106 protein-coding genes (1 of these 106 cut by a window edge) are annotated in these 112,857 nt (G+C 73.1%); 52 read left to right on the top strand and 54 right to left on the bottom strand.

The window, feature by feature from the left end:
- The 4 genes in view from GA0070560_RS14240 to GA0070560_RS14225 are tightly spaced (at most 19 nt apart) and all read left to right on the top strand, a layout consistent with a single transcriptional unit that may run on beyond the window.
- On the top strand, window positions 1–404 hold the final stretch of the coding sequence (locus GA0070560_RS14240) for an acyl-CoA dehydrogenase family protein (protein WP_245675514.1). 781 nt of this gene lie to the left of the window's left edge; the window shows 404 of its 1,185 coding nt (coding positions 782–1,185); its start codon lies beyond the left edge, outside the window; the stop codon is at window positions 402–404.
- A 3-nt stretch (window positions 405–407) separates the two neighbouring features.
- Window positions 408–1,148, top strand: a complete 741-nt coding sequence (locus GA0070560_RS14235; protein WP_091296364.1) for a thioesterase II family protein — start codon at window positions 408–410, stop codon at window positions 1,146–1,148.
- A complete protein-coding gene (locus GA0070560_RS14230; RefSeq protein ID WP_091296361.1) occupies window positions 1,148–1,747 on the top strand; it encodes a class I SAM-dependent methyltransferase in 600 nt (199 codons plus the stop codon). Before GA0070560_RS14235 ends, GA0070560_RS14230 begins: the two co-directional genes overlap by 1 nt.
- 19 nt (window positions 1,748–1,766) lie before the next feature.
- Entirely contained in the window at window positions 1,767–2,969 is a 1,203-nt protein-coding gene (locus tag GA0070560_RS14225; protein ID WP_091296357.1) for an FAD-dependent oxidoreductase, read from the top strand.
- A gap of 187 nt (window positions 2,970–3,156) precedes the next feature.
- Here the strand turns inward: GA0070560_RS14225 and GA0070560_RS14220 are convergent, their stop codons facing one another.
- Window positions 3,157–4,731: an MFS transporter gene (locus GA0070560_RS14220; RefSeq protein ID WP_091296354.1), complete on the bottom strand. Its 1,575-nt coding sequence runs from the start codon at window positions 4,729–4,731 to the stop codon at window positions 3,157–3,159.
- A gap of 207 nt (window positions 4,732–4,938) precedes the next feature.
- Here GA0070560_RS14220 and GA0070560_RS14215 point away from each other — a divergent pair, with 207 nt between their 5' ends.
- Window positions 4,939–5,949, top strand: a complete 1,011-nt coding sequence (locus GA0070560_RS14215) for a histidinol-phosphate transaminase (protein ID WP_091296351.1) — start codon at window positions 4,939–4,941, stop codon at window positions 5,947–5,949.
- 50 nt (window positions 5,950–5,999) lie between these two features.
- Here the strand turns inward: GA0070560_RS14215 and GA0070560_RS14210 are convergent, their stop codons facing one another.
- Window positions 6,000–7,256, bottom strand: coding sequence for an aminotransferase class I/II-fold pyridoxal phosphate-dependent enzyme (locus GA0070560_RS14210; protein ID WP_091296348.1), 1,257 nt, complete (start codon window positions 7,254–7,256; stop codon window positions 6,000–6,002).
- A 304-nt stretch (window positions 7,257–7,560) separates the two neighbouring features.
- On the opposite strand from GA0070560_RS14210, the gene GA0070560_RS14205 reads away from it, so the two are divergent.
- Window positions 7,561–8,469 (top strand): aminoglycoside phosphotransferase family protein, encoded by a 909-nt coding sequence (locus GA0070560_RS14205; protein WP_091296345.1) that lies wholly within the window; start codon window positions 7,561–7,563, stop codon window positions 8,467–8,469.
- Between the two features lie 36 nt (window positions 8,470–8,505).
- Here the strand turns inward: GA0070560_RS14205 and GA0070560_RS14200 are convergent, their stop codons facing one another.
- Window positions 8,506–10,545, bottom strand: a complete 2,040-nt coding sequence (locus tag GA0070560_RS14200; RefSeq protein WP_091296342.1) for an amylo-alpha-1,6-glucosidase — start codon at window positions 10,543–10,545, stop codon at window positions 8,506–8,508.
- Window positions 10,542–10,922, bottom strand: a complete 381-nt coding sequence (locus GA0070560_RS14195; RefSeq protein WP_091296339.1) for an SCP2 sterol-binding domain-containing protein — start codon at window positions 10,920–10,922, stop codon at window positions 10,542–10,544. The genes GA0070560_RS14200 and GA0070560_RS14195 overlap by 4 nt, the downstream gene beginning before the upstream one ends.
- Window positions 10,923–11,119: 197 nt before the next feature.
- On the opposite strand from GA0070560_RS14195, the gene GA0070560_RS14190 reads away from it, so the two are divergent.
- Together GA0070560_RS14190 and GA0070560_RS14185 are read left to right on the top strand one after the other, a co-directional pair.
- Window positions 11,120–11,674 carry a DJ-1/PfpI family protein gene (locus tag GA0070560_RS14190; RefSeq protein WP_091296336.1) on the top strand — a complete coding sequence of 185 codons (555 nt, stop codon included), beginning with the start codon at window positions 11,120–11,122 and terminating at the stop codon, window positions 11,672–11,674.
- Between the two features lie 173 nt (window positions 11,675–11,847).
- Window positions 11,848–14,709 carry an AfsR/SARP family transcriptional regulator gene (locus GA0070560_RS14185; protein ID WP_091296333.1) on the top strand — a complete coding sequence of 954 codons (2,862 nt, stop codon included), beginning with the start codon at window positions 11,848–11,850 and terminating at the stop codon, window positions 14,707–14,709.
- Window positions 14,710–14,762: 53 nt separating this feature from the next.
- On the opposite strand, the gene GA0070560_RS14180 is transcribed toward GA0070560_RS14185, so the two are convergent.
- Window positions 14,763–15,275, bottom strand: a complete 513-nt coding sequence (locus tag GA0070560_RS14180) for a MarR family winged helix-turn-helix transcriptional regulator (protein ID WP_091296330.1) — start codon at window positions 15,273–15,275, stop codon at window positions 14,763–14,765.
- A 38-nt stretch (window positions 15,276–15,313) separates the two neighbouring features.
- Between GA0070560_RS14180 and GA0070560_RS14175 the strand changes: the two genes are divergently transcribed.
- The 4 genes from GA0070560_RS14175 (at window position 15,314) to GA0070560_RS14160 (ending at window position 19,270) form a co-directional block, all read left to right on the top strand.
- A complete protein-coding gene (locus tag GA0070560_RS14175; RefSeq protein WP_245675513.1) occupies window positions 15,314–16,114 on the top strand; it encodes a potassium channel family protein in 801 nt (266 codons plus the stop codon).
- An 82-nt stretch (window positions 16,115–16,196) separates the two neighbouring features.
- The gene (locus tag GA0070560_RS14170; protein ID WP_091296328.1) at window positions 16,197–17,216 is read left to right on the top strand and encodes a PP2C family protein-serine/threonine phosphatase; all 1,020 of its coding nucleotides are present in this window, start codon (window positions 16,197–16,199) and stop codon (window positions 17,214–17,216) included.
- A 110-nt stretch (window positions 17,217–17,326) separates the two neighbouring features.
- The gene (locus GA0070560_RS28705; RefSeq protein WP_170839398.1) at window positions 17,327–17,665 is read left to right on the top strand and encodes an STAS domain-containing protein; all 339 of its coding nucleotides are present in this window, start codon (window positions 17,327–17,329) and stop codon (window positions 17,663–17,665) included.
- Window positions 17,666–17,707: 42 nt separating this feature from the next.
- Window positions 17,708–19,270 (top strand): metallophosphoesterase family protein, encoded by a 1,563-nt coding sequence (locus GA0070560_RS14160; RefSeq protein WP_425412649.1) that lies wholly within the window; start codon window positions 17,708–17,710, stop codon window positions 19,268–19,270.
- 55 nt (window positions 19,271–19,325) lie between these two features.
- Here the strand turns inward: GA0070560_RS14160 and GA0070560_RS14155 are convergent, their stop codons facing one another.
- Window positions 19,326–20,498 carry a DUF2254 domain-containing protein gene (locus GA0070560_RS14155; protein WP_170839397.1) on the bottom strand — a complete coding sequence of 391 codons (1,173 nt, stop codon included), beginning with the start codon at window positions 20,496–20,498 and terminating at the stop codon, window positions 19,326–19,328.
- A gap of 201 nt (window positions 20,499–20,699) precedes the next feature.
- Window positions 20,700–22,529: a serine/threonine-protein kinase gene (locus GA0070560_RS14150; RefSeq protein WP_091296319.1), complete on the bottom strand. Its 1,830-nt coding sequence runs from the start codon at window positions 22,527–22,529 to the stop codon at window positions 20,700–20,702.
- A gap of 286 nt (window positions 22,530–22,815) precedes the next feature.
- Here GA0070560_RS14150 and GA0070560_RS14145 point away from each other — a divergent pair, with 286 nt between their 5' ends.
- Complete coding sequence (locus GA0070560_RS14145; protein ID WP_091296316.1) at window positions 22,816–23,259, top strand: DUF305 domain-containing protein; 444 nt, start codon at window positions 22,816–22,818, stop codon at window positions 23,257–23,259.
- 126 nt (window positions 23,260–23,385) lie between these two features.
- On the opposite strand, the gene GA0070560_RS14140 is transcribed toward GA0070560_RS14145, so the two are convergent.
- From GA0070560_RS14140 to GA0070560_RS28700, 3 genes are all read right to left on the bottom strand, one after another.
- Window positions 23,386–23,682, bottom strand: coding sequence for a BON domain-containing protein (locus tag GA0070560_RS14140; RefSeq protein WP_425412648.1), 297 nt, complete (start codon window positions 23,680–23,682; stop codon window positions 23,386–23,388).
- A gap of 451 nt (window positions 23,683–24,133) precedes the next feature.
- On the bottom strand, window positions 24,134–25,096 hold the full coding sequence (locus GA0070560_RS14135; RefSeq protein WP_091296313.1) for a golvesin C-terminal-like domain-containing protein: 963 nt from the start codon (window positions 25,094–25,096) through the stop codon (window positions 24,134–24,136).
- A complete protein-coding gene (locus GA0070560_RS28700) occupies window positions 25,096–25,251 on the bottom strand; it encodes a hypothetical protein (RefSeq protein ID WP_170839396.1) in 156 nt (51 codons plus the stop codon). The genes GA0070560_RS14135 and GA0070560_RS28700 overlap by 1 nt, the downstream gene beginning before the upstream one ends.
- Before the next feature lie 306 nt (window positions 25,252–25,557).
- On the opposite strand from GA0070560_RS28700, the gene GA0070560_RS14130 reads away from it, so the two are divergent.
- Both GA0070560_RS14130 and GA0070560_RS14125 read left to right on the top strand, forming a co-directional pair.
- Window positions 25,558–27,384 (top strand): AMP-dependent synthetase/ligase, encoded by a 1,827-nt coding sequence (locus GA0070560_RS14130; protein ID WP_091296309.1) that lies wholly within the window; start codon window positions 25,558–25,560, stop codon window positions 27,382–27,384.
- Window positions 27,385–27,568: 184 nt separating this feature from the next.
- On the top strand, window positions 27,569–27,901 hold the full coding sequence (locus GA0070560_RS14125; protein WP_139131493.1) for a hypothetical protein: 333 nt from the start codon (window positions 27,569–27,571) through the stop codon (window positions 27,899–27,901).
- 15 nt (window positions 27,902–27,916) lie between these two features.
- Here GA0070560_RS14125 and GA0070560_RS14120 read toward each other — a convergent pair whose 3' ends face one another.
- Both GA0070560_RS14120 and GA0070560_RS14115 read right to left on the bottom strand, forming a co-directional pair.
- Window positions 27,917–28,870, bottom strand: coding sequence for a TerC family protein (locus GA0070560_RS14120; protein WP_091296303.1), 954 nt, complete (start codon window positions 28,868–28,870; stop codon window positions 27,917–27,919).
- Window positions 28,871–29,096: 226 nt separating this feature from the next.
- A complete protein-coding gene (locus GA0070560_RS14115) occupies window positions 29,097–29,648 on the bottom strand; it encodes a DUF5872 domain-containing protein (RefSeq protein ID WP_091296530.1) in 552 nt (183 codons plus the stop codon).
- 138 nt (window positions 29,649–29,786) lie between these two features.
- On the opposite strand from GA0070560_RS14115, the gene GA0070560_RS14110 reads away from it, so the two are divergent.
- Both GA0070560_RS14110 and GA0070560_RS14105 read left to right on the top strand, forming a co-directional pair.
- The gene (locus GA0070560_RS14110; protein ID WP_091296300.1) at window positions 29,787–30,710 is read left to right on the top strand and encodes an ABC transporter ATP-binding protein; all 924 of its coding nucleotides are present in this window, start codon (window positions 29,787–29,789) and stop codon (window positions 30,708–30,710) included.
- On the top strand, window positions 30,700–32,346 hold the full coding sequence (locus GA0070560_RS14105; RefSeq protein WP_091296296.1) for an ABC transporter permease: 1,647 nt from the start codon (window positions 30,700–30,702) through the stop codon (window positions 32,344–32,346). Before GA0070560_RS14110 ends, GA0070560_RS14105 begins: the two co-directional genes overlap by 11 nt.
- A 143-nt stretch (window positions 32,347–32,489) precedes the next feature.
- Here GA0070560_RS14105 and GA0070560_RS14100 read toward each other — a convergent pair whose 3' ends face one another.
- Window positions 32,490–34,109, bottom strand: a complete 1,620-nt coding sequence (locus GA0070560_RS14100; RefSeq protein WP_091296526.1) for an ADP-ribosyltransferase domain-containing protein — start codon at window positions 34,107–34,109, stop codon at window positions 32,490–32,492.
- A 242-nt stretch (window positions 34,110–34,351) separates the two neighbouring features.
- On the opposite strand from GA0070560_RS14100, the gene GA0070560_RS14095 reads away from it, so the two are divergent.
- A complete protein-coding gene (locus GA0070560_RS14095; RefSeq protein WP_091296295.1) occupies window positions 34,352–35,029 on the top strand; it encodes a macro domain-containing protein in 678 nt (225 codons plus the stop codon).
- A 64-nt stretch (window positions 35,030–35,093) separates the two neighbouring features.
- Here GA0070560_RS14095 and GA0070560_RS14090 read toward each other — a convergent pair whose 3' ends face one another.
- Genes GA0070560_RS14090 through GA0070560_RS14080 form a run of 3 tightly spaced genes read right to left on the bottom strand, consistent with a single transcriptional unit; the run spans window position 35,094 to window position 38,478 of the window.
- On the bottom strand, window positions 35,094–36,593 hold the full coding sequence (locus GA0070560_RS14090) for an acyl-CoA carboxylase subunit beta (protein WP_091296292.1): 1,500 nt from the start codon (window positions 36,591–36,593) through the stop codon (window positions 35,094–35,096).
- Complete coding sequence (locus tag GA0070560_RS14085) at window positions 36,590–37,267, bottom strand: TetR/AcrR family transcriptional regulator (RefSeq protein WP_091296289.1); 678 nt, start codon at window positions 37,265–37,267, stop codon at window positions 36,590–36,592. The genes GA0070560_RS14090 and GA0070560_RS14085 overlap by 4 nt, the downstream gene beginning before the upstream one ends.
- A complete protein-coding gene (locus tag GA0070560_RS14080; protein WP_091296287.1) occupies window positions 37,264–38,478 on the bottom strand; it encodes an acyl-CoA dehydrogenase family protein in 1,215 nt (404 codons plus the stop codon). The genes GA0070560_RS14085 and GA0070560_RS14080 overlap by 4 nt, the downstream gene beginning before the upstream one ends.
- 122 nt (window positions 38,479–38,600) lie before the next feature.
- Between GA0070560_RS14080 and GA0070560_RS14075 the strand changes: the two genes are divergently transcribed.
- Window positions 38,601–39,353 (top strand): SDR family NAD(P)-dependent oxidoreductase, encoded by a 753-nt coding sequence (locus GA0070560_RS14075; protein ID WP_245675515.1) that lies wholly within the window; start codon window positions 38,601–38,603, stop codon window positions 39,351–39,353.
- A 59-nt stretch (window positions 39,354–39,412) separates the two neighbouring features.
- Here GA0070560_RS14075 and GA0070560_RS14070 read toward each other — a convergent pair whose 3' ends face one another.
- The 8 genes from GA0070560_RS14070 to GA0070560_RS14035 form a co-directional block, all read right to left on the bottom strand.
- Window positions 39,413–41,965 (bottom strand): glycosyl hydrolase family 18 protein, encoded by a 2,553-nt coding sequence (locus GA0070560_RS14070; RefSeq protein ID WP_091296282.1) that lies wholly within the window; start codon window positions 41,963–41,965, stop codon window positions 39,413–39,415.
- Window positions 41,966–42,423: 458 nt separating this feature from the next.
- Window positions 42,424–42,660 carry an NUDIX hydrolase gene (locus tag GA0070560_RS14065; RefSeq protein WP_091296280.1) on the bottom strand — a complete coding sequence of 79 codons (237 nt, stop codon included), beginning with the start codon at window positions 42,658–42,660 and terminating at the stop codon, window positions 42,424–42,426.
- Window positions 42,657–43,715, bottom strand: a complete 1,059-nt coding sequence (locus GA0070560_RS14060; protein ID WP_139131492.1) for a hypothetical protein — start codon at window positions 43,713–43,715, stop codon at window positions 42,657–42,659. The genes GA0070560_RS14065 and GA0070560_RS14060 overlap by 4 nt, the downstream gene beginning before the upstream one ends.
- Window positions 43,712–44,248, bottom strand: a complete 537-nt coding sequence (dcd, locus tag GA0070560_RS14055; RefSeq protein ID WP_091296273.1) for a dCTP deaminase — start codon at window positions 44,246–44,248, stop codon at window positions 43,712–43,714. The genes GA0070560_RS14060 and dcd overlap by 4 nt, the downstream gene beginning before the upstream one ends.
- Window positions 44,245–44,787 carry a dCTP deaminase gene (locus GA0070560_RS14050; RefSeq protein WP_091296270.1) on the bottom strand — a complete coding sequence of 181 codons (543 nt, stop codon included), beginning with the start codon at window positions 44,785–44,787 and terminating at the stop codon, window positions 44,245–44,247. Before GA0070560_RS14050 ends, dcd begins: the two co-directional genes overlap by 4 nt.
- Window positions 44,784–45,722 (bottom strand): hypothetical protein, encoded by a 939-nt coding sequence (locus GA0070560_RS14045; protein WP_091296267.1) that lies wholly within the window; start codon window positions 45,720–45,722, stop codon window positions 44,784–44,786. Before GA0070560_RS14045 ends, GA0070560_RS14050 begins: the two co-directional genes overlap by 4 nt.
- On the bottom strand, window positions 45,723–46,781 hold the full coding sequence (locus GA0070560_RS28695; RefSeq protein ID WP_170839395.1) for a cytidine deaminase: 1,059 nt from the start codon (window positions 46,779–46,781) through the stop codon (window positions 45,723–45,725). It abuts the gene before it with no gap.
- Between the two features lie 16 nt (window positions 46,782–46,797).
- On the bottom strand, window positions 46,798–47,688 hold the full coding sequence (locus tag GA0070560_RS14035) for a class I SAM-dependent methyltransferase (protein ID WP_170839394.1): 891 nt from the start codon (window positions 47,686–47,688) through the stop codon (window positions 46,798–46,800).
- Between the two features lie 627 nt (window positions 47,689–48,315).
- Between GA0070560_RS14035 and GA0070560_RS14030 the strand changes: the two genes are divergently transcribed.
- From GA0070560_RS14030 to GA0070560_RS13980, 11 genes are all read left to right on the top strand, one after another.
- On the top strand, window positions 48,316–49,233 hold the full coding sequence (locus GA0070560_RS14030; RefSeq protein ID WP_170839393.1) for an ABC transporter ATP-binding protein: 918 nt from the start codon (window positions 48,316–48,318) through the stop codon (window positions 49,231–49,233).
- On the top strand, window positions 49,223–50,014 hold the full coding sequence (locus GA0070560_RS14025; RefSeq protein ID WP_170839392.1) for an ABC transporter permease: 792 nt from the start codon (window positions 49,223–49,225) through the stop codon (window positions 50,012–50,014). The genes GA0070560_RS14030 and GA0070560_RS14025 overlap by 11 nt, the downstream gene beginning before the upstream one ends.
- Entirely contained in the window at window positions 50,011–50,976 is a 966-nt protein-coding gene (locus GA0070560_RS14020; protein ID WP_139131491.1) for a hypothetical protein, read from the top strand. Before GA0070560_RS14025 ends, GA0070560_RS14020 begins: the two co-directional genes overlap by 4 nt.
- Complete coding sequence (locus GA0070560_RS14015) at window positions 50,969–51,472, top strand: hypothetical protein (RefSeq protein WP_091296249.1); 504 nt, start codon at window positions 50,969–50,971, stop codon at window positions 51,470–51,472. The genes GA0070560_RS14020 and GA0070560_RS14015 overlap by 8 nt, the downstream gene beginning before the upstream one ends.
- A 20-nt stretch (window positions 51,473–51,492) precedes the next feature.
- Entirely contained in the window at window positions 51,493–51,951 is a 459-nt protein-coding gene (locus GA0070560_RS14010; RefSeq protein WP_139131490.1) for a type II toxin-antitoxin system RatA family toxin, read from the top strand.
- Entirely contained in the window at window positions 51,948–53,231 is a 1,284-nt protein-coding gene (locus tag GA0070560_RS14005) for a class-III pyridoxal-phosphate-dependent aminotransferase (RefSeq protein WP_211565836.1), read from the top strand. Before GA0070560_RS14010 ends, GA0070560_RS14005 begins: the two co-directional genes overlap by 4 nt.
- Window positions 53,228–54,481, top strand: coding sequence for an acyl-CoA dehydrogenase family protein (locus GA0070560_RS14000; protein WP_211565833.1), 1,254 nt, complete (start codon window positions 53,228–53,230; stop codon window positions 54,479–54,481). Before GA0070560_RS14005 ends, GA0070560_RS14000 begins: the two co-directional genes overlap by 4 nt.
- Window positions 54,468–54,719, top strand: coding sequence for an acyl carrier protein (locus GA0070560_RS13995; protein WP_091296161.1), 252 nt, complete (start codon window positions 54,468–54,470; stop codon window positions 54,717–54,719). Before GA0070560_RS14000 ends, GA0070560_RS13995 begins: the two co-directional genes overlap by 14 nt.
- Window positions 54,716–55,966, top strand: a complete 1,251-nt coding sequence (locus GA0070560_RS13990) for a beta-ketoacyl-[acyl-carrier-protein] synthase family protein (protein ID WP_170839391.1) — start codon at window positions 54,716–54,718, stop codon at window positions 55,964–55,966. Before GA0070560_RS13995 ends, GA0070560_RS13990 begins: the two co-directional genes overlap by 4 nt.
- 1 nt (window position 55,967) lies before the next feature.
- A complete protein-coding gene (locus GA0070560_RS13985; protein ID WP_091296158.1) occupies window positions 55,968–56,984 on the top strand; it encodes an SDR family oxidoreductase in 1,017 nt (338 codons plus the stop codon).
- A 101-nt stretch (window positions 56,985–57,085) separates the two neighbouring features.
- On the top strand, window positions 57,086–57,691 hold the full coding sequence (locus tag GA0070560_RS13980) for a YdeI/OmpD-associated family protein (protein ID WP_091296155.1): 606 nt from the start codon (window positions 57,086–57,088) through the stop codon (window positions 57,689–57,691).
- A 31-nt stretch (window positions 57,692–57,722) separates the two neighbouring features.
- Here the strand turns inward: GA0070560_RS13980 and GA0070560_RS13975 are convergent, their stop codons facing one another.
- Window positions 57,723–59,192 carry a hypothetical protein gene (locus GA0070560_RS13975; protein WP_139131489.1) on the bottom strand — a complete coding sequence of 490 codons (1,470 nt, stop codon included), beginning with the start codon at window positions 59,190–59,192 and terminating at the stop codon, window positions 57,723–57,725.
- 262 nt (window positions 59,193–59,454) lie between these two features.
- On the opposite strand from GA0070560_RS13975, the gene GA0070560_RS13970 reads away from it, so the two are divergent.
- Entirely contained in the window at window positions 59,455–60,015 is a 561-nt protein-coding gene (locus GA0070560_RS13970) for a dihydrofolate reductase family protein (RefSeq protein WP_091296149.1), read from the top strand.
- Window positions 60,016–60,392: 377 nt separating this feature from the next.
- Here the strand turns inward: GA0070560_RS13970 and GA0070560_RS13965 are convergent, their stop codons facing one another.
- Window positions 60,393–60,989 (bottom strand): TetR/AcrR family transcriptional regulator, encoded by a 597-nt coding sequence (locus GA0070560_RS13965; protein WP_091296146.1) that lies wholly within the window; start codon window positions 60,987–60,989, stop codon window positions 60,393–60,395.
- Window positions 60,990–61,113: 124 nt separating this feature from the next.
- On the opposite strand from GA0070560_RS13965, the gene GA0070560_RS13960 reads away from it, so the two are divergent.
- Window positions 61,114–61,935 (top strand): SDR family NAD(P)-dependent oxidoreductase, encoded by an 822-nt coding sequence (locus tag GA0070560_RS13960; RefSeq protein WP_091296142.1) that lies wholly within the window; start codon window positions 61,114–61,116, stop codon window positions 61,933–61,935.
- A gap of 88 nt (window positions 61,936–62,023) precedes the next feature.
- Here GA0070560_RS13960 and GA0070560_RS13955 read toward each other — a convergent pair whose 3' ends face one another.
- The 5 genes from GA0070560_RS13955 to GA0070560_RS13935 form a co-directional block, all read right to left on the bottom strand.
- Window positions 62,024–63,271 carry an MFS transporter gene (locus tag GA0070560_RS13955; protein WP_091296139.1) on the bottom strand — a complete coding sequence of 416 codons (1,248 nt, stop codon included), beginning with the start codon at window positions 63,269–63,271 and terminating at the stop codon, window positions 62,024–62,026.
- Window positions 63,272–63,516: 245 nt separating this feature from the next.
- Window positions 63,517–64,278: a respiratory nitrate reductase subunit gamma gene (gene narI / locus GA0070560_RS13950; protein ID WP_091296136.1), complete on the bottom strand. Its 762-nt coding sequence runs from the start codon at window positions 64,276–64,278 to the stop codon at window positions 63,517–63,519.
- Window positions 64,275–64,895 carry a nitrate reductase molybdenum cofactor assembly chaperone gene (narJ, locus tag GA0070560_RS13945; RefSeq protein ID WP_091296134.1) on the bottom strand — a complete coding sequence of 207 codons (621 nt, stop codon included), beginning with the start codon at window positions 64,893–64,895 and terminating at the stop codon, window positions 64,275–64,277. The genes narI and narJ overlap by 4 nt, the downstream gene beginning before the upstream one ends.
- Window positions 64,892–66,589, bottom strand: a complete 1,698-nt coding sequence (gene narH / locus GA0070560_RS13940; RefSeq protein WP_091296130.1) for a nitrate reductase subunit beta — start codon at window positions 66,587–66,589, stop codon at window positions 64,892–64,894. The genes narJ and narH overlap by 4 nt, the downstream gene beginning before the upstream one ends.
- Window positions 66,589–70,254 carry a nitrate reductase subunit alpha gene (locus GA0070560_RS13935; RefSeq protein ID WP_091296127.1) on the bottom strand — a complete coding sequence of 1,222 codons (3,666 nt, stop codon included), beginning with the start codon at window positions 70,252–70,254 and terminating at the stop codon, window positions 66,589–66,591. Before GA0070560_RS13935 ends, narH begins: the two co-directional genes overlap by 1 nt.
- Window positions 70,255–70,560: 306 nt before the next feature.
- On the opposite strand from GA0070560_RS13935, the gene GA0070560_RS13930 reads away from it, so the two are divergent.
- The gene (locus GA0070560_RS13930; protein ID WP_091296123.1) at window positions 70,561–71,793 is read left to right on the top strand and encodes a TIGR04053 family radical SAM/SPASM domain-containing protein; all 1,233 of its coding nucleotides are present in this window, start codon (window positions 70,561–70,563) and stop codon (window positions 71,791–71,793) included.
- Between the two features lie 70 nt (window positions 71,794–71,863).
- A complete protein-coding gene (locus GA0070560_RS13925; protein ID WP_139131488.1) occupies window positions 71,864–72,328 on the top strand; it encodes a hypothetical protein in 465 nt (154 codons plus the stop codon).
- Between the two features lie 42 nt (window positions 72,329–72,370).
- Here the strand turns inward: GA0070560_RS13925 and cysK are convergent, their stop codons facing one another.
- The 4 genes from cysK to GA0070560_RS13905 form a co-directional block, all read right to left on the bottom strand.
- Window positions 72,371–73,300, bottom strand: coding sequence for a cysteine synthase A (cysK, locus tag GA0070560_RS13920; protein ID WP_091296114.1), 930 nt, complete (start codon window positions 73,298–73,300; stop codon window positions 72,371–72,373).
- A complete protein-coding gene (gene epsC / locus GA0070560_RS13915) occupies window positions 73,301–73,852 on the bottom strand; it encodes a serine O-acetyltransferase EpsC (RefSeq protein WP_091296111.1) in 552 nt (183 codons plus the stop codon).
- A 248-nt stretch (window positions 73,853–74,100) separates the two neighbouring features.
- Complete coding sequence (locus GA0070560_RS13910) at window positions 74,101–74,541, bottom strand: hemerythrin domain-containing protein (RefSeq protein ID WP_091296107.1); 441 nt, start codon at window positions 74,539–74,541, stop codon at window positions 74,101–74,103.
- A gap of 123 nt (window positions 74,542–74,664) precedes the next feature.
- Entirely contained in the window at window positions 74,665–75,477 is an 813-nt protein-coding gene (locus GA0070560_RS13905; RefSeq protein WP_091296104.1) for a DUF2249 domain-containing protein, read from the bottom strand.
- Between GA0070560_RS13905 and GA0070560_RS13900 the strand changes: the two genes are divergently transcribed.
- From GA0070560_RS13900 to GA0070560_RS13880, 5 genes are read left to right on the top strand one after another with little or no spacing between them, the layout of a single operon-like run.
- Window positions 75,476–76,234 (top strand): helix-turn-helix transcriptional regulator, encoded by a 759-nt coding sequence (locus tag GA0070560_RS13900; protein ID WP_091296513.1) that lies wholly within the window; start codon window positions 75,476–75,478, stop codon window positions 76,232–76,234. The two genes, GA0070560_RS13905 and GA0070560_RS13900, sit on opposite strands and share 2 nt — an antisense overlap.
- Complete coding sequence (locus GA0070560_RS13895; RefSeq protein WP_091296100.1) at window positions 76,231–77,358, top strand: hypothetical protein; 1,128 nt, start codon at window positions 76,231–76,233, stop codon at window positions 77,356–77,358. Before GA0070560_RS13900 ends, GA0070560_RS13895 begins: the two co-directional genes overlap by 4 nt.
- Complete coding sequence (locus GA0070560_RS13890; RefSeq protein ID WP_091296510.1) at window positions 77,358–78,656, top strand: hypothetical protein; 1,299 nt, start codon at window positions 77,358–77,360, stop codon at window positions 78,654–78,656. The genes GA0070560_RS13895 and GA0070560_RS13890 overlap by 1 nt, the downstream gene beginning before the upstream one ends.
- Before the next feature lie 3 nt (window positions 78,657–78,659).
- Entirely contained in the window at window positions 78,660–80,021 is a 1,362-nt protein-coding gene (locus tag GA0070560_RS13885; RefSeq protein ID WP_091296096.1) for a multicopper oxidase domain-containing protein, read from the top strand.
- A gap of 4 nt (window positions 80,022–80,025) precedes the next feature.
- Window positions 80,026–80,781: a YwiC-like family protein gene (locus GA0070560_RS13880; protein WP_091296091.1), complete on the top strand. Its 756-nt coding sequence runs from the start codon at window positions 80,026–80,028 to the stop codon at window positions 80,779–80,781.
- A 132-nt stretch (window positions 80,782–80,913) separates the two neighbouring features.
- Here GA0070560_RS13880 and GA0070560_RS13875 read toward each other — a convergent pair whose 3' ends face one another.
- The 3 genes from GA0070560_RS13875 to GA0070560_RS13865 all read right to left on the bottom strand — a co-directional run bounded on the left by GA0070560_RS13875 (window position 80,914) and on the right by GA0070560_RS13865 (window position 82,961).
- Window positions 80,914–81,306, bottom strand: coding sequence for a DUF302 domain-containing protein (locus tag GA0070560_RS13875; protein WP_091296087.1), 393 nt, complete (start codon window positions 81,304–81,306; stop codon window positions 80,914–80,916).
- A gap of 77 nt (window positions 81,307–81,383) precedes the next feature.
- Window positions 81,384–82,586 carry an NAD(P)/FAD-dependent oxidoreductase gene (locus GA0070560_RS13870; protein ID WP_091296083.1) on the bottom strand — a complete coding sequence of 401 codons (1,203 nt, stop codon included), beginning with the start codon at window positions 82,584–82,586 and terminating at the stop codon, window positions 81,384–81,386.
- A gap of 171 nt (window positions 82,587–82,757) precedes the next feature.
- Window positions 82,758–82,961, bottom strand: coding sequence for a DUF6767 domain-containing protein (locus tag GA0070560_RS13865; protein WP_091296079.1), 204 nt, complete (start codon window positions 82,959–82,961; stop codon window positions 82,758–82,760).
- Between the two features lie 420 nt (window positions 82,962–83,381).
- Between GA0070560_RS13865 and GA0070560_RS13860 the strand changes: the two genes are divergently transcribed.
- Window positions 83,382–83,774 (top strand): hypothetical protein, encoded by a 393-nt coding sequence (locus GA0070560_RS13860; protein WP_091296075.1) that lies wholly within the window; start codon window positions 83,382–83,384, stop codon window positions 83,772–83,774.
- Window positions 83,775–83,892: 118 nt separating this feature from the next.
- The gene (locus tag GA0070560_RS13855; protein ID WP_245675511.1) at window positions 83,893–85,965 is read left to right on the top strand and encodes a glycerophosphodiester phosphodiesterase family protein; all 2,073 of its coding nucleotides are present in this window, start codon (window positions 83,893–83,895) and stop codon (window positions 85,963–85,965) included.
- Here the strand turns inward: GA0070560_RS13855 and GA0070560_RS13850 are convergent.
- Complete coding sequence (locus GA0070560_RS13850) at window positions 85,874–86,281, bottom strand: hypothetical protein (protein ID WP_091296071.1); 408 nt, start codon at window positions 86,279–86,281, stop codon at window positions 85,874–85,876. The genes GA0070560_RS13855 and GA0070560_RS13850 overlap by 92 nt on opposite strands.
- Before the next feature lie 338 nt (window positions 86,282–86,619).
- Here GA0070560_RS13850 and GA0070560_RS13845 point away from each other — a divergent pair, with 338 nt between their 5' ends.
- On the top strand, window positions 86,620–87,756 hold the full coding sequence (locus GA0070560_RS13845; protein ID WP_091296069.1) for a CaiB/BaiF CoA transferase family protein: 1,137 nt from the start codon (window positions 86,620–86,622) through the stop codon (window positions 87,754–87,756).
- Window positions 87,757–87,926: 170 nt separating this feature from the next.
- Window positions 87,927–88,334 carry a hypothetical protein gene (locus GA0070560_RS13840; protein WP_091296066.1) on the top strand — a complete coding sequence of 136 codons (408 nt, stop codon included), beginning with the start codon at window positions 87,927–87,929 and terminating at the stop codon, window positions 88,332–88,334.
- Window positions 88,335–88,382: 48 nt separating this feature from the next.
- On the opposite strand, the gene GA0070560_RS13835 is transcribed toward GA0070560_RS13840, so the two are convergent.
- The 8 genes from GA0070560_RS13835 to GA0070560_RS13800 all read right to left on the bottom strand — a co-directional run bounded on the left by GA0070560_RS13835 (window position 88,383) and on the right by GA0070560_RS13800 (window position 95,439).
- The gene (locus tag GA0070560_RS13835) at window positions 88,383–89,261 is read right to left on the bottom strand and encodes an STM4011 family radical SAM protein (RefSeq protein ID WP_091296064.1); all 879 of its coding nucleotides are present in this window, start codon (window positions 89,259–89,261) and stop codon (window positions 88,383–88,385) included.
- Window positions 89,258–90,583: an STM4012 family radical SAM protein gene (locus GA0070560_RS13830; RefSeq protein ID WP_245675510.1), complete on the bottom strand. Its 1,326-nt coding sequence runs from the start codon at window positions 90,581–90,583 to the stop codon at window positions 89,258–89,260. Before GA0070560_RS13830 ends, GA0070560_RS13835 begins: the two co-directional genes overlap by 4 nt.
- A complete protein-coding gene (locus GA0070560_RS13825; protein WP_091296056.1) occupies window positions 90,580–91,383 on the bottom strand; it encodes an STM4013/SEN3800 family hydrolase in 804 nt (267 codons plus the stop codon). The genes GA0070560_RS13830 and GA0070560_RS13825 overlap by 4 nt, the downstream gene beginning before the upstream one ends.
- Window positions 91,371–92,471 (bottom strand): STM4014 family protein, encoded by a 1,101-nt coding sequence (locus GA0070560_RS13820; RefSeq protein ID WP_091296052.1) that lies wholly within the window; start codon window positions 92,469–92,471, stop codon window positions 91,371–91,373. The genes GA0070560_RS13825 and GA0070560_RS13820 overlap by 13 nt, the downstream gene beginning before the upstream one ends.
- 1 nt (window position 92,472) lies before the next feature.
- Window positions 92,473–93,423 carry an STM4015 family protein gene (locus GA0070560_RS13815; RefSeq protein WP_091296047.1) on the bottom strand — a complete coding sequence of 317 codons (951 nt, stop codon included), beginning with the start codon at window positions 93,421–93,423 and terminating at the stop codon, window positions 92,473–92,475.
- 6 nt (window positions 93,424–93,429) lie between these two features.
- On the bottom strand, window positions 93,430–94,362 hold the full coding sequence (locus GA0070560_RS13810; protein WP_091296044.1) for an STM4015 family protein: 933 nt from the start codon (window positions 94,360–94,362) through the stop codon (window positions 93,430–93,432).
- A gap of 88 nt (window positions 94,363–94,450) precedes the next feature.
- The gene (locus GA0070560_RS13805; protein ID WP_091296042.1) at window positions 94,451–94,849 is read right to left on the bottom strand and encodes a ribosomal maturation YjgA family protein; all 399 of its coding nucleotides are present in this window, start codon (window positions 94,847–94,849) and stop codon (window positions 94,451–94,453) included.
- Between the two features lie 116 nt (window positions 94,850–94,965).
- Entirely contained in the window at window positions 94,966–95,439 is a 474-nt protein-coding gene (locus GA0070560_RS13800) for a VOC family protein (RefSeq protein ID WP_091296038.1), read from the bottom strand.
- A 172-nt stretch (window positions 95,440–95,611) separates the two neighbouring features.
- On the opposite strand from GA0070560_RS13800, the gene GA0070560_RS13795 reads away from it, so the two are divergent.
- Window positions 95,612–95,929, top strand: a complete 318-nt coding sequence (locus tag GA0070560_RS13795; protein WP_091296034.1) for a DUF1330 domain-containing protein — start codon at window positions 95,612–95,614, stop codon at window positions 95,927–95,929.
- Between the two features lie 177 nt (window positions 95,930–96,106).
- On the opposite strand, the gene dinB is transcribed toward GA0070560_RS13795, so the two are convergent.
- Window positions 96,107–97,294 carry a DNA polymerase IV gene (gene dinB / locus GA0070560_RS13790; RefSeq protein WP_091296507.1) on the bottom strand — a complete coding sequence of 396 codons (1,188 nt, stop codon included), beginning with the start codon at window positions 97,292–97,294 and terminating at the stop codon, window positions 96,107–96,109.
- Between the two features lie 223 nt (window positions 97,295–97,517).
- On the opposite strand from dinB, the gene GA0070560_RS13785 reads away from it, so the two are divergent.
- Window positions 97,518–98,270 carry a dienelactone hydrolase family protein gene (locus GA0070560_RS13785; RefSeq protein WP_091296503.1) on the top strand — a complete coding sequence of 251 codons (753 nt, stop codon included), beginning with the start codon at window positions 97,518–97,520 and terminating at the stop codon, window positions 98,268–98,270.
- 103 nt (window positions 98,271–98,373) lie between these two features.
- On the opposite strand, the gene GA0070560_RS13780 is transcribed toward GA0070560_RS13785, so the two are convergent.
- The 3 genes from GA0070560_RS13780 to GA0070560_RS13770 all read right to left on the bottom strand — a co-directional run bounded on the left by GA0070560_RS13780 (window position 98,374) and on the right by GA0070560_RS13770 (window position 101,110).
- A complete protein-coding gene (locus GA0070560_RS13780; protein ID WP_091296030.1) occupies window positions 98,374–99,948 on the bottom strand; it encodes an FMN-binding glutamate synthase family protein in 1,575 nt (524 codons plus the stop codon).
- Between the two features lie 42 nt (window positions 99,949–99,990).
- Complete coding sequence (locus tag GA0070560_RS13775) at window positions 99,991–100,404, bottom strand: VOC family protein (protein ID WP_091296027.1); 414 nt, start codon at window positions 100,402–100,404, stop codon at window positions 99,991–99,993.
- A gap of 70 nt (window positions 100,405–100,474) precedes the next feature.
- Entirely contained in the window at window positions 100,475–101,110 is a 636-nt protein-coding gene (locus GA0070560_RS13770; protein WP_091296024.1) for a TetR/AcrR family transcriptional regulator, read from the bottom strand.
- 121 nt (window positions 101,111–101,231) lie between these two features.
- On the opposite strand from GA0070560_RS13770, the gene GA0070560_RS13765 reads away from it, so the two are divergent.
- Entirely contained in the window at window positions 101,232–102,854 is a 1,623-nt protein-coding gene (locus GA0070560_RS13765; protein ID WP_091296021.1) for an ABC-F family ATP-binding cassette domain-containing protein, read from the top strand.
- An 11-nt stretch (window positions 102,855–102,865) separates the two neighbouring features.
- The gene (locus tag GA0070560_RS13760; protein WP_091296018.1) at window positions 102,866–103,744 is read left to right on the top strand and encodes a Vgb family protein; all 879 of its coding nucleotides are present in this window, start codon (window positions 102,866–102,868) and stop codon (window positions 103,742–103,744) included.
- Window positions 103,745–103,812: 68 nt separating this feature from the next.
- Here GA0070560_RS13760 and GA0070560_RS13755 read toward each other — a convergent pair whose 3' ends face one another.
- Together GA0070560_RS13755 and pip are read right to left on the bottom strand one after the other, a co-directional pair.
- Window positions 103,813–104,946, bottom strand: a complete 1,134-nt coding sequence (locus GA0070560_RS13755) for a peptidoglycan recognition protein family protein (protein ID WP_091296015.1) — start codon at window positions 104,944–104,946, stop codon at window positions 103,813–103,815.
- Window positions 104,947–105,109: 163 nt separating this feature from the next.
- Window positions 105,110–106,099, bottom strand: a complete 990-nt coding sequence (gene pip, locus GA0070560_RS13750) for a prolyl aminopeptidase (RefSeq protein ID WP_091296010.1) — start codon at window positions 106,097–106,099, stop codon at window positions 105,110–105,112.
- Between the two features lie 49 nt (window positions 106,100–106,148).
- Here pip and GA0070560_RS13745 point away from each other — a divergent pair, with 49 nt between their 5' ends.
- The 5 genes from GA0070560_RS13745 (at window position 106,149) to GA0070560_RS13725 (ending at window position 112,157) form a co-directional block, all read left to right on the top strand.
- Entirely contained in the window at window positions 106,149–106,823 is a 675-nt protein-coding gene (locus GA0070560_RS13745; protein WP_211565831.1) for a MarR family winged helix-turn-helix transcriptional regulator, read from the top strand.
- 30 nt (window positions 106,824–106,853) lie between these two features.
- Entirely contained in the window at window positions 106,854–108,506 is a 1,653-nt protein-coding gene (locus GA0070560_RS13740; RefSeq protein WP_091296007.1) for a serine/threonine-protein kinase, read from the top strand.
- 41 nt (window positions 108,507–108,547) lie between these two features.
- Window positions 108,548–109,630 carry a DUF3060 domain-containing protein gene (locus GA0070560_RS13735; RefSeq protein WP_091296004.1) on the top strand — a complete coding sequence of 361 codons (1,083 nt, stop codon included), beginning with the start codon at window positions 108,548–108,550 and terminating at the stop codon, window positions 109,628–109,630.
- Between the two features lie 69 nt (window positions 109,631–109,699).
- Complete coding sequence (locus tag GA0070560_RS13730; protein WP_091296001.1) at window positions 109,700–110,692, top strand: mechanosensitive ion channel family protein; 993 nt, start codon at window positions 109,700–109,702, stop codon at window positions 110,690–110,692.
- Between the two features lie 208 nt (window positions 110,693–110,900).
- Window positions 110,901–112,157, top strand: a complete 1,257-nt coding sequence (locus tag GA0070560_RS13725) for an MFS transporter (protein WP_091295997.1) — start codon at window positions 110,901–110,903, stop codon at window positions 112,155–112,157.
- A gap of 119 nt (window positions 112,158–112,276) precedes the next feature.
- Here the strand turns inward: GA0070560_RS13725 and GA0070560_RS13720 are convergent, their stop codons facing one another.
- Window positions 112,277–112,690: a YchJ family protein gene (locus GA0070560_RS13720; RefSeq protein WP_091295994.1), complete on the bottom strand. Its 414-nt coding sequence runs from the start codon at window positions 112,688–112,690 to the stop codon at window positions 112,277–112,279.
- Between the last annotated feature and the right edge of the window lie 167 nt (window positions 112,691–112,857).

The following is a 112,857-nucleotide window of genomic DNA, read 5'->3' as shown; positions in this document are numbered from 1 at the left end:
GGGTGCTCGACGCCGCGACCGGTTACGCGAACCACCGTCGGCAGTTCGGCCAGCCGATCGCCACGTACCAGGGGGTGGCGTTCCCACTGGCCCGCGTCGCCGCCGAACTCCAGGCCGCCCGCGCGCTGCTCTACGACACCACCCGACTGCTCCAGCACGGCGGTTCACCCGCCCAGCGCCTGCGCGCCACCGCCATGGCCAAGTACGTCGCCTCGGAGGTCGCCGAGCGGGCCGCCGCGCTGGCCGTGGAGACGCTCGGCGCCAACGGCTTCGTCCCCGAGCACGGGGTGGAGAAGTTCTACCGGGACGCCAAGGTCGGCAAGATCTACGAGGGGACCTCCAACATGCAGTTCCGTACCATCGCCGCCACCCATGACCGGGCGCCCGCCCCGGCGGAGGGCTGACCGGTGGCCAGGACCCTGCTGTTCTGCCTGCCGTACGCCGGCGGTTCCGCGATGCGTGTCTACGGGCGGTGGCAGCGGGACCTGCCCGACACCGTCGAGGTGGTGCCGGTGGAGCTGGCCGGCCGGGGCGCCCGGATCGTCGAGACGCCGCTGACCGACGTGCCGGCGATCGCCGCCGACGTCATCGGCACACTGCTGGACCGCATCGACCGCCCGTACGCCGTCTTCGGCCACAGCCTCGGCGCGCTGGTCGCGTACGAGCTGACCCGGCGGCTGGAGCACCTGCACGGCCGGCCGGCGACGCACCTGTTCGTCTCCGGTCACCGGGCTCCGCAGCTGCCCCAGCCTCCCGGCCAGTACGACTACCGGCTGCCGGACGCGGCGTTCAAGCAACGGCTGCGCGAGCTGGCCGGCACCCCGGAGGAGGTGCTCGCCCACGACGAACTGCTGGACCTGGTGATCCCGGTCCTGCGCGCCGACTTCGAGGCCGCCGACACCTACCGGTGGCGTCCCGGCCCCCGGATCAGCTGCCCGCTGACCGTCTACGGCGGCGCGGGCGACCCGGAGGCACCGCCGGACTCGCTGCCGGACTGGTCGGCGCTGACCTCCGGCTGGTGCGAGGTGCGGGTCCTGCCCGGGCAGCACTTCTTCCTCAACGACGACCCGGCGGCCCTGCTGAAGGGGATCGCCGCGGACCTGGAGCCGGCCTGGACGGGCGCGGCGGAGAACGGAAGGACCTCCTGATGCGGCTGCGCCCCTGGTTCTACAACACGCTCTACCGGTTCAACCTGGCCCCCTGGGACAAGGAGGTGCGGCCACAGCTCACCGAGCTCGTGGAGTCCGGCCGGCTGACCCCCGCCGAGCTGCCCCGCGCCCTGGACCTGGGCTGCGGCACCGGGGCGGAGGCCGTCTACCTGGCCGGCAAGGGCTTCGGCCCGGTGGTGGGGGTGGACTTCTCCCCGGTGGCGGTGCGCGCGGCCCGCGCCCGCGCGCGGGCCGCCCGGGTCGACGACCGCTGCACCTTCGTCCGGGCCGACCTCACCGCCGGCCCCGTGCCCGGCCTCGCCGACGCGTACGACCTGATCTGCGACTTCGGCGCGCTGAACGACCTCGAGGGGGAGCAGCGGCAGGCGGTGGCTCGGACCATCCACCGGCTCAGCCGCCCCGGGGGCAAGGTGCTGCTCTGGTGCTTCCAGGGCGACAAGAGCCAGCTCTCCGGCGGCGCGAAGATGGCGCCGATGATCGCCCCGGGGGAGGAGAAGGAACTCTTCGGTGACGCGTTCGACCTGGAGTACCTGCCCACCCGTCCGCGCACCGTGATGCTGCTGATGACCCGCCGCTGAGAGCCGGAGGAACGACCCCATGGACCTGAGCCGTCCCATCCTGATCACCGGTGCCGGCGTCGGCGGCCTCACCGCCGCGCTCGCGCTGGCCCGGCACGGCTTCCCCGTGCAGGTGTACGAGCGCCGCGAGCTGGACGAGATCATCGGCAACGCCGGTTTCGGGCACACCATCTGGAGCAACGCCACCACCTCCCTGCGTACCCTCGGGCTGGGGGAGCGGCTGCTGGCCAGGGCCGAGACGATGACCGGCTCCGAGAGCCGCAACTCGTCGGGGCGGGTGATGTTCCGCATGAACACCGCGGAGAGCATCTGGCCCGGCTGCATGCCGACGGTCGGCATCGGCCGGGGGGACCTGATCGGCCTGCTCCGCGACGCCTGCCTGGAGCGGGGCGTGACGATCGGGTACGGGCAGCGGGCCACCGGCTACGAGATCGTCGGCGACGGGGTCGTGCTGACACTCGCCGACGGCGGCACCGTCACCGGCGCCGCCCTGATCGGGGCGGACGGCATCCGCTCCACGATCCTGCAGCAACTGCACGGCCGCCTGCCGGTGGTCTACACCGGACGGTCCACGTACCGCGGCATCGCCCCCGGCACGTGTGGGCTGAACCGGGGCACCGTGCACCTCTTCTCCGACCCGGACAGTCGTTACGGGGGCGGGGCCTGGCTGATCGGCGGCGAGCGGGTGGTCTGGACGCTCTCCTGCGAACGCACCCCCGGCACGGAGGACCCGCAGGGCATCCCGGCACGGGCCCGGGAGATCGCCGACGTGCTCGGCGGGCCCGCCCCCCAGTTCGTCGGCGCCACCGCACCGGAGACGGTGAGCCGGATCGACGTCTACTACCACGAGTGGCTCGACCGGTGGGGCGAGGGACCGGTGACTCTGCTGGGCGACGCCGCCCACGCCCTTCCCACCGACCTCGGCCAGGGCGCCTGCATGGCCATCGAGGACGGGGTGGTGCTGGCCGACTGTCTGGCCACCGCCGCCGACGTGCCCGGCGGGCTGCGCGAGTACGAGCGCCGCCGCCGGGAGCGGGTGCACTGGATCCGCGAGCGGGTGCTGCGGGTCAACCGGTTCAAGCCGGTCCGCAACCCGGTGCTGCGCTGGGTGGTCGGCCGGATCGCCAAGGTGGTGGTCGCGTCCAGCGCGCCGAAGATGTGGCGTGAGGTGCAGCGGCCCCCGGAGTTGACCGCGTCCGCCCCCGACCGGGCCCTCTCCTGACCGCAGCAGACCGTCCTCATCAGTGGGTCGTCGCGACCCCCCTTCCTCACCGGGGAAGGGGGGTCGTCCGCACGGGGGCCCGGACGGCGGACGCCCCGGCCGCGACGAGACCGTGATCCTCGCGCCGGACGGCCGGCACCGCCCGACCGCGCCCGACGCCGCGGCCCCGGAGTGTCGCCGGCAGCGGCTACCGGACGGCCGCAGCCGCCCGCCCGCCCGCGTCGGCACCGGCCCCGGTCGGGCTGCGGGGCTCGCGGATCAGCACCGCGACCAGGGCCGCGACCAGGGCCGCGATCCCGGCCGCCGTCAGCCCCCACTGGATCCCCGTCGTCAGCGCCCGGTCCACCAGCGCCGCCACCACCGGATCACCTGTGGTGCTCACGTCGCCGTCCTCGGCGAAGAGCCGCCGGGCCAGTTCGGCGGAGTCGTCCCGGGACAGGCCGGCCGCCCCGGCCCCGTCCGCCACCACCCGGCGGAAGCCGTCGGTGACCAGCGCACCCAGGACCGCGATGCCGATCAACGCGCCGATCTGCTGCCCGGCCTCCCCGGTGGCCGACGCCAGGCCCGCCCGCTCGGGCCGGACGCTGCCCATCAGCGCGCTGTTGACCGGCGGGATGACCAGGCCGATGCCGGCGCCGAAGAGCACCAGCAGCGGCCACCACCCCTGGTACGGATCCGCGGTGTCCACCCGGGCCAGTAGCAGCAGCGCGACGCCGGTGAGCAGTGCGCCGCCGCACACCGGCACCCGGGCGCCCACCCGGCCGGCCAGCAGCCCGGCCAGCGGGGAGGTCAGCATCACCGCCGTCATCGCCGGGAGGAAGCGCACCCCGGCCTGCGCCGCGGTGTACCCCTGGGCCTGCTGGAGGAAGAGGCTGACCAGGAAGAACGAGGCGTACATGCCGAACGCGAGGAGGCCGATCACCAGGGTGCTGGCGGAGAACGTGGCCGACCGGAACAGCTCCAGGTGCAGCATCGGATGCGTCGAGCGACGCTCCACGGCCAGCAGCGCGACCAGCGCCATCACGGAGACGGCGAGCAGGCCGATGATCGTCGGCGAGCTCCAGCCGTACCGGCTCCCCTCCACCAGGGCGTAGGTGAGCGTGCCGAGCCACAACACGGCCAGGGCCTGACCGGGCAGGTCGACCACCCGGCGCAGCGGGCCGTCGGGGCGGGCGGTGCCGTCCCGGCCGAGCAGCACACGGGCACCCAGCACCAGCGCCAGCGCGCCCACCGGCAGGTTGACCAGGAACACCGAACGCCACCCGAAGTGGGCTGCGAGCAGGCCGCCGAGCACCGGACCGAGCAGCAGCGCCAAGGCCGACACCCCCGACCAGATTCCGAAGGCGCGCGCCCGCTCCCGGGGCGTCGGGAAGGTGTGCGTCAGGATCGCCAGCGTCTGCGGGGTGACCAGGGCCGCCCCGATTCCCTGTACGACCCGGCCGGCCACCAGCGCCTCCACCGTCGGCGCGGCGGCGCAGACCGCCGAGCCGGCCGTGAAGGTCGCCAGCCCGGCGAGGAACATCGGCGCGCGCCCGATCCGGTCGCCGAGGCTGCCCGAGGTGAGCAGCAGCGCGGCGAAGACCAGGACGTAACCGTCGGCGATCCACACCAGCCCGGTCAGGTCGGCGTCGAGGTCGGCGCGCATGGCGGGCAGGGTGAGGCTGATCGCGGTGCTGTCCAGCAGCGCCATGAACAGGGCCAGGCAGACCACCACCAGGACGGCGGTGCGGGACGGCGCGGTTCGCGCCGGCGAGGTGACCACGGGTGCTCCTGTCGTCGTCGGAGGACGGTGGGGCCGAGACCCGCCCCGAGCCAGCGACGCTGCCACGGCCGGCCGGCCCCCACCAGCCGAAGGGCGACGCACCGACCGGACTGCCCGACCGGGCAGCCCTGTCCCGCCCTCGTGGCCGCGCCGTACGGCCGCTTCCCGTGTCCACGGGCCGGCATAGCGTCGGGCCGAGGAGGCGAGATGTCCGATGAGCAGATCCACCGGGCGGCGGCCAATGAGAGCCCGTACCCGCCGCCGCGCGCGGTCCTCGACGCCGTCGCTGCGGCGTCCACCCGGATCAACCGGTACCCGGAGGCATACCCGACCGCGCTGGCCGAGGCGATCGCCGCGCACCACGGCGTACCGGTCGACCACGTCGCGGTCGGCGCGGGCGGCGCCGGCCTGATCCAGCAGATGCTGCACCTGGTGGCCCGAGGTCGGCGGCGCGGGGAGGCCCTCTTCGCGTGGCGCTCCTTCGAGGGGTACCCGCTCATCGCCGAGGGAATGGGCGTGCCGGTGCGGCGGGTCCCGCTGCGCGGCCATCATCACGACCTGGACGCGATGGCGAAGGCGGTGCGCCGGAGAACCAAGCTGATCTTCCTGTGCAGTCCGAACAACCCGACCGGCACCGCCATCGGCCAGGCCGACCTGGACCGTTTCCTCGACCGGGTGCCTCGGCGGGTCTTCGTCGTCCTCGACGAGGTCTACCGGGACTTCGCCACCGACCCGGCGACTGCGGACGGCCTGGCCAGCCTGCCCCGGCACCCCAACCTGGTGGTGCTGCGCAGCTTCTCCAAGTCGTACGGACTGGCCGGCCTGCGCGTCGGGTACGCGATCGGGCACCCCGGACCCGTCGCCGGGCTGCGGGCGGTGACGATGCCGTTCCTGGTGCCCGAGGTGGCGCAGGCCGCGGCGATCGCCGCGCTGGCCGCCGAGCCGGAATACGCGGCCCGTCGTCGGGCACTCGCCGCCGAGCGGGAGCGGGTCACCCGCGCGCTGGTCGCCGCCGGGATGCCCGTCCCGCCGAGCGAGGGGAACTTCGTCTGGCTGCCGCTCGGCGAGCGGAGCGCCGGGTTCGCCGCCGCCTGTGCGGCCCAGGGCCTGCTGGTGCACGGCTTTCCCGGTGAGGGCGTGCGGGTCACCATCGGCACGCCGCAGAGCAACGACCTGCTGTTGCAGGTGGCCGGCACGGGCGAGTTCGTCCGCTCCTGACCTGCGCGGGGCGCCGGCCGGCCGGTCCTCGCCGGCCGGCCGGCGCCCCCTCACCCGGCCACCAGGTCCGCCGCCGGCCGGACGGTGAGCTTGCGGGCCAGCACGGTGAATGCGTCGACGACCCGCTCCAGGTGTTCCGCGGTGTGCGTGGCCATCACGCACAGCCGTAGCTGGGCCTGGCCCCGGGGCACCGCCGGGTAGAGCGCGACGTTGACGTAGACACCGTGGTCGTAGAGGAACCGCCACATCCGGGCGGCGGTCACGTCGTCCGGCGCGGGCACCCGCAGGATGGGGGTCTGCACCTCGATCCCGTTCTCCCACACCGGCGCCGGTGCCACGTCGAAGTCCAGCTCGGTCAACGCGACCCGCAGCCGTGCCGTGTTCGTCGCCAGGCGTTCGCGGCGTTCCTCGCCCTCGGCGGATCGCGCGATCTCGATGCCGGCCAGCGCGGCGCCGAGCCCGCTGGCCGGGGCCGCCGCGGTGAACATGAACGCGCGCGCCTGCACCCGTAGGAAGTCGATCACGTCAGCCGGCCCGGTGACGAAGCCGCCACTACCGCCGAGCGCCTTGGAGAAGGTGCCCATGCGCAGGTCCACCCCGTCGGCGAGCCGGGCGAGCGCCGCGACGCCCTGTCCGTCCGGGCCGAGCACCCCCACCGCGTGCGCCTCGTCCACGAGCAGCCGGGCACCGTACCGGCGGGACAGGCCCGTCACGGCCACGATGTCGGAGAGGTCGCCCTGCATGGAGTAGACCGTGTCGACCGCGACCAGGATGCCCGCGTCCGTGCTGCTGGCCCGGCGCAGCAGCGTCTCCAACCGGTCCATCCGATTGTGCCGGAACGCCAGCAGCCGTCCGCGGGCCAACCGCGCTCCATCCACGATGGACCCGTGGTCGGCGGCGTCGCAGAGGACGACGTCCCCGTCGCCGACCAGCGCGCTGATCACCCCCAGGTTGGTGGTGTAGCCGGTGCCGAAGACCAGCGCGTCCTCCTCGCCGAACCAGTTCGCCACCGCTTCCTCCACCCGCAGGTGCAGTTCGGTGGTGCCGTTCATCAACCGGGAGCCGTTGACCGACGTGCCGTACCGCAGGGCGGCCTGGTGGGCGGCGGAGGTCAGCCGGGAGTCCCCGGACAGGCCGAGGTAGTTGCTGGAGCCGAGGTTCACCCGCGGGGCGCCGCCCATCATGGTCACCGCCGTCGGTGGCCCTTCCGCCACCCGGAAGTAGGGGAGTAGGTGCTGCGCCTCCAACTCCTGTCGGAAGGCGTACGACTCGTACGCGCGAACCTTGGCGAAGAGGTCTCCACTCATGTCGTCATGCCACACGGGTGACGCCCGTTGGCCGATCCCCGGTCAACCCGACAACCGGCCACCCCAACCGTGCAGGTTGCCGTCGCCCTTCGGCGTGCTCCACGAGCGCTTCCACCGGACGGCCACTGTCCGGGATCGTGACAGCCAGGCGGGCGGGGCGTGCACGCGCATCACGTCCAGGCACGCGGCGACGGCGTCCCGGCCGCGGACCAGGCTCGACACGTGGCGCCATGCGGTCGGGTGCCTGGTCGGCAACGCCAGGAATTGACTGGCCCTGCGGCCCCCCGGTGTCGAGACTTCCGGGGTGACGCTTCACCAGGACGAGGTCCCGATCGACGAGGCAATGGTCAGGTCACTGCTGCGGGCGCAGCGCCCACAGTGGGCCGACCTGCCGCTGTCCCCGGCGGGCGCGGGCACCGACAACAGGATGTACCGGCTGGGCGACGACCTGCTCGTACGGCTTCCACGGACCGCGGGCACGTCGCGGTCCGTACGCAAGGAGCAGCAGTGGCTGCCCCGCCTGGCGCCGCTGCTGTCGTGGCCCGTCCCCGAGCCCGTCCACGCCGGCACACCCACCACGGCCTTCCCGCTCGTCTGGTCGGTGCACCGCTGGATCGACGGTGCCGACGTCACCCCGGAAACCGTCCAGGACTGGGCGGCCCTCGGCGCCGACCTGGCGGAGTTCGTGCGGCAGCTGCACACCGTCGACCTGATGGGAGCGACTCGCGCGGACGACCTCAGCTGGTACCGCGGGGGCAGCCTGCGGGCCTGCGACGAGTGGGTCGGCCGCTGTCTCGACGACTGCCGCGCCATCGTGGGTTCGCAGCTCGACGTGGAGAAGCTGGACCGGTTGTGGCGAGCCGCGCTGGCCCTGCCGGAACCTTCCGGACCGCAGGTGTGGCTGCACGGCGATCTCAAGCCCACCAACCTCCTGGCGCGGGACGGCAGGCTCCACGCGGTCATCGACTTCGGGGGCCTCTCGGTCGGCCTTCCCGACGCCGAGCACGCCACGGTCTGGGACCTGCCGCCGCAGGCACGGCAGGCATACTGGAACAGCCTGAGCCTTGATGACGTGACCTGGGCGCGCGCCCGCGCGTGGGCGATCGCGGTGGGCGTCAGCGGGGTCTCCTACTACTGGCGCACCTATCCGGAGTTCGTCGCCGAGTGCCGGGCACGACTTCAGGCGATCTGCACCGACGCCGCCGCACGTTGAGCGGCGCCGTCGCGACCCAGGGTGCGGTTCGGCAGCTCAGGCCGACACGTCCTTGCGGCCCCAGCGGCCAGGGACGTTGCGCAGCACCAGCCGGTCGAACCCGTCCGGCAGGCTGGGGCGGCTGACCAGTTGGTCGCCGACCGGTTCCAGCCCGAGCATCGCCCGCAGCAGCAGGAGGGTGGCCCCGGCGGACCATGCCTGTGGGCTGCACGCGGTGGGGTACTCCACGGGGTAGCGGGTCAGGTCGCGCTCGTAGCCGCCGAACGCCTCGGGCAGTCGACCGGCGAAGTAGCCGGCCGCCTCGATGACCGCGATGGCGATCCGGGCGGACTCCCGGTCGAAGCCGTAGCGGCGCAGCCCCCAGGCGATCAGGCTGTTGTCGAACGGCCACACCGTGCCGATGTGGTAGCCGATCGGGTTGTACCGGGCCTGATCGGTGGCGAGGGTGCGTACTCCCCAGCCGGAGAAGAGTTCCGGGCTCATCAGGTGCCGCGCGACCTGGTCGGCGCGGGACTCGTCGACGATGCCGCTCCACAGCAGGTGGCCGATGTTCGACGCCAGCGCGTCCACCTGGTCGCCGTTCGTATCGAGGGCGAGGGCGTAGTAGCCGTGCCGCTCTATCCAGAAGTCCCGATTGAAGCGTTGCTTGAGGTCGGCCGCCTCTCGTTCCAGCCGCTCGGCGTACGCCGGGTCGCCCCAGAACTCCCGGGCGAGTCGCGCGCCACGGATCTTGGCGTCGTAGGCGTAACCCTGGAGTTCACAGGTGGCCCGGGGGAAGCCGGGAAGCCGCCCGTCCCGGTAGCAGATTCCGTCGTCCGAATCCTTCCAGCACTGGTTCTGCAACCCCCGCGGGGCGCTGCGTCGCTGGTACCAGATGTAGCCGTTGCCCATCGCGTCGCCGTACGTGTCGATCCAGTCCAGGGCGGCTCGCGCCTCCCGCTCGAACCGGTGCACCATGGCCGCGTCCCCGGTCCACCGCTCGTACTCGTCCATCAGCACCACGTAGAGCGGGGTGGCGTCCGCCGAGCCGTAGTACGGGGTGTGTGGTTGCTCCTCGAACGCGGCGCTCTCGCCGTAGCGGAACTCGTGCAGGACCTTCCCCGGCTCCTCGTCCCGGAAGTCGTCCAGTCGGCTGCCCTGCGGGATGGAGAGGGTGTAGATGGTGGCCGCGGCGAGCTGCGGGGCGAAGGGGAGCGCCTGAAAGCTGGTGATGATGCTGTCCCGGCCGAAGATGGTCATGAACCAGGGCAGACCGGCGGCCGGCACGCTCAGCCCGGCGGAGACCAGCGGGGTGTAGCGCAGCGCGGCCAGGTCGGCGATGCTGCGCCGGTACGTCCCGGCCAGCGACTCGTGGTCCGTCTCCAACCGCGGGGCGTTGTCGAACCACAGCTCCAGGTCCTCGGCGAGGGACGGTCTACGTCGGGGGGTGCCACCCAGGCTGGCCCGTACGGTACGGCGTCCCGGACCGAGCATCGCCGCCCGCAGCTTCAGCACCCACATCTTCTTCGGCTCGAGCCGTCCGGTGGCGGTCAACCCGTCGAGATCGACTTCGCTTCGGCAGTTTCCCGGGTCGATTTCGCTGCCCAGGTCGCAGCTGATCATCACTTCGCGGTGGAAGTCCTCCCGCTGGTACCCGAGGAACAGACTGCCGTTCTCGATCCGGGAGGTGTAGCCGCCCTTCTTCTTCGTCTGGTGCCGGATCTCGAAGATGTCCGCGAAGTCGCTGGCCACGTCCAGCCGTACGACGAGATCGACGGGCTCGTCGCCGTGGCTGATGATGGTCAACTGGTCTTCGAACTCGTCGTTGATCGTCTGCTGTCGAATGATCGACATGGTCGAGTCGAAGTCGTGGGTGGCGCTCGCCGGGGCGAGGAAGAACCGGGCCTGGTAGTACTGGAGGTCATCCAGGGACAGGGAGTAGAGCGACCTGCCGTTGATGGTCAGCCGCCATTTCGACAGGAACCGGGTGTCCCAGGAGAAGAGCCCGGTCGGGAAGGTCGGCGAGGCGCTGAAGTCTCCGCGCCGGTCGGTGACGACGAAGGAGTTGCCGTCCAGGATGCGTACCAGGTCACTCACGACTGCCCTCCCGGCGGCGGCAGCACCAGGTCGCGCGGGTTGCGGGCGGCCGGTGGGCCGGGAAACAGCCGCTCCAGCAGTCGGAACAGTTCCACCCGGCCCTCGAGGACGAGATTGCGGGTCAGCCAGGCCGTGGTGAGATTCCGCTCGCCCCGGGCGGCGGCGTCCAGCAACGCCTTGTCGCCGTGCAGGACGCAGTCCGCCGGGCGGTTCTCCCGGGAGAGGGTGATCTTGCCGGAGGTGATGGTGATGTGCCAGTGGTGGATCTGCCCGTCCTCGGTGAGATCGAGCCGGACCGTGCCGTCGACCCTGGCGAGCCGTTGCAGGTACGGGCAGTCGGCCAGTTCGCCCAGGAACTCCTCGATCGAGGCTGACATCGGCTCCCCGTTCGTCGCTCGCGTCGGCGGTGCCCGAGGCTGACCTCCGCCGGTCCCGCCGATCGCCTGCCATCATCGCACGAAATGCCCATTTTCGGCCTGGATGATCGATATCATCGGTTTCAGGCTCGGGGCCCGGTGGACCGCCGTCGTCGGCGGGCGGGCCGGCGGCAGACCAGTAAGGGGACGGGGCGACCATGGAGAAACTGCTACTGATCACCGGCGACGCGGCGGAGTCGCTGGAGGTCCTCTACCCCTATCAGCGGTTGATCGAGGAGGGGTACGACGTTCACATCGCCGCACCGGCCGCCAAGAAGCTCCAGTTCGTCATCCACGAGTTCGTCGAGGGCTTCGACACGTACGCCGAGAAGCCCGGATACGCCTTCCCGGCGGACCTGGCGTTCGAGGACGTGAACCCCGCGGACTACCTCGCACTGGTCGTGCCCGGTGGCCGTGCCCCCGAGTATCTCCGCAACAACGAGGAGTGCCTGCGGATCGTCCGGCATTTCGTCGAGGCGGACAAGCCGATCGCCCACCTCTGCCACGGGCCGCTCATCCTGGCCGCCGCAGGGGCACTCGAAGGCCGGCGTGCGACGGCCTACCCGGCCCTCGCGCCCGACGTCAGAGCCGCCGGTGCGGAGTACGTCGACACCGAGGTGCTGGTCGACGGTCTCCAGGTGTCCGCGCCGGCCTGGACGGCCAATCCACCATGGATGCGGGAGTTCATCAGGATCCTGAAGTCCCGCAAGTGACCGGTGCGGTGCCGGGACGGCGCCCGTTCGGTGTCGAGCGCGCGAGGACGCACGGCCCGCCGCGGTCTCATCCTCCGGCACCGCTGATCATGGTTGGTCGCCTGTCGCAGGCCCTACCTAAACTGCACTCTCAGTGACACCGAGGTGCGTGTCCGCTGCGGGATGGGGGTGCGGTGCGGGTAGCGGTGCTCGGGCCGTTGGAGCTCGGCGAACGGGACGGCCGCCTTGCCATCGGTTCCCCCAAGCAGCGAACCACCCTGGCGCTGCTGATTGCCCGGGCGGGCACCGTGGTGTCGATCGAGGAGTTGATCGCGGAGCTGTGGGGTGAGCGGCCGCCGCGCTCCGCGCTGGCCAACGCCCGGATGTACGTGGCGAACCTGCGCCGGCTGCTGGCCGGGTACGACGACGCCCCCCAGGTGCGCAAGGCCGGCGGGGGATACCTGCTCACCCTCGACGATCAGGCGTACGACCTGCGGCAGTTCCGGGACCTGGCACGAGGCGGCCGGGCGCTTCTCGACGACGGCGACGCGATCGCGGCCGGGCGGCAGTGCCGGCAGGCGATCGACCTGTGGCGGGGCCGACCGCTGGCGGACGTGCCGACCGGTGAGCTGCTCGACGCCTGGGTGCTCGGGGTGGAGCAGGAACACCAGCGGGCGGCGCACTGCCAGGCCGAGGCGCTGCTCCGGTCGGGTCGGGCCGACCAGGCCGTGGACCTGGCGCGTGCGCTGCTTCTCCGTGACCCGCTGCGGGAGCCCACCTACGAGCTGCTGATGCGGGCGCACCACGCGGGCGGCGACGTGGCCGCCGCGCTCGGCGTCTACGACACCGCCCGCCGCCGCCTCGGGTCCGAACTCGGCATCGAGCCCGGCCCGGCGCTGCGTGAGCTGCGGCATGTCGTACTCGACCGGGGCGACGGGCGGACGGCGGGCCCGGACGGCGGCGCCTCAGCGGCGGGTCCGCCGCCCGTCCCGGAGCCGGCGCCCGACCGCGCCGTGCCCCGACAGCTGCCGGCGGACATCCCCGCGTTCGCCGGGCGGGCCCCGCACCTCGACCGCCTCGGCGCCCTGCTGCACCGTGCCACCGGTGCGGCCAGGGTGCCGGTGACCGTCGTGGTGACCGGTCCCGCCGGGGTGGGCAAGACGGCCCTGGCCGTGCACTGGGCGCACCGCGTCGCCGACCGTTTCCCCGACGGGCAGCTCTACGTCGACCTGCGGGGTTTCGGCCCCGAGCGGGCCCGGACCGGCCCCGCCGAGGCGCTGCGCGGCCTGCTCGACGCGCTCGGCGTGCCACCGCACCGGATGCCCCGGACGGTCCAGGCGCAGGCCGGCCTCTACCGCAGCATCCTGGCCGGTCGCCGGGTCCTGCTCGTCCTGGACAATGCCCGCGACGCCGACCAGGTCCGGCCGCTGCTGCCCGGCTCCGCCGGCGCGCTGACCGTGGTGACCAGCCGGGACCAGATGTACGGGCTGGTCACCAAGGAGGCCGCCGAACCGCTGCCGCTGACGCTGATGTCGCCGACCGAGGCCCGTGAGCTGCTCGCCGGGCGGCTGGGCGCGACCCGCACCCGGGCGGCGGAGGCGGTGGACGAGATCGTCGCGTCCTGCGTCGGGCTGCCGCTGGCGTTGGCCGTCGTCGCCGCCCGCGCCGCGATCGAGCCGGACGTCCCGCTGCCGCGCCTCGCCGCCGACCTGCGCCGCACCCGACGGCTGGACGCTCTGGCGCCGGACAGCACCGTCGACGTCCGCACGACGCTGTCGTGGTCGCATCACCTGCTCCACGAGCCGGCCACCCGGCTGTTCAGCCTGCTGGCGGCCCACCCCGGCCCCGATGTCGGACTCCCGGCCGTGGCCAGCCTCGCCGGCCTGCCGGTGGCCCGGGCCCGGCAACTGCTGGCCGACCTCGTCTCGGTGAACCTGCTCGCCGAGCACCGGCCCGGGCGGTTCCGGTTCCACGACCTGCTTCGCGAGTACGCCGCCGAGCGCCTCGACGAGGGCGACCCGGCCGACCGGGCCGCCGCGCTGCGCCGGCTGCTCGACCACTACCTGCACACCGCCTGCCAGGCCGAGCGGTTGCTGAACCCGGTGCGCAAGCCGCTCGCCCTGCCACCGCCGTCGCCCGACGTGACCGTGGAGCCCGTCAACAGCGCGGAGGCCGCCCTCGCCTGGTTCACCCGGGAACGGGCCGGGCTCGTCGCCATGGTCGCCGAGGCGCACCGGGCCGGTCTGCCCGAGCGCACCTGGCAGCTCGCCTGGACGTTCAGCACGTTCTTCGACACCCGCGCCTACTGGGCGGACTGGCAGCGCACCCAGCAACTCGCCCTGTCCGCCGCGCGTACGACCGGCGACCCGGGCCGGCAGGCGGACGCCCACCGCTGCCTGGCCCGCGCCTGCGTCCGGCTGGACCACCCCGACGAGGCGTACGACCACTACGAGCAGGCCCAGGGGATCTACCAGGAGACGGGCGAGCTGCTCGGCCAGGCCGTCGTCGAGCTGAACCTGTCCCTGCTGGCCGAGCAGCAGGACCACCCACGCCGGGCGCTGGAGCACGCCCGGCGGGCACTCGACCTGTTCCGTCGCGCCGGCGACCGGCCGGGGGAGGGGCGGGCGCTCAACGGGGTGGGCTGGTGCCACGCCCGGCTCGGCGAGCACGAACACACCCTGCGGCACTGCACCGAGGCCCTCGCGGTGCTCGGTGCGGTGGGCGACCGGGCGGGGCAGGCGGCGGCCTGGGACAGCATCGGCTATGCCCGGCGCCATCTCGGCGACCACGACGAGGCGATCACCTGTCACCAGCGGTCGCTGGCCATCTACCGGGAGCTGGGGCACCGGTACTGGGAGGCGTCGGTGCTCACCCACCTCGGTGAGGCGTACCTCGACGGGGGCGACGAGCCGGCCGCCCGGGCGGCGTGGCGAGACGCCCACGACATCCTGGTCGCGATCGGTCACGGTGAGGCGGAACAGGTCCGTGTCCGGCTCGACCAACCTGCGTCGGTGGTGAACTCGCTGCCGGTGACCGACCGGGGTGAGGGACGGTGACCGGCTGGACCGTTGATGCCGGGTCGGGGACCCGGACGAGGTCCGGTCCGGCGTCAGGGGCGGGCCGTGCACCGCTCCCAACGCCGCCACCACTGCTCCTCCGTGGGCTCCCCGGCAGCGATCACCAGCGCCTCGATCAACTCGGCCGGGGTGTGTGGCCGGCTTCCGTCGGCGAGCAGCAGGAGGCGTCGGATCTCGTCGGTCCGACGCCGCAGGACGTCACCCACCAGCGTCTTGCCCGCCTCGGTCAGCGTCAACCAGGCGACCCGCCGGTCCACTGGCCGGTGGTGGCGTGCGACCAGCTCCCGGCGTACCAGGCGGTCGCAGGTCCTGGTCGCGGTCGACGGGTGGACGCCCAACCGGGCCGCCAGGTCCACCGTGCGTATCGGGCTGTGCGAGGCCAGGACGACCAGCGTCCGGTACTGCGAAAGGGTGACCTCCGCGTCCAGCGCGGCGAGGGTCCGGGCGGTGATCCCCACGAGCGTACGGCTCAGCGCGGACAGCCCGTCGACCAGATCTTCGTGGTCGGGAGTCGACGGGGTGCTGCCGTCCACGTACAGTGCCATCCGAAAATGATTGCACGGATACATGTAAAGGCGTTCAGGTGGAACCCTTCATCCAGACCGTGGACGAGACCCGGCCCGTGGACCGGGCGGCGAGGTGGGAACGCCTGTCGGCGCTTCCCCTGACGATCCTGTCGATCCTCTTCCTGGCCGTCTACGCGGCGCCGATCCTCCGGCCCGACCTGCCCGCGCCGTGGCGACTCGCCTGCGAGGTGACGGCGGTCGTCATCTGGCTGCTGTTCTGGGTGGACCTCCTGGCACGCCTGAAGCTGACCACGGACCGGCGCCGCTTCCTCCGGAGCCACCTGTTCGACCTCACCGTGCTGGTGCTGCCCGTACTGCGTCCGCTGCGTGCCCTGCGTCTGGTCACCGTGGTGCTGACCCTCAACCGCAGGACGGAGACCTGGGCCCGGGGCCGGCTCGCTGTCTACGTGGGTGCCACCACCCTGCTCCTGGTGTTGGTGTCGGCGCTGGCCGTGCTCGACGCCGAGCGCTCCTCCGTCGACGCGAACATCTCCTCCTTCGACGATGCGCTCTGGTGGTCGGCGGTCACCATCACCACGGTCGGCTACGGGGACCATTACCCGGTCACCGCCACCGGCCGGTTCGTGGCCCTGGCGCTCATGATCGGCGGTATCGGACTGATCGGTTTCGTCACCGGTTCGCTGGCGACCTGGATCGTGGAGCGGGTCTCCGACGCAGGGCGGCCGGCCACGGCGACGGTCGACGACGTGGCGGTCCTCCGTGCGGAGATCGCCGCGCTGCGTCAGCAGCTCGAGCCTCGGGTGACGGGGATCGGGAACGAGCCGGACCAGCAGAGCCGTGCGGCCTCCTCCCGTTGATCCCCGGCCGGCACCCGGCCACCCACTCGCCGGCGGCGGTCCTTCCGGCAGCTGGCACCGCTGGCTCGGCCTGCCGTTGGCCATGGGTTTCATCGTGCTGGTCCTGGCGGTCGACGTCGTCGCCGGTACGCACGCCGTGCTCATCGGGTTCCTGACCCTGGCGCCACTGTTCGCCGCCGCCGTGGACGCCCCGCGCCGCACCGCGCTGGTGTCGGCCGCCGCGAGCACCGCGGCGGTGGCCGCCGGCCTGCCCAACGGTCTGCTCGGCAGCCTCGACCACCTGCTGCGGGTGGCTGTGGTGATCACGGTCAGCCTGATGGCGGTGTACGTCGCGCGCGCCCGCACCGCCCGCGAGGAACGGCTGCGTCGAATGACGGAGATCGCCCGGGTCACCCAGGCGGCGATCCTGCGCGAGATGCCCCGGCAGGCGGCCGGGGTCGCGCTCGCCGCCCGCTACGTCTCCGCCCAGGAAGGGGCCGGCGTCGGTGGAGACCTGTACGAGGCGGTCGCCGACCGGGGTCGACTACGGCTCATCGTCGGTGACGTCCGCGGCAACGGACTGGCCGCGGTGCGGCTGGCCGCGGCGGTCACCGGGGCGTTCCGGCAGTCGGCGATCATCCGGTCGGACCTCGTCCAGGTGGCGCGTGACCTGGACGGACTGGTCGGCCGGGAGTCGTCCCCCGCGCACGTCGCGACGTTCGTCACCGCTGTCCTGGTCGAGCTGCACGACGCCGGGATCCGTATCGTCAACTGCGGTCACCCGGCTCCGATCCTGCGGCGTCGTACCGGAGACCTGGCCGAACTCGGTCCGTCGCCGCCGGACCGCCCACTCGGGCTCGGCGGGGTCCGCCGGCCGGGGGCGGTGGATCGGTGGGAGGTGGGCGACCGGCTGTTGCTGCACACCGACGGCATGGTCGAGGCGCGCGACGGCGCCGGGCGGTTCTTCCCGATGTCCGCGCTCGGGACCTGTCTGGCCGAGCCGACGGTGCACGAATGCCTCGTCGCCGTCTGGACCGCCGTGCACCGGCATGTGGGCGGTGCGCCCCACGACGACATCGCCCTCCTGCTGGCCGAGCGCCTGCCGGCGGTCCCCGACGCCTGACGAGGGGCGTGCGACCACCCGGCGACCCTGGCCGGTACGCCCTGCACCAGGTAGCCTGGCGCCCGGGAACTCATTGCACGCATGCAGGTATCGGTGGACGGGGGTGGCCGTTGAGCCTGACGACGGAGACCGTCCACGCCGGTCCCGTGGTTCGGATCCGGCTGCGCGGGGAGATGGACGTCGACACCTCCGGCCTGGTGCACGACGCCGTCCTCGCGGCGTTGACCTCCGACTCCGTACGACAGGTGGTCCTCGACCTCGGCGAGCTGGCCTTCATCGACTCCTCCGGGATGGGCACGCTGGTGGCCTGTCAGCGAGCCGTCGGTGTGGGTGGCGGCATGTTCAACCTGGAGAATCTCGCGCCCTTCGTCCGACGGCAGCTCTTCGCCGCCGGTCTGCTCGGTCTGCTCGGCGGCATCGACGACGGCCCGGCCGACGCTGCGTCCTGACCGCCCTCGTCCCCGCACCGCCCACAGATCGGACCCCGGCCCGTGATTCCTGCCTCCGGTGCGCCGTCGCCGTACCGTCGCGCCGTCGTCGACCGTCTCCGACGGTGGGCCGCCTGGCCGGCCCGGCTCGTACGGTCGTCCTGGCCCCGCCGGGTCCTGAGCGGAGCGGCGGTGCTGGTCGTCACCGCCGTCGGCGTCATGATCGGCACGCTCCTCGCCGCGCGGGGAACCGGGGACGTCGGGCCGCTGCAGGTCGCGTTCCAGCTGTCCCCGTCGATGGACGGTGGCACCGAGGTCGCCGTCCCGCCGCTCGGCTCGCTGTACCTCGACAGCCACGAGGGTCCCGCGCGGCTCACCGTCCGCCTCGAATCGCTGGACCAGCGACGGACCGAGGCCCTGATCAACGACCCCTCCGGTCTCACCCGGGCAGGCGACACCGCGCCGCAGGACATCCGCGACGCCCTGGTCCGCCTCGGGCTCCGTACGCTCGGCGTCTCGGTCCTCGCGTCGATGCTGCTCGCGGCCCTGACCTTCCGCTCCGTGCGCCGGGTCGCCTGGTCGGGCGGGCTCGCCCTGCTGGTCACCGGCGGCACCCTCGGCACGGCGGCCCTGACGGTACGGCCGCAGGCGCTGGCCGAGCCCCGCTACGAGGGACTGCTGGTCAATGCCCCGGCGTTGATCGGTGACGCACAGCGCATCGCCGACGACTACACCCGTTACGCGGAGCAACTGCAGCGGCTGGTCGGCAATGTCGGCAAGCTCTACGCCACCGTGTCGAGCCTGCCGATCTACGAGGCCGCGCCGGACACCACCCGCGTGCTGCACGTGTCGGACCTGCATCTCAACCCCGCCGCCTGGCCGGTGATCAAGACTCTGGTCGAGCAGTACGACATCGACTTCGTGATCGACACCGGAGACATCACCGACTGGGGCAGCGAGCCCGAGTCGTCGTACGTCTCGATGATCGGCCAGTTGAAGGTGCCCTACGTCTACGTTCGTGGCAACCACGACTCACCCCGTACGGCGGCGGCGGTGGCGAGCCAACCGAACGCGATCGTGTTGGACGACTCGGTCGCGGTGGTCCGTGGTGTGACGATCGCCGGTGTCGGTGATCCCCGCTTCACCCCCGACAAACAGGAGTCGGAGGCGGGGCCCTGGGAGGAACCGGCGATGACGGTCGAGGGCGCGGGAGAGCGGCTCGCCACGACGATCCGGTCCCTGGACGTGTCGGTGGACGTCGCGCTGGTGCACGACCCGGCGTCCGCGGCGCCGCTCAACGGTGTCGCGCCGCTCGTCCTGGCCGGGCACACACACCGCCGGGAGGTGACCGTGCTGCCGTCCGCCGGGGAGGTGGCCACCCGGCTGGCGGTGCAGGGCTCCACCGGCGGCGCGGGGCTGCGTGGGCTCGAGGGTGAAGAACCGATGCCGCTGGCCCTGTCGGTGTTCTACCTCGGCCCCGACCACAGGCTCCAGGCGTACGACGACATCCGCGTCGGCGGCACCGGTCGGGCGCAGGTCAGCCTCGACCGGACGGTGGTCGACGACACCCCGCCCGTGCAGGCCCCGGTGCCGTCCGCCCCGACCGTCACCCCCGTCGGCCGCTAGCCGGCGGGGCGGCGACGGCACCGGCGGGCCGGGTGGCCGTCGCGCCGGGGGAGCGTCACGGCGTCATCTCCGCCAGCCGTCGGCGCACCGCCGGCAGGTGTTCGGGCAGGGCCACCGTCGTGAGGTCCCGCAGCATTTCGACGAGGGCCCGGGTGATCCTCGGCTGGTCGCGGCCGGCGTACGCGACGTCGTCCACCGCGACGGCGAGGAGGCTGTCGAAGCTCTGCCGGCGGGCGACGGCGCGGACGGTGCCGTCGTCGTCGTGGACGACCCGGGGCAGCCGCGGTCGGACCGCCAGCCGGCGGAGCAGGTCGTGTGCCTCCCGCACGGCCCGTTCGGCGGTGGTGACGTCGTTGATCCCCGGTGACAGGGCTCGCTCGGCGATGTCGGCGAGTTGTCGCAGACCGAATCCGATGTCCTGACCGGGGGTGCGTTCCACGCTGATGCTGACACCCTGCACGGTGTCGCCCGGATCCAGTGGCGCCGGCGGCTGGTCACCGACCGGGTGGACGTGCAGCAGCGGGGCGCCCTCGGCGACGAAATCCCCCGGAACCGGTACCACTGAGATGGCGCAGCGGTGACGTCGGGCGATCTCGGCCAGTAGGTCGACGTCGACGTCGACGATCATTCCGGGCCCGAGCGCGCCGATCACCTGGCAGATCTGGCCGGCGTGCTCCGGCTCGCCGTCGCCCTCGTCGCCCTCGTCGCCCGACCGGTCGGCGTCCAGGCAGCGCCGGGTCTGGACGCCGATCGCCGCGATGATGTGCGACACCCGCATCACGGTGGTGATGTGGTGCAGGTAGTAGATGAAGACGGCGGTGCTGCACAGCACCAGCGCCATCGACGCGGCGAGCGACAGCTCGGGCAGACGTCCCGCGGCCCGGTCGGGCAGGGCGGCGAGCACCACCATGGCGAACAGGAACGTCGCCACGAACGTGCCCAGCGTGATCTGGATGACCCGGTCCTGCAGGAAGGTACGCAGCACCCGCGGCGAGTACTGGCTGCTGGCCAGTTGCAGGGCGACCACCGTGATGGAGAAGACCAGGGCGGTGAACGAGATCATCGCCGTGATGATCGAGGAGAGCAGCGAACGGGCGCCCGCCGGGCCGCTGGGCAGGATGCCACCGATCGGCAGTGCCAGCCGCAACTCCAGCACCGACAGCCCGACGGCCAGGACCACCGCGCTCACCGCGAACACCGCCGGGACCAGCCAGAAGCTGCCTCGCACCGACGCCAGGCGAGAGGATCGGGTCTGGGTCCTGCTCACCCGCCCGTAATCCCCGAGCCGTCCCGGCGTACACCTTCGGCGCCGCCGGCGGGGCGGACCGGCCGGAGGCGACATGGTGCCGGCGCCCGGACCGCCGTTCCCGCACGCCCGAGCGTCGACCCGGTGCCCGGTCCCGTTCCGGCGGGACGGCCGGACCGCCGGTCATCCGCCGTCGCCGGGTGATGGATCCGTGCTCGGCTGGGCGGTGCCGGCCGGGCTCTCGCCGGTGGACGCCGTCGGGGTGGCCGGGGTGTCCGGCTGCGTCGATTCGACCGGACCAGGGGCGTCCGGCGGGGACGGGCTCTGTGCCGGGGACGGGCTCTGTGTCGGGGAGGGAGCCCCGGTGGTCGGCCGGGGTGAGACGCCCGGTACACCCGGGGAGGTGGGAGCGCCGGTCGGCGGCCCGGTGGTGGGTGTCCGATCGGGGCTCGCAGGGGTGCTGCTGCCGCCGGCCGTCGGGTCCGTGGGCCGTGCGCTTGCGGTGGTTTCCTCGTCCTGCCCACCGCCTGCACCGGGGGTCGTCCTGCTGGGCCGGACGGACGGTGTCGCGACCGTCGTGGAGGTGATCGACGTGGATGCCCGGCGGCACGGGACGCCGTTGACCGCGAAACCGGTCGGCTCGCCCCGGGTGGAGTCGTCGTAGGTGCCCCACAGGCCGACCGTCGTCGTACCGTCGGGACCCGCGGGACCGTCGACCCGGACCGTCACGTTACGCACTCGTCGGAGCAGGTGAACGCCCTCGGTGCCGCCGGTGAGCCGTTGGCCGGCGGGCAGTGCGAACGACAGTGTCCGATTCTCGGACCTGGCTGCGCCGGCATGCGTGACGGTCAGGTCGGCGGTGAACGTGCCGTCGGAGGCCCGGTGGGAGGTGTACCGCGCGGTGCACCCGGAGGACGACGCGTCCGACCCGGCCCCCGCACCCTCGGCGGCGTCGTCCGTGGAGGTGAGCCCGGGCAGTTGTGCCGCGAGTACCGCCGCCAGGGCCGTGGACGGCACGGCCGCCAGCAGCAGGCCGCGCCGGGCCGCGCCGCGCCGCCGTGGCAGCCGACCGCTCGACGCCGGTCGCGTGGCGCGAACCGCGCCCGACCTGGGGATTCGACCCGACGGTACGGCAGGCCGGGTGGCGGGGACGGGACCGGACGCGGCATCCAGGCCGGCCGCTGGTCCGACGGGGATCGCTGGCCGGGTCCCCACCACCTCCGACAGCAGCTTCCAGACCTGGGCGCTGGTGGGTCGGTCCGCGGGATCCGGCGCCAGGCATCGTCCGCAGAGCCCGCCGACGGCCTCCGGCAGGCCTGGTACACCGGCCACCGGTGCGGCGTGACCCGGGGCGAGTAGCTCGACCACACTGTCGCCCTGCCGTAGTGGCACGCCCACGAGGCATTCGTGCAGCAGCAGGCCGAGTGCGTACACGTCGCTGGCGGGTACGGCCGCGTCGCCGCGCGCCTGCTCAGGGGCCATGTACCGGGGGGTGCCCAGTACCTCGCCGTGCTCGCCGACGGAGCGTTGGCCGACACCCAGAGCGATCCCGAGGTCCACGAGCTTCACGCCGGCCGGGGCCAACAGCACGTTGCCGGGCTTGACGTCCCGGTGCACCAGATCCGCGGCGTGCGCCGCGGTGAGCGCTGCCGCCACGTCCGCGCAGACCCGAACGGCGTCGCGCCAGTCCATCGCCCCACCGCCGTGCAGCCTGGCGGCGAGCGTCTCGCCGTGGACGAACTCCATCACCAGGTACGGGACCCGCCGGTAGCCGTGCAGTCGCGCCTCACCGTAGTCGTACACGTTGGCGATGTGGGGATGGTTGAGCTGTGCCGCGGCGGACGCCTCGGCGCGGATCAGCTCGCGGGAGCGCCGGTCGCTGGCCAACTGCGGAGCCAGCAGCTTCACCGCGACCGTCCGGTGCAGCAGTTCGTCCTCGGCGCGCCAGACGACCGCCATGCCGCCTCGGCCCACCGGCTCCACCAGCCGGTAGCGTCCTCCCAGCAGCCGCACGTCGCCCCCCTCCTCCGTGGCCGGTCACGGCGTCCGCCGGCGGGGCCGCATGCCGCTCGGTCGCGGACCCCAACGACGTACCCCCCGGTGGATCAGGGAAAACCGGCGGCCCGCAGCCAGGGGCACGGGGACCTGGTCGGCTGGCTGCCGTAGTCCCGGTGGACCGGCGGCAGCCTGAGTGTGTAACCGGTACCGCTGCGGGCACCACGGGGAAGAATCTGGCTCTTGCCCTGCTGGTTTTTCGACCGACCACCGTGTGCGACGCAGTCGCGGACTGGAGGAATCCATGAAGAACTACGTGCGGTTCGGCGTCGTCATGACCGTGAGCCTGGCCGTGATGTTCGTCCTCACCCTGTCGCAGATCCGCCGCATCGGGGACTTCTACCTCAACCTCAGCAACTTCTACATGTCGGTGATCATGGTGGCGACGATGGGGATCATCATGATGCTCGTCATGCGCGGCATGTTCACGAACAAGCGCCTGAACCTCGTGCTGTACATCGGATTCGCCGCCTTGTTCCTCGGCGGATTCGCCGCCGTCCGCACCGAGCCGCTGGTGGGCAACGAGGGATTCCTGAAGTCGATGATTCCGCACCACTCCCGGGCCGTGCTGGTGTGCCAGGAGTCGGACATCACCGATCCGGAGATCGTGGAACTGTGTGGCCAGATCGTGAAGTCCCAGGAGGAGGAGATCACGCAGATGAAGAGGATCCTGGACGACCGGTACTGACGGGCCGGCAGGTGCACGTGCCCGCAGGGCGGCGCCGGCCGACGGACGTCACGGGCATCCGACGGAGCCGAGCCGCCGGCGCCGCGCGGCCCGCCCCCTGCCTCCGTCGGCCGGGCCGACGGCGGGTCACCGTCGGCCGCGCCGCCGGTCGGCGATCCGGAGCATGTTGCAGACGTCGAAGACACCCGGCACGTCCCAGGCCAGTTCCGCGGCGACCCGGCGTGCCTCTTCGCCGTACACCAGGCCGGCGAGGATGGCGACCCGGTTCTGCACCGACACGGTGATCTGCTGTCGCCGGGTCGTCCAGTCAATGCTCAGCCGCTGCGCGACCAGCGCCTCGATGCGCAGGTCGTGGCTGTCCGGTTCGGGCTGGTCGAAACTCGCGGACCAGTATCCGTCGGGGTGTGACCACGGCATGTACACGAGGGCTCCTCAGTGATCGGGACGACCAGGATCGGAGCCGGCGTCGACGGACCGACGGACGGCGTCGACGACGGTCGGGACGGACGCGGTCGAGCGCGCCCGGACCGCCGCAGCGGGGTGGATCCGTCGGCCGCCTTCGCCACCGCCAGGGCGGCGACGAGACGGCGACGGTCCTGCCTGCGGGTGCGGGCACACCGGTCACCGGTGGCCTGCTCCGATTCGGCATCCAGAATCCGGACCTCGGTTGGCGATGGCCACGCGGACCTGTGTCAGTTCCGTGACAAATCCGTGGGGTGGTCGAGGAGAGGTCCGACGGGACGGGACAGCTCAGGCTTCAGGTCGGCCCGCACACTGACCCGACCTCGCCCTGGACGTTCCTGCCATGCGTGCTCTGGCCGCCGAAGGGGCATGGCCCCGGGCCATGCCCCTTCGCGGACGGCGCAGAGGCCGTTCAGACCCGGGTGAGGCGGACGGCGTCGGCGATGATGAGCCCGCTGCCGGAACTCCACCGGCTCACCGCCACCCGGTTGGCGTCCCCCGCCGGCAGGGTGAACGTGCCGAGGCTGCGCCACTGCCCGCCGTTGACCCGCTGGTCGGCGTAGACGGTGCGGTTGCCGGTGGTGGTGGCCACGATGTACGGGGTGGAGCTGTTGTAGCCGGAGTTCGCCGGCCACCAGGCGTCGACCCGGTAGTTGGCGGTGGCCGGGACGTTGAACCGGTACCAGGCGGCGTCGCTGGCGGCGACCGGCTTGGCGTAACGGTAGTCGCCTCCGTACCGCTGGCCGGAGAACGACGAGACCCCCCAGTTGCCGCTGGCGGTGAACCGGCCGGCGGTGGCGTTGTCGACCACCGCGCTCCAGGCCGTGCCGCCGGACATCTTCGCGGCCACGTCGGCGCGCATCACGTTGAGGTCGATGAAGGACGGGTCGATCTTGCCGGTGGTGCTCGTTTCCCGGTGCCCTCTGGCGTGGCTGGCGTCCCGGCCGAGGCGGGTGAGCACGGCGGCGGTGGCGGCGATCGACGCGTTGTACTGGGCGGCGGTCATCTCCTGGTTGACGCCGTTGTAGTCGATCTCCCACCCGATCATCAGGGTGTTGCCGTCGCCGGCCGGGATGGGCCCGCTGCCGCCGCTGGTCCCGGCGTGGTTGCACCGGCCGGCGGAGATGACGTGGAAGACCCCGTGGTAGTCGACGAGGGCCTGGCAGAGCGGACCGGGCAGGTCGGAGCGGCCGTTGATGCAGATGTTCAACGCCGGGTGCGGGTTGGTGGCGCTGGAGGTGGCCGCGGTGTGGTGCCACAGCACACCGATCGGGTCGAACGAGCCGGGGCGCATCCGGTTGAGCCAGTCACCCTCCACGACGACCTGGACACCCGCGCCCCGCAGCACGTCCACCAGCCAGGGGATGGTGGCCATCAGGACGCTCCGAGCAGGTCGGCGAGGCACTCGACCTTCGGCGCGGCGGCGGCCGGGGCGGGCTTGACGGCGACGGCCAGCGCGGCGGCGGTCACCAGCGCGGGGATGCCGAGCACTCCTCGGCGGCGCAGGCGGACGGGACGTGGAGTGGCCATGGTGCTCCTTCAACGAGGTGAGGCGAAGGGATCGACGTACTGCGATGGCGGCAGGTTATATCGAGGTGCCCGTCGATGTCGATACCCTTCACTGCGGCACGTTGGGCTGAAGGAATCTGACGCCAGGGTTGGTCCGGTCGCCGGTGGCGATCGCGGTCGTGCCCGCTGCGGCCCTACCGGTCGCCGGGCCCCGCCGGGGCACTTTCGCCATTTCCGGCAGCCGGACCGCGTCAGGTCGCCACGATGGGGGCAGACCCGTACCCGGCGGTCCCCGCCTGCGCCCGTCGGACGGCGAGGGGGAGGATCATGCAGGACGTGGCAGCGGCACCCGTACCCGTCGGAGCCGTGACACCTGGGCTGGCCGAGCAGGTGTGGATCAACGCCCGGGAGGACCCCGGGGCGGTGCAGTTCGTCCGCCCGACGCCGGTGTCCCGGGCGTGGCCCGCGCGTCGGCCGGCGCGCGGCGCGTTGCCGGTGACCTGCGAGCAGTTCCGCGACGACGTCCAGATCCTGGCCCGCGGGTTCCTCGCCGCAGGGGTGGGGCACGGCGACCGGGTCGCCCTGCTCAGCCGTACCCGCTACGAGTGGACCCTCGTCGACTACGCCCTGTGGGCGATCGGCGCGGTGACCGTGCCGATCTACGACACCGCCAGCGTCGAGCAGATCGGTTGGATCCTGGCCGACTCCGGTGCCGTGGGCTGCGTGGTCGAACAACCGCGCCAGGCCGAGACCGTCGACGCCATGCGGTCCGGCGTGCCGACGCTGCGCGACATCTGGCAGATCGACGCCGGTGACCTGATCGCCCTCGCCGGGCGTGGTCGCGCCGTCGACGCCGCGCAGGTCGACGCCCGCCGCGCGCGGGTCAGCGGCGGCGACGTGGCGACGATCGTCTACACCAGCGGTACGACCGGGCGGCCAAAGGGCTGCGTGCTGACCCATCGCAACATCCACTGCGACGTCACCGCCGCGGTCGGCGTCCTGCCGCAGATCCTGTACCCGGGAGCGTCGACGGTGCTGTTCCTGCCACTGGCGCACGCGTTCGCCCGGCTGATCCAGGTGGGCACGGTGCAGACCCGCGCCACCATGGTGCACAGCGGCGACATGACCAGCGTCCTCCAGCAGCTGCGCACCCACCGGCCGACGTTCATCCTGGCGGTGCCGCGGGTCTTCGAGAGGATGTACAACCGGGCGCGGGACACGGCCGTCGACGCGCACCGCGGTCGGTTGTTCGCCCTGGCCGAGCGGGTGGCGGTGCGCTACAGCCGCGCGCTCGACACCCCCGGCCGCCCCGGTGTGCCGCTCCGGCTCGCCCGCGCCGCGTTCGATCTGCTGGCGTACCGGAAGATCCGGGCGGCGTTGGGCGGACGGTGCCGGACGGCGATCGTCGGCGGTGCGCCGCTCGCCGAACAGCTGGGGCACTTCTACCGGGGCGTCGGGATCACCGTCCTGGAAGGGTACGGGCTGACGGAGACGTCGCCGGCGTTGACGGCGAACCTGCCGACGGCCCAGCGAATCGGCACCGTCGGACGTCCCCTGCCCGGCGTGGAGATCCGCATCGCCGACGACGGGGAGATCCTCGCCCGGGGCGACGTGGTCTTTCCCGGCTACTGGAACAACCCGGACGCCACCCGGGAGGCGTTCACCGTCGACGGCTGGTTCCACACCGGTGACCTGGGCAGCTGGGACGACGGCGGCTGGCTGCGTATCACCGGCCGGAAGAAGGAGATCATCGTGACCGCGACGGGCAAGAACGTCGTCCCCGCCCCGATCGAGGAGGCCGTGCGCGCTCATCCGCTGGTCAGCCAGTGCATGGTCGTCGGCGACGGTCGCCCCTACCCGGCGGCGCTGGTCACCATCGACGCGCAGGCGTGGTCGCGCTGGCGCGTCCGCCACCGGCCGGACGCCTCGGTGGCCGACCTGCGGGACAGCCCACCACTGCGCGCCGAGGTGCAGGTCGCGATCGACCACGCCAACCGGGCGGTGTCCACGGCGGAGCAGATCAAGACGTTCCGCATCCTGCCCGAGGACTTCACCGAGGAGGCCGGGGAACTCACCCCCACCCTGAAGATCAGGCGCACCGTCGTCGCCGCCCGGTACGCTGCCGACATCGACGCCCTCTACCGCGGCCACTGACCCGCGGCGCGCGGCAGCCGTCCCGGGGCCCGGCACGGCACCACCGGCGCTGCGGCCGGGCGTCCGACCGACCTGGGAGGGTGATGGTGGCGTGGGCGGTGCTGTGGTCCGGCGTCTGGATCGCCGCCAGCCTGCTGACACCCGTCCCGGCGCCAAGGCCGCCACACCCCCGGAGTACGACGTGATGAGCAGGTCAGAAGGCGTGCAGCTCGCCGCCGGCGCCGTCGTGGTGTTCGGCCTCCACACGGTGTGGGGCCTGACCGCCGCGAACGCGATGTGGACCGGCCGGGACTCGCCGGGGGAGTGGACCTTTCACCACGCCGCCGCCGGGTGGCTGCTCCTGCCCGTCACCGCCACGCTGACCTGGCTGCTCACCCGCCGCGAGCGGACGAGGTGCTTGGGTCGCGGCGGTGTCATCGGCCTGCTCGTGGCCACCATCGCCGCCGCGCTGGCCCTGTTCACCGGATATGCGCCGCCGTGGGTCTCCGCGGGCTGGACCGGTCAGGGTTGGAGTTGATGGGCCGGTGGTCGGTCACCTGTCGGTCGGCGTGCGGACGGTGGAACGCGTCGGCGTGCCGCGGGTGGCCGCCAGGCTCCACCCGATCGAGACGGCCAGGGTGGCGACGATGACGCCGAGGGTGAGCGGGATGGGCAGCTTGCCCACCGGGGTCTCGGAGAGGATCAGTTTCACGCCGGCGAAGGCGAGCAGGAACGCCAGTCCGTAGTGCAGGTGCACGAAGCGGCGCAGCAGGCCGGCGAGGCAGAAGTAGAGGCTGCGCAGGCCGAGGACGGCGAAGGCGTTGGCGGTCCAGACGATGAAGGTGCTGGTGGTGATCGCGAGGATCGCGGCGACGGAGTCGACGGCGAAGATCAGGTCGGTGGCCTCGACGGCGATGAGCACGACGAACAGCAGGGTCGCGACGCGTCTGCCGTCGATGCGGGTGAAGAACTTGTCACCGTGGTAGCGGGCGTCGGTGGGGACGACGCGGCGGACGAGGCGGACCACGAGGTTGCGGTCGGGGTGCATCTCCGCGTCGTGCTGGAAGGCCATCTTCCAGCCGGTCCAGATGAGGAAGGCACCGAAGACGTACGCGGTCCAGAAGAACGCCTCGAGCAGCCCGGCACCGACGAAGATGAACACCAGCCGGAAGGCCAGGGCGCCGATGACGCCCCAGAAGAGCACCTTGTGCTGGAAGGCGGCGGGCACCGCGAAGTAGGTGAAGACGAGCGCGAAGACGAAGACGTTGTCGACGGAGAGCGCCTTCTCGATGAGGTAGCCGGCGTAGTAGGCGCCCGCGGCCTCGTCGCCCTGCCACAGCCAGAGCACGACGCCGAAGGCAAGGCCGGCGGCGATCCAGATCGCCGACCAGGTGGCGGCCTCGCGGAAGCCGATGACGTGGTTGTCGCGGTGCAGGAACAGGTCGATCGCCAGCATCGCGGCGATCGCGGCGGTCAGGGCCAGCCAGGCCCACCACGGTACGGACATCGAGGACATCGTGTTCCCTTCGACCGGGCCGGCGCGCACGCCGGCGTGCTGGTCGAAGGTCTCCCCGGACCGCCGGTGCGGCGGCCCGCGCGGCCGGGACCCGGGTGGGTCCGTACTGACGGCCGGCGCGTCCGGTGGCGGGTACTCCCCCTCGAACTGCGATCCATTATTCACGAAGCACAGTTCGTTTGTCTAGGGGTGCTCACACCCGGGAATCGAGGGTCGGTCAGCGTCGGTCGAGCTCCGACTCCAGCCGCCGGAGGAGCGTCTTGCGGGCCTTGCCCTCGCGTTCGTGCCGCAGCGCCGCCTTGAGCTGACGCGTGTCGAGGTCGCGGACCAGTTTCGTCGCCTCGGTGACCGGCAGCTCCGACAGCCGTACGGCCGTCGTGGCGTCGCGGCGCGCACGTATGGCCGGCCCGGTGTTGGCCACGTACTGCCGGCCGGACCTCGACGCCCTCCGCTTCTTTGCGTCGGTCGCGCGCCGCTGTTCGGGGGAGAGCTCCTGCCATGCCTGCTTGGGCAGGTAACGACCCGTCTCGCCCCCGTGCCGGGCCCGCGGGTCGCCCTGACTGGTCTGCCAGTCCTCCTCGCCCCAGCGCTGCAGGGACTTCTGCCGCTCGTCCTTCGGCCCCTCGAAGCCCCCACCACGCCGCTTGTACTCCTGGGTGAGCAGCTGCGACTTGCGTGCCGACCACTGTCCCTGCCTGCCGCCCCGGTCGGAAGCCTTGATCTCTTCCTTCAGTTGCTCCCTGAGCTCGGGCTTCGTGTACCGCGCCATGCCCGGCAAGTACCCGAGGCACCCGGACGCATGCCTCCCACCCGGCTCCGTCGAGATCCGCACGTCCCGGCCACCGGCACGTCTCCCACGGGCCTATCGGCACTGTCCGCAAGCCGGGCCCGGTGCCACGGTGGAACCATGAGGGCGATCGAGGTCCGTCACCTGACCCGGGGCTACGGAGCCGTCCGGGCGGTGGACGACGTCAGCTTCACCGTCGACGAGGGCGAAGTCTTCGCCCTGCTCGGGCCGAACGGGGCCGGAAAGACCACCACCGTCGAGATCCTCGAGGGCTACCGCCGTCGCGACGGCGGGGAGGTGCGGGTGCTGGGCTTCGACCCGGCCACCGGCGGCCGGGCCTACCGGGAGCGGATCGGGATCGTGCTGCAGTCCGCTGGGTTCGAGGAGGAGTTCACCGTGCGCGAACTCGTCCGATTGCAGTCCTCGCTCTACCCCCGCCGGCACGACACCGACGAGCTGATCGCGCTGGTCGGGCTCGCCGACAAGCGCGACACCCGGGTCAAGGCGCTCTCCGGCGGGCAACGCCGCCGCCTCGACCTGGCCCTCGGCCTCGCCGGAGCGCCCGACCTGCTCTTCCTCGACGAGCCGACGACCGGCTTCGACCCGGCCGCCCGGCACCGTGCCTGGGAGCTGATCGCCCGGCTGCGCCACCTCGGCACGACGATCCTGCTCACCACCCACTACCTCGAGGAGGCCGAACGGCTCGCCGACCGGGTGGCGATCCTGCGCGCCGGCCGGCTGGTCACCGTCGGCAGCCCCGACCAGCTGCGCGACACCGTGCAGCTGCCCAGCCTGATCACGTTCCGGCTGCCGGCCGTGGTGGCCACCGATCTGCCTGTCCTGACCGGCGAGGTCAGCCACGCCGACGGCGCGTTGCGGGTACGCACCCACGACCCGCTGGCGGACACGTACCGGCTCACGGAATGGGCCCGCACCCGGCGGCTGGACCTGCCCGGGCTGAGCCTGGCCCCGCCCACCCTGGAGGACGTCTATCTGACCCTCACCGGCGAACCCGACCCGGAGGAGGCCGACCATGATCGTTGACCTGCCGCGTACCAGGCCCGCGCCGGCCACCCGGGCGAGCACCGGTCATCCGGTGTGGCGGCTGACCGGGCAGGCCCTGCGTGGGCACCTGCGCCGACCCATGTCGACCTTCTTCATCCTCGTCTTCCCGCTGAGCTTCCTGGCGGTCGTGCTGGCCATCGTCGGCAACCCCGACACCGGCGACGGGGTGCCGGTCGCGCAGTACCTGGTCAGCCCGTTCGCGGTGTTCGGCGCGGCGCAGGCGGCGTTCTGCCTGCTCGCGGTGGACCTGGCGACGCTGCGGGAAGAGGGCGTCCTGCTGCGCCTGCGCGGCACGCCCGTACCGGCGTGGGCGGTGCTCACCGCCCGTACCGCCGCCGCACTGGCGCTCTCCGTGGCGGCGCTGGGGCTGCTCACCGCAGTCGGCGTCGTCGGGTACGGCGTCGCGCCGGTCTGGTCGAAGACCCCGGCGCTGCTGCTCACCTTCGTCCTCGGCACCGCCTGCTTCGCGGCGCTCGGCCTGGCCGTCGCCGCCCTGACCCGCACCGTGCTCGCCGCGCAGACCCTCACCCAGGGGCTGCTGATCCCGCTGGCCTTCGTCTCCGACGTCTTCATCGTCGGCGCGGACCTGCCCCGCTGGCTCGACCTCGCCGGGTCGGTGCTACCGCTGAAGCACTTCGCCCAGGCCATGGCCGAGACGTTCACCCCGGGGGCCGGGACCGGCCTGTCCTTCGGGCACCTCGGCGTGCTCGCGGCGTGGACCGTGGTCGGCGCGCTGGTCGCCCGGCTGCGCTTCGGCTGGCAGCCGCGCGGCGCGCGGCAGGCGGGCCGGGCTGCGCCGGGCGCCGCCGCGATGCCGGACCTGCGCCTCTCCGCGCCGCAGCGCGCCGCGCGCCCGTCACCGGCCACGCTGGTCACCGGGCAACTCGGGTACGCCCTGAGCGGGCTACGCCACGACCTGCTGTCGGTCTTCTTCGCGGTCGTCTTCCCGGTGCTGCTGCTCGTGCTCTTCCCGAGCGTCTTCGGCGACGGCGAGGTGCGCGGCCTCACCCTGGCCCAGTACCTCCTGCCCGGCATGGCCGCCTACGCCGTCGCCGTCACCGGGTGGGTCAACCTGCCCGAACAGGTGGTGGCGGCCCGTGCGAACGGGGTGCTGAAACGGCTGGCCGGCACCCCGTTGCCGCAGCGCTGGTACCTCACCGGCCGGCTCGCCTCCGTGCTGGTCGTCTCGGTGGCGACGGCGGTCCTGCTCGGCGCGGTCGCGGTGGCCCTGCTCGACGTACGACTCGACGCCGGCCGGCTGCCGGCGGCGGCGCTCGCGCTGCTGCTCGGGGTGCTCTGCTTCGCCGCGCTCGGCCTGGCGCTGGTGGCGGCCCTGCGCTCGGCGAGGTCCGTCACCGCGATCACCCTCGGGACGCTGCTGCCGCTCAGCTTCGTCTCCGACGTCTTCCCGGTGGGCGACGCCGCGCTGCCCGGCTGGCTGGCGCTGATCGGTGACCTGTTCCCGCTGCGGCATCTCAGCGCGGCGCTGCTGGCGGCGACCCGCCCCGGGCTGGACGGTGCCGGGTTCGCCTGGGCCCACCTCGCCGTGCTGGCCGCCTGGACCGTCGCCGCGCTGCTGGTCCTCGCCGCCCGCCCCCTCACCTCGCGCGACTGAGCGGCGGTGCTGCCGCAGGACCAGGGCAGCCGGTCCGGGAGCTGCCGGCGGTGGTGGTGCCCCGGGCGATCGCGGTGACCGGGTCGTCCGGGCGCGGATCCCGCACGGGCCGGGCGGCCAGGATCCCCGCCCGCGGCATCCGTTCACGTCACGAGGCGCTGCTCGGGCAGTTCGGTCAGCTTCACGGTGCACAGGCCGCTGCGCTCCGCCTTCACGTCGGTCACCGTGAGCTGCGTGCCGGGGGCGAGGATGAACTCCTCCTCGCCGGTGAACGCGGAGAACCTCCGGATCCCCACCGCCCGCGCGGGTAGCACCTCGAACAGCGTGCGCCTGCCGCGGCGGCCGAGGAACGCCTGCGCGACGCCGAGCTTCGACGTGCACGAGGACACACCCCACCACGTCACGGTCTGGCCCAGCGGGTACTGCGCCCGCAGGTCCAGCGACACCCCGCGCCACAGCGGCTCGGTGCGGGCCGGGAGCCGCGACACGGCTGCGAACAACAGCCGCAGGTACGGCAGGTACGGCACGATCCGGCTGCGGTCCGGGTCGCGCAGGGTGGCGTTGATCCGCCGGTAGAACGCCGACTCGCAGGTGTACAGGTGCAGTGCCGCTACCTCGTCGGCGGAGAGGCCGTGCGCGGCGTCGCCCGCCTGCTCTCCGCCGAACCGGTGCGACTGCTGCACGTGTCGCTCGAGCCCCGGCAGCAGCCTGACCACCGGGTCCACGGCCGCACGGAAGTCCATGAGCGGGGTGTCGAGGACGCCGGTGATCGCGGGCAGGACGAGACCCTCGTCCTTGACGCCGGCGAGCCGTTCCAGGTAGAGCTTGTGCAGCTCCATCGTGGCGGCGATGAACGCCCCCATCCGGTCGGCCTCGCCCGCGCCCGTGCCGTCGGCCTGTGCCGTCGCCGTGCTCCAGCCCTTGCCGGGAAGCCAGTCGATCTCGTCGGCCCCGAGCGTCCGGAGCGCCTCGTTCACCGCGGCGAAGGGTTCTCCATCGCAGAAGATGTCGCCCTGTGCCGCCGGGTTGGGGTGGTCGATGTGCCGGACCTCCACCGCGGGGTACTTCTTCTGGAGCCGCAGCACGACGCTCTTCAGGGCACGGGCGTGCGCGCCCCACCACGCGAACACGACGCCCCGGTCCTGCTCGTCCTCGGCGTGCTGCTTGGCCTTCAGGATCTCCTCGACGATCGTCTCGACGACCGGTCGCCAGAACGCGGTGTGCCGGTCGGTGGCCATCGCGCCGTCGCTGCTCGCGGTCAGGGCCGCGTTCAGCAGCAGCACGCCCTGCGTGAGCATCGCCTGGAACCACTCCGGTGGCGGCACGGTGTCGTGCTCGCGCAGGAGGGCACGGATGTCGCCGATCGGCGTCTTCTTGGGGATGCCGTGCTTCCACATCGCCGCCGCCTTGATGATGCAGCGGATGGTGACCACCCGGCCGAACTGGCTGTCGGCCCAGTCGTGGAACGTGTTGTCGAACATGGCGATGCCCGTGGCGCTCTCGGTGCGCGGGTACGGGTTCTGGCCGAAGACGACAACCTTCCACTTGTGCGGCGGGTTGGGCTTGAGCGCCTGGAAGGTCAGTTCCCGTACGGGCACGACCTTCGGGCTGCGGCCCGGGCCGATGAACGTGGCCGCAGCCGGCTGCGCCTCGATGACCGGGCGCAGCAGCGGCAGCCACGCCTCGCCTCCGCCGGTGAAGAGTTCGGCGAGGGCCAGTGGGTCGTTCGGGTCGGGCGAGGCGGCGGCGTCGGTGTCGCTCAACGTGGACTCCTGCAGGGGGGGCGCCGTGCCGGTGCCGGCACGGATGATCAAGGCGGAGGCATTGTGCCGCGCGGGGGTGACAGGCACGCCGTGGACGGTCCGCAGCGGCGTGCGCGCACGACCGTGGCGCGGCGACGCCGGCTGCCACGACCAGGGCAACCGCCGCCGTGCGCGGAGATGTCGGTGGGGGTCGATAGCGTGATCCACGTCGGAGACACCCCATCCCACCACCGGAGTGAGCCATGATCATCGATCGGGAGAAGCCGCAGCTCAAGGTCGTGCTGACCGACGTCAACGCGCGGGTCGTGCAGGCGTGGCGGGCGGCGTTCGCCGACACCCCGGAGGTCGAGATCCACAAGGGTTCGATCCTCACCCGGCAGGCTGACGCCTGGGTCAGCCCGACCAACTCCCGTGGCCGGATGGACGGCGGCGTCGACGCGGTCGTCAAGCGGCACCTCGGGGCGGGGATCCAGCTGCGCGTCCAGCGGGCGATCCGCGACCAGTTCGGCGGATCGCTGCCGGTGGGCAGCGCCGTCTGCGTGCCGTCCGGGGCGACCAACCCGAGTTTCCTGATCTCTGCGCCGACGATGGAGCAGTCGGCGCAGAACGTCAGCGAGACGTTGAACGTGGCGCTGGCGTGCGCCGCCGCGTTCCAGGCCGTCCACGTGCAGAACGAGAAGGAGCCGGGCAGCATCCGGTCGGTGGCACTGGTGGGCATGGGCGCCGCGACGGGCCGGGTGCCGGCGCGGGTCTGCGCCAACCTGATGTGGACCGGCTACACGCTGTTCAACGACTACTACTTCCGCGACTACGACGACCTGCGGCGGATCATCTGCGAGCAGCTCGACGACATCGACAGCCGCCCTGAGGACGAGCGGGTGCGGGTGAGCGTCCCCACGTCGTCCGGCACCCGTCGTTGAGCAACCGGCGGCGCGGAACACCCGGCAGGCGGGCCGCGCGGCCGCCCACCCCGGTGACGGCGACTCAGCAGAGCGCGGCGAGCAGCCGGTCCCGGGTCTGCGCCGGGTCGATGACGTCGTCGAGCTCGAAGCTCGCCGCGGCCGACAGCGCCCGCCCGCGCTCGTAGGCGAGGGCGACCAGTTCGTCGTACCGGCGTTCGCGCTCGGCGTCGTCGGCGATGGCGGCCAGTTCCCGGCGGTGCGCCAGGCGCACCGCGCCTTCCAGGCCCATCGCGCCGACCTCACCGGTCGGCCAGGCGAGGGTGAGGCGGGTGGTGTGGAAGCTGCCGCCGGCCATCGCCATGGCGCCGAGCCCGTACGCCTTGCGCAGCACGACGGTCACCAGCGGGGTACGCAGCGACGCGCCGGCGGCGAACAGGTCGCCCACCGCGCGGACCAGCCCGGTCCGCTCGGCGTCCGGGCCGACCATGATGCCCGGGGTGTCGCAGAGGCTGACCACGGGCAGGTTCATCCGCTCGCACAGCCGCAGGAACCGGGTGGCCTTGCCGGCGGCGGTGGCGTCGATGGCCCCGGCCCGATGCAGCGGGTTGTTGGCGATCACGCCCACCGGACGACCGGCGAGCCGGGCCAGGGCGGTCACCAGGGACCGACCGTGCCGCTCCCGCAGCTCCAACACGGAGTCGAGGTCGAACAGCAGGCGCAGGACGGTTCGGACGTCGTAGGCGCGGCGTCGGTTCTCCGGCAGGACGTCGCGCAGCTGCCGCTGGTCGGCGTGCCGTCCCTCGGTCGGTTCGCCGGTGGCCAGGCCGAGCACGGTGCGGGCCAGGCGTACCGCGTCGGCGTCGTCGGCCGCGTGCAGGTCGACGGCGCCACTGGCCAGGTGCACGTCGAGCGGGCCGACGTCCTGCGGGGCGACGACGCCGAGCCCGGCCGCCTCCACCATGGCCGGTCCGCCCATGCCGATGCTGGCGCCCGTGACGCCGACGGTGACGTCGCACATGCCCAGCAGTGCCGCGTTCCCGGCGAAGCACCAGCCGGCCGCGATCCCGATCCGCAGCGACGGCAGTCCGGCCAGCGACGCGAAGGTCGTCAGCTCCAGGCCCGCCACGGTCGGGTGGTCGGTGTCGCTGGGCCGGCCCCCACCGCCCTCGGCGAGGACGACGACCGGCAGTCCCTCGCGTGCGGCGACGTCGAGCAGGCGGTCGGTCTTGCGGTGACCGGTGACGCCCTGGGTGCCGGCGAGGACGGTGTAGTCGTACGCCACCGCGCCGATGGGCGTGCCGGCGACCCGGCCGACGCCGACGACGACGCCGTCGGCGGGAGTCGCCTCGGCGAGGTCGGCGAGTGGCCGGCGGGAACGCTGGGCGGCCACCGCCAGGCCGCCGTACTCCAGCCAGGTGCCGTCGTCGACCAGGTCCGCGAGGTTCTCCCGTACGGTGCGCCGGCCCGCCGCGTGCCGCTTCGCCGTCGCCTCGGCGCGGGCTTCGTCGCGTAACCCGGCCTGCCGCCGGAGGACCTCGCCCAGGTCGGCCCGGACGGGGCCGGCGGTCGGCTCCTGGCTCATGCGGTCGACCGGGACCGGTCACCCGCCGTGCCGGCGGGCGTGGGGGAGGAGGACTCTTCGGGCGGTCGCAGGCCGCCGACGAACAGCGCGACGAGCTGGTGGCCGACCTCGGTGAAGGTCAGTGGCCCGTCCGGGTGGAACCAGGTGTGCGTGTTGCCCAGGGCGCTGAGGAAGGTGTGGGTGATCACTGTTGCGGAGACGTCGGTGCGAACCGCGCCGGCGCGCTGCCCTTCGAGCACCAGGTCGCGGAACAGGTCGTGGTAGCGGCGGCGCTCCCGGCGGGTGGCGTCGGCGTGCTCCCCGTCGATCAGGTGCGCCGAGCGGGCCCAGACGGTCAGCTCGTCGACGTGCGCGGCGGTGTGCTCGACGACGTCCGCGGCGGCGGCGCGCAGCCGTTCCCCGACCGGTCCCGGGCCGTCGGCGATCTCGCGCAGCCGCGCGGTCTGCTCCGCGAGCAGCTCCCGGTAGATGCTGGTCAGCAGCTCCGACTTCGAGCCGAACCAGTGGTAGAGGGCGCCCTTGGTGACCGCTGCCGCCGCGACGATCTCCTGGACGCTGGTCGCCTCGTAGCCGCGCCGGGCGAACAGCTCGGTGGCCGCCGCGACGATGTTGCGCCGGGCCGACCCGCGCGGCGCCCGCCGCCGGGTGAGCGGCTCGGTGCCCGCTGCGGTCACCGCGACTCCAGTTGCCGGCGGATCTCGCGGCGGGCCACGTCGCGCACGTGCACCTCGTCCGGTCCGTCGGCGATGCGCAGGGTGCGGGCGCCGGCGTACATCGCCGCGAGCGGGAAGTCGTCGGAGACGCCGGCGCCGCCGTGCACCTGGATCGCCCGGTCGAGCACCTCTAGGGCCACCCGGGGAGCGATGACCTTGATGGCGGCGATCTCGGTGCGGGCGTTCTTCGCGCCGTACCGGTCGATCATCCAGGCGGCCTTGAGGGTGAGCAGCCGGGCCTGCTCGATGGCCATCCGCGACTCGGCGATCTGCTGCTGGACCACGCCCTGTCGGGCGAGTTCCTGACCGAAGGCGACCCGGGTGGTGGCGCGTTGCACGAGCAGGCTCAGCGCGCGTTCGGCCAGGCCGATGGCGCGCATGCAGTGGTGGATGCGGCCGGGGCCGAGCCGGGCCTGGGCGAGGGCGAAGCCGCTGCCCTCCTCGCCGAGCAGGTGCGACGCGGGCACCCGGACGTCGGTGAAGACGACCTCGCCGTGGCCGTGCTGGTCGTGGTAGCCGAAGACGGGCAGCGAGCGCACCACCTGCACGCCGGGGGTGTCGACCGGCACCAGGATCATCGACTGCTGCCGGTGTTTCTCGGCGGACGGGTCGGTCTTGCCCATCACGACCATGATCTGGCAGCGGGGGTCGGCGATGCCGGTGGTCCACCACTTGCGGCCGTTGATCACGTACGAGTCGCCGTCGCGTTCGATGCGGGTCGAGATGTTGGTGGCGTCGCTGGAGGCGACGTCCGGCTCGGTCATCGCGAAGGCGGAGCGGATCTCGCCGTCGAGCAGCGGACGCAGCCAGCGTTCCTGGTGCTCGGCGGTGCCGAACATGTGCAGGATCTCCATGTTGCCGGTGTCCGGCGCCGCGCAGTTGGTGGCCTCGGGGGCGAGCTCGATGGAGCGGCCCATCAGCTCGGCGAGGGGGGCGTACTCCAGGTTCGTCAGGCCGGAGACGTCGGGCAGGAAGAGGTTCCACAGCCCTCGGCGGCGGGCCTCGGCCTTGAGGTTCTCGACCACGGCGGGCAGGTGGTGGCGGTTGCCGGCCGCCGCGAGTTCGGCGCGCTGGGCCGCGTAGACCGCCTCGGCCGGGTAGATGTGCTCGTCCATGAACTCCTGGAGCCGCTTCAGGTGCTCGGTGGCCCGGGCGGTCGGTTCGAAGTCCATGGCTGTCTCCCCATTGACGCGCGTGTCGGCGGCTCGCTACCGTCGCCGGACGCTGAACATACCGGCTGGTCGGTATGACGTCCAGAGGCACAAAGACCGTGAGGAGCACCAGGGTGAGCGTGATGGACCGGTTCCGGCTCGACGGGAAGGTCGCCGTGGTGACCGGCGCCTCCTCCGGCCTGGGCGTGTCGTTCGCCCGCGCGCTCGCCGAGGCCGGCGCAGACGTCGTGCTCGGCGCCCGCCGCGTCGAGCGACTGCCACAGACCGGCGCGCTGGTCGAGGCAGCCGGCCGCCGGTACGCCGCCCGCGCCACCGACGTGAGCCGGCCCGAGGACTGCGAAGCGCTGATCGCCACCGCGATCGAGCATTTCGGGCGGGTGGACGTGCTGGTCAACAACGCCGGGGTCGGCACGGCCGTGCCCGCCACCCGGGAGACCCCGGAGCAGTTCCGCTCCGTCGTCGACGTCAACCTGATGGGCAGCTACTGGATGGCCCAGGCGTTCGCCCGGGCGGCCACCGGCGGCGGCGCCATCGTCAACATCTCCAGCGTCATCGGCCTGCGCCCCGGCGGCATCCCGCAGGCCGCATACGCCTCCAGCAAGGCTGGCGTCATCGGCCTGACCCGCGACCTGGCCGCCCAGTGGACCGGCCGCAAGGGCATCCGGGTCAACTGCATCGCCCCCGGTTTCTTCGCCTCCGAGATGAGCGACCAGCTGGAGCCGGGCACCTTCGAGATGGTCAAGTCGCTGGCCCCGGCCGGCCGCCTCGGCGAGCACGAGGAACTCGCCGCCACGCTGGTCTGGCTGGCCAGCGACGCCTCGTCGTACGTGACCGGAGCGACCATTCCCGTCGACGGCGGCCTCGTCATGCCGTGACACCGCGGCGGCGGCTCGTCGGGGCGGGCGCCGTCGCCGCGGCGCCCACCCCGAGGCGTTCAGCAGGGCCCGTTGTCGGTCCAGACGTTCTGGCTGTTGGCCCCCGGCACGTCGCCCTGGGTCCACCAGCGTGCCGTCCACCGGTGGCCGTCGTGCGAGACCACCGCCCCGCCGGAGTACGCGGTGCCCGCCGACCAGGCCGGCGCGGTGCACGCCCCACCGGTCGGCGAGGGGCTGACCGTGGGGGAGGCGGTCGGCGAGCTGGTCGGGGAGGCGGTCGGCGACGGCGCGGCGCAGACGCCCTCGTCGGCCCAGACGGCGGCGCTGCCGGGCGTCTCACCCTGCGTCCACCACTTCGCGCTCCAGGTGTGCCCGGCGTACGAGACCCGCGCCCCGCCCGAGTAGGCGGTGCCGGCCGCCCAGGCGGGCGCGGTGCAGCTGCCGCCACCCGGCGAGCCGGAGGTGCTCGGGCTCGGGGTCACCGCCACGCCACCGCGGGCGAAGTCGCTGGCCAGCGCGTACGTCTGGCCGCCGAAGGCGAGCGTGAAGTTGGCCGGGCCGGAGATCGGCAACTGGTAGTTCAGCGTCACCTCGGCGTACGACCCGGGGGCGATGGCGGCCGGTACGGTGAGGCGTACCCGGTGGTGCACGCCCTTGAGCCCACCGACGTTGCTGCCGGTGTGCCCGGTGGAGACCGTGGTCAGCGCCCAGCCGGACTGCTGGGTGAGCGTCGGCGTGGTGGTCGGGTAGTCGAACTCCAGCTGCGCACCGGCCGGGATCGGGCTGCCGCTGTTGTTGGTCAGCCGCAGCTCCGGGTTGATCGGGTAGTTGCTGTCGCCGAGGGCGAAGCCGCCCATCGACGCGCTCACGGCGATCGTCCGGGTGGGCAGGGTGGTGGTGGCGCGCCGCGCCCCGTACGCGGGGGCGGTGGTGAACTTGTCGTGCAGCAGGCTGGTCAGGGTGCTGCCGATGCCGTACTGGCCCTTGGCGGAGTCGTAGCCGTAGTCGCCGGCGAGTTCCCAGATCATCACCCCGCCGATGCCCTTGTCCACCACGTAGTCCGCCTTCGCGCCGAGGGACTGTTCGTCCTCGGTGGACAGGAAGACGTTCTTCTGGGCGTTCCACAGCCACGGTGCGACCAGCGCCGAGGAGTAGTGGCGGGTGTAGCTGCCGGCGATCCGGTCGGCCGGGTCCGTGGCCGGGGTCAGCCCGTACGCGGACAGGTAGTCGCCGGTGATGCCCTGCTCCAGGTTCTTGGCGTGCCACATCGGGTTCGCGCCGGCCGGCACCTCCCTGCTGGCGTCGTCCAGGTCGTGCCACAGGTTGTCGATGCCGACCGCGCCGTTGCCGCACGGGGTGGTGGAGCCGATCGAGGCGCCGGTGCCGGGCGGGCACTTGGTCTGATCCGGCAGGGCGGCGCGGCCCCACAGCCCGTTGGTGCCGCCGGTGACCCCCTGCCAGCCGCGCGTGTAGTAGGGCACGCCGATGTTGATCCGCCCGCTGGGCATGGCCCCGCGGAAGTAGTGGTATGCCCAGTCGGTGTTGAGGTAGCCGATGTTGCCGTACGCCCCGTACACCCCGCCGGCGGCGAGTTCGGCGTCGTCGCCGTTGTCGTACAGGGCGGCGTTGGGGCCGACGAAGTGGTTCCAGGAGCCGTGCAGGTCGTACGACATGATGTTGACGTAGTCGAGGTACTGCAACGCCTGGTGCGACTCCATCCCGCGCAGCAGCCAGCCGGAGGCGGGGGCGGCCACGGTGAGCAGGTAGTGCTTGCCGTCCGTGGCGGCGGCCGCGTCGAGCTTCTCCCGCAGTGTCCGCATCAGCACCTGGTAGGAGGCGTTGAGCCCGGCGCGCTTGGCGTCGGCCTGGGCGAAGTCCAGCGGGTTGCCGGCCTTGTTGTTCGAGGTGGGGTACTCGTAGTCGATGTCCACGCCGTCGAGGCCGTAGGTGCGCAGGAAGGTGACCACGGAGTCGGCGAAGGTGGTGATGCCGGCGGTGTTGACCGTGTTGCTGCCGGTCGTGGTCATCCGGTAGAAGCCGCCGGCGTCGACCCGGGTGCCGTCGTCGGCGAAGTAGCCGCCGGTCTCGGCCCATCCACCGACGCTGATCAGCGTACGGACGTTCGGGTGCCGCTTCTTGTACTTGTTGAGCAGGTTGAAGTGTCCGGTGTAGGCGTACTGCGGGTCCATCTCCGCGCCGGCCACGCCCGGCCAGGTCATGTTGGTGGCCGGGTTGTTCGCCGCCTGCGGGTCGCCCACGGAGATCTTGTTGGCGGCGTCGACGTGGGCGAACGCGTAGTTGACGTGGGTGATCTTGTCCCACGGGATCTGGTGCGCCAGGTAGGCCGGTGCGCCGTTGCGGCCGGTGCGCCAGCTGGTGAAGTAGCCGATGACCCGCCGGGAGTGGTCGTTGCCCAGTTTCTCCCGGCCGTCGGTGTCGTAGACGGAGCAGTACGGCACCGCCACGCCCGGGGTGCGGTACAGCCCGTCGGGCCGGCACGCCTCGTCGTCGACGACGGCGGAGTGTGCGGCGGGGGCCGCGACCAGCGCCGTCGCCGCGGCCAGCAGGCCCACGACGGCGCTGCCGAGCCACTGGTAGGTCCGTGTGCGCAACGCGCCCACCTCCAACTTTTAACAAACTTAACTATTAAGTTGATGAATGTATACCGGTCCGCCGGTCCGGACGCAAGGGCGGACCCGGACGCGATCCACGTCCCACCCCACCGTCGTCGAACACTGCTGCCCTACCGCCGGTGCACGTGACGCAGCGCGAAGCGGTGACGTACCTGCTGCGCCGGGCGACGTTCGGGCCCACGCCGAGGAGGTGGACGTGGCGGTCGGAAACGTACGGCTTTGCCGGTGGCCGTGCATGTCGGACGCATCGAGGCCCTGCACCGACGGTCCGCCGAGGGAGCGGCGTGCCGGCTGCCCGGTGAGCTCGGTGGGCCACCGGGCACAGCTTCCTGACCCGACGTTCCGCCCGTCTCCGCAGGCCGATGAGCTACCGGTCTTCGTTCTCTGCCTTCGTGCGCTGGAGGCCGCCGGCTGTTGCTGTGGTCGTCTGCTGGAGATCAGCAGTGGGCCGTCAGCCCTGCTCCGACCACGTCGTGCAGGAGCGGGCCGCCGAGCCGGGGCGTGAGGCCCACGGCGTCGCCGACCGCCCGGGTCGCGGCCTGGCGCGGTGTCTCCCCGGCCGTGGGCACGGCGGTGGGCAGCGACCAGCCGTTCGCGCCGTCGGGCGCCGGGAGGACCCAACCGTCGGGGTGGGTGACCAGGGCGGCAGCCAGTGGGCCGGTGGGGCTGGTCATTCCGGTACGGCCCTCGCGTCGATCTCCTGAAGGAGGACCGCGGTCGCCTCGGGCAACCGCCGCATGTCCTGCCTGAGTCGGTAGCAGGGCACGGTGTCCAGGAGCCGGTCGATCAGCCGGGCACGCCGGGCCACGTCGGTGTGGGGGAACCAGTCGGCGAGGAACGGGTCGTACCTGGTGCCCTGCCGTTCGACGTGCTCGGCGAGGATGCCGGCTGCGGCTTCCCGGCCCAGCCGGCTCAGCTCCGGCCCGCCGTGATCGGTGAAGGTGGGAAAGACCAGGACATCGACGGGGGCGGTGGCCCGTAGGTCGACGCCGATGGTCGTCGCCAGCTCCGCGACGCGTACCCAGAGGGAGCCGGGCAGGCGGTCGGAGCCGGCATTGATCGACTCGACGGTGCGGTGCCGTCCCTCGAAGGCGTTGGTCGGGTGGCGGGCGTCGGCGACGAGATTGGCCAGCACCGGGTACGAGTGGGCAAGCGCCAGGAGCGAGTCGGTACGGATGTTGACGGTGCGGGGTGAGCCGTAGCCCAACAGGCCGGATTCGGGCCCCTCGACGACGGTCAGGTCGTCGTTGGAGATGAAGGCTGCCCCGCCGGCCAGCAACGCGCTGAGGATGCTCGACGTCTTGCCGGACCGCTTGCCGCCGACGAAGCCGATCCCGCGTCCGCCAACGGTCACCAGCCCACCGTGCAGCAGCAGGTCACCGGCGGCGTACGCCTGCCACCGCAGCAGGTGCCGGACGGAGCGCAGCAGGTGCTGGACTCGCCAGTCACCCGCCTGCCCGACCACGGTGATCGCCTGCCGGTCGTCGTGGACCCAGAGCACCCGGTCCGGCTCGTACGCGGAGACCGCGACGACCCTTCGCCACCCGGGCCCGCTCGGCACCTCCCGGGCCACCCGGACCGACGGCCGGCACGATGCCGCCTCGTCGTCAGCGGTGAGGTCGACGAAGGGGCGAAGCAGAGGGGTGAGGCCGGTCAGGTCGTCCGCCGGAGCGGTCAACCCGACCGCGCCGGTATGTGCCCGTGCCCGTACCCGGAGGGAGTTACTCACAGCGGCAGCGTCTCCCAGTGCCGGTCGCGGAAGATCATGGATTTGCGCGGGCCGGCCGAGCCCTGGTACTTGCCGGAGTAGAGGGTGATCTCCCCCTGCGGCTTCCAGAAGCTCATCTGAGCGATCCGCATCCCCGGGTAGACCCGCAGGGCCAGCGTCGAGAAGAGCTGAAAGGTGATGGTCCCGATCGATCCGATGTCGATCAGGTCTGCGGTCACGTGAACGAAGAGGCCGGCGCGGGCGGTGCTCGACTTGGCGTGCACCATCGGCACGTAGCGGGTGCTGCCGACGATCTCCCGGGAGGAGCCGAGGCAGAAGCTCATCGGTTCCAGCAGCAGCCCCTCCTCGGGGATCTTGTGCTCGGTGACCTGCGGCTCCACTCGGGGGTCGATGATCGGATCCCGGTAGCGCAGGATGGTGTCGTCCAGCGACAGGTCGATGCTGTTCGGGTTGAGGCACCCGGGGTCGAACGGTGTCACCGTGATGTGACCGTCCTCGACCTGACGACGGATCTCGTGGCCCGTGAGGATCACCGCAACCCCCGTATCTCTACCTGGTCCCGCACGTCCACGTGCAGCTTCGACGGCATCGGGTGGTCGTGCTGCCCGTACCAGCCCTGGTAGGGCAGGACGTCCCCGGTGACGGACCAGAAGGAGACCTGCCCGATGATCTGCCCGGGGTAGACGTAGATGTCCAGCGCGGGTAGCAGTTCGAGCGTCCAGCGGTGCACCGCGCCGCAGTGTCCGAGGTCCGCCGAGAGCTGCACGAACAGCCCCAGCCGGCCGACCGAGCTGCGGCCGATCAGCGAGGTGACGTACCGGGTGCTGCCGATCCGCTCCAGCGTGTGACCGAGGTAGAACCAGCCCTTGCGCAGCAGGAACCGGCCGTTGGTCGGTTCCAGCCGTTCCCGCTGCGGCCCGCCCCCGTCCTCGTGCCCGGAACGGACCCGGTAGATCTCCGGTCCCAGCCGGTAGTTGTAGCTGTTCGGGTTGACCCGGGCCTCGTCGAAGGGGTCAACGACGATGTCGCCCCGCGTGACGGCCTCGGTGATCGCGGAACCGGTGAGGATCATCGACCCACCAGTGTCGCGAGGTTGCTCTCCACCAGGGCCCGGAAGTCCTCGTCGAGAGTGACGGGTGATCCCCAGTTGCGCCACTCGTGCTGCCGCTGCGGTTCCCGCACCGCGTAGAACGACAGGATGCCGAGCAGTGCCCAGAGTTCGAAGTGGGGCACCAGCTCGGCGTCGTCCGGGCACACGGTCCGGCTCGCCGCGGCCAGGAACGGCGCATGCTGCGGGCGGTTGCGCAGATGGGCGCTGATCGCGCCGACCGCCTGCGCCGGGGTGGACCGCCCGGCGATCGGGACGTTGAGCACCACCAGCCGGCCGTCCGGCGTCACGACGAAGTTCTTCAGGTTGGCGTCGATCGCCACGGTCCGGAACGGGGCGGGGTTGCGTGCGGCCGCCGCCGCGAAGCCGCCGGTGAGCCAGTCGTCGACAGCCGCGCCGGCCTTCGTCCCGTCGTAGAAGGGGCGGACCCTGCTCCAGTAGCGGTTGGCGTAGTGCTCGACGAACTCCCGGTGGGTGCCGAGCAGCACCGGCTCTCGCTTGTACAGGCCGAAGCCGTCGTACATCTCCGGCAGTTCCCGGCAGGCAAGGGCGAACGCGCACAGCTGGCCGACCAGGTCCGGCGTGGGCGGCACGCCCTGCCCGTCGGCGAGCACCGAGGCGAGGTCCCGACCTGGCAGGTATTCGGAGAGCACGGCGTCGAACGGGGCCCCGTCACGGACCTCCCAGACCCGCAGGATCCGCTGCACCGGCACCAGCCCGGCGAGCCGGTCGTTGGCCGCGGCGAGGTAGGCCAGCGGGATGTCGGAGTCGGTCACGTGTTTGATGACGGCCACCCGCCCGGGAGTCGCCACCCGGTACACGAGATTGTTGGAGTCGCTCAGCTCGCTGACCTCGGCGTCGGGGAACTCCGCCTCGATGAAGGCCCGGAACGTGTCCATTCAGTCACCAGTCCCCGCGGTGCGCTCGTTGCTTCTGACATTCGCCCACTTGGTGCCGACGTACTTGTGCGGCAGCATGTCGGCGAGTCGGACGAGTTCGTGGTCGTCACCGGAGCCGACGACCACCTGGATGTCCGGACCGTAGTCGAGGAGCAGTTCCCGGCAGAGCCCGCACGGCGGCACCAGCTTGATCTCGCGGTGCGGCTCCGACGGCTTCGGATGCCGAACGGCGAGCACGATGCGCAGGTCTGTCGCGCCCGCCTCGCAGGCCCGGCCCAACGCCACCGCTTCGGCGCAGATCGAGGCCCGCCCGACCATCGCCTCCAGGTGGATGCCGGTGAAGACGCGACCGTCGCCGGCCACGAGCACCGCGCCGATCTGGTGACGGTTCTCGACGTACCGGGCGGATATGGTGGCGCGGGCCCGGGCGACGAGCCCGCCCAACCACTGGTCGCGCCCTTCGCCGAGGTTCCCCCCGAGGCTTTCCGCGGCCAGCTTGTCGGCCAGGTCGGCCAGCCGGCCCCGCAGGTCGTCGACGGTGCCCGCGTTGTCGATCTCGAAGTCCGCGACCACCGCTTCGCCGCCCGCTTCGGTGGGGTGGTCGTCCTGCCCGGCGATGCGGTCTCCGCGGCCGGACTTCCGTACGCGGCGCAGCGCGTCCGGCGCGGTGATCCGGACGATCCGGAAGCCCTGCTCCGCCAGGCCGGGCAGGTCGACCGGCCTGGCGTCGTCACAGAGCAGAGTGTCCGCTCCCGCCAGTAACGCGGTGCCGCAGCGCTCGGCGAAATCCGACAGCAGGAACCCAGGTACGGCCCGCCGGAAGTGCGCGCCCAGGAAGTTGAGCAAGGCGCCGTCCTGTTGACCGGGGGTCAGTGCGCTCCCCGCCCGGCCGTAGAAGTGTTCCTGCACGTCGTAGAGCGGCGCGGCGGTCTTCACGACGGCGACGTTGCGCCCCATCCCGGCCAGGGCCTCGCGGAGCAGGCCCGCGCCGGTCGACTTACCGGCCCCGGGAAGGCCGAACAGAGCGACCCGCAGCGGGGCCAGGAAATCGGCGGTCATCGGGTGTCCCCGTTCCTCAGGAGCAGACGAACACGGAGTTCTGCTTGCTGAGTTCGAAGTAGCCGACGTCGGCGATACGTGCCTTGACCTTGGCCTCGACTTCCGCGTGAAGCTGGTCGAACATGGACTCCGGGTAGTCGTCTCCGGCCATCGCCCTGGCGCCGCAGAACTTGTGCCCGGTGGCGTAGAACGTCATGTAGGGCTCGGCGGACTCGAACCGCAGCGCGTCGACGTACGGCCGCTCCTCGACGGCGCTGAAGTGCCGGGACAGGATCTCCTGCGCGTTGTCGAGCACCATCTTGCCGCGCCGGGCGCGGGGCAGGCGCGCGATGAACTCGGCGGGGAACCCGACCTTCTCCATCGCGTCGAAGTGCATCTGGTACATCTCCGGCATCGAGTGTCGGGCCTCGATCGTCACGATGGCGTGCCCGCCGGGCTTCACCAGCCGGGCGATCTCGCCGCAGACCAGGTCGGGGTCCTCGATGTAGTGGAAGATGAAGTTGGCCATGACGCGGTCGAACGTGCCGTCCGGATACCGGGACAGGTCCTCCGCCCGCCCCTCGATGAACTCCAGCGGCGCCCACGAGATGGTCACATTCCGCTTCGCCAGCTCCAGCATCGCGGGGGAGATGTCCACCGCCACGACCCGACCGCCGAAGCGCAGCCGGCTCGCCACGTCGCGCAGGATGAAGCCGTTGCCGCAGCCGAGGTCGAGCACCGCCTCCCGGCCCGTGAGATCGAGGCAGCCGAGGATGTGGTCGACCATGGTGGCGGGGTTCTGCCGGTACACGTTGTGTGTCATCTGCTGCGTGTACAGGGCGGTGTTGCTGCCGAAATGCACCCGGATGTAGTCGAGCCCGAAGTCAAAGAGCTGCGTCGGAGCCGCTTGCGCATTGTCGGCGGTCATTGATCCTCGCTTCGTGTCGGGTCTGCTGGACGCGGGGTCGCGCCATTTCATCCGTTCGAGTTTCGCGGAGGCATTACAGAGCCAGAGGGCGGCCTGAGTCAAGGGCGCATGTGAGTGCCGATGAGGGGTGCGCCGCAATGTGCGGAACTGGGCCTTTGCCTGCCTTCGCCCGGCGGGTCGGAGCAAAGTGACCGAGACGGTAACACCCGGCCGCCGGCATTGGGAACCCCTATTGGCGACCCCCAGAAGTACTAGCCGGTCGGGCCCGGGTTCGCGGGTTAGGGGTGGCCCTTGTTGTCCACTGTGGTGCTGTGGGTCGGCTGCCAACACGGGGTTCCTCGTCAAGGTTTCAGCAGGTCAGACCCGCTGAGTCGCTGATGGGTGCCTCTTCGTCGACGACCCGCTCGGGGTACGAAAGTATGAATGAACACATAGACGGTCCATGTTAGAGTCCCCCACTACCCCGAGTCGCGGGCATGCGAAATCACTGACGTTGTGGAAAACAGCGTGACCAGCAATTGAGCCGGCTCGCCAATGCGACGACAGGGGCAATACGAACGACGGCAAACAGGCTGCCGTCACCCTTCACGGAGTCGTCAGGCCAACTGGACGAAGGTAAGGAGGACCGTGCTCAGAATCGACGGTCTCTCGATCTCGTACGGCCGCCGCCCCGCGCTTCGAGACGTTTCGCTGACCGTTGTCCCCGGTCAGGTGCTGGGCCTGCTCGGCCCTAATGGGGCCGGCAAGACCACCCTGATGAACGCCGTGGTCGGGGCGGTCCGGCCGGGCGCCGGCACGGTCACTGTCGGTGGCCTGGACGTCACCCGTCACCCGAAGCGGGCGCGTGCCCAGGTCGGCTACGCCGAGCAGGAGATCGCTGTCTTTCCCACCCTGACCGCCCGGCAGAACGTCAACGACTGGGCGGCGATCTGCGGCGTCGGCCGGCGCCGGCGGGCCGAGGCGGTCGCCGCGACCCTCTCCGCGCTCCTCCTCGACGAGGTGGCCGATCGTCCGGTCCGGACCCTCTCCGGTGGCGAGCGTCGTCGGGTGCACTGCGCGATGGCAACCGTGGCGCGACCGTCCCTGCTGCTGCTCGACGAACCCACTGTCGGCGTTGATCCGGCGACCCGTCGTGCCGTGCTCGGCCACGTCCGCGACCTCGCCGCCGCCGGCACCGCCATCTGCTACTCCACGCACTACCTGCCCGAGGTCGAGGCGCTCGACGCCGACATCGTCCTGCTCGCGCGGGGGAGGGTCGCGACCCGGGGAGCGGTGGCCGAGTTGATCGACCGGCACGGCAGCACGGTCGTCGATCTTCGGTTGCTCGGCGACGACGGCGAAACCCGTACGGTCTCCCGGCAGGTCATCGGGCCGGACGACCTTCCCGCCGTCCTCCAGGGGCTCGGCGCCGACCTCGGCCGCCTCGCCGGTGTCGAGGTCCGGCGGTCCACCCTCGACGAGGTCTTCGACCATGTCGTGGCGAGCGCAGGACCGGCAGACGGGCGTCCGTCCAGTCCTGCGGAGGCGGTCGCCGATGCGTCGTGACCTCGTCACCGCCGGCGTGCTCGTCGCCCACGAATGGCGGCTCCAGCGCCGCGACCTCGTGCCGCAGCTCATCCTCACCGTGATGCCCCTGGTGTTGATGGCGTTCCTACTGCCCACCTACCGGGACGCGATGACGCTCGCCGGATCGGTGCCGGGCCCGGGCCCGCTCACCGGGGCGGAGCAGGCCGTACCCGGCCTGTCGGTGATGTTCTCGATGTTTCTCGTCGCGCACGTCGGCATGGTCTTCTTCCGAGACCATGGCTGGAACACCTGGAACCGGCTACGGGCCACGGCGGTCGGTGTTCCGGTGCTGGTGCTCAGTAAGGCTGCCGTCCCGCTCGGCCTCCTGGTCGCCCAGTTCACCATCCTGCTCGCCGCCGGCCGGGTCCTCTTCGGCCTGCGGATTCGCGGGTCGCTCGTCGCCCTGGCCCTGGTCGTCGGCGTCTTCGCCGTGTGCCTGGTCGCGCTCGGCTTGCTCGGCTTCGCCGCCTGCCGGACCGTGGTGCAGATGACCTCGGCCGCGAACGTTCTGGCGCTGGTGATGGCCGGCCTGGGCGGGGCGCTCGTGCCACGGGAACTGCTGCCCTCGTGGGCCGCCCCGTTCGCCCCGGCCACCCCGTCGTACTGGGCGGTCAGTGGGCTCCAGGAGGTCATCTCCGGTGGGGCCGGCCTCGGTGACGTCGCGGCCGAACTGGCCGTCCTGGCCGCCTTCGCCACCGCCTTCGCTCTCCTCGCCCTCGTCATGCTCAGACCGGATCAGAGGAAGGTGTCGTGGTCATGACCGATCGGAGCAGCGTCGAGGAGGCGCTCGGCGTCGTCGGACTCACCCTCGCCCGGGTTCTCGAGTTGGGCGGCAGCGTGTTGGCCGCCGGCCCGGCATACCTGGTGGGGTCGCTGGCCGGCGGGCTCGGCAACCAGGGCAGCGACGTGGACATCCACCTCCTGGTGCCCGGGATCGACAGACCCAGCCCGGCATTCCTGTTCTTCGCCGGCCAGACTCCCATCGACATCGAGCACTACCCGGAGGACATGCCGGCCGCCATGGTCGCCGGTGCGCTCGCGTACCCGGTCCGGAAACTGCCGATCGGGCCGGTCAGCCTCGCTCCCGCCCCCGGCCGGCGCACCCGCCGCACCGCAGCCCGGTGGCTGAATGCGCTGCCGTTGGACCCCGACCAGGGGCCGATCTTCGACCCGACGGGTGCCGAGGCGGTGCGTGCCGTCCTGGTCCGCGCCTCACTCGACCAGGTGCTCCAGCTCTGGGCCGTGGCCCGGCTGGCAACCGGGGCCGACGACGACGCCGCCCGCTACCTGTGGGGGAGGACCGGCCGGGAGGTGCTGGAGCTGCGGTGCCGGGCCCGGGGGGACGTGCTCACCAGCGAGAAGTGGCTACCCGACCGAGCCGACCGGCTCGGCTTCGGCCCGGCGTTCAGCCGGTCCCACCACACCTGTGGCAGCGAGGCCGACCTGGTGGAACTCGTCGCCGACGTCGGTCTTGCCGACTGGGACCCGTGGGAGCTCACCGTCGTGCGGACCGAGCCGCAGCGGCGGCGCATCCGCCTCGGGCGGACGGACTACGCGTTGACCCGACACAGTCGGCTGGTCGCCGACGCCCTGACCGGCGAGGGGAGCGTAACCGACCTCGCCGGGCAGGTGCCGGCGTCGCGGCTCCTGCACGCCATCCGCAACGGCGAACTCACGCTGGAGGTCTCCGGCGACGCACTACGGAAGGTGCTGCATGACTGACGCCCGCACCGGAGGCACTGATCTCACCTGGCTGCTCACCCACGGCGCCGGCATGGCCTGGCAGTACGCCATGGCGGTCCAGACCGCACTGACCGACATCGACGCGGCGCTGGCCGCCGGCAACCACCCGGCCTGCGTGGAGTCCTGCGCCGTGGCGCTGCGCGCGATCGTCTACTGCGAGCAGGTCGGAGCCGGATACCTGGGACGGCCCACGCACGTCGAACACCACGTGCACCTGGCCCTGGCCGAGTCGTCGGCCGCGCGGGCGCTGCGACAGCTTCCACCACCACCCGGGGCGACCCTGGCCGAGGCGGAGGCAGCCCGCCAGGTGGTACGCGAACAGGACGAACGGCTGCGCGCGTTGCTGCCCCTGGACATCCCGGTGCTCCGGACCGCGGCGGGTTTCTTCCCGACAGTGGGCATCGCGGGAGCGCTGGAGAAGCTCCGCACCGAGCACGGCCTGGGCCCGATGGACTGGGACCAGTGGGGGATCTGAGCACCGACGACGGAGGAAACATGCCGACAGTGACGACGAGCCACACCAGTGACGCGGATCCCGGCGACGTGTGGAGCGCCCTGCTCGACAGCGAGTCGTACTCGAGCTATATGGCCGAGGTCCGCGAGATCAGCATCATCGAGTGGACTGGCGACCGACGGGTGAGCCGGTGGTCGGTACTGCTCAAGGGCTCCGAACTGGAGTGGGAGGAGGAGGAGTTCATCGACCATGATCGTCGCCGCATCGAGTTCCGCCAGCTCGACGGTGACCTCGCCTACTTCACCGGACACTGGCAGGTCAGCACCGACGCGCGGGGCACCACCGCGGAGCTTCACGTGGAGTTCGACATCGGCATCCCGATGATGAGCGAGATGCTCAATCCGGTGGCGGCCCGGGCGTTGGAGGACAACTCGCGGGCCATCCTGGAGCACCTCGGGGATCGGGCCCGCACCAGCGCCTCCGCTGAGGGCCCGTCGTGAGCGACCCGCGTGCCGGCGGCGCACCGGCGCAGCAGCTCGCCCGGGAGACCTTCCGCCGGCTGCGGGCGCACATGTCGCCCGCCATGGCGCTGGCCGGACGATTCGCCGGCCGGGGCGCGGTGGAGGTGGCCGCCGAGGGGTGTGTGGTCCGGCTCTCCGACGGTCGACGGGCGCTGGACTTCGGGTCGTACGCGGTCACCCTCCTCGGCCACCGCAACCCGGCGGTGGTGGCGGCGGTGGCCGAGCAGTTGACGACCATGCCGGTCTCCACCCGGGCGTTGGGGAACCCGGTCGCCGCGGTTGCGGCCGAGGAGGTGGTGCGGTACCTGGGCGGGGTACTGCCCCGGGTCTACTTCGGCACCAACGGCGCGGACGCGGTGGAGGTCGCCGTCAAACTCGCCCGGCTGGCCACCGGCCGGCGGACGGTGCTGGCGGTGCGCGGCGCGTACCACGGCAAGACCATGGGGGCGCTGGCGCTCACCTGGCATCCGAGGTTCCGGACCGGGCTGGAGGCACTGCTCGGCGGTGCCGCGCACGCCGACCCGGCCGACCTCGATGCGGTACGCCGGATCGCTGCCGCCGGTGACCTCGCTGCCGTGATCTTCGAACCGGTGCAGGGCGAGAACGGGGTGCTGCCGCTCGACCCCGCCGTCCTGGTCCGGTGGACGGCGGACGCACACGCGGCCGGAGCCATGGTGATCTCGGACGAGATCCAGGTCGGCCTACGCAGGGGCGGGGTCCCGTCGATCGCCCTGGACCTCGGCCTGCCGGTGGACGCGGTGCTGCTCGGCAAGCCGCTCGGCGGCGGAGTGGTGCCGGTTTCGGCGGCCGTCTGCGCCGAACGCCTCTACCGGCCGCTGATAGAGGACGCCTTCCGGCACAGCGCGACCTTCGGTGCGCAGCCGCTCGGCATGGCGGCGGTCCCGGCGGCGCTGCGCGCGATCGAGGCGCACGCCGATGACGGGATCCGGATCTCCGCGACCCTGGCCGGTGGCTTGGCCGAGTTGCGCGCCCGCCACCCCGACGTGGTGAGTGAGGTGCGTGGCCGGGGGCTGATCTGGGGCGTGGACTTCGCCAGCGCGGAACACGCGGGGGAGGTCTCGTTCGGGTTGATCGAGCGGGGCCTGCTGGTCTCGCACTGTCTGAGTCGCCCCGAGACCCTGCGGCTGCTGCCCCCTATCGTCACCACCGACGCCGAGGTGACGCAGGCGCTCGACGCCCTCGACGGCGCGGTCCGTCACGCCCGCGACGCCGTGCGTACCGCTCGGGTGGGATCGTGAGCGGACTTTTCGACCACGGTGACGACGGGTGGCCGGACGTCTCCGCCGACCTGCCCGCCGACGCGCTCGCCGAGGTTGCCGCCGGGGCGGAGGAGGCGGACCGGACGGGCCGGCCCGCGCTCCGGTCGCTGAACCTGCTCCGGTCACTGAACTGGCCGGGCCTGGCGGTTCCGGAGAAGTTCCTCGGCGGCGGCGCCGACTTGCTGCGCTGCTGTGCCCTGCAACGTGCCCTCGGGGCGGCCGACCCCGCACTGGCGGTCGCCGTGAACATGCACCTGTTCTCGGTCGGTCTGATGGTGGAGCACTGGCGCCGCCGGGGCGACACCTCGTGGCTGTTGATGGAGGCGATCGCCACCCAGAACCGCTTCCTCGCATCGGCCTTCGCCGAGCCGAACCTCGGCGGCTCCACCACCCGTTCGACGATGCGCGCCGAGTCCGTGGCGGGTGGATGGCGAGTCTCCGGCCGCAAGCGCCCGTGCTCGCTGGCAGGCGAGGCGGATCTGATCTGCCTTCAGGTGCAGACGGCGACCACGCCCTCCCAGGTGCTGGTGGCGCTCCTGCCCAGCACAGCGCCGGGCCTGTCGGTGGTGCGGGACTGGGATGCCCTGGGGATGCGTGGCTCGGCCTCCGACACCCTGGTTCTCGATGAGTGCTTCATCCCCAAGGAACTGGTCTTCTACCAGGCCCCCGCCGGCTCCGAGGAGGACGACGTCTTCGCCGCCGGGGTGATCTGGTTCGCGTTGACCGCCACCTCCTGTTACCTCGGGCTGGCCCGCAGCGCCGTGCGTCATGCCGGCGGACTGCTGCACAGGCTGCGGATCGCCCACCTCGGGCAGAGCCGGGCACAACTCCCGAGCTATCAGGCGACTCTGGGGGATCCGGTGGCGGACCTGTTGAGTCTGGAGGCGGCCTGCGCCGACGTGGCCCGTCGGATGGATTCCGGTGCGGCCCCGGAACGGCTGGTGGCCACTGCGCTCGCCGTCAAGCAGCAGGCGGTCCGGGTCGTCCCGGCTCTGGTGGAGACGCTCGCCGAGGCGTGCGGCGGTGCGTCGTACGCCCGGTCGCTGCCGCTGGAACGGCTCTGGCGGGACGCGCAGGCCATCCGTTTCCACCCGCCGACGCCGGCCGCCACCCGCCAGTACCTGGCCCGCAGGGCGCTCGGCCTTCCCGGCTTCCTGGATCTTGATGAGGCGGCGCCTGGTCTGTTGACGCGGGACGACGAGAAAGGCAAGGACCATGCAGCGAGCTGAGCTGGCGGAGGTCGTCCGCGAACGCGTCGCGGGTGTGCTGGGTGTGCCGGTCGAGGAGATCGACGAGAGCACCGACCTGCGGCAGACGTACGGCGTGGACAGCCTGGAGCTGATGGAGATCGGTGCCCGGCTGGAGAACTCCCTGAACACCCGGTTGGCCGCCGAGGACCTACTCGGGATGGAGAACATCGGGAACGCCATCGACCTGCTCCACGAACGTCTCCGGGAGCGGCCGTGACCGGGCGGATCCGGGTCGCGGTCACCGGCGTCGGGGTCAGGACCCCGGCCGGCAACGACGTCAAGGAGCTGATCGACCGGCTGGCCGAGGGGCGGTCCACCGCCGCCACCGTACCCGCATTCGTCGCGCACGACCTGGCCGTGACCTTCGCCTGCCGGGTTCCCGAGTTCGACCACACCCCGTACGTCACGCTCCGCGAGCTGCGCCAGCTCGACCGTACGACGTACCTGGCGGTGGCCGCCGCGACGGACGCGGTCGCCGCGGCCGGGCTGAAACCGTTGCCCGACCCCGAGCAGGTCGGGGTCAGCGTCGGTGTCGGCGCGGGTGGCCTGGTCGCCGCCGAGGAGCTGGTGGGCGAATACGGCGACAGGCCGACCAGGGTTCCCGCGTACACGGTGCCCCGGATGATGGCGAACGCGGCGGCGGCCCGGGTGGCGATCCGGATCGGGGCGCGCGGCCCCGCCCTCACCTACGTGTTGGCGTGCGCCAGCGGCGCGGCGGCGATCGGCGAGGCGATGCAGAAGATCCGCTGCGGTGAACTCGCCGTGGTGGTCGCCGGCGGAAGCGAGGCCCCGATCTCGCCGGTGGCCGTCTCCTCGTTTGCCAGGATGCGGGCGATGTCCGAACGTAACGACGCCCCGGAGGCGGCCTCCCGTCCGTTCGACGCCGCCCGGGACGGGTTCGTGATGGGGGAGGGCGCGGCTTTCCTGGTACTGGAGAACTGGACGCACGCCCGGTCCCGGGGTGCGGAGATCCTGGGCGAGTTGCTGGGGTACGGCGCGAACTCCGATGCCCACCACATCGTGGCCCCCCGGCCGGACGGGGCGGTCGCGGCGAACTGCATGCGCCGGGCGCTGACCGACGCCGGCCTCACCCCGCCACAGGTGGGCCACGTCAACGCGCACGGGACGTCCACCCCGCACAACGACCTCGCCGAGGCACTGGCGATCGTGGACTGCTTCGGCTCCGACGGCCCGCCGGTCACCGCGTCGAAGGGGGTGCTGGGGCACTCGCTGGGGGCGGCCGGCGCGGTGGAGGCGGTGGTGACGCTCCTGTCGGCCGTGTCCGGGGCGGTGCCGCCGGTGGCCAACTTCGTCCGCGGGGACGAGACCACCGAGCTGATCGACGTCGTCTCAGGCGGGCCACGGTTGATCACACCGAAGCCGGCGCTGTCCAACTCGTTCGCCTTCGGCGGGCATAACGTGTCGCTGGTCTTCGCGCCGGCCGCCGACGGGGAGGGACGCTGACATGCGGGTGCTGATCACCGGGTCGACCGGTGTGGTGGGCCAGGAGGTAGCCCGGGAGCTCGAGGCGCGGGGCGTGGAGCTGACCCGGGTGACCCGCCGCCCGGGCGGGCCGGGTGACGTGGCCTGGACCCTGGGGACCGAGCCGCCGCCGGCTGCGGCGCGGGGGCCCTGGGACGTCGTGGTGCACACCGCCGCGTCGACCCGCTGGAGCATGAGCCGCGCGGAGGCGGTCGCGGCGAACGTACGACCTCTGGAGGCCGTACTCGACCTGGTCGGCGAGCGGACCCACCTGGTGCACGTCTCCACCGCGTACGCCGACGGGGCGGAGCCGGACGAGCACCCCGTACCCTCCGAATTCGGCCGCTACCGTAACGGGTACGAGTGGTCCAAGGCGGAGTGCGAGACGTTGGTCCGTCACGGTCATCGCGGACCACTGACCTTGGTGCGTCCCCCACTGATCATCGGGTCCCGCGCAGACGGGGCGATCGGCAAGTTCACCGGCCCGTACACCCTGATGCAGACGCTGGTGTCGGGGCTGGCCGCCGCAGTCGTCGGTGACCCGGACGGCTACGCCGAGCTGGCCCCGGTGGATCAGGTCGCCGAGGTGATCGTCGCGGCGGCGCTCGGCGCGCCCCCTACCGAACAGCGGACGGAGGTGATCGCCGGGGGGACGGAGTGCCTGCGCCTCGCGGACCTGCTCGGTATCGTCTGCACGACGGTCAACCAGTGGCGCGCGGAGCGGGGAATCTCTCCGATCGAGGCACCGCCGTTCATCGCCACCCGGCGGTGGCACCGCTTCTTCCTTCCCCTGGCCGAGCAGCACCTGTCCCCGGTCCAGTTGCAGGTGGTGCAGCTCCTCGGGATGTTCGAGAGCTACACCAGCCTCGGCAAGCCGTTCGAACCGACCCGGCAGGTCGAGGACCCGGGCGTGGTGCTGGCCCGCTCCGTCCGCTGGTGGGCCGACCGTAAACCCCGGCTGGCCGCGCGCATCCCGGAGCCGTGGAAGCTGATCGGCTGAGAGCCCGGGGCGTCGGGCCCCGGAACGACGCAGGGCAGGTGGTGAGTGGCTCAGGGGATGGAGCGTCGGTTTCCGTCACCACCCAGCGATAGCCTGCCGACATGGCGAGTGCCGAACTGGATGAGTTGATCGTCGCGGACGCCGAGGCGCTGCGCGCGTGGTTGTCGGCCCACCACGCCACGTCGCCCGGCGTCTGGCTCGCCCTGAGCAGAAAGGGCGGCACGGTCACCACGCTGACCTGGCAGCAGGCGGTCGACGAGGGGCTGTGCTTCGGCTGGATCGACGGGCAGGCCCGTAAACGGGATCAGGAGACCTCCTGGATCCGGTTCACCCCACGCCGGCCCCGCAGTTCCTGGTCACAACGCAACGTCGCCCACGTGGCCCGGCTGGAGGCGCAGGGGCGGATGATGCCCTCCGGCCGGGCCGCGGTGGAAGCCGCGAAGGCGGACGGACGGTGGGCGGCCGCCTACGCCCCACCCTCGGAAGCGGAGGTCCCGGCCGACCTCCTCGCCGCCGTCGCCGCCGCCCCCGCCGCCCAGGCCATGTTCGACGTGCTCACCAAGACCAACCGGTTCGCCCTCATCCACCGCCTCAACGCCGTCAAACGGGCGCAGACCCGCGAGCGGAAGATCAGCGAGTTCGTCGCCATGCTGGCCCGCCACGAGACGATCTATCCGCAGAAGGCCACGCCTCCGCACTCGCCGTGATGGCGCCGTGTGTCGTCGGTCCGGTGGGGGATCAGGGCAGTCCCGGCCAGACGGCGAGGTAGCCGCCGCCCGCGTCGGACTGCACGGCCCGGGTGCGGTGGAACGGACCTTTGTCGACCTTCGCCACGGCGGCGGCCACCCCGGATGAGGCGGCCACGCCGCGGACCGCGCCGGAGCCGCCGTCGGTGAAGACCACCCAGGAGGTACGCCGTCTCAGGTCCGCGGAGAGCACCAGCACCCACGCGTCACCACCGGCGTACGGGGCGAGGCGGCGGCCGCCGAGGGTGATCCGGGACCGTTCGGCGATCTGGTACGCCGACACCCCGCCCGCGTAGACCCGACCCGACTCGTCGGCGGTGATCGCGTACGGCTTGATGGTGTTGCCCTTGTCGCCCTTGCTGTCGATCCGGCTGATCACCACCTGCCCGGCGAGGTGGCGTCCGCTGGCCGGGTCGAGGCGGGCGAGGTAGGTGTAGTGCGCGTTGGACGTGTTGGACGCCTGGGTGAACTTGTCGATCACGACGTTCGGCGCGGGCCGGGTCGCATCGGCGGCGGAGCGGGCGAAGATGCTGTTGCCGCCGGCGGTTTCCCCGGCCAGGTAGAGCTTGCCGTCGCGGCCCATCGCCACCCGGTCGGCCCGGCTGTCCGCGCACAGGTCACCGAGCCGGTCGGCCGGATGGTCGTACGCGCGCCAGCGCATCTTGCCGCGCCGGTCGTACGCGTGCACGTAGGCGATCTGCACCGGCACGCACGGGCCGGACTGCACCTGCCGGAACCCGCTGACGAAGACCAGGCCGCTGCGGTCGTCGACAGCGACGTCGCTGACCGTGCGCCCCTGCGGCAGGATGGTGGCCAGCGTCGCGCCCTTCAGGTCGTACACGGTGACGGTCGTGCCGGAGAGCGCGGCGACCGTGCCGGCGGCTCCGACCGCGACGCGGCTCGCGCTCTTGCCGCGCTGCCAGCGGGCGGTGCCGGCCCGCGCGTCGAGCAGCCATACTCCCCGGTCGGTGGCGACCGCGATCTCGCCGCCGTCGCGGCGGACCTCGAGGTCTTCCACGGCGCCGGCGAGCCGGGTGATGCCGAGCACCCGACGTCCCGCGCCGTCGAGGCGCACCACGGCGCCCGCCCCACCCCGGCCGAGGGTGGTCGTGGTGCCGCCGGTCAGGCCGGTGATCCGTCCACCGACGACCAGCTCGCAGGAGTTCGAGACGTCCACTGCGGTGGCGATGTCGTCGCCGTCGCGGCCGAGGTACGACGCGGCGGTCGGGTCCAGCGAGCTGGCGGACCTCGGTGCCGGCCGGGGATCGGGGCAGTCGGCCGGTGAGGCCTTCGGTGACGCGACGGTGGGCGCGGCGCTCGCGCCGGCCGGCGTGAGCGGGGCCGCACCCGGCCCGGCCCAGCGGGGAGTGTCGGCGGCCGGCTCCACCTGACAGGCGGTCGTCAGCAGGATCAGCACCATGGCCGTCGACAGCAGCCGGCGGCGATGCGCAGTCGTGTGCACGGGGCTGGATCGTACGCCGCCCACCTGTCCGTTCCCGCATCCCCGGCGCCTGCCGGTGGTGCCTGTTCGTGGGCGGCGCCGTCGGGGACACTGGCGGCGATGAGATCGTTGTGGGCGGGACGGGAACGCGAGGTGCGCTTCGTCCGGGAGCCGACGGGCGACGGGACCGGCCGGTCGGCCGATCGATGAGTTTCGGGTCGTGCGGAGGTCAAAGCCTGCAGGACCGCTGGCGGTCTGACGCACTCGTACCCGGAGGGGACGCATGGCAAAGCTCATCTACTCGATGATCACCTCGCTCGACGGCTACGCCGAGGCGGCGGAGGGCGACCTGGGCACCGGGGCCGCCGAGGATCCGGAGGTGCACACCTTCATCAACGATCTCTTCCGCCCCGTCGGCACGTACCTCTACGGCCGACGGATGTACGAGACGATGGTCTTCTGGGAGACCGCGCACACCGAGCCCGACCTGCCGCCGTACATCCTGCAGTACGCCCGCGACTGGCAGGCCGCGGAGAAGGTCGTGTACTCCACGACGCTGGAGTCGGTGTCCAGCGCGAAGACCAGGATCGAGCGGACCTTCGACCCGGACGCGGTGCGCAGGCTCAAGGCCGAGTCCGATCACGACCTCACCGTCGACGGCCCGAACCTCGCGGCCCAGGCGATCGTGGCCGGCCTGGTGGACGAGTACCACCTGTTCATCACCACGAGCGTGGTCGGCGGCGGCAAGCGGTTCTTCCCCGACGGCGTACGCCTCGATCTGCAACTGGTCGAGCAGCGGGCCTTCGACAGCGGACTGATCTACGCGCACTACCGGACCCGCTGAGCCACACCGGTCGGTGACGCTGCCCGGGCGCCCCGCCGCACGCTGCGGGTGGTCGGGCCGGAGCCGGTGCCTGGCCGTCGTCGACGCCGAGTACCCGCCCGGCACCGGGTGGGACCGGCCCCGGGTCGGCGGGCGGTCCCGGGACGGCATCCGGGTCGCCCGCCCCGGACACGAAACCTCGACCACCGGCCTGACCCGGCGATGCCGGTCTGCTGAGGCCGCGCGCCGAGGTTGGTGAACGGTCCACCGCTGCGGACGCAGGGGTGCCGGCGGAGATGGCCGCCGGGCTGCCCGCCCGGTCGCGGTGACGGGAGGGACGATCCGGGCGCGATCCATCGACCGTCACCCGGCCGGGCGGCGGCGGCTCGCGGCCGGGATCAGGGGCGCAGCGCCCGCAGCGCGTGGCCGACCAGGGCGTCGGCGTACTCGGCGGTGAGAGGGCCCGAGCGCAGCAGCCACCGCTGGTAGAGGGGGGCGTAGAGCAGTTCGAGCGCGAGGTCCAGATCCGCGTCGGCGGCGATCTGCCCGGCCCGCTGCGCGCTGCGCAGCCGCTCCTTCTTGGCCTCGTCGACCGGCCCCGCCAACTTCTCCCGGTACTGGGCGGCCAGTTCGGGATCGCCGGCGATCTCCAGGTTGAGCGCCCTGATCGGCGCCTCGAACGCGGGGTCGGCGAACTCGGCGACGGTCGCCCGCAGCACCGCCTTGAGGTCGGTCTCGATGTCGCCCGTGTCGGGCAGCGCCATCCCGTCCGCGCCCTCGCTCAGCGCCAGGAACGAGTCGAAGACCACCGCCCCCTTGGAGCGCCACCACCGGTAGATCGTCTGCTTGCCGACCCCCGCCCGGGCCGCGATCGCCTCGATGGACAGCTTGGCGTAGCCCACCTCGGAGACCAGTTCCCGGGTGGCCTGGAGGATCGCCTGGCGGGAGCGCTCGCTGCGCCGGGCGGGATCGGGGGTCTTCACCTCGGGGGACATGCGGCGAGCATAGCGGATCAACGAGACGGTACGTCTCGTCTTGACAAGCCGTCCCCTGATGCTGGCAGACTGTGGCATACCACGAGACGAACCGTATCGTCTCGCTTGATCGGGGGAGGGTGCGATGACGACCGGACGCGTGTGGTTCATCACCGGGGCGTCGCGTGGACTGGGCCGAGCGTTCACCGCGGCGGCGCTGGCCGCGGGGGACCGGGTCGCGGCCGTGGCACGCCACGTCGAGCCGCTGCGGGAGCTGGCCGCGCGGTATCCGGACCGGCTGCTGTGCCTGCCGCTGGACGTGTCCGACTCCGCCGCCGTCACCCGGACGGTGGACCGGGCGGCGGCCACCCTCGGCCGGCTGGACGTCGTGGTCAACAACGCCGGTGGCCTGCTGCTCGGCATGCTGGAGGAGGCCACCGAGGAGCAGATCAGGGCACACTTCGACGTCAACTTCTTCGGCGCGGTCTGGGTGACCCGGGCGGTCGTGCCCCACCTGCGGGCGCAGGGCGGCGGACGGATCCTCCAGGTCACCTCGATGGGCAGCGGGGCAGGAGTCGCCTCGGTCGGCGTGTACGTCGCCGGAAAGGCCGCGCTCGACGCGCTCAGCCAGTCGGTGGCCATGGAGCTGGCGCCCTTCGGCATCAAGGTGACCATCGTGCAGCCCGGCGGGTACGACACCGGGCTGTACACCCTGGGCACCACGATGACCGAGCCGGACCCGGCGTACGCGCCGCTGCGGGCGAGGCTGGCCGAGATGTGGGGCGACGACGCCGGGCCCGATCCCCGCACCGCCGCGCCGGTCCTCATGGAACTGGTGGACCTGCCCGACCCGCCGCTGCGCCTGATCGTCGGCGACCGCTCCTACGACATCGTGCAGCAGATGGAGGCCGCCCGGGTCGAGGAGTACCGCGCCTGGGAGCACCTCAGCCGCAAGGCCCCCGGCTGACCGGAGGCACCGGGACGGCGAACGGCCCGGCGGAGGACTCCGCCGGGCCGCGTGACCGGCACCGCCCCGGCCCGGGGCGCCGGTCCGGTCAGGCCGCGCGCCGGGCGAGGCCGCCCATCTTCACCGCGGTGAACACCGCGGCGGCCAGCGCCACGTCGGAGAGCAGCATCAGGCCGATGGCGTACGAGCCCTGCGACCCGTACACCCAGCCCATGATCAGCGGCGGGACGAATCCGCCGAGGCCGCCGGCGGCGCCGACCAGGCCGGTGACCGCACCCACCTGGTCGGCGGGGGCGACCTTGCCGACGAGGGCGAACACCGCGCCGCTGGCCGCGCCGAGCAGCAGCGCCATGCCGAGCAGCGCGACGGTCGCCACCGGCATGAGGGTGGGCTCGAAGGCCTGGACCACCGCGAAGCCGGCCACCCCGGCGAAGCACCACACCAGCACCGGCACCGGGTGGAACCGGTCGGAGAGCCAGCCGCCCACCGGGCGGGCGAGTACGGCGAGGACCACGAACCCGGCGGTACGCATCGCGGCGTCGTTGGCGCTGAGCTCGTAGGTGGTGCGCAGGTAGGCGGGCAGGTACACGCTGAACGCCACGAACCCGCCGAAGCCCACCGCGTACAGGAAGCACAGCTGCCAGGTGACGGTCAGCCGGCCGACCTTGCTGAGCCGCTGCCAGGCCGACCCGGCCGGCCGGACCCGCCCCGGCGCATCGCGCAGCAGCAGGAACGACAGGACCGCGTATACGGCGAGGATCGCGGCGACGAGCAGGAACGGCGCCCGCTCGCCGTAGGTGTCGGCGAGCCGGACGGTGGTGAAGTTGGCGATCGCCGTGCCGCCCATGCCGATGCCGAACACGCCGATGGCGAAGCCGCGCCGCGCGGGTGGGTACCAGCCGGAGACCAGCGGCACGCCGACGGCGAAGGCGGTGCCGCCGATGCCGAGGAAGAACCCGGCGACGATCAGCGCGGCGTACGAGGAGACCGCGGTCAGGGTCAGCACCGGCACGATCGTGGCGATAGTGACCAGGGGGAACACCACGCGTGCTCCGTACCGGTCGGTCAGCGCGCCGACCGGGATGCGTCCCAGCGAACCGACCACCACCGGTACGGCCACCAGCAGGGACTGCGCGGCGAAGCTGAGGTCGAGGCGCTCCTTGATGCCGGGGCCGAGCGGGCCGAGCAGGGCCCATGCCCAGAAGTTCACCAGGAAGCCGAGCGTCGCCAGGACCAGCTGGAGCGTGGCGCCCGACCGCTCGGGCGTCGAGGTTCCGGGGCTGCCGCCCGGTGTGGGGGTGGTGTCCCCGGCCTGTCTGTCGCGGCCGTTGGCCATCGCTGCCCTCCGTTGGTTCGTCGTGCCTGGGCCGGATCGGCCCTATGGGGAGTTGCGGATTCCGCTTTACCGCTACGAGCCTCGCCCCGTTGATCAGCTCCGGTCAGGGCCGGAAGTCCCGCGTCGGCGGGCACCTCGACGTGTCACCTGCCACCGGCCGTGACGACGGTCACCGCAGGTGGGCGGGTCAACCCGAGCACCGTGCCCCCGTCGTGGGGCACGGTGCTCGCGTCGCCGTGCGGTGGTCACCGTCGGGAGCGGGTCCGATCCCCGCGCGAGGAGGGCAGTCGCGGCGGGCCCTCCCAGCCGGGCCGGGTCCGTCCGAGCCCGGGCTGGTCGCCCCGGCTGCGGTAGACCACGTAGGGGCGGGTGAGGTAGCCGACCGGTGCGCTGAAGGCGTGCACGAGCCGGGTGAACGGCCAGAAGGCGAAGAGCGCGAAGGCCGCCACGACGTGGATCTGGAAGCCCACCGGGACGTCCGCCATGAGCTGCGGATCCGGACTGAAGTAGAACAGCGACCGGAACCACGGGGAGATCGTCTCCCGGTAGTCGTAGCCGGGCCCGGTCACGTTGGCGCGGACGGTGGACCAGAGACCGAGCACGATCACTGCGGCGAGCACCAGGTACATGGCCTTGTCGTTGCGGGTGGTGGCAGCGAAGACCGGCCCGGTCAGCCGCCGCCGGGCGATGAGCAGGCCCATTCCGATCAGGGTGCAGAAGCCGGCCACGGTGCCGATGAAGACGGCCATCAGGTGGTACGTGTGCTCGGTGATCCCGACCGCCTCGGTCCACGCCTTCGGGATCAGCAGACCGCCGACGTGACCGATCAGGACCATCAGCACCCCGAAGTGGAACAGCGGGCTGCCCCAGCGCAGGATGGTGCTCTCGTAGAGCTGCGAGGACCGGGTGGTCCAGCCGAACTTGTCGTACCGGTAGCGCCAGACGAGTCCTCCGACGAGGATCACCAACGACAGGTAGGGGTAGATCACCCACAGCAGCGTGTTCATCGGCGGCCTCCCGTGGTGTCGACGAGTCCGAAGGGTTCCAGGCCGACCTGCTCGACCGGGGGGCCGGTGCGGGCCAGGCGGGCGGCGGCGGCCAGGTCGGCCGGCCGCGCGGCGGGCAGCATCTCGCGCACGGCCGCGACGGCCTGCCGGTACGGCGACCGCTCCCGACCCAGCGCCTCGACCAGCAGGTCCAAACCGACCCGGTTGTCGCGCAGCAGCCGCCACCCGCCGTCGGCGACGGCGGCCAGGTCGAGCACCGCGGGCAGGAAGTCGGGCAGCTCGCCGTCGACGACCTCCAGGCCCGCCTCCTTGTACGAGGCCGAGAAGCCGACCAGCGCCTCCCCCCGCCGTCGGGTGTCGCCGCAGGTGTAGTAGGTCAGGTGCAGGCAGCAACGGCGCCGGAAGTCGAACAACTGCACGTAGGCGGCCCGCAGGTCGACCGGCGCGGTCGTCTCCCGGTGGGTGACCACATCGCGCAGCGGCGCGGCCACCTCGGCCGGCAGGCCGTCGAGCGCGGCCCGCACGGTCGGCAGCGCCGCGAGGACCTCCTCGTCGGGGTAGCGCAGCAGCAGGGACGCGGCACGGGCGGCCACCGCCCGCCAGGTCGGCTGGTTCACGGCTTGCTCCCGTCGGTGTGTTCGGGCTCCGTGCGCCGGGGCGGGAAGAGACCCTTCGGGGTGCTCTTGCCGTCCCAGTTGAGCAGGTTGACCCGACGTGGCTCGTCACCCGGGTCGGTGAAGGCGTCGGTGGTCTGCCGGTTGCGCTGCATGTGGAAGGTCTCCACCTGCACCGGAACCGGGGTGCCGGACGACTCCCCGAAGGGCCCCTGGCCGTACGGGCCACCGCCGCCCATGCCGGGCCCGCCCTCGTAGTCGAGGCTGCACTCGGTGGCGATCTTCTCCAACCGGTGGGCGTCTTCCGCGTGCGCGGCGGGGATGACGTAACGCTGCTCGTACTTGGCGATGGCGAGCAGCCGGTACATCTCGTCCATCTGCGCGCCGGTCATGCCGACCGCGGCGGCGATCGACTCGTCGGCGGCCTCACCGAGGTTGATCCGGCGCTGGTAGGAGCGCATCGCGGCGAGCCGGTTCAGCACCCCGCGCACCGGCGCCGGGTCGCCGGCGGTGAACAGCTCGGCCAGGTAGTCCACCGGGATGCGTAGCGCGTCGATGGCGCCGAAGAGGTTACCGGCCTCCTCCGCGTCGTGACCGGTCTCGCGCAGCACGTCGGCCACCGGTGACAGCGGCGGGATGTACCAGACCATCGGCATGGTCCGGTACTCCGGATGCAGGGGCAGCGCCACCTCGTACTTCATGATCAGATCCCAGACCGGGGAGCGCTGGGCCGCCTCGATCCAGTCGTCGGGGATGCCGGCCTCGCGGGCGGCGGCGACCACCGCGGGGTCGTGCGGGTCGAGGAAGACCGAGCGCTGCGCGTCGTACAGGTCGTGCTCGTCGCGCACCGCGGCGGCCTCGGCGACCCGGTCGGCGTCGTAGAGCATCAGCCCGAGGTAGCGCAGCCGCCCGACGCAGGTCTCGGAGCAGATGGTGGGCTGGCCGATCTCGATGCGCGGGAAGCAGAAGGTGCACTTCTCGGCCTTGCCGGTGCGGTGGTTGAAGTACACCTTCTTGTACGGGCAGCCGGTGACGCACATCCGCCAGCCCCGGCACCGGTCCTGGTCGACCAGCACGATGCCGTCCTCGGCCCGCTTGTAGATCGCCCCGGACGGGCAGGCGGCCGCGCAGGACGGGTTGAGGCAGTGCTCGCAGATCCGCGGCAGGAAGAACATGAACGTCTTCTCGAACTCCTGCTTGACCTGGTCGGAGACCTTCGCCAGCACCGGATCACCGGCGGCGATCTCGTTGCCGCCGGCCAGCGAGTCGTCCCAGTTGGCACTCCAGGTGACCTTCATGTCCTCGCCGGTGAGCAGGGACTTCGGTCGGGCCACCGGAATGTCGTCACCGGCCGGCGCGTTGATCAGGTGCTCGTAGTCGTAGGTCCACGGCTCGTAGTAGTCCTGCATCGACGGCAGCTTCGGGTTGGCGAAGATGCTGAACATCTTCTTCAACCGTCCGCCGGAGCGCGGCTTGAGCCGGCCGGAGCGGGTCCGCGTCCAGCCGCCCTGCCAGCGTTCCTGGTTCTCGTACGTGCGCGGGTAGCCCTGCCCGGGGCGGGTCTCCACGTTGTTGAACCAGACGTACTCGACGCCGGACCGGTTGGTCCACGCCTGCTTGCAGGTCACCGAGCAGGTGTGGCAGCCGATGCACTTGTCGAGGTTCATCACCATGGACATCTGTGCCATGACCCGCATCAGTACTGCACCTCCTGGGAGCGGCGGCGGATCACGGTGACCTCGTCGCGCTGGTTGCCGGTGGGGCCGAGGTAGTTGAAGGCGAACGACAGCTGCGCGTACCCGCCGATCAGGTGGGTGGGCTTGACCAGCAGCCGGGTCAACGAGTTGTGGATACCGCCGCGCCGGCCGTTGACCTCGGCCTTCGGCACGTCGATCACCCGTTCCTGGGCGTGGTACATGTAGACGGTGCCCTCGGGCATCTTGTGGGTGACCACGGCCCGGCAGACCACGACGCCGTTGCGGTTGACCGCCTCGATCCAGTCGTTGTCCCGTACGCCGATCTTCGCCGCGTCCGCCTCGCTCATCCACATCGTCGGGCCGCCCCGGGACAACGTCAGCATCAGCAGGTTGTCCTGGTACTCGGAGTGGATCGACCACTTCGAGTGCGGGGTGAGGTACCGGACGGTGATCTCCAGTTCCCCGTTGCGGCCCAGCCGCGGCTCGCCGAAGAGCTTGTGCATGTCCAACGGCGGCCGGAAGATCGGCAGCGCCTCGCCGGCCTCGTGCATCCAGTCATGGTCGAGGAAGAAGTGCTGCCGCCCGGTCAGCGTGTGCCAGGGCTTGAGCCGCTCGGTGTTGATGGTGAACGGCGAGTAGCGCCGCCCGCCGTGCTCGCTGCCCGACCACTCCGGGCTGGTGATCACCGGCACCGGACGTGCCTGGGTGTCGGCGAAGGTGATCTGCTTGCCCTCGTGCTCGGCGGCCAGGTCTGCCAGGCGTACCCCGGTGCGCTTCTCCACGTCGTGGAAGCCGGCGGTGGCGACCCGGCCGTTGGTGGTCCCGGACAGCGCGAGGATCGCCTCGCAGGCGTGCACGTCCTTCGCCAGCGACGGCCGGCCGTCGGCGGCCCCGCCGCGCACCTCGCCGTTCTTGCGGCGCAGGTACTCCACCTCCGGCCGGACGTCCACGGAGACGCCCTTGCCGCTGGTGCCGAGGCTGTCCATCAGCGGGCCGAGCGCGGCCAGCTTGTCGGCGACCGCCCCGTAGTCCCGCTCGACCACGACCAGCTTCGGCATGGTGCGCCCCGGCACCGGTGTCTCCCCGGTGGCCGCCCAGTCGACGACCCGGCCGTGCGGGGTCGCCATCGCGTCGGGCGTGTCGTGCAGCAGCGGCGCCGCCACGAGGTCCTTGCGGACGCCGAGGTGGGTCGCCGCCAGCGCGGAGAACGCCCGGGCGATGCCGTGGAACGCCTGGAAGTCGGTCCGCGTCTGCCAGGGCGGGTCGATCGCCGGGGTGAACGCGTGCACGAACGGGTGCATGTCGGTGCTGCTCAGGTCGTGCTTCTCGTACCAGGTGGCGGCCGGCAGCACGATGTCGGAGAAGAGCGTCGTGGAGGTCATCCGGAAGTCGAGGCTCAGCAGCAGGTCGAGCTTGCCCTCGGGGGCCTCGTCCCGCCAGGTCACGTCCTTTGGCCGCAGCTCCTCCGGCGCCTCGTCGGCGCGCAGGTTGGCGTCGGTGCCGAGCAGGTGCCGCAGGAAGTACTCGTTGCCCTTGGCCGACGAGCCGAGCAGGTTGGCCCGCCACACGGTGAGCACCCGCGGCCAGTTCTGCGGCGCGTCCGGGTCGGTGCAGGCGAACTTCACCCGCCCCTGACCGAGCTGCTCGGCGACCCAGCCACCCGGGTTGTCCGGGGACGCCGCGAGGGCCTCGTCGGCCAGGTCGAGCGGGCTGCGGTCGAAGGTCGGCATCGACGGCATCCAGCCCGACCGTGCCGACTGGGCCAGCAGGTCCATGGTGTGCTTGCCGGCGAAGGCGCCCGAGCCGGTGGGGGAGGAGACCACGTCGGCGGAGTAGGTGTCGTAGCGCCACTGGTCGGTGTGGACGTACCAGAAGGCGGTGCCGATCATCTGACGCGGCGGGCGGACCCAGTCCAGGCCGAAGGCGAGCTGCTGCCAGCCGGTCACCGGGCGGCACTTCTCCTGCCCGACGTAGTGCGCCCAGCCGCCGCCGTTGACCCCCTGGCAGCCGGTCAGGGTGACCAGCGCGAGGATCGCCCGGTAGGTGGCGTCGGAGTGGAACCAGTGGTTGGTGCCGGCGCCGAGCAGGATCATCGAACGGCCGCCGGAGCGCTCGGCGTTGTCGGCGAACTCCCGGGCCACCCGGGCCACCTGGGCCGCCGGCACGCCGGTGATCGGCTCCTGCCACGCCGGGGTGTACGGCACCTCGACGTCGTCGTACCCGGCCGGCCACTGTCCGGGCAGGCCCTCGCGCGCCACCCCGTACTGGGCCAGCAGCAGGTCGAACACGCTGGTGACGAGCTGACCGGCCACCGTGCGGGTGGGCACGCCCCGGCGCAGCACCTGCGGCGTGTCGGTGTCGAAGCGGGGCAGCTCCACCTGCACCGCGTCGCCCGCGCCGAGGCAGGTCAGCGCCGGCTCCAGGTCGCCCAGGTCGAGGTTCCACTGCCCGGCCTGCTCGCCCCACCGGTGCCCGAGGCTGCCGCGCGGCACGGCGGCGGCGTCGGTGGCCGAGTCCCACAGGACGGTCTTGAAGGCCGCCTCCTTGCCGGACTCGCCCAGGTCCTCGGCGGTGAGGAACTTGCCCGGCCGGTACGCCCCGTCCGCGCCCGGCTCCAGCGTCACCAGGAAGGGCAGGTCGGTGAACCGGCGGACGTAGTCGACGAAGTGCGGGGTGCGCCGCTCGACGAAGAACTCCCTGAGGATGACGTGCCCCATCGCCATGGCGAGGGCGCCGTCGGTGCCCGGCTGGGCGGGCATCCACTCGTCGGCGAACTTCACGTTGTCGGCGAAGTCGGGGCTGACCACCACGACCTTCTGGCCCCGGTAGCGGGCCTCGGCCATCCAGTGCGCGTCCGGGGTACGGGTCACCGGGACGTTGGAACCCCACATGACGAGGTAGGAGGCGTCCCACCAGTCCCCGGACTCGGGCACGTCGGTCTGGTCGCCGAAGACCTGCGGGGAGGCCACCGGCAGGTCGGCGTACCAGTCGTAGAACGACAGCATCGACCCGCCGAGCAGCGAGACGAACCGTGCGCCGACGGCGTGCGACACCATCGACATCGCCGGGATGGGGGAGAAGGCGGCGATCCGGTCCGGGCCGTGCTCGCCGATGGTGTGCACGTGCGCGGCGGCGATCATCTCCTGCGCCTCGTCCCAGGTGATCCGCACCAGGCCGCCCTTGCCGCGCGCCTTCTGGTAGCGGCGGCGCCGTTCGGGGTCGGCCTGGATGTCCGCCCACGCGGCCACCGGGTCCCCGAGCCGGGCCTTGGCCTCGCGGTACATGTCCACCAGCACGCCCCGGGCGTACGGGTAGCGCACCCGGGTGGGGGAGTAGGTGTACCAGGAGAAGGCGGCGCCCCGGGGACAGCCGCGCGGCTCGTACTCCGGCCGGTCCGGTCCCACGCTCGGGTAGTCGGTCTGCTGCTGCTCCCAGGTGATGATGCCGTCCTTGACGTACACCTTCCAGGAGCACGAGCCGGTGCAGTTCACGCCGTGCGTGGACCGCACCACCTTGTCGTACGACCAGCGGTCCCGGTAGAAGGTGTCGGCCTCCCGCCCGCCGATCTGGTGCAGCGTCCGGCCGTCGGCGGACACCTCGGCCCGGCGCACCAGGCCACCCACCTTGAGCAGCGCCCGCCCCGCACTCTCGGTCGCTCGCGACATACGCCTCATTCCCTCGATAGCTTTTGCCGTGATGCCCCACGTTCGTGGCAGTTGCGCCGCAGCGCAACCGGAGCGGGACGTCCCGGCCAGTCTGCCGGTGCACTACCTGCGCGAACCGGGCCGAAGGTCCTGAGATCAACAGTATTTTTGCTGTCCCCGCACCCGCGATCGGCGGGACCTCGGTCCCGCCGTGGTGGTGACCGTGGACCCTTGCCGGGGTGATTGTGACCCGTGAACGTCCGTCGTGTGACCAAGACAGCGTTGACGCACCAGGAGGGGGCGACCCAGCGGGCGCCCGGAAGATCGGTGCGGGTGCCCCGGCAGGACGTCGGTGAGCGCCCCTTCATCGTCATCTGGGAGGCGACCCAGGCCTGTCCGCTGGCCTGCCTGCACTGCCGGGCCTCCGCCCGCCCGGACCGGGACGCCGCCGAGCTGGACACCGACGAGGCGGTCGCGCTGATGGGGCAGGTCGCCGCCTTCGGCCGGCCCGCCCCCCTGTTCGTGATCACCGGCGGCGACCCGTTCCAGCGTCCGGACCTGGAGACCCTGGTCCGGCGTGGCACCGAGCTGGGTCTGGCGGTCTCGGTGTCCCCGTCGGGGACGCCCACCCTCACCCGGGCGGCACTCGCCGGGCTGCGTACGGCCGGCGCCCGGGCGGTGTCGCTGAGCCTGGACGCCGCCACCGCCGCCGGGCACGACGGCTTCCGGGGCGTGCCCGGGGTGCGGGACCTGACCCTGCGGGCCTGGCGCGACGCCACCGAACTGGGCCTGCGGGTCCAGATCAACACCACGGTGACCCGCGACAACGTCCTCGACCTGCCGGACATCGCGGCGCAGGTCCACGACCGGGGCGCCATGCTCTGGAGCGTCTTCTTCCTCGTGCCGACCGGCCGGGGACAGGCGCTGCGCGGCCTCGACGCGGCGCAGACCGAGGACGTCCTCAACGCCCTGTACGACCTCGGCGAGACGGTGCCGGTCAAGACCACCGAGGCGCACCACTTCCGCCGGGTCTGCCTGCAACGCGACGTGCTGGCCCGGCGCGGCGAGGACCCGGTGCGGGTGCTCGGGCTGGGCCCGCTCTACCGGCAGCTGCGCGGGCTGCTCGACGAGCGTGGGCTGACCGGCCGGGCCAGCCGCTCCCGCCGGCCACCGCTGCGGGTCAGCGCCGGCAACGGCTTCGTCTTCGTCTCGCACCGCGGCGACGTGCACCCCAGTGGGTTCCTCCCGGTGACCGCCGGCAACGTCCGGCAGCGTTCGCTGGTGGAGATCTACCGTGACTCCCCGCTGTTCACCGGGCTGCGCGACCCGGGCCGGCTCGGTGGGCGCTGCGGGGCCTGCGAGTTCCGGGCCGTCTGCGGCGGGTCGAGGGCCCGGGCGTACGCCACCACCGGCGACGTCTTCGCCGAGGAGCCCGGCTGCGGCTACCGGCCCGGCTCCTTCCCGTACCCGCAGGAGGTGGACTTCACGGCCGGCGCGGCCGTGGCGGCGGGTGGTGCCTCGGCCTCGGTGCCCGACCCGCAGAAACCACCCGGACGGTGACCTGAGACCCGCTCGGGTTCGGGACCTGGTGCTCTCCCGGCCGGCCGGCCGGGAGAGCAGGGTGATGAGCATGATCACGGTACTGCTCACCGCCGCCGGGGTGGTTCTCCTCGCCGCCGGTCCCGTCATGGTCGCGCAGGGTCTGCTCGGACGGCACAACGTCACCCGGGAACTGACCCACCAGAAGATCGCCTTCCCGCCCGGCGGCCTGCCCGCCCCGCTGGCCCGGTACGCCGACGCCCCGGTCCGCACCGGCATCCAGGCCCGCGCCTACTCCGACCTGATCGCCGGGCACGTCGCCAAGGCCACCGGGGGACGCACGTACGCGGAGATCGCCCAGGAGTGCATGACGGCCGGTCGGGACGACGAGCGGCTGGAGCGGCTGCGGCAGACCGCGTTCATGGGCCAGACCCTGCGTGGCGCGCTGCTCGGGGCGTACCAGGCGTGGCAGGTCACCGCCCTGGTGATCGGCCTCGGCGCGCTGGTGGCGCTGGTCGGCCTGGTCTTCCTCGCCCTGGCGGCACACCTGGGATGAGCGGGCGCGGCGGAGGTGGCGCACGCCCCCGCCGCACCCGCCTCAGACCCCGTCCGGCTCGGTGAACAGCGGCGTGCTCAGGTACCGCTCACCGGTGTCGGGCAGCACCACCACGATCGTCGCGCCGGCGTGCTCCGGCCGGGCGGCGACCGTGCCTGCGGCGTGCAGGGCGGCCCCGCTGGACACCCCGGCGAGCAGCCCCTCGCGGCGGGCCAGTCGCCGGGCCGCCTCCCGGGCCTGTGCGGCGTCCACCCGGACGACCTCGTCGTACACGGTGGGATCGAGCACCTCGGGCACGAAGCCCGCGCCGATGCCCTGGATGCCGTGCGGGCCCGGGCGCCCGCCGGAGAGCACCGGGGACTCGGCCGGCTCCACCGCCACCACCCGCAGGTCCGGCCGCTTGGACTTGAGCACCTGGCCGACGCCGGTCACCGTGCCGCCCGTGCCCACCCCGGCGACGAACAGGTCGACCGCGCCCTCGGTGTCGGCCCAGATCTCCTCTGCGGTCGTCCGGCGGTGGATCTCCGGGTTGACCGGGTTGTCGAACTGCCGGGGCAGGAAGGCGCCCTGCTCGTCGGCGAGCTCCCAGGCCCGGCGTACCGCGCCGGCCATGCCCTCGGCCGCCGGGGTGAGCACGATCCGCGCCCCGTACGCGGCCAGCAGGGCGCGGCGTTCGACGCTCATGCTCTCCGGCATGGTGAGGGTGATCCGGTAGCCGCGCGCGGCGGCGACCATGGCCAGTCCGACGCCCGTGTTGCCGCTGGTCGCCTCGACCAGCGCGCCACCGGGTCGCAGCTCGCCGCTCTGCTCGGCCGCCTCGACGACGGCGAGCGCGAGCCGGTCCTTGACGCTGCCGCCGGGGTTGGCGGACTCCAGCTTGGCCAGCAGCGTCACCGGCGCCTGGTCGGCGAACCGGTCCAACCGCACCAGCGGGGTACGGCCGATGAGGGCGGTAACATCCTTGACGATCATCTACTGCTCCTGGATGAGGGTGGGCACACGGCCGGCGGGACGAGGCGCCGGTATCGCGTGGGGACTCTGTAGCCGGGCGCCGGGTGGCACGTCGTGCAGGACCAGGCAGTGCGCGCCGATCCGGGCGTCGGCGCCGACGCGCACCGGGCCGAGCACGGAGGCACCCACCCCGAGCACCACCCGGTCGCCGATGGTGGGGTGTCGCCGGCTGCCCTTGCCGTCGGCCCACCAGCCACGGCCGCCGAGGGTGACCCGGTGGTACACGGTCACGTCGTCTCCGACGCGCGCGGTCTCCCCGATGACGACACCCGTGCCGTGGTCGATGAAGAGCCGCCGCCCGATGCGGGCGCCGGGGTGGATCTCGACGCCGGTCAGCAGACGGGTGAGCTGGCTGAGGGCCCGGGGCAGCAGCGGGATGCCGCAGCGGTGCAGGCGGTGGGCGATCCGGTGGCTCCACACCGCCCAGAGGCCGGGGTAGAACAGCAGTTCGGCGGCCCGGAGGCCGTGCAGGGCGGGGTCACGGCGATAGGCCGCGCGGAGGTCGTCGAGCATGGGGATCCCGGGGACAGGGCCGGGCGACGCAGGGGCGCCCGGCCGGCAGGACAGGCCGGCGTGCCGGCACCACCCCGGTCGGGTCCGCGGACGCGGACCGCGCGGGAGACGGCCGGATCAGCTCCGGCGACACCACTCGTCGAAGACGCGGCGGACGTGCGTGCCGCTCATCGGCACGCTGAAGCGGCGGCCGGCCAGCCGGCGGCGGTCGCCGGAGGGCGCGGGCCGCACCCACCGCCCGGGGCGGTTCACCGGGCGGCCCCGGCCGTCGGGGTGATCCGGTCCCAGGCCGGTATCGGCAGCGTGATCACCGCGGCCGGGAAGAGCCCGTGCTCCTCGTTGTCGATGTGCCGGTGCAGCCGGTCGAGCGCGGCCAGCACCGGCGGCCAGTCGGGCGCGGTCCGGTCGACGGCGCCGAGCACGCCGTGGATGTCGTCGTGTTCGGCGCAGAGCTGCTGCACCGCCTCGGCCATGCTGCCCTCGGCCCGCAGTTCCGCGAAGAGGCCACCCTCCTCGGTGGCGGTGTGCGGCATCAGCAGCGCGAGCAGGTCGTCGAGGGCGACCAGGGCGTCGTCGGCACCGCCGTGCACCGCCGTGCGCAGTCGGCCGGCGGCGTTCGCGATCGCCTCGTGCTCGGCGGAGAGCCGGCCGATCAGCGGGAACTCCCGACAGCCGCAGTAGTTGCACACGGGGGTCTTCCTCTCCTGGTGACGGTTCCAGCCTGCGTCGCGTTTTTCACCGCGGGCAGGGCCGAACGGCCCGGTGCGCCGGGACGGCGGGCCCTGACCCCACCGTCCCGGCGCCCGGCATGCTCAGACCGCGACCGCCTGGCGGGACAGTCGGACCTGCCACACGTCCGGTCCGTCCTGCAGCCACTCGGTGCTCATGCCGCCGCCGTAGCGGGCCTCGACCTCGGCCAGCAACGGGCGGGGGGCGTGCGGGGCGACCAGCACCAGCGCGCCGCCGGCGGGCAGCGCGTCCAGCGCCGACAGCACCCGCGCGTGGCGCTGGCCGTGCGGCAGCAGCCGGACGTCCAACCGGGGGTCGATGCTCAACGTCGGGGCCGGCGCGTCGGCGGGGGCCTGATCGCCACCGCAGCCGCAGCCGCCCCCGCCCCCGCCGCAACCGCCCTTGCCCGATTCGTCCGAGGAGCCGAGCAGATCGTGCATACCGTCCAGCAACGTCGCCAGCGAGACGTCGGCCGCGTCCACCAGCACCGGGACGATCAGGTCGTTCTCCTTGGCCAGGTGCACGGCGAAGAGGGCGGCGAGGGCGCGGCCGGCGGCGGCGAGGCGTACCGGCCGGTCGGCGGCCTCCAGCTCGGCGACCAGGCCGGTGATCGCCCGGTGCTCGTCGAGCATGCCCCGGACCAGCAGCGCGGCCTCGGGCCGGTCACCGGCGGCGGGGTAGAGCGCCCCTTCCTCGGCCGACGCGTGCGGCAGCAGCTCGTCGCGGAGCCAGCCGAGCAGCTCGTCGCGGTGCCGGAGCGCCCCGGCGGCGTCGCCCCGGTCGGCCGCGTCCAGCAGGTCCGCAACGTGCCGGTCGAGGTCGGCGGCGAGCTGGGCGTGGTGCCGGACGACGGCCTGCGCGGCCTGCTGGTCGGCCGTGGAGCGTGAGGTGGACATGGAACCCTCCCGGGTTTTGCGGGTGAACGACGTTGTAACGTTATCTAACGTGGAAACCCCGAGAACAGGGCCTACCGGTGAGACCATCGACTCCCACCGCCACCGGGCGCTGGGTACCGCCAGCCGGGCCTCGATCCTGGAGATGGTGCGCGACGCCGGCGCCGGCATGACGATCGCCGAGGTGGGGGAGCGCACCGGCCTGCACCTCTCCACCGCCCGCGCCCACCTCGACCGCCTGGTCGACGCCGGGCTGCTGGTCAAGGCGCGGGCCAGTGGCGGCCAGCCCGGCCGGCCGGCGTGGCGCTACCGGGTGGCCGCGACGGAGACCCCCGCCCCGGCGCCGTACCGCGCGCTCGCCGCCGCGCTGCTCGACCACCTGTCCCGCCGCAACCCCGGTGACGTCCGGGCCGAGGCCACCCGGGCCGGCCATGACTGGGGACGCCACCTCGCCGCCGCCACCGCCCCCGGCGAGGACCCGGTCGACACCCTGCTCGACGTCCTGCGCGGCCTGGGCTTCAGCCCGCGCCGGCAGGAGACGGCCGACGGGAACGTCGAGGTGCACCTGCACACCTGTCCCTTCCTCGAACTGGTCAACCGCAACCCCGACGCGATCTGCGCGCTGCACGTCGGCGTGGTCCGCGGTGCGCTCGACCACGCCGGCGCCCCGCCGAACGGCGCCGTGCTGGAGCCGTTCGGCGCACCCGACGCCTGCGTGGTGCGGCTGGCCGTGCCGCGGACGACCGGGGAGCCGGCATGAGCCCTCGGTCGATCCCCGTGCGCTGGCGGCTGCCCGTCCTCGCCGCCGGCGCGTTCGCCCTGGTCGCCGGCCTCTACGCCGCTCTGCTCCTGCTCGGCCTGCCGGTGCCCGCACCGGACGTGCCGCTGGAGCAGGTGCACGGCCCGCTGATGGTGCTCGGCTTCGTCGGCACCCTGGTGGCGCTGGAACGGGCGGTGGCGCTCGGCGCCCGCTGGGCTCTGCTCGCGCCCGCCTGCTCCGGCGCCGGAGGGCTGGCACTGGTGCTCACCGGACCGAGCCTGCCCGGCCGCCTGCTGCTCATGGCCGCCTCGGTGCTGCTGCTGATGATCTACCGGCAGCTGTGGCGGCGGCAGCCGGCCCCGGCCCTGCTCGCCCAGGCCACCGGTGCGCTGGGCTGGTACGCCGCCACCCTGCTCTGGCTCGCCGGCTTCGGCGTGCCGGAGATCGTGCCCTGGCTCGCCGCCTTCGTGGTGGCCACCATCGCCGGGGAGCGGCTCGAACTGGCCCACCTCAGCCTGCCCCGGCACGGCGAACGCTGGTTCCTCGCCGCCCTCGGCGCGCTGACCGTGGGGGTCACCGCCACCGTGCTGTGGCCGGCCGTCGGGGCGCACCTGTTCGGGGTCGGCCTGCTCGCCGTCGTGGCCTGGCTGCTGGTCAACGACGTCGCCCGCCGCACCGTGCGCGCCACCGGCCTGCCCCGCTACGTCGCGGTCGGGCTGCTCACCGGGTACGTCTGGCTGGGGCTGGCCGGCGTGCTCTGGGCCGGCGCCGGCCCGGTGACCGACGGCCCGCGCTACGACGCCATCCTGCACCTGGTCTTCCTGGGGTTCACCATGTCGATGATCTTCGTGCACGCCCCGGTCATCCTGCCGGCGGTGCTGCGCCGCCCGCTGCCCTACCGACCCTGGCTGTACGCCCCGCTGGCCCTGCTGCACGCCACCCTGGCGGTCCGGGTCCTGGTGGGCGACGCGCTCGGCGTGCAGGCCGTGTGGCGCTGGGCCGGCCTGGGCAACGTCGTCGCGGTGCTCGGCTTCGTCGGTTGCGCCGTCGCCGCCGCGCGCGGCGCGGCCCGGGGGCGGGCCCGCACGACGGCCGTCCCGCCGGTCGTGGCGGCGGTGCGGTGATGACCCGCACCCTCGGCGACCCCGCCCCGACCGGCGCCGCACCCGTCCCCACCGGCCCCGCCCCGGCCGGACCCGGCGCTCCCGCCCCGGTCACCGGGCCGGCTGCGGCGGGCACCGGGCGGGCGAACTGGCACCGCAGGGTCGCGGCGCTGCCGCTGGCCTACCTGGCCGCGCTCGTCGTGCTCGGCTTCGTCCACCCCTTCCTGCCGACCTGGCGTTGGGCGGCCATCCACCTGCTGCTGCTCGGCGCCGCCAGCAACGCCATCGTGGTGTGGAGCACCCACTTCGCCGCGGCGGTGCTGCGCGCGTCCGCCCCGGACAGTCGCCGTACCCAGGCCGCCCGGCTCGTCACCCTCAACGTGGGCGTGCTGGCGGTCCTCGTCGCCGGCACCGCCGACCGCCCGTGGCTGGGCGTGGGCGGGGCCGCCCTGCTCTTCGCCGCGGTGGCCGCCCACCTCGTCGGGCTCGCCCGCCGGCTGCGGCGTGCCCTGCCGGCCCGCTTCACCGTCACCGTCCACTACTACCTGGCAGCGGCCGTGGCCCTGCTCGCCGGCGTGCCGGTCGGCGCGTGGATGCTGGTGGTCGACGACGCCCTCCGCCCACGGTTGGCGCTGTTCCACGCGCACGTCAACCTGCTCGGCTGGGTGACGCTGACCGTCCTCGGCACGCTGCTGACCCTCTGGCCCACCGTGCTGCGCGCCCGGATGGCCGACGGGGCGGTCCGCGCCGCCACCGTCGCGCTCCCGCTGGCGGTGACCGGGCTGGCCCTGCTCGGGGTCGGCGTGCTCGCCTGGTGGCGGGTCGTCGCCGCGGCCGGGCTGGCCCTGTTCACCCTCGCCGCGCTGGTCGTCCTGCGTCCCGCGCTGGCCGTCGCGCGGGTCCGTCCCCCGACCGCCTTCGCCGGCTGGTCGCTCGCGGCGGCCTCCGTCTGGCTCCTGGTCGCCCTCGGCACGGACGCCGCGACGCTGCTGTCCGCCGACGACCCCGCCACCGCCGCCGACCGGTTCGGCACCGTGCTGCTGCCCCTGCTGGTCGGCTTCGTCGCGCAGGTCCTCGTCGGGTCGTTGAGCCACCTGCTGCCCATGGTGCTCGGCGGCGGACCCGGACCGGTACGCCGTCGCACCGCCCTGCTGGAGCGGTACGGCGCGCAACGTGTGGCGACCGCCAACGCCGCCCTGGTGGTCTTTCTTCTGCCCACCCCGCCCTTCGTCCGTATCACCACCTCGCTGCTGATCCTCGTCGTGCTGGTGCAGTTCCTCGTGCCGGCCGCCCGGGTCCTGCTCACCGCCCGGAGGTAACCCGTGTCCGCGCACCCCGAGACCCCCGCCGCCCGCCCACTCGGTGGGGCCGCCGCCGGTCTCGCCCTCGTCCTCGTCGCCGTCCTCGTCGGGGTGGCCGCGCAGCGCGTCTCGCAGGGCGCGCCGGTCCCGGCCGCCGCGTCCGCCGTGGCGCCCACCGGGCACACCACCACGGTCGAGGTGGTCGCCGACGGGATGCGCTTCCACCCCGACCGGATCGACGTGCCACCGGGCGACCGACTGGTCATCGAGCTGACCAACCGTGACCACCGGCGGCACGACCTCGTCCTCGACTCCGGCGCTAAGACGCCGCCGATCGCACGGGGCGGCACCGTCCGGCTCGACGCGGGCGTGGTCGGCACCGAGATCCAGGGCTGGTGCTCACTGCCCGGCCACCGGCAGGCCGGCATGACCCTGCGGATCGTCCCGACGGGGTCGGCGCCGGCGGGACCGGCGGCGGCGGGCCACCCGACCGACGCGCATGCCCCGGCAGCGCCGCACCTCGACGCGATGGCCGACCCGGGCGACGGCTTCGTCGCGCGGGACGCCGTCGCGCCGGCCACCCCGCCCGGCCGCCTGCACCGGCGCGAGCTGCACGTCAAGGAGATCCAGCGGGAGGTCGCGCCGGGCGTACGGCAGCGGTTGTGGACCTTCGACGGCACCGTGCCCGGCCCCGTGCTGCGTGGCAGGGTCGGCGACACCTTCGAGATCACCCTCGTCAACGACGGCACCGTGGACCACGGCATCGACTTCCACGCCGGCGCCGTCGCCCCGGACGAGGTGATGCGCCCGATCGACCCCGGCCAGCGGCTGACCTACCGCTTCACCGCCACCCGGGCCGGGATCTGGATGTACCACTGCTCGACCATGCCGATGCTGCACCACATCGGCAACGGCATGTACGGCGCGGTCATCATCGACCCGCCAGACCTGCCCCGGGTCGACCGCGAGTACGTCCTCGTGCAGTCCGAGCTGTACCTCGGTCCGGACGGCGAGCCCGGCGATCTGGCCAAGATGCAGGCGGAGCGCCCCGACGCCGTCGTCTTCAACGGCTACGTCGCCCAGTACGCCCACCGGCCACTGCCCGCCCGCGCCGGCGAACGGGTCCGCGTCTGGCTGCTCGACGCCGGCCCCAACAGGGACAGCTCCTTCCACGTCGTCGGCACCCAGTTCGACACCGTCTACCGGGAGGGACGCTGGGAGAACCGGCCGGCCGACCCCGGTGGGGCCCAGGTGCTCGGGCTCGGTCCGGCTGCCGGTGGCTTCGTGGAGATGGTCTTCCCGGAGCCCGGCCACTACCCCTTCGTCAGCCACGTCATGGTCGACGCCGAACGCGGCGCCCGTGGCATCTTCGAGGTGAGGTGACGCCATGTCCACCGCCGTCCCGACCACGCGCCCGGTCGGGTCCCGTCGCCGGCTGCGCCGTTTCCTGCCGCCGCAGCACGGCGCCTGGGCGATGCTGCTGCTGCCGTACACCGTCGGGGTCGTGCTGGTCGGCCCGCGCTGGCCGCACCTGCCGCTGCTGGGCGCCTGGCTGGCCGGCTACCTGCTGTCGTACTACGTCTTCCAGGCGGTCAAGACCCGCCGGCCGGGCCGGTTCGCCGAACAACTGCGGGCCTACGGCCTCGTCACGGCGCCGCTCGCGGCGGCCGTGCTGTTCGCCCGGCCGGAGCTGCTCTGGTACGCCCCGGTCTACGCCCCGCTGCTGGCGATCAACGCCGGGTACGCCTGGCGGCGGCGGGAGCGGGCCCTGCTCAACGACCTCGCCTCCGTGGCGCAGAGCTGCGTGCTGGTCTTCGTCGTGGCCACCATCGCCGGGGTGCCGCTCGCCGACGTGGCCCCCGCGTTCCTGGCCCTGCTGCTGTACCTCGTCGGCACCGTCCTGTACGTCAAGACCATGATCCGGGAGCGTGGGGACGCCGGCTACCTGCGCCTCTCGGTCGGCTTCCACGTGCTCGCGCTGGTCGTGGCGGCCTGGCTGGACGTGCTGCTCGTCCCGGTCTTCCTACTGCTGCTGGCCCGGGCCGTGCTCCTGCCGGCGCGGCGGCTCCGGCCGGCGCAGGTGGGGGTGATCGAGATCGTCTGCTCCCTGCTCGTCCTCGCCGTGGTGCTGGTCGCGCTCTGATCGGCCGCCACGCACCGGCCGGGAGGTGTGGGGCGTGGCCCCGCCGGGACCTGCGGTCGGAGCCGGGTGTGCGGTGGGCTCCACGACGACGGCGACCGGGGCACGGGCTCCCGCCCGTGCCCCGGTCGTCGCTCAGCCGGTCAGCGTGTCCAGCGCGGCGCGCAGGCGCCGGGTCGCCTCGTCGGCGACCTCGCGCAGCTCGGCCGCGTCGCTCAGTCGCACCATCACCTGCGGGTCCATCGCCTGCACCAGGGTGGCGTCGGGCCCGTCGGCGCGGACCACGACGTTGCAGGGCAGGAGCAGGCCGATGTTGCGGTCGGCCTCCATCGCGCGGTGCGCCAGCGGCGGGTTGCACGCGCCCAGGATGACGTACTCCTCCAGGTCCACGCCGAGCTTCTCGTGCAGTGTGGCCCGCATGTCGATCTCGGTCAGCACGCCGAAGCCCTGGTCCTTGAGCGCGGCCCGGACCCGTTCGACGGTCGGGGCGAACCCGGCGGACAGCCGGATGGTCATCGCATAGCTCATGTCTGCTCTCCTCAGGTGAGAATGCTGCCGGCTGGAGCCGGCCGGCGTGGCCGATCCGCCGAACCTCGTCGGCGCAATCAGGCCAGGCCGCGCAACATGCCGTGCCAGTACATCGCCGGCAGGCCGTGTCGCTTGAGCAGCCACATGTCGTACCGGGGCTTCATCGTGTCGATGACCGGGAAGCTCGGCCTCGGCTTCAGCTCGTAGTCGAACTCGGCCAGCAGCATCCGGTTGTGCGCGGTGACCAGCGGGCACGAGGTGTAGCCGTCGTAGCGGGCCGGCAGGGGCTGATGCTCACCGGCGGCGAGCAGGTTGGCCACCACCGTCGGCGCCTGCTTGCGGATGGCCGCCCCGGTCTTGGAGGTGGGCAGGTTCGCCACGTCACCGAGGGTGAAGACCTCCGGCCAGCGAGGGCTCTGCAGGGTGTGCCGGTCGGCCTCCAGGTAGCCGAACGGGCTGGCCGGGTCGGCCAGCGGGCTGGTCTTGAGCCAGTCCGGTGCCTTCTGCGGCGGTACGGCGTGCAGCAGGTCGTAGTCGATGGTTTCCGTGGTGCCGGAGCGGTTGTCGCGGATCACCGCCCGCCGGTCGCTTCCGGTGACCTCGACGAGCTGCGACTCGTAGCGGACCTCGATGCCGTAGCCGGCGGCCACCCTCTCCAGGCTCCGGGCCCAGTCCGGCTGGCTGAAGATGGTCGGTGTGGGCAGCACCAGGATGATCCGGATGCCGTCCAGCAGCCCCTGTCGGCGCCACCAGTCGGCGGCCAGGTAGGCGATCTTCTGCGGGGCGCCACCGCACTTGATCGGGCCGGGTGGCATGGTGAAGACCGCAGTGCCGCCGCGTACCTTCTGGATGAACTCCCAGGTGCGTGGTGCGAGGTCGTAGCGGTAGTTGCTCGACACCCCGTCGCGGCCGACCGCCTCGGCGAGGCCGGGCACAGCGTCGAAGTCGAGCTGGAGACCGGGTGCCATGACGAGTTGGTTGTACCCGACGACGTCGCCGCCGGCGAGCGACACGGTGCGGTTGTCCGGGTCGACGTCCACCGCCCGGTCGCGGATCCAGGTCACACCCTTCGGGACGAGCTTGCGCTGCGGGCGTACGGTTTCGCCCGGCCGGGCCAGTCCGGCTCCCACGAGGGTCCAGAGCGGCTGGTAGTAGTGGCTGTCGCTGGGCTCGATCAGGGCGACGTCCCTCACGCCCTTGCGGCGTAGCCGCGCGGCCACGCTGATGCCGGCGGTGCCGCCGCCGACGATGACCACCTGGTGATGCCGGACCTCGGTCACCGGACCTCCCGGGTTGAGAAGGGCGGTCGAGGGCAGATCCGTCGTGTGGCCCTGCTCCTCGACCCTGTGGAACCGAGCATACCCCGGGGGGTATGTATCGGCACCAGCCTGCGGCTCGCGCACCGCCTACCGACGGCGGGCCCACCGCGCGGGGCCAAGACCCGGCCCGGCTCAGGCCGGGTTCTCGACGCCCTCGCGCTGCCGGGCGGCCAACTGGAAGCGGTGCAGGCCCTCGCGCAACTCGTCGTCCTCCATCACGAGCTGGACCAGGCCACAGTCCTGCGGGCCGGTGACGTTGAGCTGGCACAGGGTGCACGGCTGCCCGGGGCGCAGCGGGCACTTCGCGTCCGGCCTGACACGCGTGCGGGGGGTCATGCCACCACCATGCCTGACGCGGGCTCTTCCGGACAGGGGCCGTTGGTCACGTCCTGCGTGCCGCTCGTTGCGGACCGTGGCTGTCGCGGGCCGGGGGGTGGCGTGACGCCCGGCCGGCACGCCGACGACCCGGTCACGGTGTCGCCGCCGACCCGCGAGATGGTGTTCCCGGCGCGTCGACGCACGAGGTCGGCGCGGCCGGCCCCGGTGCTGTCGACGCGCGCGTGGCCGTACCGGTTCTGGTGGCGGTTACCGGCCCGGGTGTCTGGTCTCCCGGCCCGTGGGCCGTCGCACCGGGACGTTTGCCCGTCGGGGGCGGGGGAAGACACGGGCGCCGAGCGGGCCGGTCGGCCCGACCCGGCCGGACAGCGCCCGCCCGTCGGTGCGGGTCTCGGCAAGCACACCGGAGGAGGAGCGACGATGGCCGACGCTCGACGGAGCACGACCGGGGCCGCCAGCCGGCCCACCGGCGCCCGGAAGGCCACCGGGGCACGCAAGGCCCCGATGAACCGGAAGGCCGCGGCGAAGAAGGTCGCGGCCGCCACGAAGCGGGCCACCGGGGCGAGCGCGGCCAAGACGCCGGGCGGTAGGCCCACCCCGACGACGGCGCGGGTGGCCAGGAAGAAGGACACCGCCGCGACGGCCGCCCCGACCCGCAGGCCGACCGCGAAGGCCGCCGCCGCCACGAAGACGCCGGCGAAGAAGGCGGCGCCCGCCCGCGCCCGGACCACTGCCAGCCGTACGCCCGCGAAGAAGGCCACCACCATGGAGTCCTTCGGCAACCGGCGCACCGCCCGCAAGTCCACCCGCTGACCCGCGACCCGCTGCTGAGCCCCACCCGGTCCGCGCGCATGTGATCGCGAGCCGGCGTTCGTGTCGCCGTCACGACCGGTTGGCCACCGGTTCCGGTGACGTTCCTAGGGTCCGCACCATGACCCTTCCCGCCACACGGACCCGCCTCACCGCCGCCCTCTGCGCCCTGGCGCTGGCGGCCGGCGCGCTGGCCGTGCTGACCCCGTCCCCGCCGGCTTCCGCCGAGCCTGGCGCAGCCGTCGTCGCCGAAGACTTCTCCGCCGGCACGCTGCCCGCCGGCTGGCGCGCCGTCGACGGCGCCTGGAAGGTGGAGAACGGCCGGCTGTACGGCACCTCCACCAGCTCCGCGGCGAGCAACAAGATCACCTTCGGTCGGCACCTGAACGACTTCCGCTTCGAGGCGACCGTCCGGTTCGAATCGGTGGCCTCGGCCACCCGCTGGACCGCGCTGGGCCTCGACGTGCCCGCCGACGGCGCCACCCCGTGGTGGATCGCCACCATGCGCAGCGGCACCACCGCCGCCAACGGGCTGGAGTTCGCCGAGCGCACCACCGCCAACACCTGGAACGTCACCAACACCGGATCCGCCCCGTACGCGGCGGGCACCGGCCGGGACGTCCGGGTCGCGGTCGAGGTGCACGGCAGTCAGGCGCGCTGGTTCGTCGACGGGCGGGAGGCACTGCGGACCAGCAGCCTGCGCCGCTCCGCCGACGGCGGGCAGGCCCTGCTGGTCAACGGCGCCACCGTCTCGTTCGACGACGTCACCGTCACCGAGCTGGCGCCCAACGGGTACCTGCGCCCCGACGGCAGCCCGCTCACCGTGATCGCCCACCGGGGCGCCTCCGCCGCCGCGCCGGAGAACACGCTGGTGGCCCAGGAGGTCGCCCGCCGGGCGAGCGCCGACTGGATCGAGAACGACGTGCAGCCGTCCCGCGACGGCGTGCCGTTCGTGCTGCACGACACCACCGTGGACCGGACCACCGACGGCGTCGGCCGGATCCGGGACCTGACCGCCGCGCAGCTCAAGGCCCTCGACGCCGGCTCGTGGTTCGCCCCGCAGTACGCCGGCGAGAAGCTGCCCACCCTCGCGGAGCAGCTCGCCGACCTGCGCACCCGGGGCGGCAACCTGCTGCTGGAGATCAAGGGGGCGCACACCCGCGACGAGGTCGCGCGGATCGTCGAGGTGATCCGCGCGGAGCGGATGACCAGCCGGGTGTTCATCCAGAGCTTCGAGGTCGACGCCCTGCGCCACACCCGCGACCTCGCCCCGGAGCTGCCCCTCGGGCTGCTGCGCGGCAGCCTGGACGCCGACCCGGTCGCGCTCGCCCGGCAGCTGGGGCTGACCGCGTACAACCCGAGTGGCGCGGCGCTGGCCGCCCGGCCCGACGTGGTCCGGCAGCTGCACGACGCGGGCGTGGCCGTCCTGGTCTGGACCATCGACTCACCGCACCAGTGGCAGTCGCTGGAGCAGGCCGACGTCGACGGGATCATCACCAACCGTCCCGCCGAACTGGCCGGCTGGAACGCCGCGTACCTGCAGCGCCCGCCCGCCACCCCGAGCGTCGCGATCGCGTCACCGGCCGACGGCGCCATCCTGGACCGGGCCCAGGCCCCCGATCCTCACCGTGACCGCGACCAACGCCGACACCGTCACGCTCACCCTCGACGGGCAGCGGTTCGACGCCGACCGCCCGCTGGACCTCACCACCCTGCCGGCTGGCCGGCACACCCTGCGGGCCGACGCCGTCGGACCGGCCGGCCGGGCGTCGGCGACCAGCACCTTCACCGTGACGGTCACCCCGGCCGGCCTCGGGTACGTGATCCTGACCTCCGGCGCCGAACGGGACACGCTCACCGTCCTGAGCACCCTGCTGGCCAACGGTCGGTACGCCGAGCTGGCCGGCCACGCCGACCGGCAGGCCGGCAAGCGGATCCCGGCCGAGCTGGCGGCGGTCGTCGCCGCCGACGCGCGCATCCTCGCCCGGCGCTGACCCGTTCCGTGGGCGGCGGGCGGGCCGACCGCCGGCCCGCCGCCCCCCGGGTGCTGTCGGTGGCGGCGCCCACCGTCCCCGGCCCGGTCCCCGGACGTGTGGTCGGGGTCAGCAGTCGTAGGAGTGCTCGCGCAGCAGCCGCCGTACCGTGTCGGGATCGGGGCTGTCCCCGCCCCAGCCCTCGACGTCCTCGTCGTTGACCTCGTCGACGTGCCAGTGGTCGCCGCGCAGGGACTTCGAGTTGTACGCCGGATGTTCGAGGGTGACCTCGCACGTCGTCGGGTCCGAGTCGGTGTTCACCCGCCAGGTGAAGTCGTAGGCGACGGTGTTCCTGCGCTTGCGGTTCTTGCGCTGGGACGTCTTGGTCTCGGGGGAGACCGTCACCGCGTCGTAGCCCGCCCGGCTCAGCTTGTCGACGTACTCCCGCTCCGCGTCGCCGTCGTTGCCGCACCCGGTGAGCGCCGCGAGGGCGACGGCGACCGACGCCGCCGTCGCGACGTACCTCCTGCTTTCCACAAGGGTCTCCTGTTCGGTGCTGTTCGAGGGGCCTGCCGTCCGTCGACGTGCCGCCGGGACCGCAGCGCCATCACGATATTGGGCACCGACAAGCGGGCGATCCGCCGACGGCGCGTCGACGGGACGATCCTGCGGGTCGCCGACGAGAGCGTGACCGTGCCGGGTCCGCCGGCCGGGTGCCGTAGCGCGTGGAGGGAGCGCTCAGCGCAGCACCGTCGCCGCGCTCGTGGTGTGCCGTCGGTGCCGTCGAGGGTGCCCGCCCGCAGGTCGTATGCTCGCCGGACCGGTTCCTCGCCGACCCGAACGGTCGGCCGGCCCGCCGGGGAAGGGGAGTGCCGATGGATCGGCAGCGGTCCGGACCGCTCGGCGGCGTCCTGGTGGCCGACTTCTCGCGGATCCTCGCCGGGCCGTACGCGACGATGCTCCTGGCCGACCTGGGCGCGGACGTCGTCAAGGTCGAGGGACCGGGCGGGGACGACACCCGGACGTGGCTGCCGCCGGTGCGCGACGGCGTCTCCACCTACTACCTCGGTGTCAACCGCAACAAGCGGTCCATCGCGCTGGACCTCACCGACCCGGACGACCTGGATGTCGCCCGGCGCCTGGCGTACCGCGCCGACGTGATGATCCAGAACTTCCGTCCCGGCGGCCTGCGCCGGTTCGGCCTCGACCACGACAGCGTCGCCGCCGTCAACCCTCGGGTCGTGTACGCGTCGATCAGCGGGTTCGGCGCCGGTGCGGGGGCGCACCTGCCCGGGTACGACCTGATGGTCCAGGCGGCCTCCGGCCTGATGAGCCTCACCGGGGACCCGGACGGTCCGCCTTACAAGGCCGGGGTGGCGGTGTTCGACGTGATGGCGGGCCTGCACGCGGCCGTCGGCGTCCTCGCCGCCCTCCGGCACCGTGACCTGCACGGAGTCGGCCAGCACGTCGAGGTGAACCTGCTCTCCTCGGCCCTGTCCGGCCTGGCGAACCAGACCAGCGGCCACGTCGCCGCCGGCAGCGTGCCGTTCCGGATGGGCAACGCCCATCCGAGCCTGTTCCCGTACGAGCCGATGCCCACCGCCGACGGCGATCTCGTCGTCATCGCCGGCAACGACGGCCAGTTCCGCCGGCTGTGCCAGGTGCTCGGCGTACCCGAACTGGCCGACGACCCCCGGTTCGCCCGCAACCAGGACCGTACGGCCAACCGGGACGCGCTGCGCCCGCTGCTGGTCGACCGGCTGACGCGGCGCGGGCGCGACGAGTGGTTCGCCGACCTCACCGCCGCCGGTGTGCCGTGCGCCCCGATCAACACCGTCGACGACGGCGTCGCGCTGGCCCGCGACCTCGGGCTCGACCCGGTGGTCACGGCGGGCGGTGTGCCCGGTGTCCGGCACCCGATCGGCTTCTCGCGGACCCCGCCACGGCACGACCTCGCGCCGCCGCGGCTCGACGAGCACGGCGACGAGATCCGCGCCTGGCTGGCCGAGTAGGGCGTGGGTCGACGTCCCTGGCCGGCCTGCGGCGGGCCCGGAACGACCGGCGGCGCGGGAGTCGCGGCGCGTCCGAACACCGGCCCCTGTCATCGGTTGGTCACTGCAAGTGTTGACAGGGGTCTATGGTGGGCGCAGGTAGGCGACCGGCACCACAGAGGAGGACCATCGTGCGCCGCATCATGACCACCATCGCGCTGCTCGGGCTGTCACTGTTCGTGCTGCTGGCGCCGACGCCGGCGAGCGCGGCGAGCACCGTCGACGTCACCTCCGCGACCCTGGTCGCCCGCGGCGTCGCAGTGGACGTCACGATCACCGTGGCGTGTCCCGCCGGCATGTCCGGCGGCGTCGAGCTGAGCCTCAGGCAGCGGTCGGGCAACGGCGTGGCGTACGGGTCCGGCTGGGCGCCGGTCGCCTGCACCGGCGAGCCCCAGGAGGTGACGGGGCGGGTCGCTGCCCAGGCGGACGGCGAGATCTTCCGTAACGGCGAGACGCTGGTCAACGTCGGCTTCGAACTGTGTGGCCAGGAGGGATGCGAGTACCCGCAGATCAACGACACGATCCGCGTCACCCACTGAGCGTGCCGGCAGCCGGCCCCGGGGCCGCCTCGCCGCGCCGGGCGGGCGTCAGGCCGTCCCGGAGGCGGCCCCGCCCGGGTGCGGCCAGACGGCGGGGATGCGTTCCAGCACCCCGCCGGCGAAGACGTCGCGCAGCCCGAGTGGCTTGAGATGCACGTAGCCGATGTGGCAGTCGCAGACCGCGACGCCGCACCGCCGGGGCTTCAGGGCGGCCCGCCACGATCCGTCGTACAGGTTGCCGATCGGGGCGGGGTCGAAGTGGCAGCGCCGCACCGTGCCGTCGCCGAGCACGGAGATGGCGGTCTCGCCCGCGTGGCAGGGCTGCCCGAGGGACAGGTGCGGGCGGACGCTCCAGCCGAACAGCGGGTCCAGCCGCGTCCAGGTGGCCTCCTCGTCGGCGTCGTAGCGCCGCCCCTCGGCGGCGTTGACCCACAGGTACACCTGCGCCGGCAGCGCCGCGCGCAGTGCCCGCGCCTCGTCGAGGTGTTCCGGCAGGCCGACCACCCCGACCGAGTACCGGACACCCAGCTCCGACAGGCGCGCACAGCGGGCCAGGAACCGCTGGCGGGTGACCTGCCCCGGGTGGTACGTCGTCCACAGCGCCGCCGCGCCCGGGTCGGCGTCGGCGAGCCAGTCCACCCGGGCGGCGAGGTTGGTCTGGATGACCACCCGCTCGACGTGCGGCAGGTGCGACAGCGACACCATCGCGTTCCGGTACCAGCTGCGGGTCAGCCCCTCACCCCACGGGGTGAACAGCACCGACAGCCGTACGTCGGTGGTCGCCGCCACCCACCGCGTGAACCGCGCCAGCGCGGCGCGGTCGGCGCGCAGCAGTTCCGGCGGGTCCTGCCGTTTGGCGAACGGGCAGTACGGGCAGTCGTAGTTGCAGCTCGCCAGCGGCCCGCGGTAGAGGATCGCCAGGTTCACCGCGGCACGTACCCGGTCATCGCGTCACGGACCTCGGCGGAGATCAGCCACGGGCCGACGGCGTCGGAGCGGGCCAGCCCGGCCGCGGTCAGCCGTAGCCCGCCGTCGGTCGCCCAGCCCCGGTCGACGAGCCGACCGAGCTGGGGGAAGTCGTCGGTGGGCCGGCTGCCGAAGCGGGCCCGGTAGGCGGCGGCGTCGACGCCGTCGGCACGCAGCAGCGACTTGAGCAGCCAGCGGCGGCGCTGCTCGGTGTCGTCGAGCCGGTAGCCGAACTCGGCGTACCGGAAGTCGTCGGCGGGCCGGGCCAGGTAGTCGTCGAGCACCGCCCGCACCTGGGAGACGCCGACCGCGTAGTCGAACGAGTGGTGCAGGGCGGTGGTGTAGGAGCGGGCCCCGCAGCCCAGACCCACCATGCCGTCGTCCTGGCAGCAGTAGTCCGGCCCGTCCGGGGTGGGGGCGTCGGCGCGGCGGAACTGCCGCATCGACTCCTGTCGGTACCCGGCCGCGCCGAGGACCTCCACGGCCTGCCGGTACAGGGCGAGCCGCTGCGCGTCCCAGTCGGCCCGGGCGTGCGCGCGCCGGCCCAGACCGGTCAGTGGACGGACGTACAGCGGGTACAGGTACAGCTCCTCGGGCCGCCAGGCCAGCGCCGCGTCGAGACTGGCCCGCCAGGTCCGCGCGGTCTGCCCGTCGATGCCGTAGATCAGGTCGATGTTGAGCACCGGGACCGCCGCGTCGCGGATCGCGCCGAGCGCCGCCTCCACCTCCGCCCGGCGCTGCGGGCGGCCGGCGGCGTGCGCCTCGACGTCGAGGAAGCTCTGCACGCCGATGCTCACCCGGGTCGTGCCGTGCGCGGCGAGCACCGCGAGCCGGTCCGGCGTCGCGGTGGCCGGCGAGGTCTCCACCGACAGGGGTACGCCCGGCAGCCGGGCCCCCACCGTGGTGGTGGCGATGTCGAACAGCTCGGTCAGCTCGTCGGCCGTCAGGTACGTCGGGGTACCACCGCCGAACGCCGCCCGGGCGTACCCGACGTCGCCGCCGAGGGCGTCGGTGACCTGCTCGGCCTGCCGGCGCAGCTGCCGCAGGTACGCGGTGACCTGCTCCTGCGGCGCGTGGGCGCGGGTGAACAGGTTGCAGAAGCCGCAGCGCATCTCGCAGAACGGCAGGTGCAGGTAGAGGAAGAGCGCGTCGCGCGCCTCGGCCCGCCACACGTCGGCGAGCAGCGGCCGGGGCCGCAGCGCCCGGTACGAGGTCTTGTGCGGGTACGCGTACAGGTACTGCTGGTACGGGGAGCCGTCGAGGCCCGTGTCGGTGCTGGTCACCATTCTCCCGGGTGCAGGGTGAAGTGGGCGTACGGGACGGTCCACACCACGTCGTGGCCGATCCGGTGGCCGGTGTGCCCGTCCTCGCCGTACGCGGTGCCGTGGTCGGAGCAGATGATCGTGAACACCGGTCGACTCCGGCCGGTGAGCAGGGCGAACAGCCGCCCGATCCGCCCGTCGACGTACTCCAGGGCGGCGGCGTGGCTGGCCCGGTCGTCGTGCTGCGCGCCGGGCAGGTGGTGCCGGTTCGGCTGATGCAGCGCGGCGACGTTGAGGAAGGTGAACAGCGGCTGCCGCGTCGGCACCCGGGGCAGCACCTCGGCCAGCCGGTCGAGCTGCGCGTCCAGGCAGGTGGGGGAGGTGACCCCGAACTCCGGCTCCCAGTGCGCCTCGGCGAACAGGCCCGGCAGCACCGACCCGAGCGGGCTGCGCCGGTTGAAGAAGCCCACCCCGCCCAGGCAGAGCGTGTGGTAGCCCTCCCTCGCCAGGGCGGTCGGCAGGTCCGGGGCGTCGAACACCCAGGTGTCGGCGCCGGAGGTCTCGCTGCCGGGGAACGCCGCCGCGTACAGCCGCTCGTGCCGGCCCGGCAGCGCCGGCGTGGGCAGGAAGCCGGCGAAGAAGGCGTGGTGCGCGGCGTAGGTGAAGCTGGCGGGGGAGTGCCGCCGCTCCCACCGGCCGCCCGGCAGGGCCCGCGCCAGCTGCGGCGTACGCCCCGCCGCGGCCAGCTCGGCGGCCACGTCGTGGCGCAGCGTGTCGAGGGTGACCAGGAGCAGGTCGTGGCTGCCGATCAGGCTCCGCACGCGACCACCTCCCGCCCCGACGCGCCGACGCTCGCCCGCCACCGGTCCCAGCGGCCGGTGAGCAGCGCGTGGACCTGCTCGGCGTAGGTGTCCCGCCCGTCGGACAGCACCCCGGGCAGCAGGTCACCGAAGGCGTTGACCTCGGCCACGGCGTGCCGGCGCCACCCGGCGAGGAACATCAGGTCGACGCCGACGTGCAGGCAGCCGGGGAAGCGCGCGGCGACCCGCTCGCAGGTCTCCATCGCCGCCGACCACGCCGCCGGTCCGGCCGCCGCGCGCAGCGCGACCAGATCACCACGCGCGTTGCCCAGGTGCAGGTTCGTCAGCGGCCCCCGGGCGGCACGGACCACCGCATGGGTGGGCCGGCCGGCGACGACCACCACCCGCACGTCGACGACCCGGTCGCCGAGGCCCGCCTTGGGCAGCCACCGCTCGACGTGCAGACCCTCCGGGGCGAGCCGGTCCACGACGGCCGCGACCTGTGCCTCGTCGTCGTAGCGGCGCAGCCGCAGCGAGTTGAACAGCCCGTCGGGCGTGGTCTCGATCGTGGTGACCGCCTGCACCCGCCGGGGGCCGACGGCGAGGGCGATCACCCCGGCGGCGGACGAGCCGTGCGCGGGTTTGACGAACACCCGGCCCCAGCCGGCCGCCGCCATCAGCGCCCGCAGCCGCGCGTACCCGTCGACCGGGGGCAGTGCCTCGGGCACCGGCACGCCGGCCGAGGCCAGCAGCGCGTGGCAGCGCCGCTTGTCGCAGAGCGCCGCCACCTCCTCCGGCGGGTTCAGCAGGGTCGCCCCGCCCGCGGCGACGCGGGTCATGCCGTCCACCAAGCCGGCGTACGCGTCGGCCAGCCCGATCAGCTCGCCGTGCCGGGCGGGGACGGCGGCCCGGCGCAGCAGCCGGTCCACCTCCGGGTCCTCCCCTGGCGAGTCCACCCGCACCAGCGCTCCCGACCGTGGTGGGGCCGCCCCGGTCAGCAGGTCCCGCCAGGGCAGCACCGTGGGTCGGGGCAGCCCGGCGGCCAGCGCCGCCCGGGTGAACAGCTCCACCCGGCGGTTGGCCGGGTTGCCGACGACGGTCAGTTCCATGTCACTCCGACACCGCCGTGTACCGGTAGCTCTCCCCGTCGTACTCGTCGGGCTCCTGCGGATCCGACACGTCCACCCGCACGCCGGACAGCGCGGCGGCCACCGACCCGGCCGCCTCCTCGGACAGGAAGTGGTGGTGCAGGTCCAGTTCGCGCAGGTGGGTCAACGGCTGCCCGGCGAGCAGGGCGGCCAGCCCCTCGTCGCCGAGGGTGCCCATGGACAGGTCCAGCCGCGCCAACCGCCGTACCACCGGCGCCGAGGCGAGCGCGGCGGCGAGGTCGTCGGCGATCTCCGCGTTGCGCAGCCCGAGCCGGCGCAGCGCCGGGAACCGCTCGCCGGCCAGCAGCGGCGCGAGGTCGGCGACGCCCGTGTCACCGCCGTAGTCGTCGATGCCGAGCCACAGCTCCAGGTCGGTCAGGGCGGGCAGGTCGGAGTCGAGCACCGCGGTGACGAACTCCCGGGACAGGCCGCCGCTCTGCACCGTCAGCTCGCGCAGCCGCGCGTGCCGCACGGGGGAGAAGTGGAAGTCCTCGCCGCCGCGTACCCGCAGCACCTCCAGCTGCGGGTACGCGTCGAGCAGCGGGCTGACGTCACCCACCCGCATCCAGGAGACCTCGCACTCCTCGCTGGTCATGTCCCCGAGGAACAGGGCGCGCAGCGCCGGCAGCCGGGACGCCGCCGCGCAGAGCTGGGCGATCGGGGCGATGTGGAAGGCCGCGTACCCCCAGGCGCCGACGACCAGCGACCGCACCGACGGCCCGGCGGCGGCGACGAACCGGTCGAAGGCGGCGGCGAACTCCGCCGACAGGTCGCCCTCCTTCGTGCCTGGCGGGTAGTCCCAGCAGGCGATCCGCCAGGTGACCTCACCGTCCACGGTGGGTAGCGGGCCGTCGGCGGGGACGTCGACCACCGGCCGGCCGGCGAAGGTGTGCGCGTGGGATCCGAATGTCATCGTCGCTCACTCCCCGACCGCGGTGAACCGATACTGCCGGCCGTCGTACTCGTCCGGGGTCTGCGGGTCGGACAGGTCGACGTCCACACCCGGCAGGGCCGCGACGAGCCGGTCCTGCCACTGCGGCGACAGGAAGTGGTGGTGCAGGTCGAGCCGGCGCAGGTGGGTCAGCGGCTGCCCGGACAGCAGCGCCTCGGCGCCGGTGTCGGTGAGCACCCCCATGGACAGGTCGAGCACCTCCAGCCGTCCGACGACCGGGGCGCCGGCCACCGCCGCCGCGACGGCGTCCTGGGTGTCGGCGTTGCAGACCGCCAGGTGCCGCAGCGCCGGCAGATTGTCACCGGCCAGGAGTGCGCCGAGGTCGTCCACGGTGGTGTCACCGCCGTAGTCGGAGCGGCCGAGCCACAGCTCCAGCCGCCGCACCGCGGGCAGGTCGCTCTCGCCGACCGCCCGCACCACCGTGCCCGGCAGCCCGCCGGACTCGACGTGCAACTCGCGCAGGCCGGTGTGCCTCACCGGCTCCAGCCGCAGGCCCTGCGCGCCGCGCACGTGCAGCACCTCCAGCGCCGGGTACGCCGCCAGCAGACCGGTGACGTCGCCGTGGGTGATCCAGGAGATCTCGCACTGCTCGCTGACCAGGTCGGCGAGGAAGAGCGCACGCAGCTCCGTCCACTCCCGCGCCGCCTCGACGAGCAGGTCCACCGGCAGCGGCCGCTCGTACGCCTCGCCCCACTCGCCGATCACCAGCGTTCGTACGGCGTCGGCCGGCACCTCGGCGCGCAGCGCCCGGACCAGATCGGCGAACTCCCCCGGGTCGGCGTCGAAGTCCTCGACCTCCAGCCGCCAGGCCACCGCCGACGGATCCGCCGGCAGGGTCATGCCCGGTGTGAACGGCAGCACCGGTGACCCGGCGAACGACGACAGGTGGGAAGCGATCACGGTGACCTCCGGTCCTACTGCGGCGACGGCGGCGAGACCGTAGCAGCCGCGCCCGACAGGAAGATCAGCAGTGGCGGGGCGGACCTGCTCAGGCGGTCGTCGCGGCCGTGCGCCGGGACAGCAGCGCGTGCAGTGCGACCAGCGGCGCCACTCCCACCGGGTACCAGGCCAGATCCACCGGATCGAACTGCACGCCCAGCGCCAGCCGGGCCGCCAGGCTGTGCGCCGACAACTGCGCCGGGATCCCGGTGAGCTGCGCGCACTCCACCGCCCAGCAGCACAGCGTCGCGATCGCCCCGGCCGGCAGCGGGGCCAGCGGGGGCCGGAGGAAGAGCACCGCTGCCCACACCATCGACGCGTACAGGGCGGTGCCGGAGTGCTGCCGCAGTGCCCCGTCGTCGAGGGCACGGATCGTCAGGGCCAGGCCGAGGAACACCGCCGCCGCGACCGGCATGAGCAGCCGTACCCGGCCCGGCGTGAGCGACATTCCCGGGATGCTAACCGCCGTGCGCCCGGCACGGCGTCCCGTCGCCGCCTGTCAGGCCGGCGGGTTCGGCCGGTCGGCCGGCAGGCGTGCCAGGCGTGCGCCCGAGGTCGGGGCGGTCAGCGGTCCGGGGAGGCCAGCGCGCCCTGGACGTACGCCATGTTCGCGGCGAGGACCGGGTCGACCAGGCGGCGGCCCAACTCCTCCTCGGTGGGCTCGGCCACCCGTTGGTGCACCCACCAGAGGTTGCCGAACGGGTCACGGAACCGGCTGACCCGGTCACCCCAGAAGAGCTCGGTCGGTTCGGTCACGACGGTGGCACCCCGGGCCACCGCCCGGCCCAGCACGTCGGCGTCGTCGGCGACGTACAGCCGCAGGAAGGTCGGGGTGGCCGGCCACTGTGGCTGGTCGAACAGCATGACGACGGAGTCGCCGACGCGGACCTCGGCGTGGCCGATGAGCCCGTCGACCTCCATCCGGCTCAACTCGACGGCGTCGAACACGTCGACGACGAAGTCGATGACCTTCGCGGTGCCACCTGGCGAGATGATCCACGGGGTGACGGTGTGGTAACCCTCGGGCGCGACGTCCATGGTCGACCTCCCTGGTCCTGCCGAGGCCCTGCGCCGCCGGCCACGACGACGGTAGGCGTCAATCAGGTCAGGTCGTGTCCTGGTTTCCGCTGTCGGTGCGACTTTCTCAGGCCCGAGCCGGCGGCGCCGGTCGCGCCCCCGCCATCAAGTTACCTGCAAGTAGCATCGACGGGTGGCCGTCTACGCGCTCGCCCAGATCTCCGTCCACGACCGCGACCGCTACGACCGCTACGCCGCGGCCTTCCTGCCGGTCCTCGCGAAGTACCGGGGCCGGCTGCTCGCCGCCGACGAGGCCCCGCAGGTCGTCGAGGGCACGTGGCCGTACGACAAGGTCGTTCTCATGGCCTTCGACAGCAGGGAGAGCTTCCAGGCGTGGGCCGACTCCCCGGAGTACCGGGAGATTTCCCGCGACCGGGTCGCCGCCACCGACGGCGTCGTGCTCCTGCTCGACGGGCTCCCCGGCCACCGGCCGTCGGGCGGGTCCGCCTGAACTCAGGCGACCCGGGGTGTCGGGACAGCCGGCAGCGCCACCCGTCGGGCCGTAGCTGACCCGCATCGTCCGCTCGTCGCCCCGGGTGTCGGTGAACAGGTCACCGAAGCCGGGCATCGGCAGCACCTCTCCCATCCATCAAGGATGCCCGACGGGCAGGGCTGGGAAAAGCCCGCTTCAGTCGGGCAGCCGGGGCATCTCCAGCCCGGGGTCACGGCCGAGCAGCGTGGCCCGGGTCAGCGCGGCGGAGCCGAACCGGTCGCGTACGGCGTCGACCGCCGCATCGAGCTCGGCGCCCGGATCCGGCGCGAACGGCAGTTCCGGCTGCACCGGGGCATCGTCGAGGTTGCCGACGGAGACGCCGATCAGGGTGACGCCCCGACGGTCGATCTCGGGCAGCGCCGCCCGCAGCAGCGCCCGGGCCGTGTCCAACAGGACGGCGGTCTGTGCGGTGGCCTTGCCGATGGTGTGCGAGCGGGTGGCCCGGGTGTAGTCGGCGAAGCGCAGCCGCAGCACCACGGTGCGCCCGGAGCGTCCGGCCGCGCGCATCCGGCGGGCCACCCGGTCGATGAGGCCGGACAGGATCGCGTCCAGGTCGGCCGGGGTCCTCGGACCGCCGCCCAGGGCGTGCTGCGCCCCCATCGAGGAGCGCCGCCGACCCACCTGCACCGCCCGGGGATCCCGGTTGTGGGCCAGCGCGTGCAGGTGCCGGCCGGCGCCGCCGCCGACCAGCGAGACCAGGGTCGCCTCGCCGAGGCGGGCGACCTGCCCGACGGTACGGATGCCGCGCTCGCGCAGCTTCGCCGCGGTGACCGGGCCGACACCCCACAGCCGCTCCACCGGCAGCGGGTGCAGGAAGTCCCGCTCACCGTCGGGCGGCACCAGCAGCAGTCCGTCCGGTTTGGCGACCCCGCTGGCCACCTTGGCGAGGAACTTCGTCCGGGCCACCCCGACGGTGATCGGCAGGCCGACCTGCTCGCTGACCTCCCCGCGCAGCCGTGCGGCGATCTCCAGCGGCGGACCGACCAGCCGGCGCAGACCACCCACGTCGAGGAACGCCTCGTCGATGGAGAGCCCCTCCACGAGCGGGGTGGTCCGCCGGAAGATGTCGAACACCGCCCGGCTCGCCGCCGTGTACGCGGCCATCCTCGGCGGTACGACCACCGCGTCCGGGCAGAGCCGGCGGGCCTGCCCGCCGCCCATCGCGCTGCGCACCCCGCGCGCCTTCGCCTCGTAGCTGCAGGCCAGCACCACGCCACCGCCGACGATGACCGGCCGGCCGCGCAGCCGGGGGTCGTCGCGCTGCTCGACCGACGCGTAGAACGCGTCCAGGTCGGCGTGCAGGATGCTGGCCTCGTTCGACACGAACACATGTTCGCATGGCTGGTCACCGTCGCCACGCTGACCTGCCCGGACGTGGGTCCTACCGGCTGCGGAACGGCTCCGCGGACACGAACTCGCCGCGGATCGCCGGCCGCCAGGCGGCCAGCGGGCGGGCCATGAAGTGCTGCGGCCCCCACGGGTCCGGCGGCGTCTCTTCGGTCGCCCGGGTAGCGTCCGGGTCGACGACGACGGGGGAGGCGCGGCGGTGCGGACGACGACGGTGGACGTGCCGGTGGGCGATGGCGTGGCGGACGCGTACCTGGTGCGGCCGGAGGGGGACGGACCGTTCCCGGCGGTGCTGGTCTTCATGGATGCGTTCGGGCTGCGCCCGCGCCTGGCCGAGATGGCCGGGCGACTCGCCGCCGACGGGCACCTGGTGCTGGTGCCGAACCTGTTCCACCGGGCCGGCCGGGCCCCGTTGGTGGACCTGTCCGGGCTCGGCGACCCGGCGCAGCACGGCCCGCTCTTCGCCCGACTCACCCCCATGATCTACGGGCTGACCCCGGGTCTGGTGGCTGCGGACACCGCCGCCTACCTGGACTTCCTGGCCGCCCGGCCCGACGTCGCCCCCGGCCCGGCGGTAATCGTCGGGTACTGCATGGGTGGCAGGAACGCGCTGCGCGCCATCGAGGCGCACCCCGACCGGCTGGCCGCGCTGGCGAGCTTCCACGCCGGGCGGCTCGTCACCGACGCCCCGGACAGCCCGCACCTCGGCGTCGGCGCGGTCACCGGCGAGCTGTACCTCGCCCACGCCGACAACGACCCGGCGATGACCGCCGACGACATCGCGACCCTGGAGAAGGCGCTCGACGCGGCGGGCGTGCGGTACCGCTCCGAGCGGTACGACGGCGCGCGCCACGGTTTCACCATGGCCGACACCCCGGTGTACGACGAGGTGGCCACCGAACGGCACTGGGCCGCCCTGTCCGACCTGCTCGCCCGCACCTTCGGCCGGTGACGGCCGCCCCGGGCCCGGCGCCTGGCCCGGCGGGCGCAGGATCCGACGTCGACGTTCCGGGAGCATCTGCGCGCGGTCGGCGGCGCGATCGAGGGAGTGAGCCTCAGCCGACGGCGGTGGCCGACGGGGGAGCGCTGCCGCCGCGCGGTGCCTCCCCGGTCATCAGCGCCACGATCTCGGCCCGGTCGGCGGCCGACGGCAGCCCCCACTCGGGGCGGTAGTCGTACACCTCCCGCAGTGGGGTGGACGAGGTGCGACCGTCGAGGATCTCGACGGCGTCGGTGTCGATCAGCCCGGGGTGCTCCACCCCGCACGCCTCGGCGACCTTCACCAGGTCCCGCCGCAGCGTACGGACGTAGTTGGCGGCGCGCACCGACTTCAGCGCCGGGTCCAGCCCTCGGGCCAGCCACGGGTTCTGGGTGGCGACGCCGGTGGGGCAGGTGTCGGTGTGGCACTTCTGCGCCTGGATGCAGCCGATCGCCAGCATCGCCTCCCGGCCCACGTTGACCATGTCGCAGCCGAGCGCGAACGCCACGACCGCGTTGTCCGGCAGGCCCAGCTTGCCGGCGCCCACGAACACCACGTCCTCGTGCAGCCCGCGCTCGGCGAAGGTCCGGTAGACGCGGGCGAAGCCCTGCTGGAACGGCAGCGACACCGAGTCGGTGAAGATCAGCGGCGCGGCCCCGGTGCCGCCCTCACCGCCGTCGACGGTCACGAAGTCCACCCCGCGCCCGGTGTCGCGCATCAGCGTGGTCAGCTCCTCCCAGAAGGCGAGGTCGCCGACGGCGGACTTGATGCCCACCGGCAGGCCGGTCTCGGCGGCGAGCAGTTCCACCCAGTCCAGCAGGCTGTCGCAGTCGGAGAACTCGGCGTGCCGGGACGGGCTGACGCAGTCCCTGCCCTCGGGGATGCCCCGGGTCGCCGCGATCTCCGCCGACACCTTCGCGGCGGGCAGCAGCCCGCCCAGGCTGGGTTTCGCGCCCTGGCTGAGCTTGACCTCCAGGGCCCGCACCGGCGCCCCGGCCACCAGGTCCTTGAGCCTGTCGAGGTCGAACCGGCCGCGGTCGTCCCGGCAGCCGAAGTACGCGGTGCCGAGCTGGAACACCAGGTCACCACCGTTTCGGTGGTACGGAGACAGCCCGCCTTCGCCGGTGTTCTGCAGGCAGCCCGCCAGCGCCGCGCCCTTGTTCAACGCGGTCACCGCGTTGCCCGACAGCGAGCCGAAGCTCATTCCGGAGAGGTTGACCACCGACTCCGGCCGGAACGCCCCGGCCCGGCCGCGCGCCCCGCCGAGCACCTTCGCCGCCGGCAGCCGTACGTCGTGGCCCGCGGTCGGGGTCGACGGCGGCACCGCCCGGCCGAACGTGCGGTGTTTGATGATCGGATAGCCGGGGGTGTGCTCGATGTCGTTGTCCGTGCCGAAGCCGAAGTAGTTGTTCTCCTGCTTGGCCGAGGCGTAGATCCAGCGCCGCTGGTCACGGGTGAAGGGCCGCTCCTCGTTGTTGCCCGCCACGATGTACTGCCGCAGCTCCGGCCCGATCGACTCCAACAGGTAGCGGGCCCGCCCGATGACCGGGAAGTTGCGCAGCAGCGCGTGGTCGCGCTGGAGGACGTCGCGGGCGGCGAGGCCCGCGAGAGCGGCGGCGACGACGGGTAGGGCTCGACCGGTCCACTTCATCCCGCCACACTTTCCGGTCCCGCCGTCGGTCAAACCGTGCGCTCAGCTCGATGCCTGGCTGATGTTGACCATCCACGGGGTGCCGAACCGGTCCTCGCACTGCCCGAACTCGTCGCCCCACATCTGCTTCTCCAGCGGCACGCTGACCACCCCTCCGGAGGAGAGCTGGTCCCACCAGCGGCGCAGCTCCTCGGCGTCGTCCCCGCTCAGGGAGATGGTGTTGGCGTTGCCGCGGCGCAGCTCCATCCCGGGCGGCATGTCCGAGGCCATCAGCAGGTGGCCGGCGGCGGTGCGCAGCATGCCGTGCATGATCTGGTCGGCGACGGTCGGGTCCGCCATGCCGAACTCGCGGAACGTGGTCAGCGACAGGTCCCCGCCGAACACCTGCTGGTAGAACTCCATCGCCGCACGGGCGTTGCCGGCGAAGTTCAGGTACGGGTTGAGCTGCGACGTCACGGCATCCTCCTCGAGGTCGACCAGCGCATCGTCGCACCGGGGGCGGTCCCGGCGGGGGCGTACACGCCGGTCACACCGGGACGAAGGCCCCCGCCGCCGCCGCGAGCGCCGCCGCCCGGGCCGCCCGCTGCGCGAGCGCCGCGTCCGCGCCGCTGCGCAGCAGGAGCAGCTCGTGGTAGACGGGCGCGGTCGCCGCGACCAGCAGGGCGCGCGCGTCGGTCCCGGCGGGCACCTCGCCCCGGGCCACCGCCCGGTGGACGACCACCGCGCAGCGGTCGTACCGGTCTGCCCAGAAGGCGCGCAGCGCCTCGGCGGCCGGCGGGGAGCGGAACGACGCGGCGATCAGCGCGCCGGTCAGTGGCGGGTCGCCGGTCAGTGCCTCGTGCACCTCGCGGTTGATCGCCACCAGGTCGCCGTCGAGGCTGCCGGTGTCGCGGGGCCGCCAGTCCTCGCCGGTGGCTTCGGCGAGCACGCCGGCGAGGAGCCCGCCGACGTCGCGCCAGCGCCGGTAGACGGTGGTGCGGTGCACCCCGGACCGGTCGGCGACGGCGTCGACGGTCAGCGCGTCGTAGCCCTGCTCGACCAGCAGGGCGGTGACCGCGTCGAGGACCCGGCGGCGTACCTGGGCGCTGCGTCCGCCGGGCCGCCGGACAGGGCCGGGCGATGGCGGATCGGGGATGCGGGTTGCCGGCGGCGACTCGTCCATGGCACGATCCTACAGCAACAGTTGTCGCGTTAAGGAGGCCGCCGATGCTCCGGTGAGGTGATCGTCCCGACGGCCGCGCCCTGCCGCGGTCGCCCCGACCACCGACCCGTGGAGATGTCGCATGCCCACCCAGATCAGCGTCCACGACCTGACCAAGGCGTACGGCAACCGCCGGCTGCTCGACACGGTGACCTGCGCGGTCGCGCCCGGCGAGCGGGCCGGTGTGGTCGGCGAGAACGGCTCCGGCAAGTCGACACTGCTGCGCCTGCTCGCCGGCCTCGACACCCCCGACGACGGCACGGTCACCGTCACCGCAGACGGCGGCGTCGGCCACCTCGCGCAGGACGCCCCGCTGCCGCCCCACCTGACCGTCGGTCAGGCCGTCGACGCCGCCCTGGCCGACCTGCGGGCCATGCGGGCCCGGCTACGCGAGCTGGAGCCGCTGCTCACGTCCGCCGATCCGCGCCTGCTCACCGAGTACGGCGACCTGGCGACCGCCTTCGAGCTGCGCGGCGGCTACGACGCCGACGCCCGGGTCGAGCGGGCCCTGCACGGCCTCGGCCTGGCCGGCGTCGACCGGGACCGCCGCCTCGGCGACCTCTCCGGCGGGGAGCAGGCCCGTCTGCACCTGGCCGCGGTGCTCGCCGCCGGCACCGAGGTGCTGCTGCTCGACGAGCCCACCAACCACCTCGACGACGCGGCGCTCGGCTGGCTGGAGGAGCACCTGCGCAGCCGGCGCGGCACCACCGTGGTCGTCTCCCACGACCGGGTCTTCCTGGAGCGGGTCGCCACCGTACTGATCGAGGTCGACGCCGACCGGCGCGCCCTCGTCCGGCACGGCGCCGGCTACGCCGGGTACCTCGCCGAGCGGGCCGCCGTCCGGCAACGCTGGGCCCAGGCGCACCGGGCCTGGCACGAGGAGGTCGAGCGGCTGCGCCGCACCGCGGCCACCACCGCCCGTCAGGTCGCGCCGGGCCGCCCGATGACCGACGGCAACAAGATGGCGTACGACCGGGCCGGCGGGCGGGTGCAGCAGTCCCTGGCCAGCCGGGTCCGCAACGCCGAGCAGCGGCTGCGCCGCCTGGAGGCCGACCCGGTGCCGCCCCCGCCGCAGCCGCTGCGGTTCACCCCGCCGCCGGCCCCGCCCGTGGACGGGATCGTGCTCGACGCCGTCGGTGTGGCCGTCGCCGGCCGGCTGCACCCGGTCGACCTGACCGTACGGGCGGGGCAGCGGCTGCTGCTCACCGGGCCCAACGGCGCCGGCAAGAGCACCCTGCTGCGGGTCCTCGCCGGGGAACTGCGCCCCGACACCGGCCAGGTGGCGCGGCGCGTTCCGGTCGGCCACCTGCCCCAGGACGTCCCCGCCGACCGTCCCGGGCAGTCGCTGCTGGCCGCGTACGCGCACGGCCGGGCCGGTGACGCCGAGCAGCACCGGGCCGCGCTGCTGTCGCTCGGGCTCTTCCCGCCCGACCTGCTCGACGTGCCCGTCGGCAGGCTCTCCACCGGGCAGCGGCAGCGCCTCGGCCTGGCCCGTCTGTTCACCGCCCCGGCCGGCGTCCTGCTGCTCGACGAGCCGACCAACCACCTCTCCCTCGGCCTGGTCGAGGAACTGGAAACCGCCCTGTGGGCGTACCCGGGCGCGGTGGTCGTGGTCAGCCACGACCGCCGGCTGCGCCGCCGCTGGCCGGGCACGACCCGGTCGTTGGCGGCGGGCCGCCTGCTCACCTCCGCACCGACCGCCTGACGGGAGTCCACATGCCACCCACCATCACCGAACTGCCCGTGGCCGGGCCCGACGCCGGCCCGTACGCGATCACCGTCGGCCCGGACGGCGCGCTGTGGTGCACCCTGGTCCACACCGGAGCGATCGCCCGGATCACCGCCGACGGGGACGTGCGCCGCCACGACCTGGACGACCCCCGCTGCGGCCCCGCTCTGCTCGCCACCGCCCCGGACGGCGCACTCTGGTTCACCCGGATGCGGGACCACCGCATCGGCCGGCTCGCCCTCGACGGCACGCTCACCTCGCACGCCGTGCCCGGCGCCGGCCCCTACGGCATCGCGGCCGGCCCGGACGGTGCGCTCTGGTTCACCGAGCTGGCCGCCGACCGGATCGGCCGGATCACCACCGACGGCGAGCTGACCCACGTCGACCTGCCGGTCACCGGCGGCATGCCGTCGATGATCGTCGCCGGACCGGACGACGCCTGCTGGTTCACCCTGAACCAGGCCCACGCGATCGGCCGGATCACCCCGGACGGGAAGGTCGACGTCCACCCGCTGCCCACCGCCGGGGCCGCGCCGGTCGGCATCACCCGCGCCGCCGACGGGGCGCTCTGGTTCGTCGAGATCGGTGCCGGCCAGGTCGGCCGGATCACCGTGGACGGTGCCGTCCGCGAGTACCCGCTGCCCGACCGGGCCGCCCGTCCGCACGCGATCGCCGCCGACCCGGCCGGCGGCTGCTGGTTGACGGAGTGGGGCGGCAACCGGGTCGGGCACGTCACCGCCGAGGGCGTCATCGAGGAGTACGCGCTGCCGACGCCGGCCTGCGAGCCGCACGGGATCGTGGTCGCGCCGGACGGCGACGTGTGGATCGCCCTGGAGACAGGGGCGGTGGCCCGCCTGACCCGGTGAGCCGGCGGACGGTGGTCATGCGGCGGTGGCGGGCCGGCAGGGCCCGCCACCGCCGTGGCCGTCCCTGCTCAGTGCTGGCGGAACGACTGGCGGACGATGCCGCCGACCAGGGCGCACCAGGTGCTGGTGCTGACCGTGCCGGTGCGCGGCAGCCCGTGCAGCTGCTGGAGGTCCTTCACGGCCTTCTTCGTGGCGTGGTCGTACTCGCCGGTGACGGTGACCTCGGCGTGGCCCTTCCAGTTGAGCATGAACTGCATCGCCTCCACCGGCAGGCCGGTGGCGTCGGAGTCCAGCTCGGGGGCGAGGGTCTCCCAGGTGGGGCCGGTGAGGGTGGCGTCGACGTCGACGGGGATGCCGTTGCGCGCCTGCCAGTCCTGCACCGCCGCGATCGTGGCGGCGTCGAAGGCGCTGTTCGGCGTGACGGCGTAACCCCGGTACGCCAGCAGGTACTGGGCGACCCGGACGGCGGGGGAGCCGACGAAACGCCACAGGTCGGGCCAGCGGCGGGCCGGCACGTCGGCGAGGTCGGTGCCGAGCTTGTCGAACACCCGCCGGCGCACGGTGGGGAAGAGGCGGTAGAACGTGGCGCCGGGGCAGAGGGTGGTCCGGAAGTCCCAGTGGCCGAAGATGTCGTGCGCGTGCAGCCCGTACTGCCGGCAGATGGTGGTGCAGAGGTCCACCAGGGAGTCCAGCAGCGCGTCCGGCGGGGTGTCGGTGACGTAGGTGCCCTCGTTCTCGATGCCGATGGAGCGGCCGTTCTCCCCGGGGCAGTGGGCGGAGACCATCTGCCGGTCGCCGGCGGCCAGCCGCTCCAGGCTGCCGTGGCGGCCTTCGAGGACGTAGCCGCCGCGGCTGATGGTGAAGTGCTGGCCGGTGTCGGACCAGCGGTTGTTGTCCATGTGCAGGTTCTGGCAGTCGCGGGCCAGCTTGATCGCCTGCGCCTCGGAGTAGTCCGTGACGTTCGGGAACGCCATGTGATGGACGATGATCTTGTTGGTGGGGATCGCGCTGATCACCAGCGGGTCCGCCGGTGGGCGGGCGCCCCACTCGTCGCAGCTGATGATCCAGTCGAGGTCCGCGCCCGGGTCGGCCTGGGCGGCGGCCGGGAGGGCCAGTTCGGACCCGACGACCGCGACGGTGGCTGCGCCCAGACCGGCCCGCAGCAGGGTACGGCGGTCGAGTTCAGGGTGGTCGAAGTGCATGGCATCTCCTCGGCGGCCGACGGCGGCACTGGTGACGGATGTGAAAAGGAGCTCCATACTGCGCGCGTGACGTGGAGGATATTGCCAAAGGTGGCGTACGCGCTAGAGGTCCGCGTCGATCCGTTCGCCGTCCGGTCAACCCCGTCCGGTCAACCCCGTCCGGTCAGGCGTCCGCCCCGACCCGTCCCCGGTGCGGCATCCGCCAGCCGGCGGCGAACCGGTCGAAGGCGGCCAGCAGGTGCCGCCGGGTCTCCACGTTGCCCAGGTGGCCGGCCTGCTCGACCACGTGCAACCGCGCGCCCGGCCAGGCCCGGTGCAGCTCCCAGGCGGTCACCAGCGGGCTGCCCAGGTCGAGCCGGCCGTGGATCAGCACCCCGGGAATGTCGGCCAACCGGCCTGCTTCGCGGATCAGCTCACCCTCCGCCAGCCAGGCGCCGTGGGCGAAGTAGTGCGCGCAGATGCGTACCAGGGCAGTCCGGTCCGCCGACGGCCGGTCGCCGTACGGATTGCCCGCGCCCTCCGCCGACACCACCGCGTCCTCCCAGGCGCACCAGTCGAGGACCGCCCGGTCCCGCACCGCCGGGTCGGGGTGCTCCATCAGCCGGACGTACGCGGCGACGACGTCGCCGTCGGGGCCGACACCGCCCCCGGCGAGGAACCGGTCCCACTGCTGCGGGAAGAACCGGCCCACGCCCCGGTAGAGCCAGTCGATCTCGCTGCGGCGGGTGCTGGTGACCGCGGCGATGACGATCTCCGACACCCGCTCGGGGTGCCGTTCGGCGTACGCCAGGATCAGGGTGGAGCCCCATGACCCGCCGTACAGCAGCCAGTGCTCGACGCCCAGGTGCGTGCGGAGTCGTTCCATGTCGGCGATCAGGTGGTGGGTGGTGTTGTGCCCCATGTCGGTCGCCGGGTCGGCGGCGTGCGGGGTGCTGCGACCGCAGCCGCGCTGGTCGAAGAGGATCACCCGGTAGCGGGCCGGGTCGAAGTAGCGGCGGGCCCGGGTGCCGCACCCGGAGCCCGGTCCACCGTGGACGACCAGGGCGGGTTTGCCGGCCGGGTTGCCGCAGGCCTCCCAGTACACGTGGTTGCCGTCGCCGACGTCGAGCATGCCGTGGTCGTACGGCTCGATCGGCGGATACAGCTCGTCCATCGGCGACCCTCCCCGGGAGAAATGCAACAGCGCTATTATATTAGCGTACGTGCCCGACCCCACCTCCGGTCCCGCGCTGCTCGGCACCCGGCTGCGCCACCTGCTGGAGCTGCTCGACGGCGACGTGGCCGCCGTCTACGCCGACCTCGGCCTGCCCGGCTTCCGCCCCCGGTACACCCCGGTGGTGCGGGCGCTGGCCGACGCTGGGCCGCAATCCATCCGGGAGCTGGCCCAGGCCACCGGCGTGACCCACTCCGCCGCGAGCCAGACGGTGGCGCAGATGACGAAGGACGGACTCGTCACCCTCACCGCCGGCGCGGACGCCCGGCAGCGCATCGTGCGGCTCACGACGAAGGCCGAGTCGCTGCTGCCCGTCCTCGACGCCGAGTGGGCCGCCACCGCGGCCGCCGCCCGCCGCTTCGAGGCGGAGCTGTCGTACCCGCTGAGCCGGCTCGTCGACGAGGCCCTGGCGGCGCTGCGCCGCCGGTCGATGCGGCAGCGCATCGCCGACGTCGCGCTCCACCCGGCCGAGGACGACGCCGGCCCCGACCGACCTGGCGCTGCACATGTTGCGGCACACCTCCTGGCGGATCCAGGTCATCCGAAGTCCCCTGTCCGGAACCCATCGGCCACGACGGCTGTACGTACGTCGGAAAACAACCGTTGCGCCGATGGCCGGGTTGCGCCCGGGGGCGAGAATGATCAGCGTGGCCCTGATCCCTGACCACCTCCGGCAGACCGGGGGGACCGCCGCGTGACCACCGACTGGCAGCTCTCCGGTTACACACCCGTGCGGCAACTCGGCGCCGGCGCGTCCGGCCGCGTCCTGCTCGCCACTCACGACGCGAGCGGCGTACCCGTCGCCATCAAGTACCTCATCAGCTCCGTCGGCGACGACCCGTCGTTCCGCACGGCGTTCCGGGACGAGGCGCTGCTGCTCGTCGAGATCGACGATCCGCACATCTCCCGGCTCTACGAGTACGCCGAGTCGCCGCAGGGCGCGGCGATCGTGATGGAGCTGGTCAACGGCGTGTCGCTGCGGCAGATGCTGCGCGCCCACGGCGCCACCGAGCCGGAGGCGGCGCTCTGCGTGCTCAAGGGCTCGCTCGCCGGCCTCGCCGCCGCCCACGCCCGGGGCGTGGTGCACCGCGACTACAAACCCGAGAACGTGCTGGTCGACGTCGAAGGGCGCAGCAAGCTCGCCGACTTCGGCATCGCCGTGCCGATGGGCCGCGACGGCGGCGGCTCGGTCAGCGGCACCCCCCGGTACATGGCACCCGAGCAGTGGACGGGAGCGCCGGCCAGCCCGGCCTGCGACATCTACGCCGCCACCGCCACCTTCTACGAGTGCCTGACCGGCCGTCCGCCGTACGACGGCAAGGACCTGTTCACCCTGCGCGACCAGCACGCCCTGGCGCCCATCCCCACCGACCCGGCGCCGCCGCCCGTGCACCACCTGCTGCGGTACGGCATGGCCAAGAGCCCCGCCGAGCGGCCGCAACCCGCGTACGTCTTCCTCACCGAACTGGAGCAGACCGCCGCAGCGGCGTACGGGCCGGACTGGGAGGAGCGGGGCCTGCGCGAGCTGGCTCGGCGGGCCGCGCTGCTGGCCGCGCTCTTCCCGTTCCCCGACGGCGTCGGCGGCGCCACCAGCGTGGCGAGCACGAGTCTCGGCATCGGGCGGATGTTCCCGCGGCACGGTGGCGCCCGGGCCGCGCTGCTCGGCAGCGGCCTGGTAGCGGCCCTGCTGCTCGGCGGGGCCGGTCTCAGCTACGCCTCCCGGCACGCTCCGGCGTTGGCCCTCGCCGACGGTACGTCCGCGCCCCGCGCGTCGGCGGTCACCTCGTTCGCCCCGCCGAAGGACCCGGTGGCCGCACCGCCCATCACCGCCGTGTCGCCCAGCCCGACCCCGCCGCCGACCCCCACCCCGATCCCCTCCGAGGCCGGCCCCTCGCCCACCCGGACCCTGTCGGTGACGGCGACCCCCACCCGCTCCCGCCCGGCGACCACGACGCCGCCCCCGTCGCCCAGCACGAGCCCGCCCCCGCCGCCGGACGTCACCGCACCGTGGGTGGGCAAGCTGGACATCGCCCCCCGCTTCCTGGAGCCCGGCGGCTGTCCGTACGGCATCCAGGTCAGCACGGTCACCGCCGCCGCCTCCGACGACCGGACCGCAGGCGCCGACCTGCGGGTCTCCTTCCGGTACGTGTTGGCGGGCACCACCCACACGGTCCGGATGACCCATGTGGGCGGCGGCGCCTACCGGGGCACGTTGGGTGAGCTCGCGACCCCGAAGTCGAGCACGCGCATCCCGGTCGAGGTCATCGCCGTCGACGCCGCCGGCAACGCCTCGGCGCCGGCGGGCCCGGAGTACGTGTCGCTCTCCTCGTACTGCACTCCCGGCTAGGAGGCAAGGGTGCGACAGTTCCCGACCGGAGGTGGGCTCGGATGACCAGACCGGACGAGCAGGGCGAGCCCACCGTCCACCTGTCGGCGGGTGAGCCGACGGTGCACCTGTCGGCGGGGCCCGACGAGGGCACCGTCCACCTGGGCGCGGCCGACCGGACGGTGTCCTTCGGTGGTGTCGATCCGGCGGTGGGCCGGGACGCCACGCCGCCGTTTCCCGACGTCGACCGGACCGTGCACCTGGGCGCGGCCCACCCCACCGGGTACCCCCACCCCACCGACGAGACCGTGCACCTGCGCGGTGTGGACGAGACGGTCCACCTGCGCGGTGTGGACGAGACGGTCCACCTGCGCGGTGTGGACGAGACGGTCCACCTGCGCGGTGTGGACGAGACGGTCCACCTGCGCGGTGCGGACGAGACCGTGCACCTGCACGGTACGGACCGGACGGTCCACCTGCACGGCACCGGGACGCCGGGCGTGGGCGACGGCACGTGGGCAGCTGCCGACACGACGGCGCGGACCGGTGCGGCGTACCCCGACGTCACCGCCGCCCTGACCGCGCCGACGGCACACGGTGGGCGGGCCGGCGGTGCGACGGCCACCGGCCGGGGCGTACCCCCGGGCGGTGAGGTGCGTTTCGGTCCCGGCGTGCCCACGACGCCGCCGGCCGCGCCGGCCTGGCCCACGGCGGCGCCCCCGGCCCGCCGCCGGCCGCTGTGGCGACGGGTGGTCTCCGTGCTCTCCGCCCTGCTCACCGTCGCGCTGGTGGTCGTCGTCGGTTTCTGGCTGTGGCAGCGGCTCGACCCCTTGGAGATCACCGAGGTGAACGTCGCTGTGCCCCGGCCCGCCGGGGACAGCTGCGACGTGACCGTCGACGTCGTCGCCACCGTGCGCACCAACGGCCGGGCCGGAGTGATCGAGTACCAGTGGCTGCGCTCCGGCTCCACGCCCGGCGCGTTGCTCAGCGAGCGCGTCGGCTGGGGCCAGAAGACCGTCACCCTCACCCTCAAGTGGGCCTTCAGCGGCGTCGGCACCACCCGGGAGACCGCCACCGTCAACATCGTGGACCCCTCACCCCACCAGGCCCGCACCGAGGTGACCTACGCCTGCCGGGCGTCCTGACGGGCGTTTCCGCACGGGCGGGTTCGGGTAGGTCGGCAGCCGACCGATTCGACCGTGTGGAGGGTCCGTATGAGAGACAACGTCGGCGACGCGGTGGGTGACGCCTTCCGTGCGGTGATGCTCTTCCTACCCAAGGCGGTCGCCTTCGTGGCGATCCTCGTGGTGGGCTGGCTGATCGCCAAGGCCGTGCTGAAGATCGTGGACAAGGTGCTGGAGCGGGTCCACTTCGACAAGGCGGTCGAGCGCGGCGGTATCAAGACCGCCCTGGCCCGCTCGCGGTACGACGCCAGCGACATCGTCGCCAAGCTCGCCTACTACGGGGTCCTGCTGGTCACCCTCCAGCTCGCCTTCGGCATCTGGGGCCCCAACCCGATCTCCGACCTGCTCGCCGGGGTCGTCGCCTGGCTGCCGCGCGCGTTCGTCGCGATCGTCATCGTGGTGGTCGCCGCGGCCATCGCCACCGCGGTAAAGGACATCATCTCCAGCGCACTCGGTGGCCTCTCGTACGGCCGGGTGCTGGCCAACATCGCCTCGGTGTTCATCCTCGGCCTGGGCGTCATCGCCGCGCTCAACCAGATCGGCGTCGCCACCGCGGTGACCACCCCGGTGCTGATCGCGGTGCTCGCCACCGTCGGCGGCATCCTGGTCGTCGGCGTCGGCGGCGGGCTGGTCCGCCCGATGCAGAACCGCTGGGAGTCCTGGCTGACCCGCGCCGAGCAGGAGTCGCAGGTCATCGCCACCCACGCCCGGGCGTACCAGGCGGGCAAGCGGGACGTACAGGCGCACCTCGGCGCGTACCCGGCCTCCCGGGGCACCGACGACGCCGACGCGACCCAGGTGGTGCCGCGCACCGACGACGCCGACGCCACCCAGGTGGTGCCGCGCCACGACGGGTCCGACCTGACCCAGCCGGTCGCTCCGTACGCCGGCGCCGAGGCGACCCGGCCGGCGAGCCCGGTCGTCCCGCCGCAGGCGACGGCCACGCCCGACGAGCCGGCCCGCGACGACGTCGAGGCGACCGTGGTGATCCCACCGGCGGACGCCGACAAGTTCCGCCGCTGACCGTACGCCGGACGCCGGCGGGGACGGGGCCCACACGGGCTGCCGTCCCGCCGGCGTTTTCGGGTGTCCAGGGGACTTCGCCCGGCGCCGGCACGGGCTAGCATCGGCTCATGACCTGGCGATGTTGATCCGTCCCTGAGGGCCGCTGCCGCGGACCACCGGGCGACGCGTACGTCCCGCGTCCGTCCGGTCCCGTGGAAAGGCCCCGATGACCACCGTCCCCGCACGCGTGCCCGATCCCCGCGTCCGTCGCCTGGCCGGCACGCTCTACGCGTACGCCTTCCTGTGCGACTTCATCCTGCTCTATCCGCTCTACGCGCTGCTGTTCAGCGACACCGGCCTGTCCGTCGGGCAGATCTCGTCGCTCTTCATCATCTGGTCGGCGACCAGCATCCTGCTGGAGGTGCCCTCCGGCGCCTGGGCCGACGCGTTCTCCCGCCGCCTGCTGCTCTGCCTAGCACCGCTGCTGGCCGGCGCCGGCTACGCCCTGTGGGTGCTCGCCCCGTCGTACCCGGCGTTCGTCGTCGGCTTCGTCCTCTGGGGAGCCGGTGGCGCGCTCGGCTCCGGCGCGCTGGAGGCGCTGGTCTTCACCGAACTCGACCGCCTCGACGCCGCCGGTCGCTACGCCCGCACCATGGGTCGGGCGAAGACCGCCGGAGTGCTCGGGGCGCTCACCTCGATCGGCCTGGCCGGCCCGGTCCTGGCAGTCGGCGGCTACCCGGCCGTCGGGGCGGCCAGCGTGCTGGCCTGCCTGCTCGCCGCCGCCGTAGCGACCCGGCTGCCCGAGCACCGCGACACCGCGCCGCCGGACGTGGCCGGGGAGGACGGCGACGACCCGGGCTGGCTGGCGAGCCTGCGCGCCGGCCTGGCCGAGGCCCGGGCCGACCGGCGGGTGCGCGCCGCGCTGCTGCTGGTGCCGGCGGTCGCCACCGTCTGGGGTGCCCTCGACGAGTACACGCCGCTGCTGGCCCGGGACACCGGCGTCGCCCAGTCGACCGTGCCGCTGCTGCTCCTGCTCACCTGGCTGGGGGTGACCCTGGGCGGCCTGCTGACCGCCCCGGCCGAACGGTTGAGCACCCGCGGCTACGCCGGCCTGCTGGTCGTCGCCGCGGTGACGCTCGCGGTCGGGGCGGGGCTGCGGCAGCCGGCGGGATTCGTGCTGCTCGGTGTCGCCTTCTGCGCATTCCAGATTGCCACCGTGCTGGCCGACGCCCGGCTCCAGACCCGGATCGCCGGCCCGAGCCGGGCCACCGTCACCTCCGCCGCCGGGATGGCCACCGACCTCGCCATCATCGCCGTCTACGGCGGGTACGGCCTGCTCGCCGGGGCCGGCGGCAACGCGCTCGCCTTCGTGGCGGCGGCCGTGCCGTACCTGATCGTCGCGATCTGGCTGCTGACCTCCCGGGACGCGCGCCGGCCGGGGCGGTCCGTGGCGGTGACCGTCCGGCCCGGGTCGGCCCGGTGACGGTTGACGCCTCGACCGGGGGCCGGGGACGGCGGGCGCTCTTCTCGGGGGCTGCCCGGTGACGGTGGCCGGCCGGCCCGGCGACGGAGCCGTTCCGGTGGGCTGTCGGGTCGACCAGCTCAGTCGGGCAGGGCGTCGAGGTAGACCCAGCGGCCGTCCTCGCGGACGAAGCGGCTGCGCTCGTCGAGCGTCCCCGGGCGGCCCGACTCCCGGTAGTGGGCCCGGAACGTGACCGTGCCCTCGCTGTCGAACAGGCTGCCCCGTTCGGTGTCCACGATTTCCAGACGGGTCCACTGCTGCGCCGGGTCGAGCCGCAGCCGGGCCGGCCGGGTCGAGGAGTGCCAACTGCGCAGCAGGTAGTCCGCGTCACCCACGGCGAACGCGGTGTACCGGGACCGCATCAGCGACTCCGCCGTACCGGCCGTGCCCTCGCCGCGGTGCACCGGGCCGCAGCAGTCGGCGTACGGCAGGCCGGAGCCGCACGGACACGGCCGGCTGGGGTCGTCGGGCCGATGGGTTGGACGTCTCGCCACGGCCCCATCCTGCCGCACCCACCACCGCCGGACCGCGCGGGTACGACGAAGGGCCGGCCCCGTGGTGGGGTCGGCCCTTGTCGTGGTGGGTCAGTGGGAGTAGCCGCGGGTGGCGATCCAGTCGGCGAGGGTGTCGATGTCCATCTCGTAGCTGGCGGTGGCCGGGT

Origin of the sequence: Micromonospora halophytica, assembly GCF_900090245.1 — a bacterium.
Classification (GTDB): domain Bacteria; phylum Actinomycetota; class Actinomycetes; order Mycobacteriales; family Micromonosporaceae; genus Micromonospora; species Micromonospora halophytica.
Note: the sequence above shows the minus strand (reverse complement) of the source record. Positions and strands in the feature narration are given on the sequence as shown.

Bases quoted from the DNA above. Each gene is read 5' to 3' on its own strand.
- GA0070560_RS13955 (WP_091296139.1), bottom strand. From the start codon at position 63,271: ATGGCCAACGGCCGCGACAGACAGGCCGGGGACACCACCCCCACACCG.
- GA0070560_RS14135 (WP_091296313.1), bottom strand. From the start codon at position 25,096: ATGGCCACCATCCCCTGGCTGGTGGACGTGCTGCGGGGCGCGGGTGTC.
- GA0070560_RS13925 (WP_139131488.1), top strand. From the start codon at position 71,864: ATGATCACGGTACTGCTCACCGCCGCCGGGGTGGTTCTCCTCGCCGCC.
- GA0070560_RS13980 (WP_091296155.1), top strand. From the start codon at position 57,086: ATGGCGAGTGCCGAACTGGATGAGTTGATCGTCGCGGACGCCGAGGCG.
- GA0070560_RS14170 (WP_091296328.1), top strand. From the start codon at position 16,197: ATGGGTTTCATCGTGCTGGTCCTGGCGGTCGACGTCGTCGCCGGTACG.
- GA0070560_RS13960 (WP_091296142.1), top strand. From the start codon at position 61,114: ATGACGACCGGACGCGTGTGGTTCATCACCGGGGCGTCGCGTGGACTG.
- GA0070560_RS13905 (WP_091296104.1), bottom strand. From the start codon at position 75,477: ATGTCCACCTCACGCTCCACGGCCGACCAGCAGGCCGCGCAGGCCGTC.
- GA0070560_RS13780 (WP_091296030.1), bottom strand. From the start codon at position 99,948: ATGAAGTGGACCGGTCGAGCCCTACCCGTCGTCGCCGCCGCTCTCGCG.
- GA0070560_RS13865 (WP_091296079.1), bottom strand. From the start codon at position 82,961: ATGACCCCCCGCACGCGTGTCAGGCCGGACGCGAAGTGCCCGCTGCGC.
- GA0070560_RS13735 (WP_091296004.1), top strand. From the start codon at position 108,548: ATGACCAGACCGGACGAGCAGGGCGAGCCCACCGTCCACCTGTCGGCG.
- GA0070560_RS14125 (WP_139131493.1), top strand. From the start codon at position 27,569: ATGAGCAGGTCAGAAGGCGTGCAGCTCGCCGCCGGCGCCGTCGTGGTG.
- narH (WP_091296130.1), bottom strand. From the start codon at position 66,589: ATGCGGGTCATGGCACAGATGTCCATGGTGATGAACCTCGACAAGTGC.
- GA0070560_RS13965 (WP_091296146.1), bottom strand. From the start codon at position 60,989: ATGTCCCCCGAGGTGAAGACCCCCGATCCCGCCCGGCGCAGCGAGCGC.
- GA0070560_RS14105 (WP_091296296.1), top strand. From the start codon at position 30,700: ATGATCGTTGACCTGCCGCGTACCAGGCCCGCGCCGGCCACCCGGGCG.
- GA0070560_RS14035 (WP_170839394.1), bottom strand. From the start codon at position 47,688: ATGACCGCCGACAATGCGCAAGCGGCTCCGACGCAGCTCTTTGACTTC.
- GA0070560_RS13725 (WP_091295997.1), top strand. From the start codon at position 110,901: ATGACCACCGTCCCCGCACGCGTGCCCGATCCCCGCGTCCGTCGCCTG.
- GA0070560_RS13800 (WP_091296038.1), bottom strand. From the start codon at position 95,439: ATGGACGTCGCGCCCGAGGGTTACCACACCGTCACCCCGTGGATCATC.
- GA0070560_RS13805 (WP_091296042.1), bottom strand. From the start codon at position 94,849: ATGTCGCTCACGCCGGGCCGGGTACGGCTGCTCATGCCGGTCGCGGCG.
- epsC (WP_091296111.1), bottom strand. From the start codon at position 73,852: ATGCTCGACGACCTCCGCGCGGCCTATCGCCGTGACCCCGCCCTGCAC.
- GA0070560_RS13985 (WP_091296158.1), top strand. From the start codon at position 55,968: ATGCGGGTGCTGATCACCGGGTCGACCGGTGTGGTGGGCCAGGAGGTA.
- narI (WP_091296136.1), bottom strand. From the start codon at position 64,278: ATGAACACGCTGCTGTGGGTGATCTACCCCTACCTGTCGTTGGTGATC.
- GA0070560_RS14195 (WP_091296339.1), bottom strand. From the start codon at position 10,922: ATGTCAGCCTCGATCGAGGAGTTCCTGGGCGAACTGGCCGACTGCCCG.
- GA0070560_RS28700 (WP_170839396.1), bottom strand. From the start codon at position 25,251: ATGGCCACTCCACGTCCCGTCCGCCTGCGCCGCCGAGGAGTGCTCGGC.
- GA0070560_RS13855 (WP_245675511.1), top strand. From the start codon at position 83,893: ATGACCCTTCCCGCCACACGGACCCGCCTCACCGCCGCCCTCTGCGCC.
- GA0070560_RS14025 (WP_170839392.1), top strand. From the start codon at position 49,223: ATGCGTCGTGACCTCGTCACCGCCGGCGTGCTCGTCGCCCACGAATGG.
- GA0070560_RS14120 (WP_091296303.1), bottom strand. From the start codon at position 28,870: ATGTCCGTACCGTGGTGGGCCTGGCTGGCCCTGACCGCCGCGATCGCC.
- cysK (WP_091296114.1), bottom strand. From the start codon at position 73,300: ATGATCGTCAAGGATGTTACCGCCCTCATCGGCCGTACCCCGCTGGTG.
- GA0070560_RS13970 (WP_091296149.1), top strand. From the start codon at position 59,455: ATGGCAAAGCTCATCTACTCGATGATCACCTCGCTCGACGGCTACGCC.
- GA0070560_RS14090 (WP_091296292.1), bottom strand. From the start codon at position 36,593: ATGAGCCAGGAGCCGACCGCCGGCCCCGTCCGGGCCGACCTGGGCGAG.
- GA0070560_RS13860 (WP_091296075.1), top strand. From the start codon at position 83,382: ATGGCCGACGCTCGACGGAGCACGACCGGGGCCGCCAGCCGGCCCACC.
- pip (WP_091296010.1), bottom strand. From the start codon at position 106,099: ATGGACGAGCTGTATCCGCCGATCGAGCCGTACGACCACGGCATGCTC.
- GA0070560_RS14215 (WP_091296351.1), top strand. From the start codon at position 4,939: ATGTCCGATGAGCAGATCCACCGGGCGGCGGCCAATGAGAGCCCGTAC.
- GA0070560_RS14095 (WP_091296295.1), top strand. From the start codon at position 34,352: ATGATCATCGATCGGGAGAAGCCGCAGCTCAAGGTCGTGCTGACCGAC.
- GA0070560_RS13755 (WP_091296015.1), bottom strand. From the start codon at position 104,946: ATGCACTTCGACCACCCTGAACTCGACCGCCGTACCCTGCTGCGGGCC.
- GA0070560_RS13875 (WP_091296087.1), bottom strand. From the start codon at position 81,306: ATGAGCTATGCGATGACCATCCGGCTGTCCGCCGGGTTCGCCCCGACC.
- GA0070560_RS28695 (WP_170839395.1), bottom strand. From the start codon at position 46,781: ATGACCGCCGATTTCCTGGCCCCGCTGCGGGTCGCTCTGTTCGGCCTT.
- GA0070560_RS14050 (WP_091296270.1), bottom strand. From the start codon at position 44,787: ATGATCCTCACCGGTTCCGCGATCACCGAGGCCGTCACGCGGGGCGAC.
- GA0070560_RS14045 (WP_091296267.1), bottom strand. From the start codon at position 45,722: ATGGACACGTTCCGGGCCTTCATCGAGGCGGAGTTCCCCGACGCCGAG.
- GA0070560_RS14110 (WP_091296300.1), top strand. From the start codon at position 29,787: ATGAGGGCGATCGAGGTCCGTCACCTGACCCGGGGCTACGGAGCCGTC.
- GA0070560_RS13820 (WP_091296052.1), bottom strand. From the start codon at position 92,471: ATGGAACTGACCGTCGTCGGCAACCCGGCCAACCGCCGGGTGGAGCTG.
- GA0070560_RS14020 (WP_139131491.1), top strand. From the start codon at position 50,011: ATGACCGATCGGAGCAGCGTCGAGGAGGCGCTCGGCGTCGTCGGACTC.
- GA0070560_RS13900 (WP_091296513.1), top strand. From the start codon at position 75,476: ATGGAACCCTCCCGGGTTTTGCGGGTGAACGACGTTGTAACGTTATCT.
- GA0070560_RS13765 (WP_091296021.1), top strand. From the start codon at position 101,232: ATGCCCACCCAGATCAGCGTCCACGACCTGACCAAGGCGTACGGCAAC.
- GA0070560_RS13845 (WP_091296069.1), top strand. From the start codon at position 86,620: ATGGATCGGCAGCGGTCCGGACCGCTCGGCGGCGTCCTGGTGGCCGAC.
- GA0070560_RS14230 (WP_091296361.1), top strand. From the start codon at position 1,148: ATGCGGCTGCGCCCCTGGTTCTACAACACGCTCTACCGGTTCAACCTG.
- GA0070560_RS13935 (WP_091296127.1), bottom strand. From the start codon at position 70,254: ATGTCGCGAGCGACCGAGAGTGCGGGGCGGGCGCTGCTCAAGGTGGGT.
- GA0070560_RS14210 (WP_091296348.1), bottom strand. From the start codon at position 7,256: ATGAGTGGAGACCTCTTCGCCAAGGTTCGCGCGTACGAGTCGTACGCC.
- GA0070560_RS14010 (WP_139131490.1), top strand. From the start codon at position 51,493: ATGCCGACAGTGACGACGAGCCACACCAGTGACGCGGATCCCGGCGAC.
- GA0070560_RS13890 (WP_091296510.1), top strand. From the start codon at position 77,358: ATGACCCGCACCCTCGGCGACCCCGCCCCGACCGGCGCCGCACCCGTC.
- GA0070560_RS14180 (WP_091296330.1), bottom strand. From the start codon at position 15,275: ATGGCACTGTACGTGGACGGCAGCACCCCGTCGACTCCCGACCACGAA.
- GA0070560_RS14080 (WP_091296287.1), bottom strand. From the start codon at position 38,478: ATGGACTTCGAACCGACCGCCCGGGCCACCGAGCACCTGAAGCGGCTC.
- GA0070560_RS13895 (WP_091296100.1), top strand. From the start codon at position 76,231: ATGAGCCCTCGGTCGATCCCCGTGCGCTGGCGGCTGCCCGTCCTCGCC.
- GA0070560_RS13770 (WP_091296024.1), bottom strand. From the start codon at position 101,110: ATGGACGAGTCGCCGCCGGCAACCCGCATCCCCGATCCGCCATCGCCC.
- GA0070560_RS13995 (WP_091296161.1), top strand. From the start codon at position 54,468: ATGCAGCGAGCTGAGCTGGCGGAGGTCGTCCGCGAACGCGTCGCGGGT.
- GA0070560_RS13815 (WP_091296047.1), bottom strand. From the start codon at position 93,423: ATGACATTCGGATCCCACGCGCACACCTTCGCCGGCCGGCCGGTGGTC.
- GA0070560_RS14115 (WP_091296530.1), bottom strand. From the start codon at position 29,648: ATGGCGCGGTACACGAAGCCCGAGCTCAGGGAGCAACTGAAGGAAGAG.
- GA0070560_RS14225 (WP_091296357.1), top strand. From the start codon at position 1,767: ATGGACCTGAGCCGTCCCATCCTGATCACCGGTGCCGGCGTCGGCGGC.
- GA0070560_RS14075 (WP_245675515.1), top strand. From the start codon at position 38,601: ATGGACCGGTTCCGGCTCGACGGGAAGGTCGCCGTGGTGACCGGCGCC.
- GA0070560_RS14015 (WP_091296249.1), top strand. From the start codon at position 50,969: ATGACTGACGCCCGCACCGGAGGCACTGATCTCACCTGGCTGCTCACC.
- GA0070560_RS13730 (WP_091296001.1), top strand. From the start codon at position 109,700: ATGAGAGACAACGTCGGCGACGCGGTGGGTGACGCCTTCCGTGCGGTG.
- GA0070560_RS14130 (WP_091296309.1), top strand. From the start codon at position 25,558: ATGCAGGACGTGGCAGCGGCACCCGTACCCGTCGGAGCCGTGACACCT.
- GA0070560_RS14190 (WP_091296336.1), top strand. From the start codon at position 11,120: ATGGAGAAACTGCTACTGATCACCGGCGACGCGGCGGAGTCGCTGGAG.
- GA0070560_RS14065 (WP_091296280.1), bottom strand. From the start codon at position 42,660: ATGACCAGCCCCACCGGCCCACTGGCTGCCGCCCTGGTCACCCACCCC.
- GA0070560_RS13760 (WP_091296018.1), top strand. From the start codon at position 102,866: ATGCCACCCACCATCACCGAACTGCCCGTGGCCGGGCCCGACGCCGGC.
- GA0070560_RS13880 (WP_091296091.1), top strand. From the start codon at position 80,026: ATGTCCACCGCCGTCCCGACCACGCGCCCGGTCGGGTCCCGTCGCCGG.
- GA0070560_RS14145 (WP_091296316.1), top strand. From the start codon at position 22,816: ATGAAGAACTACGTGCGGTTCGGCGTCGTCATGACCGTGAGCCTGGCC.